Origin of the sequence: Agrococcus jenensis, assembly GCF_003752465.1 — a bacterium.
Lineage (GTDB): Bacteria > Actinomycetota > Actinomycetes > Actinomycetales > Microbacteriaceae > Agrococcus > Agrococcus jenensis.
The window spans coordinates 2,345,639-2,458,332 of record NZ_RKHJ01000001.1 but is presented as its reverse complement, the minus strand read 5'-3'; the positions used below and the strand labels follow the sequence as shown (position 1 = coordinate 2,458,332).

Annotated in this window: 109 protein-coding genes, 1 tRNA gene and 2 pseudogenes (2 of these 112 running past the window's edge); 72 read left to right on the top strand and 40 right to left on the bottom strand. The window is 72.9% G+C overall.

Going from position 1 to position 112,694, the window contains the following annotated elements:
- Both EDD26_RS12105 and EDD26_RS12100 read right to left on the bottom strand, forming a co-directional pair.
- A protein-coding gene (locus EDD26_RS12105) for a response regulator transcription factor (RefSeq protein ID WP_123698581.1) crosses the window boundary here: on the bottom strand, window positions 1-756 show its 5' portion. The gene continues 90 nt to the left of window position 1, outside the view; only the first 756 of its 846 coding nucleotides appear in the window; it begins with the start codon at window positions 754-756; the stop codon falls past the left edge of the window.
- 94 nt (window positions 757-850) lie between these two features.
- Window positions 851-1,351 carry a S24/S26 family peptidase gene (locus tag EDD26_RS12100; RefSeq protein ID WP_148058745.1) on the bottom strand — a complete coding sequence of 167 codons (501 nt, stop codon included), beginning with the start codon at window positions 1,349-1,351 and terminating at the stop codon, window positions 851-853.
- A gap of 147 nt (window positions 1,352-1,498) precedes the next feature.
- Between EDD26_RS12100 and coaE the strand changes: the two genes are divergently transcribed.
- Window positions 1,499-2,116 (top strand): dephospho-CoA kinase, encoded by a 618-nt coding sequence (gene coaE / locus EDD26_RS12095; protein WP_123697941.1) that lies wholly within the window; start codon window positions 1,499-1,501, stop codon window positions 2,114-2,116.
- A 9-nt stretch (window positions 2,117-2,125) separates the two neighbouring features.
- The gene (gene uvrB, locus EDD26_RS12090; protein WP_123697940.1) at window positions 2,126-4,177 is read left to right on the top strand and encodes an excinuclease ABC subunit UvrB; all 2,052 of its coding nucleotides are present in this window, start codon (window positions 2,126-2,128) and stop codon (window positions 4,175-4,177) included.
- A 74-nt stretch (window positions 4,178-4,251) separates the two neighbouring features.
- On the opposite strand, the gene EDD26_RS12085 is transcribed toward uvrB, so the two are convergent.
- Entirely contained in the window at window positions 4,252-4,893 is a 642-nt protein-coding gene (locus tag EDD26_RS12085; protein WP_123697939.1) for a GntR family transcriptional regulator, read from the bottom strand.
- Window positions 4,894-5,039: 146 nt separating this feature from the next.
- On the opposite strand from EDD26_RS12085, the gene EDD26_RS12080 reads away from it, so the two are divergent.
- The 15 genes and pseudogenes from EDD26_RS12080 to EDD26_RS12010 all read left to right on the top strand — a co-directional run bounded on the left by EDD26_RS12080 (window position 5,040) and on the right by EDD26_RS12010 (window position 22,434).
- The gene (locus EDD26_RS12080) at window positions 5,040-6,320 is read left to right on the top strand and encodes an NRAMP family divalent metal transporter (RefSeq protein WP_123698580.1); all 1,281 of its coding nucleotides are present in this window, start codon (window positions 5,040-5,042) and stop codon (window positions 6,318-6,320) included.
- Between the two features lie 4 nt (window positions 6,321-6,324).
- Window positions 6,325-7,092 (top strand): LamB/YcsF family protein, encoded by a 768-nt coding sequence (locus EDD26_RS12075; protein WP_123697938.1) that lies wholly within the window; start codon window positions 6,325-6,327, stop codon window positions 7,090-7,092.
- The gene (locus EDD26_RS12070) at window positions 7,089-7,892 is read left to right on the top strand and encodes a putative hydro-lyase (RefSeq protein WP_123697937.1); all 804 of its coding nucleotides are present in this window, start codon (window positions 7,089-7,091) and stop codon (window positions 7,890-7,892) included. Before EDD26_RS12075 ends, EDD26_RS12070 begins: the two co-directional genes overlap by 4 nt.
- A 10-nt stretch (window positions 7,893-7,902) precedes the next feature.
- Window positions 7,903-9,498, top strand: coding sequence for a 5-oxoprolinase subunit B/C family protein (locus tag EDD26_RS12065; protein ID WP_245989896.1), 1,596 nt, complete (start codon window positions 7,903-7,905; stop codon window positions 9,496-9,498).
- Window positions 9,483-11,207 (top strand): acetyl/propionyl/methylcrotonyl-CoA carboxylase subunit alpha, encoded by a 1,725-nt coding sequence (locus tag EDD26_RS12060; protein ID WP_123697935.1) that lies wholly within the window; start codon window positions 9,483-9,485, stop codon window positions 11,205-11,207. Before EDD26_RS12065 ends, EDD26_RS12060 begins: the two co-directional genes overlap by 16 nt.
- Before the next feature lie 52 nt (window positions 11,208-11,259).
- Window positions 11,260-14,136 carry an excinuclease ABC subunit UvrA gene (gene uvrA / locus EDD26_RS12055; RefSeq protein WP_123697934.1) on the top strand — a complete coding sequence of 959 codons (2,877 nt, stop codon included), beginning with the start codon at window positions 11,260-11,262 and terminating at the stop codon, window positions 14,134-14,136.
- Window positions 14,133-16,061 (top strand): excinuclease ABC subunit UvrC, encoded by a 1,929-nt coding sequence (uvrC, locus tag EDD26_RS12050; protein WP_123697933.1) that lies wholly within the window; start codon window positions 14,133-14,135, stop codon window positions 16,059-16,061. Before uvrA ends, uvrC begins: the two co-directional genes overlap by 4 nt.
- Before the next feature lie 29 nt (window positions 16,062-16,090).
- Window positions 16,091-16,920: pseudogene (gene rapZ, locus EDD26_RS12045) on the top strand (RNase adapter RapZ).
- Window positions 16,921-16,934: 14 nt separating this feature from the next.
- Window positions 16,935-17,912 (top strand): DNA-binding protein WhiA, encoded by a 978-nt coding sequence (gene whiA, locus EDD26_RS12040; RefSeq protein WP_123697932.1) that lies wholly within the window; start codon window positions 16,935-16,937, stop codon window positions 17,910-17,912.
- 87 nt (window positions 17,913-17,999) lie between these two features.
- The gene (locus EDD26_RS12035) at window positions 18,000-18,623 is read left to right on the top strand and encodes a superoxide dismutase (RefSeq protein WP_123697931.1); all 624 of its coding nucleotides are present in this window, start codon (window positions 18,000-18,002) and stop codon (window positions 18,621-18,623) included.
- A gap of 78 nt (window positions 18,624-18,701) precedes the next feature.
- A complete protein-coding gene (gap, locus tag EDD26_RS12030) occupies window positions 18,702-19,709 on the top strand; it encodes a type I glyceraldehyde-3-phosphate dehydrogenase (RefSeq protein WP_123697930.1) in 1,008 nt (335 codons plus the stop codon).
- A 5-nt stretch (window positions 19,710-19,714) separates the two neighbouring features.
- Complete coding sequence (locus EDD26_RS12025) at window positions 19,715-20,935, top strand: phosphoglycerate kinase (protein WP_123697929.1); 1,221 nt, start codon at window positions 19,715-19,717, stop codon at window positions 20,933-20,935.
- A complete protein-coding gene (gene tpiA / locus EDD26_RS12020) occupies window positions 20,935-21,720 on the top strand; it encodes a triose-phosphate isomerase (protein ID WP_123697928.1) in 786 nt (261 codons plus the stop codon). Before EDD26_RS12025 ends, tpiA begins: the two co-directional genes overlap by 1 nt.
- 109 nt (window positions 21,721-21,829) lie before the next feature.
- Window positions 21,830-22,078, top strand: a complete 249-nt coding sequence (secG, locus tag EDD26_RS12015) for a preprotein translocase subunit SecG (protein WP_123697927.1) — start codon at window positions 21,830-21,832, stop codon at window positions 22,076-22,078.
- Entirely contained in the window at window positions 22,078-22,434 is a 357-nt protein-coding gene (locus tag EDD26_RS12010; RefSeq protein WP_123697926.1) for an RNA polymerase-binding protein RbpA, read from the top strand. The genes secG and EDD26_RS12010 overlap by 1 nt, the downstream gene beginning before the upstream one ends.
- Before the next feature lie 611 nt (window positions 22,435-23,045).
- Here EDD26_RS12010 and pgl read toward each other — a convergent pair.
- From pgl to tkt, 6 genes are read right to left on the bottom strand one after another with little or no spacing between them, the layout of a single operon-like run.
- On the bottom strand, window positions 23,046-23,741 hold the full coding sequence (pgl, locus tag EDD26_RS12005; protein ID WP_123697925.1) for a 6-phosphogluconolactonase: 696 nt from the start codon (window positions 23,739-23,741) through the stop codon (window positions 23,046-23,048).
- Window positions 23,741-24,676, bottom strand: coding sequence for a glucose-6-phosphate dehydrogenase assembly protein OpcA (locus EDD26_RS12000; RefSeq protein ID WP_123697924.1), 936 nt, complete (start codon window positions 24,674-24,676; stop codon window positions 23,741-23,743). Before EDD26_RS12000 ends, pgl begins: the two co-directional genes overlap by 1 nt.
- Window positions 24,673-26,202, bottom strand: a complete 1,530-nt coding sequence (zwf, locus tag EDD26_RS11995) for a glucose-6-phosphate dehydrogenase (protein WP_245990102.1) — start codon at window positions 26,200-26,202, stop codon at window positions 24,673-24,675. The genes EDD26_RS12000 and zwf overlap by 4 nt, the downstream gene beginning before the upstream one ends.
- 53 nt (window positions 26,203-26,255) lie before the next feature.
- Window positions 26,256-27,851 (bottom strand): glucose-6-phosphate isomerase, encoded by a 1,596-nt coding sequence (locus EDD26_RS11990; protein WP_123697922.1) that lies wholly within the window; start codon window positions 27,849-27,851, stop codon window positions 26,256-26,258.
- The gene (gene tal, locus EDD26_RS11985; protein WP_123697921.1) at window positions 27,848-28,963 is read right to left on the bottom strand and encodes a transaldolase; all 1,116 of its coding nucleotides are present in this window, start codon (window positions 28,961-28,963) and stop codon (window positions 27,848-27,850) included. The genes EDD26_RS11990 and tal overlap by 4 nt, the downstream gene beginning before the upstream one ends.
- A gap of 17 nt (window positions 28,964-28,980) precedes the next feature.
- The gene (gene tkt, locus EDD26_RS11980) at window positions 28,981-31,095 is read right to left on the bottom strand and encodes a transketolase (RefSeq protein ID WP_123697920.1); all 2,115 of its coding nucleotides are present in this window, start codon (window positions 31,093-31,095) and stop codon (window positions 28,981-28,983) included.
- A gap of 178 nt (window positions 31,096-31,273) precedes the next feature.
- Between tkt and EDD26_RS11975 the strand changes: the two genes are divergently transcribed.
- Window positions 31,274-32,218: a heme o synthase gene (locus EDD26_RS11975; protein ID WP_123697919.1), complete on the top strand. Its 945-nt coding sequence runs from the start codon at window positions 31,274-31,276 to the stop codon at window positions 32,216-32,218.
- 143 nt (window positions 32,219-32,361) lie between these two features.
- Here the strand turns inward: EDD26_RS11975 and EDD26_RS11970 are convergent, their stop codons facing one another.
- Together EDD26_RS11970 and EDD26_RS11965 are read right to left on the bottom strand one after the other, a co-directional pair.
- A complete protein-coding gene (locus EDD26_RS11970) occupies window positions 32,362-33,336 on the bottom strand; it encodes a Ppx/GppA phosphatase family protein (protein WP_123697918.1) in 975 nt (324 codons plus the stop codon).
- A 16-nt stretch (window positions 33,337-33,352) separates the two neighbouring features.
- On the bottom strand, window positions 33,353-34,273 hold the full coding sequence (locus EDD26_RS11965) for a COX15/CtaA family protein (protein WP_170165633.1): 921 nt from the start codon (window positions 34,271-34,273) through the stop codon (window positions 33,353-33,355).
- Between the two features lie 183 nt (window positions 34,274-34,456).
- Here EDD26_RS11965 and sufB point away from each other — a divergent pair, with 183 nt between their 5' ends.
- From sufB to EDD26_RS11940, 5 genes are all read left to right on the top strand, one after another.
- Window positions 34,457-35,875 carry a Fe-S cluster assembly protein SufB gene (sufB, locus tag EDD26_RS11960; protein ID WP_123697916.1) on the top strand — a complete coding sequence of 473 codons (1,419 nt, stop codon included), beginning with the start codon at window positions 34,457-34,459 and terminating at the stop codon, window positions 35,873-35,875.
- Entirely contained in the window at window positions 35,875-37,098 is a 1,224-nt protein-coding gene (gene sufD / locus EDD26_RS11955) for a Fe-S cluster assembly protein SufD (RefSeq protein WP_123697915.1), read from the top strand. The genes sufB and sufD overlap by 1 nt, the downstream gene beginning before the upstream one ends.
- Window positions 37,095-37,424, top strand: coding sequence for a non-heme iron oxygenase ferredoxin subunit (locus tag EDD26_RS11950; RefSeq protein ID WP_123697914.1), 330 nt, complete (start codon window positions 37,095-37,097; stop codon window positions 37,422-37,424). The genes sufD and EDD26_RS11950 overlap by 4 nt, the downstream gene beginning before the upstream one ends.
- A 66-nt stretch (window positions 37,425-37,490) precedes the next feature.
- On the top strand, window positions 37,491-38,249 hold the full coding sequence (sufC, locus tag EDD26_RS11945) for a Fe-S cluster assembly ATPase SufC (RefSeq protein WP_123697913.1): 759 nt from the start codon (window positions 37,491-37,493) through the stop codon (window positions 38,247-38,249).
- Window positions 38,249-38,581, top strand: coding sequence for a metal-sulfur cluster assembly factor (locus EDD26_RS11940; protein WP_123697912.1), 333 nt, complete (start codon window positions 38,249-38,251; stop codon window positions 38,579-38,581). The genes sufC and EDD26_RS11940 overlap by 1 nt, the downstream gene beginning before the upstream one ends.
- A 209-nt stretch (window positions 38,582-38,790) precedes the next feature.
- On the opposite strand, the gene EDD26_RS11935 is transcribed toward EDD26_RS11940, so the two are convergent.
- Complete coding sequence (locus EDD26_RS11935; protein WP_245989894.1) at window positions 38,791-39,144, bottom strand: tryptophan synthase subunit alpha; 354 nt, start codon at window positions 39,142-39,144, stop codon at window positions 38,791-38,793.
- A 7-nt stretch (window positions 39,145-39,151) separates the two neighbouring features.
- On the bottom strand, window positions 39,152-40,936 hold the full coding sequence (locus EDD26_RS11930) for a DEAD/DEAH box helicase (RefSeq protein ID WP_123698578.1): 1,785 nt from the start codon (window positions 40,934-40,936) through the stop codon (window positions 39,152-39,154).
- 70 nt (window positions 40,937-41,006) lie between these two features.
- On the opposite strand from EDD26_RS11930, the gene EDD26_RS11925 reads away from it, so the two are divergent.
- From EDD26_RS11925 to EDD26_RS11900, 6 genes are all read left to right on the top strand, one after another.
- The gene (locus EDD26_RS11925) at window positions 41,007-42,155 is read left to right on the top strand and encodes an ROK family transcriptional regulator (protein WP_170165632.1); all 1,149 of its coding nucleotides are present in this window, start codon (window positions 41,007-41,009) and stop codon (window positions 42,153-42,155) included.
- 111 nt (window positions 42,156-42,266) lie between these two features.
- Window positions 42,267-43,334 carry a substrate-binding domain-containing protein gene (locus EDD26_RS11920; protein WP_211333860.1) on the top strand — a complete coding sequence of 356 codons (1,068 nt, stop codon included), beginning with the start codon at window positions 42,267-42,269 and terminating at the stop codon, window positions 43,332-43,334.
- 8 nt (window positions 43,335-43,342) lie between these two features.
- Window positions 43,343-44,935, top strand: a complete 1,593-nt coding sequence (locus EDD26_RS11915) for a sugar ABC transporter ATP-binding protein (RefSeq protein WP_123697909.1) — start codon at window positions 43,343-43,345, stop codon at window positions 44,933-44,935.
- A complete protein-coding gene (locus EDD26_RS11910; RefSeq protein ID WP_170165631.1) occupies window positions 44,932-45,921 on the top strand; it encodes an ABC transporter permease in 990 nt (329 codons plus the stop codon). The genes EDD26_RS11915 and EDD26_RS11910 overlap by 4 nt, the downstream gene beginning before the upstream one ends.
- The gene (locus tag EDD26_RS11905; protein ID WP_123697907.1) at window positions 45,918-46,889 is read left to right on the top strand and encodes an ABC transporter permease; all 972 of its coding nucleotides are present in this window, start codon (window positions 45,918-45,920) and stop codon (window positions 46,887-46,889) included. The genes EDD26_RS11910 and EDD26_RS11905 overlap by 4 nt, the downstream gene beginning before the upstream one ends.
- A gap of 43 nt (window positions 46,890-46,932) precedes the next feature.
- A complete protein-coding gene (locus tag EDD26_RS11900) occupies window positions 46,933-48,183 on the top strand; it encodes a Gfo/Idh/MocA family protein (protein WP_123697906.1) in 1,251 nt (416 codons plus the stop codon).
- A gap of 60 nt (window positions 48,184-48,243) precedes the next feature.
- Here EDD26_RS11900 and EDD26_RS11895 read toward each other — a convergent pair whose 3' ends face one another.
- The gene (locus tag EDD26_RS11895) at window positions 48,244-48,891 is read right to left on the bottom strand and encodes a biotin transporter BioY (RefSeq protein ID WP_123697905.1); all 648 of its coding nucleotides are present in this window, start codon (window positions 48,889-48,891) and stop codon (window positions 48,244-48,246) included.
- Between the two features lie 78 nt (window positions 48,892-48,969).
- Here EDD26_RS11895 and EDD26_RS11890 point away from each other — a divergent pair, with 78 nt between their 5' ends.
- The 5 genes from EDD26_RS11890 (at window position 48,970) to EDD26_RS11870 (ending at window position 53,875) form a co-directional block, all read left to right on the top strand.
- Window positions 48,970-49,725, top strand: a complete 756-nt coding sequence (locus tag EDD26_RS11890; RefSeq protein WP_123697904.1) for an isocitrate lyase/PEP mutase family protein — start codon at window positions 48,970-48,972, stop codon at window positions 49,723-49,725.
- 197 nt (window positions 49,726-49,922) lie between these two features.
- Complete coding sequence (locus tag EDD26_RS11885; protein WP_211333916.1) at window positions 49,923-51,485, top strand: ABC-F family ATP-binding cassette domain-containing protein; 1,563 nt, start codon at window positions 49,923-49,925, stop codon at window positions 51,483-51,485.
- A 21-nt stretch (window positions 51,486-51,506) separates the two neighbouring features.
- Complete coding sequence (locus tag EDD26_RS11880) at window positions 51,507-52,166, top strand: trimeric intracellular cation channel family protein (protein ID WP_123697902.1); 660 nt, start codon at window positions 51,507-51,509, stop codon at window positions 52,164-52,166.
- Between the two features lie 66 nt (window positions 52,167-52,232).
- Complete coding sequence (locus EDD26_RS11875; protein WP_123697901.1) at window positions 52,233-52,910, top strand: MerR family transcriptional regulator; 678 nt, start codon at window positions 52,233-52,235, stop codon at window positions 52,908-52,910.
- Window positions 52,907-53,875 carry a hypothetical protein gene (locus EDD26_RS11870; RefSeq protein ID WP_123697900.1) on the top strand — a complete coding sequence of 323 codons (969 nt, stop codon included), beginning with the start codon at window positions 52,907-52,909 and terminating at the stop codon, window positions 53,873-53,875. The genes EDD26_RS11875 and EDD26_RS11870 overlap by 4 nt, the downstream gene beginning before the upstream one ends.
- Here the strand turns inward: EDD26_RS11870 and EDD26_RS11865 are convergent, their stop codons facing one another.
- Genes EDD26_RS11865 through EDD26_RS11855 form a run of 3 tightly spaced genes read right to left on the bottom strand, consistent with a single transcriptional unit; the run spans window position 53,876 to window position 55,271 of the window.
- Window positions 53,876-54,676, bottom strand: coding sequence for an SURF1 family cytochrome oxidase biogenesis protein (locus EDD26_RS11865; RefSeq protein WP_123697899.1), 801 nt, complete (start codon window positions 54,674-54,676; stop codon window positions 53,876-53,878).
- Entirely contained in the window at window positions 54,676-54,912 is a 237-nt protein-coding gene (locus EDD26_RS11860; RefSeq protein ID WP_245989893.1) for a hypothetical protein, read from the bottom strand. Before EDD26_RS11860 ends, EDD26_RS11865 begins: the two co-directional genes overlap by 1 nt.
- The gene (locus tag EDD26_RS11855; RefSeq protein ID WP_123697898.1) at window positions 54,909-55,271 is read right to left on the bottom strand and encodes a DUF3099 domain-containing protein; all 363 of its coding nucleotides are present in this window, start codon (window positions 55,269-55,271) and stop codon (window positions 54,909-54,911) included. Before EDD26_RS11855 ends, EDD26_RS11860 begins: the two co-directional genes overlap by 4 nt.
- Before the next feature lie 80 nt (window positions 55,272-55,351).
- Between EDD26_RS11855 and fabG the strand changes: the two genes are divergently transcribed.
- Together fabG and EDD26_RS11845 are read left to right on the top strand one after the other, a co-directional pair.
- Entirely contained in the window at window positions 55,352-56,059 is a 708-nt protein-coding gene (gene fabG, locus EDD26_RS11850) for a 3-oxoacyl-ACP reductase FabG (RefSeq protein ID WP_123697897.1), read from the top strand.
- Between the two features lie 34 nt (window positions 56,060-56,093).
- Window positions 56,094-56,486 (top strand): SRPBCC family protein, encoded by a 393-nt coding sequence (locus EDD26_RS11845; protein WP_123697896.1) that lies wholly within the window; start codon window positions 56,094-56,096, stop codon window positions 56,484-56,486.
- Between the two features lie 11 nt (window positions 56,487-56,497).
- Here the strand turns inward: EDD26_RS11845 and serB are convergent, their stop codons facing one another.
- Window positions 56,498-57,142 carry a phosphoserine phosphatase SerB gene (gene serB / locus EDD26_RS11840; protein WP_123697895.1) on the bottom strand — a complete coding sequence of 215 codons (645 nt, stop codon included), beginning with the start codon at window positions 57,140-57,142 and terminating at the stop codon, window positions 56,498-56,500.
- The gene (gene glgC, locus EDD26_RS11835; RefSeq protein WP_123697894.1) at window positions 57,139-58,377 is read right to left on the bottom strand and encodes a glucose-1-phosphate adenylyltransferase; all 1,239 of its coding nucleotides are present in this window, start codon (window positions 58,375-58,377) and stop codon (window positions 57,139-57,141) included. The genes serB and glgC overlap by 4 nt, the downstream gene beginning before the upstream one ends.
- 80 nt (window positions 58,378-58,457) lie before the next feature.
- On the opposite strand from glgC, the gene glgA reads away from it, so the two are divergent.
- The 3 genes from glgA to EDD26_RS11820 all read left to right on the top strand — a co-directional run bounded on the left by glgA (window position 58,458) and on the right by EDD26_RS11820 (window position 60,840).
- Entirely contained in the window at window positions 58,458-59,669 is a 1,212-nt protein-coding gene (glgA, locus tag EDD26_RS11830) for a glycogen synthase (protein ID WP_123697893.1), read from the top strand.
- 45 nt (window positions 59,670-59,714) lie between these two features.
- Window positions 59,715-60,500 (top strand): ABC transporter ATP-binding protein, encoded by a 786-nt coding sequence (locus EDD26_RS11825; protein ID WP_123697892.1) that lies wholly within the window; start codon window positions 59,715-59,717, stop codon window positions 60,498-60,500.
- 91 nt (window positions 60,501-60,591) lie between these two features.
- A complete protein-coding gene (locus EDD26_RS11820) occupies window positions 60,592-60,840 on the top strand; it encodes a type B 50S ribosomal protein L31 (RefSeq protein ID WP_123697891.1) in 249 nt (82 codons plus the stop codon).
- Between the two features lie 1,155 nt (window positions 60,841-61,995).
- Here EDD26_RS11820 and EDD26_RS11815 read toward each other — a convergent pair.
- Window positions 61,996-62,853: an exonuclease domain-containing protein gene (locus EDD26_RS11815; protein ID WP_342769311.1), complete on the bottom strand. Its 858-nt coding sequence runs from the start codon at window positions 62,851-62,853 to the stop codon at window positions 61,996-61,998.
- 48 nt (window positions 62,854-62,901) lie between these two features.
- Here EDD26_RS11815 and EDD26_RS11810 point away from each other — a divergent pair, with 48 nt between their 5' ends.
- Both EDD26_RS11810 and EDD26_RS11805 read left to right on the top strand, forming a co-directional pair.
- Complete coding sequence (locus EDD26_RS11810) at window positions 62,902-63,837, top strand: alpha/beta fold hydrolase (protein ID WP_123697890.1); 936 nt, start codon at window positions 62,902-62,904, stop codon at window positions 63,835-63,837.
- Window positions 63,838-63,841: 4 nt separating this feature from the next.
- Complete coding sequence (locus EDD26_RS11805) at window positions 63,842-64,918, top strand: glycosyltransferase family 4 protein (protein ID WP_123697889.1); 1,077 nt, start codon at window positions 63,842-63,844, stop codon at window positions 64,916-64,918.
- A gap of 260 nt (window positions 64,919-65,178) precedes the next feature.
- On the opposite strand, the gene EDD26_RS11800 is transcribed toward EDD26_RS11805, so the two are convergent.
- On the bottom strand, window positions 65,179-65,991 hold the full coding sequence (locus EDD26_RS11800) for a Sir2 family NAD-dependent protein deacetylase (RefSeq protein WP_123697888.1): 813 nt from the start codon (window positions 65,989-65,991) through the stop codon (window positions 65,179-65,181).
- 54 nt (window positions 65,992-66,045) lie between these two features.
- On the opposite strand from EDD26_RS11800, the gene EDD26_RS11795 reads away from it, so the two are divergent.
- A complete protein-coding gene (locus EDD26_RS11795; protein ID WP_123697887.1) occupies window positions 66,046-66,870 on the top strand; it encodes a TrmH family RNA methyltransferase in 825 nt (274 codons plus the stop codon).
- On the top strand, window positions 66,867-68,138 hold the full coding sequence (locus EDD26_RS11790) for a D-alanyl-D-alanine carboxypeptidase family protein (protein ID WP_148058744.1): 1,272 nt from the start codon (window positions 66,867-66,869) through the stop codon (window positions 68,136-68,138). Before EDD26_RS11795 ends, EDD26_RS11790 begins: the two co-directional genes overlap by 4 nt.
- Window positions 68,139-68,148: 10 nt before the next feature.
- Here EDD26_RS11790 and EDD26_RS11785 read toward each other — a convergent pair whose 3' ends face one another.
- Entirely contained in the window at window positions 68,149-68,952 is an 804-nt protein-coding gene (locus EDD26_RS11785) for an SGNH/GDSL hydrolase family protein (protein WP_245989891.1), read from the bottom strand.
- Window positions 68,953-69,056: 104 nt separating this feature from the next.
- Between EDD26_RS11785 and dinB the strand changes: the two genes are divergently transcribed.
- From dinB to EDD26_RS11770, 3 genes are all read left to right on the top strand, one after another.
- Window positions 69,057-70,316, top strand: a complete 1,260-nt coding sequence (gene dinB, locus EDD26_RS11780; protein ID WP_123697885.1) for a DNA polymerase IV — start codon at window positions 69,057-69,059, stop codon at window positions 70,314-70,316.
- Window positions 70,317-70,388: 72 nt separating this feature from the next.
- Complete coding sequence (locus tag EDD26_RS11775) at window positions 70,389-70,934, top strand: dihydrofolate reductase family protein (protein ID WP_123697884.1); 546 nt, start codon at window positions 70,389-70,391, stop codon at window positions 70,932-70,934.
- An 11-nt stretch (window positions 70,935-70,945) separates the two neighbouring features.
- Window positions 70,946-71,833: an aminoglycoside phosphotransferase family protein gene (locus tag EDD26_RS11770; protein ID WP_245989890.1), complete on the top strand. Its 888-nt coding sequence runs from the start codon at window positions 70,946-70,948 to the stop codon at window positions 71,831-71,833.
- 15 nt (window positions 71,834-71,848) lie between these two features.
- Here the strand turns inward: EDD26_RS11770 and EDD26_RS11765 are convergent, their stop codons facing one another.
- Window positions 71,849-72,091 (bottom strand): PspC domain-containing protein, encoded by a 243-nt coding sequence (locus EDD26_RS11765; protein WP_123697883.1) that lies wholly within the window; start codon window positions 72,089-72,091, stop codon window positions 71,849-71,851.
- 108 nt (window positions 72,092-72,199) lie between these two features.
- A tRNA-Leu gene (locus EDD26_RS11760) sits at window positions 72,200-72,285 on the bottom strand.
- A gap of 152 nt (window positions 72,286-72,437) precedes the next feature.
- On the opposite strand from EDD26_RS11760, the gene EDD26_RS11755 reads away from it, so the two are divergent.
- Genes EDD26_RS11755 through EDD26_RS11745 form a run of 3 tightly spaced genes read left to right on the top strand, consistent with a single transcriptional unit; the run spans window position 72,438 to window position 75,895 of the window.
- Window positions 72,438-73,730, top strand: coding sequence for a M20/M25/M40 family metallo-hydrolase (locus EDD26_RS11755; protein ID WP_245989889.1), 1,293 nt, complete (start codon window positions 72,438-72,440; stop codon window positions 73,728-73,730).
- A gap of 34 nt (window positions 73,731-73,764) precedes the next feature.
- Window positions 73,765-74,598, top strand: a complete 834-nt coding sequence (locus tag EDD26_RS11750) for an undecaprenyl-diphosphate phosphatase (RefSeq protein WP_123697881.1) — start codon at window positions 73,765-73,767, stop codon at window positions 74,596-74,598.
- 13 nt (window positions 74,599-74,611) lie between these two features.
- Window positions 74,612-75,895 carry a cysteine--1-D-myo-inosityl 2-amino-2-deoxy-alpha-D-glucopyranoside ligase gene (locus EDD26_RS11745; RefSeq protein WP_123697880.1) on the top strand — a complete coding sequence of 428 codons (1,284 nt, stop codon included), beginning with the start codon at window positions 74,612-74,614 and terminating at the stop codon, window positions 75,893-75,895.
- Between the two features lie 285 nt (window positions 75,896-76,180).
- Here EDD26_RS11745 and EDD26_RS11740 read toward each other — a convergent pair whose 3' ends face one another.
- Window positions 76,181-77,119, bottom strand: a complete 939-nt coding sequence (locus EDD26_RS11740) for a PAC2 family protein (protein ID WP_245989888.1) — start codon at window positions 77,117-77,119, stop codon at window positions 76,181-76,183.
- A 105-nt stretch (window positions 77,120-77,224) separates the two neighbouring features.
- Here EDD26_RS11740 and EDD26_RS11735 point away from each other — a divergent pair, with 105 nt between their 5' ends.
- The 10 genes from EDD26_RS11735 (at window position 77,225) to EDD26_RS11690 (ending at window position 87,791) form a co-directional block, all read left to right on the top strand.
- Window positions 77,225-77,896 carry an HAD family hydrolase gene (locus EDD26_RS11735; RefSeq protein WP_245989886.1) on the top strand — a complete coding sequence of 224 codons (672 nt, stop codon included), beginning with the start codon at window positions 77,225-77,227 and terminating at the stop codon, window positions 77,894-77,896.
- A complete protein-coding gene (locus EDD26_RS11730) occupies window positions 77,893-78,951 on the top strand; it encodes a tRNA (adenine-N1)-methyltransferase (protein WP_425453445.1) in 1,059 nt (352 codons plus the stop codon). Before EDD26_RS11735 ends, EDD26_RS11730 begins: the two co-directional genes overlap by 4 nt.
- A 32-nt stretch (window positions 78,952-78,983) precedes the next feature.
- Window positions 78,984-79,964, top strand: a complete 981-nt coding sequence (locus tag EDD26_RS11725) for an FKBP-type peptidyl-prolyl cis-trans isomerase (protein ID WP_123697879.1) — start codon at window positions 78,984-78,986, stop codon at window positions 79,962-79,964.
- A 10-nt stretch (window positions 79,965-79,974) separates the two neighbouring features.
- On the top strand, window positions 79,975-80,985 hold the full coding sequence (locus EDD26_RS11720) for a helix-turn-helix transcriptional regulator (RefSeq protein WP_123697878.1): 1,011 nt from the start codon (window positions 79,975-79,977) through the stop codon (window positions 80,983-80,985).
- Window positions 80,982-81,935 carry a helix-turn-helix transcriptional regulator gene (locus EDD26_RS11715; RefSeq protein WP_123697877.1) on the top strand — a complete coding sequence of 318 codons (954 nt, stop codon included), beginning with the start codon at window positions 80,982-80,984 and terminating at the stop codon, window positions 81,933-81,935. Before EDD26_RS11720 ends, EDD26_RS11715 begins: the two co-directional genes overlap by 4 nt.
- A 69-nt stretch (window positions 81,936-82,004) precedes the next feature.
- Window positions 82,005-82,217: a twin-arginine translocase TatA/TatE family subunit gene (gene tatA / locus EDD26_RS11710; protein WP_123697876.1), complete on the top strand. Its 213-nt coding sequence runs from the start codon at window positions 82,005-82,007 to the stop codon at window positions 82,215-82,217.
- A 4-nt stretch (window positions 82,218-82,221) separates the two neighbouring features.
- On the top strand, window positions 82,222-83,007 hold the full coding sequence (gene tatC, locus EDD26_RS11705) for a twin-arginine translocase subunit TatC (RefSeq protein WP_245989885.1): 786 nt from the start codon (window positions 82,222-82,224) through the stop codon (window positions 83,005-83,007).
- Entirely contained in the window at window positions 83,004-85,433 is a 2,430-nt protein-coding gene (locus tag EDD26_RS11700; protein ID WP_123697875.1) for a DEAD/DEAH box helicase, read from the top strand. The genes tatC and EDD26_RS11700 overlap by 4 nt, the downstream gene beginning before the upstream one ends.
- On the top strand, window positions 85,430-87,070 hold the full coding sequence (lnt, locus tag EDD26_RS11695; RefSeq protein ID WP_123697874.1) for an apolipoprotein N-acyltransferase: 1,641 nt from the start codon (window positions 85,430-85,432) through the stop codon (window positions 87,068-87,070). Before EDD26_RS11700 ends, lnt begins: the two co-directional genes overlap by 4 nt.
- Window positions 87,063-87,791 carry a glycosyltransferase gene (locus tag EDD26_RS11690; RefSeq protein ID WP_123697873.1) on the top strand — a complete coding sequence of 243 codons (729 nt, stop codon included), beginning with the start codon at window positions 87,063-87,065 and terminating at the stop codon, window positions 87,789-87,791. The genes lnt and EDD26_RS11690 overlap by 8 nt, the downstream gene beginning before the upstream one ends.
- A 501-nt stretch (window positions 87,792-88,292) precedes the next feature.
- Here the strand turns inward: EDD26_RS11690 and EDD26_RS11685 are convergent.
- The 3 genes and pseudogenes from EDD26_RS11685 to EDD26_RS14770 form a co-directional block, all read right to left on the bottom strand.
- Entirely contained in the window at window positions 88,293-89,051 is a 759-nt protein-coding gene (locus tag EDD26_RS11685) for a glycerophosphodiester phosphodiesterase family protein (RefSeq protein WP_123697872.1), read from the bottom strand.
- A 326-nt stretch (window positions 89,052-89,377) separates the two neighbouring features.
- A pseudogene (locus EDD26_RS11680) lies at window positions 89,378-90,295 on the bottom strand (SPFH domain-containing protein); the annotation flags it as partial.
- 15 nt (window positions 90,296-90,310) lie between these two features.
- Window positions 90,311-90,769 (bottom strand): NfeD family protein, encoded by a 459-nt coding sequence (locus EDD26_RS14770; protein ID WP_245989878.1) that lies wholly within the window; start codon window positions 90,767-90,769, stop codon window positions 90,311-90,313.
- 109 nt (window positions 90,770-90,878) lie between these two features.
- Between EDD26_RS14770 and EDD26_RS11670 the strand changes: the two genes are divergently transcribed.
- The 3 genes from EDD26_RS11670 to EDD26_RS11660 are packed head-to-tail and all read left to right on the top strand — an operon-like array spanning window position 90,879 to window position 94,076.
- Window positions 90,879-91,670 carry an SDR family oxidoreductase gene (locus EDD26_RS11670; protein WP_245989877.1) on the top strand — a complete coding sequence of 264 codons (792 nt, stop codon included), beginning with the start codon at window positions 90,879-90,881 and terminating at the stop codon, window positions 91,668-91,670.
- Window positions 91,670-93,679, top strand: a complete 2,010-nt coding sequence (locus EDD26_RS11665; protein WP_123697870.1) for a S9 family peptidase — start codon at window positions 91,670-91,672, stop codon at window positions 93,677-93,679. Before EDD26_RS11670 ends, EDD26_RS11665 begins: the two co-directional genes overlap by 1 nt.
- Before the next feature lie 7 nt (window positions 93,680-93,686).
- A complete protein-coding gene (locus EDD26_RS11660; RefSeq protein WP_123697869.1) occupies window positions 93,687-94,076 on the top strand; it encodes a VOC family protein in 390 nt (129 codons plus the stop codon).
- Here EDD26_RS11660 and EDD26_RS11655 read toward each other — a convergent pair.
- From EDD26_RS11655 to EDD26_RS11645, 3 genes are read right to left on the bottom strand one after another with little or no spacing between them, the layout of a single operon-like run.
- The gene (locus EDD26_RS11655) at window positions 94,073-95,128 is read right to left on the bottom strand and encodes a phosphatase domain-containing protein (protein ID WP_123697868.1); all 1,056 of its coding nucleotides are present in this window, start codon (window positions 95,126-95,128) and stop codon (window positions 94,073-94,075) included. The genes EDD26_RS11660 and EDD26_RS11655 overlap by 4 nt on opposite strands.
- Window positions 95,125-96,042, bottom strand: a complete 918-nt coding sequence (locus EDD26_RS11650; protein WP_123697867.1) for a diacylglycerol/lipid kinase family protein — start codon at window positions 96,040-96,042, stop codon at window positions 95,125-95,127. Before EDD26_RS11650 ends, EDD26_RS11655 begins: the two co-directional genes overlap by 4 nt.
- Window positions 96,043-96,051: 9 nt before the next feature.
- Window positions 96,052-97,191 (bottom strand): DNA glycosylase AlkZ-like family protein, encoded by a 1,140-nt coding sequence (locus EDD26_RS11645; RefSeq protein ID WP_170165629.1) that lies wholly within the window; start codon window positions 97,189-97,191, stop codon window positions 96,052-96,054.
- A 97-nt stretch (window positions 97,192-97,288) separates the two neighbouring features.
- Between EDD26_RS11645 and EDD26_RS11640 the strand changes: the two genes are divergently transcribed.
- Both EDD26_RS11640 and EDD26_RS11635 read left to right on the top strand, forming a co-directional pair.
- Entirely contained in the window at window positions 97,289-97,888 is a 600-nt protein-coding gene (locus EDD26_RS11640) for a GNAT family N-acetyltransferase (RefSeq protein WP_123698567.1), read from the top strand.
- Window positions 97,889-97,938: 50 nt separating this feature from the next.
- Window positions 97,939-98,997 (top strand): trans-sulfuration enzyme family protein, encoded by a 1,059-nt coding sequence (locus EDD26_RS11635; protein WP_123697865.1) that lies wholly within the window; start codon window positions 97,939-97,941, stop codon window positions 98,995-98,997.
- Window positions 98,998-99,015: 18 nt separating this feature from the next.
- Here the strand turns inward: EDD26_RS11635 and EDD26_RS11630 are convergent, their stop codons facing one another.
- Window positions 99,016-99,330: a hypothetical protein gene (locus tag EDD26_RS11630; protein ID WP_123697864.1), complete on the bottom strand. Its 315-nt coding sequence runs from the start codon at window positions 99,328-99,330 to the stop codon at window positions 99,016-99,018.
- 89 nt (window positions 99,331-99,419) lie between these two features.
- On the opposite strand from EDD26_RS11630, the gene EDD26_RS11625 reads away from it, so the two are divergent.
- Window positions 99,420-99,965 (top strand): MarR family winged helix-turn-helix transcriptional regulator, encoded by a 546-nt coding sequence (locus tag EDD26_RS11625; RefSeq protein ID WP_245989876.1) that lies wholly within the window; start codon window positions 99,420-99,422, stop codon window positions 99,963-99,965.
- 17 nt (window positions 99,966-99,982) lie between these two features.
- Here EDD26_RS11625 and EDD26_RS11620 read toward each other — a convergent pair whose 3' ends face one another.
- Complete coding sequence (locus EDD26_RS11620; protein WP_170165628.1) at window positions 99,983-101,371, bottom strand: M20/M25/M40 family metallo-hydrolase; 1,389 nt, start codon at window positions 101,369-101,371, stop codon at window positions 99,983-99,985.
- A gap of 83 nt (window positions 101,372-101,454) precedes the next feature.
- On the opposite strand from EDD26_RS11620, the gene EDD26_RS11615 reads away from it, so the two are divergent.
- Window positions 101,455-101,955, top strand: coding sequence for a GNAT family N-acetyltransferase (locus EDD26_RS11615; protein ID WP_245989875.1), 501 nt, complete (start codon window positions 101,455-101,457; stop codon window positions 101,953-101,955).
- A 157-nt stretch (window positions 101,956-102,112) separates the two neighbouring features.
- Here EDD26_RS11615 and EDD26_RS11610 read toward each other — a convergent pair whose 3' ends face one another.
- Window positions 102,113-102,769 carry a GNAT family N-acetyltransferase gene (locus EDD26_RS11610; RefSeq protein WP_123697863.1) on the bottom strand — a complete coding sequence of 219 codons (657 nt, stop codon included), beginning with the start codon at window positions 102,767-102,769 and terminating at the stop codon, window positions 102,113-102,115.
- Between the two features lie 421 nt (window positions 102,770-103,190).
- On the opposite strand from EDD26_RS11610, the gene EDD26_RS11605 reads away from it, so the two are divergent.
- The 3 genes from EDD26_RS11605 to EDD26_RS11595 all read left to right on the top strand — a co-directional run bounded on the left by EDD26_RS11605 (window position 103,191) and on the right by EDD26_RS11595 (window position 105,884).
- Window positions 103,191-104,000, top strand: coding sequence for a UbiA family prenyltransferase (locus EDD26_RS11605; protein ID WP_245989873.1), 810 nt, complete (start codon window positions 103,191-103,193; stop codon window positions 103,998-104,000).
- On the top strand, window positions 103,997-105,409 hold the full coding sequence (locus tag EDD26_RS11600) for a phytoene desaturase family protein (RefSeq protein WP_123697861.1): 1,413 nt from the start codon (window positions 103,997-103,999) through the stop codon (window positions 105,407-105,409). Before EDD26_RS11605 ends, EDD26_RS11600 begins: the two co-directional genes overlap by 4 nt.
- A gap of 88 nt (window positions 105,410-105,497) precedes the next feature.
- Window positions 105,498-105,884 carry a cupin domain-containing protein gene (locus EDD26_RS11595; protein ID WP_123697860.1) on the top strand — a complete coding sequence of 129 codons (387 nt, stop codon included), beginning with the start codon at window positions 105,498-105,500 and terminating at the stop codon, window positions 105,882-105,884.
- Between the two features lie 79 nt (window positions 105,885-105,963).
- Here EDD26_RS11595 and EDD26_RS11590 read toward each other — a convergent pair whose 3' ends face one another.
- A complete protein-coding gene (locus EDD26_RS11590; RefSeq protein ID WP_123697859.1) occupies window positions 105,964-106,938 on the bottom strand; it encodes a LysR family transcriptional regulator in 975 nt (324 codons plus the stop codon).
- A gap of 70 nt (window positions 106,939-107,008) precedes the next feature.
- Between EDD26_RS11590 and EDD26_RS11585 the strand changes: the two genes are divergently transcribed.
- Both EDD26_RS11585 and EDD26_RS14765 read left to right on the top strand, forming a co-directional pair.
- Complete coding sequence (locus tag EDD26_RS11585) at window positions 107,009-108,757, top strand: FAD-binding protein (RefSeq protein ID WP_123697858.1); 1,749 nt, start codon at window positions 107,009-107,011, stop codon at window positions 108,755-108,757.
- Between the two features lie 81 nt (window positions 108,758-108,838).
- On the top strand, window positions 108,839-108,991 hold the full coding sequence (locus tag EDD26_RS14765) for a hypothetical protein (protein ID WP_170165627.1): 153 nt from the start codon (window positions 108,839-108,841) through the stop codon (window positions 108,989-108,991).
- Between the two features lie 33 nt (window positions 108,992-109,024).
- Here EDD26_RS14765 and EDD26_RS11580 read toward each other — a convergent pair whose 3' ends face one another.
- The 4 genes from EDD26_RS11580 to EDD26_RS11565 all read right to left on the bottom strand — a co-directional run bounded on the left by EDD26_RS11580 (window position 109,025) and on the right by EDD26_RS11565 (window position 111,594).
- Window positions 109,025-109,732 (bottom strand): 4a-hydroxytetrahydrobiopterin dehydratase, encoded by a 708-nt coding sequence (locus EDD26_RS11580; RefSeq protein WP_123697857.1) that lies wholly within the window; start codon window positions 109,730-109,732, stop codon window positions 109,025-109,027.
- Between the two features lie 83 nt (window positions 109,733-109,815).
- Window positions 109,816-110,322 (bottom strand): COG4315 family predicted lipoprotein, encoded by a 507-nt coding sequence (locus EDD26_RS11575; protein ID WP_123697856.1) that lies wholly within the window; start codon window positions 110,320-110,322, stop codon window positions 109,816-109,818.
- Window positions 110,323-110,389: 67 nt separating this feature from the next.
- Window positions 110,390-111,094 (bottom strand): zf-HC2 domain-containing protein, encoded by a 705-nt coding sequence (locus EDD26_RS11570; protein ID WP_123697855.1) that lies wholly within the window; start codon window positions 111,092-111,094, stop codon window positions 110,390-110,392.
- On the bottom strand, window positions 111,091-111,594 hold the full coding sequence (locus EDD26_RS11565; RefSeq protein ID WP_425453444.1) for a sigma-70 family RNA polymerase sigma factor: 504 nt from the start codon (window positions 111,592-111,594) through the stop codon (window positions 111,091-111,093). The genes EDD26_RS11570 and EDD26_RS11565 overlap by 4 nt, the downstream gene beginning before the upstream one ends.
- 88 nt (window positions 111,595-111,682) lie before the next feature.
- Here EDD26_RS11565 and EDD26_RS11560 point away from each other — a divergent pair, with 88 nt between their 5' ends.
- Window positions 111,683-112,192, top strand: a complete 510-nt coding sequence (locus EDD26_RS11560; RefSeq protein ID WP_123697853.1) for a DUF2231 domain-containing protein — start codon at window positions 111,683-111,685, stop codon at window positions 112,190-112,192.
- 72 nt (window positions 112,193-112,264) lie between these two features.
- On the opposite strand, the gene EDD26_RS11555 is transcribed toward EDD26_RS11560, so the two are convergent.
- Window positions 112,265-112,694 carry the 3' portion of an ABC transporter permease family protein gene (locus tag EDD26_RS11555; RefSeq protein WP_123697852.1) on the bottom strand. It continues 140 nt past the right edge of the window, so 430 of the gene's 570 nt are visible here — the last part of the coding sequence; its start codon lies beyond the right edge, outside the window — the gene reads right to left on this strand; the stop codon is at window positions 112,265-112,267.

Below are 112,694 nucleotides of genomic sequence, written 5' to 3'. Positions count from 1 at the left end.
GACGTGCACCTCGATGGCGCGCGCGTCGTGCTCGCTCAGGTAGTGGTCGGGCTCGCCGCGCTCGCCGCGGAGCATGCCGGCGAGCTGCAGCTTGCTGACCACGCGCCTGCCGGAGCCCAGCAGCATCCGCAGGATGTCGAACTCGCTGCGCGTCAGCTCGACCTCGGCGCCCTCGAGCTCGACGACGCGGGCTCCCGGCTCGAGCCGCAGACCGCGGTGCTCGAGCGGGGCGGCGTCGGAGTCCTCGTCGAGCCACGGCGTCGAGCCGGGGGTCGTCATGCCGGGGGCCGCCGTGCTGACCGGCGCGGTGGCGAGCGAGACGGGCTCGGACGCGGATGCCGGCACGGCGGCCTGCTGGTGCGCGGCAGAGGGGTGCGAGGAGGCGAGCGAGCGCGGCCGGCGCATCATGGCCTCGATCCTCGCGCGGAGCTCGCGCGGCCGGAACGGCTTGACGATGTAGTCGTCGGCGCCGGTCTGCAGGCCGACGAGCGTGTCGATCTCGTCACCGCGCGCCGTGATCATCACGAGGTACGCGGTGCTGATGCTGCGGATCTGGCGAGCGGTCTCGAAGCCGTCGATGCCCGGCATGTTGACGTCGACCGTCACCACGATGGGGTCGTGCTCCCGGACGAGCTCCACGCCGGTCGCGCCGTCGGATGCCGTGTGCACGGCGAAGCCGCCCTGCGTCAGGACCTGCGCCAGCAGCTCCCGGATGTCCTCGCCATCCTCGATGACGACCGCGACGTCCTCGTGCATCACAACCCCACGTTCCCCACCGCGTGACACGGCGCATTGGGGGAGATCGTACCGTCGTCTGGCGGCGTCGAGCGCATGCGCGCCCGGGCGGGCCTCACGCGGCGCGCGTCGACCGTGCCCGCGGGGCTCCCCAGAGCAGCGCCGCGACGACCAGCAGGGCGAACGCCGAGAGCAGCGGCAGCCCGAGGCGCGGCTCGAGCACGGCCCTCGCGGCACCCCCAACGACCGGCACCCGGAGCGTCGGCTCCCACACCTGGGCGCCGACGATGTGCTCCGCGGCGATGCCCGGGCCCGCGTCCGTGCGGGCGAGGATCGACCACTGCCCGTCGGGCAGCCGGACGATCTCGAGCACGCGCTCGGTGACGAGCTGCGGCGCGCCCTCGGTGGGCAGGCTGATCACGTCGCCCGCGCGCAGCCCGTCCGTCGCGACGGGCGTCGAGATGACGAGGTCGCCGGTCAGGAAGGCCGGCCGCATCGCGTCGGAGCCGATCACCGAGGTGTGCGCGACGCCCGCGAGGGCCGCGCCCCAGAGGGTGGCGGTCACGCCGGCGGCGATGCCGCTCAGCAGGAGGAGGGCGATGGCGAAGCGTCGCATGGCGACCACGTGCCCTCCCTCCATCGGCGCGCGCTCCGGAATCGGTGCGCTGCGGCGAGGCTATGACCGGCGGCTCAGCGCGCCGGGACCGCTCGCCCAAGGGGCGCGCGGGACTCGCTCAGGACCTGCCGTGCAAGACTCGTCGGCATGCCCCTCGTCGCGCTCACCGGCGGCATCGCGTCCGGCAAGTCCACGATCTCCGCCCGCCTCGCGGAGCGCGGCGCCGTCGTCATCGACGCCGACGCGGTGGTGCGCGAGCTGCAGCAGCCGGGCATGCCCGTGCTGCGCGCGATCGCGGCCGAGTTCGGCGACCACCTGCTGCTGCCCGACGGCTCGCTCGACCGCGCGGCGCTCGGCGCCGTCGTGTTCGCCGACGACCGCGCCCGTCGCCGCCTCAACGCGATCGTGCATCCCGCGGTCTCCGCCGAGTCCGGCCGCCGGTTCGCCGCGGCCCTCGCGGCGGACCCGGGCGCGGTCGTGGTCTACGACGTGCCGCTGCTCGTCGAGGCGCGTCCCGACGACCCGTGGGACCTCGTGGTCGTCGCGCACGCGCCCGAGGACGTGCGCGTGCGTCGGCTCGTCGAGCTGCGGGGCATGACCGAGCAGGATGCCCGCGCACGCGTGGCGTCGCAGGCGAGCGACGAGCGCAGGCTCGCGATCGCCGACGTCGTCATCGAGACCGACGGCGAGCTCTCGGCGACGCTCGCGCAGGCGGACGCGCTGTGGGAGCGGCTCTCGAGCGGCCGTGTGGGTGGGCGCTCGTAGGCTGGACCCATGGAACCGACCCGTGCCGTCCGGCCGTTCGAGGTCATCAGCGAGTACACCCCCTCTGGCGACCAGCCGAAGGCGATCCGCGAGCTGACCGAGGCGCTCGGCCGCGGTGAGACCGACGTGGTGCTGCTGGGCGCGACCGGCACGGGCAAGAGCGCGACGACCGCCTGGCTCGTCGAGCAGGTGCAGCGGCCGACGCTCGTGCTCGCGCACAACAAGACGCTCGCCGCGCAGCTCGCGAACGAGTTCCGCGAGCTGCTCCCGAACAACGCGGTCGAGTACTTCGTCTCGTACTACGACTACTACCAGCCCGAGGCGTACATCCCGCAGACCGACACCTTCATCGAGAAGGACTCGTCGCTCAACGCCGAGGTCGAGCGGCTGCGGCACTCGGCGACGAACGCGCTGCTCTCGCGCCGAGACGTCATCGTCGTCTCGACCGTCTCGTGCATCTACGGCCTCGGCACCCCCGAGGAGTACCTCGAGGCGATGGTCGCGCTGCAGGTCGGCATGCGGATCGACCGCCAGGCGCTGCTCCGCCGCTTCGTCGCGATGCAGTACCAGCGCAACGACGTGGCGTTCACGCGCGGCACGTTCCGCGTGCGCGGCGACACGATCGAGATCATCCCGATGTACGAGGAGCACGCGATCCGCATCGAGCTCTTCGGCGACGAGATCGAGGCGCTGTCGACGCTGCACCCGCTCACCGGCGAGATCATCGAGACGCACGAGTCGGTCTCGATCTTCCCCGGCAGCCACTACGTGGCGGGCAACGAGCGCATGCAGAAGGCGATGGACCGCATCCGCGACGAGCTCGACGAGCGGCTCAAGGTGCTCGAGCGCGAGAGCCGGCTGCTCGAGGCGCAGCGGCTGCGCATGCGCACCACCTTCGACCTCGAGATGATGGAGCAGATCGGCTTCTGCTCCGGCATCGAGAACTACTCGCGCCACATCGACGGGCGGGAGGCGGGGGAGCCGCCGCACTGCCTGCTCGACTACTTCGCCGACGACTTCCTCGTCGTCATCGACGAGTCGCACGTCACCGTGCCGCAGATCGGCGCGATGTACGAGGGCGACGCGAGCCGCAAGCGATCGCTCGTCGAGCACGGCTTCCGGCTGCCGAGCGCGCTCGACAACCGACCGCTGAAGTTCGACGAGTTCCTCGAGCGGACGCCGCAGAAGGTCTACCTCTCGGCGACGCCGGGCAAGTACGAGATGGGGCTCGCCGACACGGTGGTCGAGCAGATCATCCGCCCGACCGGGCTCGTCGACCCGAAGCTCGTCGTGAAGCCGACGAAGGGGCAGATCGACGACCTGCTCGAGGAGATCCGGGTGCGCGCGGAGCGCGACGAGCGCGTGCTCGTGACGACGCTGACCAAGAAGATGGCCGAGGAGCTGACGGAGTACTTCACCGAGGCGGGCGTGCGGGTGCGCTACCTGCACTCCGACGTCGACACGCTCCGCCGCGTCGAGCTGCTGACGCAGCTGCGGCAGGGGCTGTTCGACGTGCTCGTCGGCATCAACCTGCTGCGCGAGGGCCTCGACCTGCCCGAGGTGTCGCTCGTGTCGATCCTCGACGCCGACAAGGAGGGCTTCCTGCGCTCCTCGACGTCGCTCATCCAGACGATCGGCCGCGCGGCCCGCAACGTCTCGGGCGAGGTGCACATGTACGCCGACCGGATCACCGACTCGATGCGGCTGGCGATCGACGAGACCGACCGGCGCCGAGCGGTCCAGGTCGCGTACAACCTCGAGCACGGCATCGACCCGACGCCGCTCCGCCGCCGCATCGCCGACATCACCGACGTGCTCAACCGCGAGCAGGCCGACACCGACGACCTGCTGCAGGGCACTCGCCGCGGCGCCCCGACGCCCCGGCTCGCCCGCGACCGCTCGGCGATGGACGGGCCGACGCAGCTCGAGTCGATCATCGCCGACCTGTCGGCGCAGATGACCGAGGCGGCGGGCGAGCTGAAGTTCGAGCTCGCGGCGCGCATCCGCGACGAGCTGCACGACCTCAAGCGAGACCTCCGGCAGATGCGTCAGGCCAGTTAGAGCGGGGGCCCTTTCGGGCCCCCGCCTGGCCTGACGCCGAGGCCCGTCCCGGGCCGAGGAGGCGAGCTAGCAGGCTACGCGCGGCCCATCCGCGCGTAGGCGCCCAGCACGCGCCGCTCGGACTCCGTGAGGTAGTGCTCGAGCTCGTCCGCGGCTGCCTCCGGGCCGTCGCCGACGAGCGCCTCGAGCACGGCGCGGTTGCGCGCGACGAACGGGCGGTGCAGCGACTCCGGGTCGTCGATGGCGAGGAATGCGAGCCGCAGCTCGGCCGCGAGGTGCCCGTGGGAGCGCTCGAGCCGAGGGCTGTCGGAGAGGGCCATGAGGGCGCGGTGGAAGGCCATGTTCGCCGTGCCCACGGTCGCCCAGTCGCCCAGCTCGAGCGCCGCCTCGGCGCGCTCGAGCGCGGCTCGCATGTCGGCGACGCTCGGGTGCAGGGCGGAGGCACCACGCAGCACGCCGCACTCGAGGAGCCGGCGCGCGCGGTAGATGTCGACGACGTCGGCCGTGCTCGGCGAGGCGACCGAGACGCCGCGATGCGGCACGTGCTCGACGAGCCCGTGCTGCGCGAGCACGCGGAAGGCCTCGCGGAGGGTGTTGCGCGAGACGTCGAGCCGCGCGGCGACCGCGGTCTCCGACAACCGCTCGCCGGGCGCGAACTCGCCGGCGATGATCTGCTCGCGCAGGGCATCCGCCAGCGTCGTCGAGGGCTCGGTCATGCTCCGAGCGTAGGGCCGGGCGCAACACGACCGAAACACGGCCGACCCACATTGTTCAACAATCAATGCGATTCTGCTCTACAGTGATGGGACTCCAGGTCGCGCGGCCCGCGCACCGGAGCCCACCGATGGAGATGGGGACGGCGATGCCCGACGCACAGCACACCACCGAGTCCGAGCCCGACGCGGCCGCGAAGGCGAAGGCGTTCGCCAAGAGCCGCAGGGGACCGATCCTCGGCGCCATCTTCCTCATGGCGACCTCTGCGATCGGGCCTGGCTTCATCACCCAGACCGCGACCTTCACGGCGTCGCTCGGCGCCGCGTTCGCGTTCGCGATCCTCATCTCGGTGCTCATCGACTTCGCCGTGCAGATGAACATCTGGCGCATGATCACCGTCTCGGGCAAGCGCGCGGGTGACCTCGCGAACGACGCCGTGCCGTACTCGGGCCACGTCCTCGCCGTGCTCATCGTCATCGGCGGCCTCGCCTTCAACATCGGCAACATCGCGGGCGGCGGCCTCGGCCTCAACGCCCTGCTCGGCATCGACCCGAAGCTCGGCGGCCTGCTCACGGGCCTCCTCGCGATCGGCATCTTCCTGTTCAAGAAGGCCGGCCGCGCCGTCGACATCGTGGTCATGGTGCTCGGCGTCGCGATGATCCTCATGACGGTGTTCGTGGCGATCGCGTCGCAGCCGCCGGTCGGCGACGCGCTCCGCCAGACGTTCCTGCCCGACACGCTCAACTTCGCGAGCATCACCACGATCGTCGGCGGCACGGTGGGCGGCTACATCACCTACGCCGGCGCGCACCGCTACCTCGAGTCCGGCCTCGTCGGCCCCGACCACGTCAAGGGCGTGCACCGCGCGTCGATGCAGGGCATCCTCGTCACCGGCATTATGCGCTACGTGCTGTTCCTGGCGATCCTGGGCGTCGTCGCCTCGGGCGTGGCGCTCGACATCTCCGGCCAGGCGGCGAACCCCGCGGCGCAGGCGTTCGGGGTCGTGCTCGGCGACGCGGGCATCCGCATCTTCGGCTTCATCTTCTGGGCCGCGGCGATCACGTCGGTCATCGGCGCCGCCTACACGTCGGCGACCTTCCTGTCGGTCTTCGCGAAGCGGCTCGCGGGCGGCTGGCCGCTGCAGCTGGCCACCGTCGCGTTCATCCTCGTGTCGCTCGCCGTCTACGCCTTCATCGGCACCGCCCCTGCGGCGCTGCTCGTCTTCGTCGGCGGCTTCAACGGCCTGATCCTGCCGATCGGCCTCGCGATCTTCATGTACATCGGCTGGTTCCGCCAGCACGACGTGCTGGGCGGCTACCGCTACCCGCGCTGGCTGCTCATCGTCGGCACGCTCGCGACGCTGCTGAGCCTCTACATGGGCGCCGTCTCGATCGGGCCGATCTTCGCCCTGCTCGGCGTGGGAGCCTGACCGCATGAGCACGATCGACCTGAACTCCGACCTCGGCGAGAACGTGCCCGACCGCATCGTCGGCGACGACGAGGCGATGCTGCGGGTGGTGACGAGCGCGAACGTGTCGTGCGGCTTCCACGCCGGCAGCCCCGAGGGGATCCGGGCCACGCTCGAGGCCGCCGTGGCGAACGGCGTGACGATCGGGGCGCATCCGGGCTACCGCGACTACGAGGGGTTCGGGAGGCTCGCGATGGACGTCGACTCCGCGACGCTCCAGGCGCACGTCGAGTACCAGCTCGGGGCCCTGCAGGCCCTCGCCGGCGCGGTCGACGGCAGCGTGGCCTACGTCAAGCCCCACGGCGCGCTCTACAACACGATCGCGCGCGACGAGCGGCAGGCGAAGGACGTCGTCGCGGCCATCCGCGCCGTCGACCCGTCGCTCGTGCTGCTCGGCCTCGCGGGCGGCGTCGTGCTCGAGGTCGCCGAGCGGGCGGGCCTCCGCACCGCCGCCGAGGCGTTCGCCGACCGCGCCTACACCCCGGAGGGGCTGCTCGTCTCGCGCACGGAGCCCGGCTCGGTGCTGCACGATCCGGCCCTCGTCGCGGCCAGGATGGTGCGGCTCGCGCAGGAGGGCGTGCTCGAGGCGGTCGACGGCAGCGACGTCGCGGTGCGCGCCGAGTCGATCTGCGTGCACGGCGACAGCGCAGGCGCGATCGCGATGGCCGAGGCCACGCGCGCTGCGCTCGAGGACGCCGGCGTCGCGATCGCGCCCTTCGCGGTGGCCCGATGAGCGCCGCCGCCGCGACGGCCGCGCAGCTCGCGCAGGCGCGCGAGGCGCGTGCCGCCTACCGGGCGGGAGCCGTGGCGCCGACGAGCGGGGTCGCGCACGGGCTCGTGCAGGCCAACCTCATCGCCTTGCCCGCGGACTGGGCGTTCGAGACGCTGCTGTTCGCGCAGCGCAACCCGAAGCCGATGCCGGTGCTCGAGGTGCTCGAGGCGGGACGGGTCGAGTCGCGGCTCGCGCCCGGCAGCGACGTGCGCACCGACATCCCCGCCTATCGGGTGTGGCGCGACGGCGAGCTCGCGGACGAGACGACGGATGCGTCGGCCGCCTGGGAGGAGCACCCGGACCTCGTGGCCTTCCTGATCGGCTGCTCGTTCACGTTCGAGGCGGGGCTCGTCGACGACGGCATCCCCATCCGCCATCGCGAGCACGACCGCAACGTGCCGATGTACCGCACGAGCACGGCGTGCGCGCCGGCCGGCCGGCTGCACGGGGAGCTCGTGGTCTCGATGCGGCCGATCCCCGCGAGCCGCGTCGCCGACGCCGTCACGATCTCCGGGAGGTTCCCCGCCGTCCACGGCGCACCGGTGCACATCGGCGATCCCGGCTCGCTCGGCATCGCCGACCTCAGCGCTCCCGAGTTCGGCGACCCGCCCGTCATGCAGGACGGCGACGTGCCGGTGTTCTGGGCGTGCGGCGTGACCCCGCAGGCCGCGATCATGGCGTCGCGGCCGCCCTTCGCGGTCACGCACGCGCCCGGCCACATGTTCGTCACCGACGTGCCGGATGCGGCGTACGCGCTGTGAGGGGGCTCCCGTGACCGCCCACGCGCGGCGGGTGCTGCCGGCCGCCGACACCGCACTCCTGCTCGAGACGGCCGACCTCGACGAGGCGATGCGCCTCCTGCCCGCGCTCCAGGCGGCCGAGCTGCCGGGCGTGACCGAGCTCGTCCCTGCAGCGCGCACGGTGCTCGTGCGCTTCGACCCCTCGCTCGTCGCCGCCGACGCCCTCGCCGAGCTGCTCGTGGCGGTCGAGCCGGCGGCCCGGAGCGCCGCGAGCGGCGACGCCGTGACGATCCCCGTGCGCTACGACGGCCAGGACCTCGCCGAGGTCGCGCAGCTGCTCGGCGTCGGCGCCGACGAGATCGTCGCCCGGCACCAGGCGGCGACGTGGACCGTCGCCTTTACGGGCTACGCGCCGGGCTTCGGCTACCTCGTGGGCGACGACCCGCTGTTCGACGTGCCGCGGCGCGCATCGCCGCGCACGCGCATCCCGGCCGGATCCGTCGGGCTCGCCGGCCGCTTCTCGGGCGTCTACCCGCGCGAGAGCCCAGGCGGCTGGCAGCTCATCGGGCGCACGGATGCACTGATGTGGGACCTCTCGCGGCCGCAGCCGGCGCTGCTCGCGCCCGGCGCCACCGTGCGCTTCGAGCGCGTCGAGCGCGAGCTCGTCACCGCCGCGCCCGCGGCGCGCGAGCCGGTCACCGCTGCCCACGCCCTCGAGGTCGTGCGCCCCGGGCTGCAGCTGCTCGTGCAGGACCTCGGACGGCAGGGGCTCGCGGCGCAGGGCGTCGCCGCGTCCGGCACCGCCGACCGCCGCGCGCTCCGCGACGCGAACCGCGCCGTCGGGAACGCCGCCGACGAGGCGGGGCTCGAGCTCGCCGGCGGCGGCGCGACCCTCCGCTTCCGCGGCCCGGCGGTCGTCGCCCTCACCGGCGCCCTCGTCGATGCGGCGGTGCACGGCGAGGCGGGCACGCAGCCGGTCGAGCCGGGCCGCGCCGTCGCGGTGGACGACGGCGACGAGCTGCGCGTCGGCGCCGTCCGCGACGGGCTGCGCTCCCTCGTCGCCGTGCGCGGCGGCATCGCGCTCGAGCCCGTGCTCGGCAGCCTCGCGACCGACACGCTCGCGCACCTCGGCCCCGCACCGCTCGCTGCAGGCGACGTGCTGCCGCTGCGCGGTCCGGCCGCCGGCATCCGGGCCGTCGAGCGCACCCGGGCGACGCGCATGCCGCTGCCGACGGCGGGGGAGGAGGTCGAGCTCCGCATCGTGCTCGGCCCGCGCACCGAGTGGTTCACCGAGGCTGCGCTCGCCGCGCTCGTCGGGCAGCCGTGGACGGTGACGCCCCGCTCCGATCGCGTGGGCGTGCGGCTCGACGGGGCGACGCCGCTCGAGCGAGCCAAGGAGGGCGAGCTCGACAGCGAGGGCGCCGTGACCGGCGCGATCCAGGTGCCGCCCGACGGGCAGCCGGTGCTCTTCCTGCCCGACCACCCGCTCACCGGCGGGTATCCCATCATCGGCGCGGTCGTCGACCGCGACCTCGACCTGGCCGGCCAGCTGCCGCCGGGCGCCCGCATCCGCTTCCGCATCGCGGAGCCGACCCCCACCAGGAGGACGTCGTGGACAAGATCCTGATCGCCAACCGCGGCGAGATCGCCGTGCGCATCGCCCGCGCCTGCGCCGAGGGCGGATACCGCTCCGTCGCCGTGTACGCCGACCAGGACATCGACGCGATGCACGTGCGGCACGCCGACGAGGCGGTCGCGCTCGGCGGCACCACTGCCGCGGAGACGTACCTGAGCGCGGATGCGCTGCTCGCGGCCGCGCGCGCGACCGGTGCCGACGCGGTCCACCCGGGCTACGGCTTCCTCTCGGAGAGCGCCGCGTTCGCGCGCGCCGTCGAGGATGCCGGCCTCACCTGGATCGGCCCCACCCCGGCGAGCATCGAGGCGCTCGGCGACAAGGTCACCGCGCGGCGCATCGCGCAGGAGGCGGGCGCACCGCTCGCGGCGGGCACCGACCGGCCGCTCGCCGACGCCGACGAGGCCGTCGCGTTCGCGCGCGAGCACGGGCTGCCGGTGGTCGTGAAGGCCGCGTTCGGCGGCGGCGGCCGCGGGCTCAAGGTCGCCCGCACGATCGAGGAGGTGCCGGACGCGTTCGACTCCGCCACCCGCGAGGCCGTCGCCGCGTTCGGGCGCGGCGAGTGCTTCATCGAGCGCTTCCTCGAGCGCCCGCGCCACGTCGAGGCGCAGGTGCTCGGCGACGGCCGGGGCGGCGTCGTGGTCGTCGGCGACCGCGACTGCTCGCTGCAGCGTCGCAGCCAGAAGCTCGTCGAGGAGGCGCCCGCGCCCGGCCTCACCGACGAGCAGCGCGCCCGCATCCACGAGTCGTCGCGCGCGATCTGCGCGGCCGTCGACTACCGCGGCGCTGGCACGGTCGAGTTCCTGCTCGGCGCCGACGGCACGATCTCGTTCCTCGAGGTCAACACCCGGCTGCAGGTCGAGCACCCCGTCACGGAGGCGGTCACCGGCATCGACCTCGTGCGCGAGCAGCTCCGCATCGCCGAGGGGCACGGCCCCTCGATCGCCGAGACGCCCGCGCCCTCGGGGCACGCGATGGAGCTGCGGCTGAACGCGGAGGACCCGGGGAGGGGCTTCCTGCCGAGCCCTGGCCGCATCACGGCCCTGCGCGTGCCCGGGGGTCCGGGCGTGCGCTGGGACGCCGGCGTCGAGGCGGGCGACGCGGTCGAGGCCGCGTTCGACTCGCTCGCCGCGAAGCTCATCGTGCACGCGGCCGACCGGGATGCGGCGCTCGTCCGCATGCGGCGCGCGCTCGGCGAGCTCGAGGTCACCGGGATCGCGACCGTCGCGCCGTTCGCGCGCGCGGTGCTCGACGAGCCCGACTTCTCGACCGACGGCTTCGCCGTGTCGACGCAGTGGATCGAGGCCGAGCTCATGCCGCGGCTCAAGCCGCAGCTGCGCCCCGCGCCCGCCGCCGGCGCCGCGCTCCGGCGCGTGCCGATCGAGGTCGACGGCCGCCGGGTCGTGCTGGGCCTGCCGGACGCGCTGCTCGCGGCGGCCGCCGGCGCGCCAGGTGCGCCCGTCGCGGCGACCGCCGACGACGCGGCGCTGCCGTCGCCGGTGCCCGGCACGGTCGTCACCTGGCTCGTCGACGACGGCGCCGCCGTCGCCGAGGGCCAGGAGGTCGTCGTGCTCGACGCGATGAAGATGGAGACGCGGGTCGCCGCCCACCGCGCCGGCACGCTCGAGCACGTCGTCGCGCAGGGCGCGAGCGTCGCGGTCGACGAGCCGCTCGCGCGGGTCGTCGACCGCTCCGACCGCTGAGCCGTTGGCGAACGCGGGTCCGCGTGTCAGTGGCCGCTCGTAGACTCGTCAGGTGACATCCACGATCTCGAACAGCGCAGAGCTGCACGTCCGCGGCGCCCGCGAGCACAACCTCAAGGACGTCGACCTGCGCATCCCGCGCGACTCCCTCGTGGTGTTCACGGGCCTGTCCGGATCGGGCAAGTCGTCGCTCGCGTTCGACACGATCTTCGCCGAGGGCCAGCGCCGCTACGTCGAGTCGCTCTCCGCCTACGCGCGCCAGTTCCTCGGCCAGGTCGACCGCCCCGACGTCGACTTCATCGAGGGCCTGAGTCCTGCCGTCTCGATCGACCAGAAGTCGACGAACCGCAACCCGCGCTCGACCGTCGGCACGATCACCGAGGTGCACGACTACATGCGCCTGCTGTGGGCGCGCATCGGCGTGCCGCACTGCCCGGTGTGCGGGGAGCGCATCCAGCGCCAGACCGTGCAGCAGATCGCCGACGAGCTCATGGAGCTGCCAGAGCGCACGCGCTTCCAGATCCTCGCGCCCGTCGTGCAGCAGAAGAAGGGCGAGTTCGCCGACCTGCTGCGCAACCTGGTGGCGACCGGCTACTCGCGCGCCATCATCGACGGCGAGCTCGTGCAGCTCGCCGAGGCGCCGGCGCTCAAGAAGCAGCTCAAGCACGACATCTCGGTCGTCGTCGACCGCCTGGTCGCCGAGCCCGGCATGCTCTCGCGCCTCACCGACTCGCTCGAGACCGCCCTGCGGCTCGCCGACGGGCTCGTGACGATCGACTACGTCGACCTCGACGACGACGCGGAGGACCGCCGGCGCATCTTCAGCGAGAAGCTCTCGTGCCCGAACCGGCACCCGGTCGCGCTCACCGAGATCGAGCCGCGCACCTTCTCGTTCAACGCCCCGTTCGGCGCGTGCCCCGAGTGCAACGGCATCGGCACCCGCATGGCGGCCGACCCCGACCTCGTGATCGCCGACGAGGCGCTCTCGATCCGCGAGGGCGCGCTGCTGCCCTGGACGCAGTCGGGCAAGGGGCTCTACACCTACTTCGAGCGGCTGCTCACGGGCCTCGCGAGCGAGCTGCAGTTCTCGCTCGACACCCCGTGGCAGGACCTCGACCCGGATGCGCGCAAGGTCGTGCTGCACGGCACCGACGGCAACGTCATGGTGCAGTGGCGCAACCGCTACGGCCGCCAGCTCAAGTACGCGTCCGGCTACGAGGGCGTCATGCCCTACATCCAGCGCAAGCACGCGGAGGCCGACAGCGACTGGGTGCGCTCGAAGCACGGCGAGTTCCTGCGCGAGGTGCCGTGCCCCGAGTGCGGCGGCGCGCGCCTGCGCCCCGAGGTGCTCAGCGTGCTCGTGCACGGCAGCTCGATCGCCCACGTCTCCGACCTCAGCCTCGACGCCGCGCACGCCTTCATGCGCGACCTCGAGCTCGACGAGCGGGAGGCGACGATCGCCGCTGCCGTGCTGCGCGAGATCCGCGCGCGCCTCGACTTCCTCATCCGCGTCGGCCTCGGGTACCTGTCGCTGTCGCGCGCGGCCGCGACGCTCTCGGGCGGCGAGGCGCAGCGCATCCGGCTCGCGACGCAGATCGGTGCGGGGCTCACCGGCGTGCTCTACGTGCTCGACGAGCCGTCGATCGGCCTCCACCAGCGCGACAACCGCAAGCTCATCGGCACGCTCGAGGCGCTCCGCGACCTCGGCAACACGCTCATCGTCGTCGAGCACGACGAGGACACGATCCGCACCGCCGACTGGGTCGTCGACATCGGCCCGGGGGCGGGGGAGCGCGGCGGCGAGGTCGTGCACTCCGGCAGCTACGAGTCGCTGCTCGAGCACCCGACGTCGCTCACCGGCGCCTACCTCTCGGGCCGCGAGACGATCCCGACGCCGTCGCAGCGCCGGGCGATCGACCCCGACCGGATGCTCCGGGTCGAGGGCGCGCGCGCCAACAACCTGCAGAACGTGACCGTCGACTTCCCGCTCGGCGTCTTCGTCGCGGTCACCGGCGTCTCCGGCTCCGGCAAGTCGACGCTCGTCAACGACATCCTGCACAAGGTGCTCGCGAACGCGCTCAACGGCGCCCGGCAGGTGCCGGCGAAGCACACGCGCGTCACCGGCCTCCACCACCTCGACAAGGTCATCCACGTCGACCAGGGGCCGATCGGGCGCACCCCGCGCTCGAACCCGGCGACCTACACCGGCGTGTTCGACAAGATCCGCAACCTGTTCGCCGACACCGCCGAGGCGAAGGCGCGCGGCTACCTCGCCGGGCGCTTCTCGTTCAACGTGAAGGGCGGTCGCTGCGAGGCCTGCCAGGGCGACGGCACGCTCAAGATCGAGATGAACTTCCTGCCCGACGTCTACGTCGAGTGCGAGGTGTGCAACGGCGCGCGCTACAACCGCGACACGCTCTCGGTGCACTACAAGGGCAAGTCGATCGCCGAGGTGCTGCAGATGCCGATCGAGGAGGCCGCGGAGTTCTTCGCGCCGATCTCGTCGATCCACCGCTACCTCAAGACGCTCGTCGACGTCGGCCTCGGCTACGTGCGGCTCGGGCAGTCCGCCACGACGCTCTCGGGCGGCGAGGCGCAGCGCGTGAAGCTCGCGACCGAGCTCCAGCGCCGCACCTCCGGCCGCGCGATCTACGTGCTCGACGAGCCCACCACCGGCCTGCACTTCGACGACGTGCGCAAGCTGCTCGAGGTGCTCGACGGGCTCGTCGAGAAGGGCAACACCGTGCTGACGATCGAGCATTCGCTCGACGTCATCAAGTCGGCCGACTGGGTGATCGACCTCGGCCCCGAGGGCGGCTCCGGCGGCGGCACGATCGTCGCGACCGGCACGCCCGAGGAGCTCGCGGAGGTGCCCGAGAGCTACACCGGCAGCTTCCTCAAGGAGATGCTGGGCGCGGGAGTCCGATGAGCGCGGGGCGCACCTCCCGCACGGTGCCGTACAAGCCCGCGCCGGGCACCATCCCGACCGCGCCGGGCGTGTACCGCTTCCGCGACGAGCACGAGCGCGTGCTCTACGTCGGCAAGGCGAAGAACCTGCGCCAGCGGCTCTCGAACTACTTCCAGCCGCTCGAGGCGCTGCACGAGCGCACCCGCCGGATGGTGCTCACCGCGGTGCGCGTCGAGTGGACGATCGTCGCGAGCGAGTTCGAGGCGCTGCAGCTCGAGTTCACCTGGATCAAGGAGTACGAGCCGCCGTTCAACGTGCAGTTCCGGGACGACAAGTCGTACCCGTACCTCGCGGTGACGATGGGCGACGACGTGCCCCGCGCGCTCATCACGCGCAACCGCGGCATCCGCGGCGCGCGCTACTTCGGTCCGTACACGAAGGTCTGGGCGATCCGCGAGACGCTCGACCTGCTGCTCAAGGCGTTCCCGATGCGCTCGTGCAGCCAGTCGATCTACGACCGCGCCGAGCGCACCGGCAGGCCGTGCCTGCTCGGCGACATCGGCAAGTGCTCGGCGCCGTGCGTCGGCCGGGTCACGCTCGCCGAGCACCGCGCGACCGCGAACGACCTCGTCGGCTTCATGAACGGCGGCGACCAGGACTTCGTCGACCGCGTGCGCGACGAGATGCAGCGCGCGAGCGCCCGGCTCGAGTTCGAGCGCGCCGCGCGCCTGCGCGACCAGCTCGTCGCCCTCGAGTCGGTGCTCGAGCGCACGAGCGTCGTGCTGTCGGACCGCGTCGACGCCGACGTGCTCGGGCTCGTGCACGACGAGCTCAGCGCGGCGGTGCACCTGTTCGTCGTGCGCGGCGGCCGCATCCGCGGCACGAAGTCGTGGGTCGTCGACACCGAGATCGACCTCACCGAGGGCGAGCTCGCGACCCAGGTGCTGCGCATCGCCTACGACGGCGGCGACCCGCCCGCGCGGGAGGTGCTGCTGCCCAAGCAGCCCGACAGCGTCGCCGAGGTGGAGGCGTGGCTCACCGACCGGCGCGCCGACCACGGCCTGAGCGGCCGCGTCGCGGTGCGGGTGCCGCAGCGGGGCGAGAAGCGGCGCCTCGCCGACTCCGCCGCCGTGAACGCTGCGCACGCGCTGCAGGTGTCGCGCACCAAGCGCACGAGCGACTACGTCACCCGCTCGCAGGCGCTCGCCGACCTGCAGGAGGCGCTCGGCATGGCCGAGGCGCCGCTGCGCATCGAGTGCTTCGACGTCTCGCACCTCGGCGGCACCGGGGTGGTCGCCTCGATGGTCGTGTTCGAGGACGGGCTGCCGCGCAAGGACCAGTACCGGCGCTTCGCGATCGCCCAGACGACCGACGACACCGACTCGATCTACCAGGTGATGACGCGCAGGGCGCGCTACCTCGTCGACGGCGACCCCGACGACACCGGCTCGCGCTTCGCCTACGCGCCGCAGCTGCTGCTCGTCGACGGCGGCCGGCCGCAGGTGCAGGCCGCCAAGCGCGCGCTCGACGAGGCGGGGGTGCGCGGCGTCGCGCTCGCCGGCATCGCGAAGCGCCTCGAGGAGCTGTGGCTGCCCGGCGAGGAGTTCCCGGTGATCCTGCCGCGCTCGAGCGAGGCGCTCTACCTCGTGCAGCGGCTGCGCGACGAGGCGCACCGGGTCGCGATCGGCTACCAGCGGCAGAAGCGCTCGAGCGCGATCGAGTCGCAGCTGAGCGGCATCCCGGGCCTCGGCCCGAACCGCGTGCGCGCGCTGCTCAAGCACTTCGGGTCCGCGAAGCGCGTGCGCGAGGCGAGCCCCGAGCAGCTGCGCGAGGTCGCAGGCGTCGGCCCTGCGCTCGCGCTGACGATCGCACGGGCCCTGGCTGGCGAGCCGAGCGGTGCCGATACGATGGAGGGAGCAGCCCAGCGACAGGAACCGGAAGCGTGAACGCCAGAGAGATCGTCATCATCACCGGCATGTCCGGCGCAGGGCGGACGACCGTCGCGAACGCGCTCGAGGACCTCGGCTGGTTCGTGGTCGACAACCTCCCGCCCACCATGCTGAAGGCGCTCGTGCGCACGGCGGCGACCGGCGACTCGACGGAGCCGAAGCTCGCGATCGTCGTCGACGTGCGCGGCGGCGCCCTGTTCGACGACGCGAAGCGCTTCGTCGAGATGCTGCGCGCCGAGCAGACCGTGCGCGTGCTCTTCCTCGAGGCGAGCGACGCCGAGCTCGTGCGCCGCTACGAGCAGGTGCGCAGGCCCCACCCGCTGCAGGGCGACGGCACGATCCTCGACGGCATCCGCACCGAGCGCACGCGGCTCGAGCCGCTGCGCGGCATGGCCGACGAGCTGCTCGACACGACGGGCCTCAACCCGCACCAGCTCACGCGACGCGTGGGGGAGCGCTTCGCTCCCGGCGGCGAGCTCGAGGTGACCCTCACGGTGATGAGCTTCGGCTTCAAGTACGGGCTGCCGGTCGACGCCGACCTGATCGCCGACATGCGCTTCCTGCCGAACCCGTTCTGGATGCCCGAGCTGCGGGCCACGACGGCACCGAGTCGGTCGTCTCCGAGTACGTGCTGCACCAGCAGGGCGCGGCGGAGTTCGCGGACCGCTACCTCGAGGCGCTCGCGCCCGTGCTCGAGGGGTTCGCGCGCGAGAACAAGCTGCACGCCGTGCTCGGCGTCGGCTGCACCGGCGGCAAGCACCGCTCGGTCGCGATGGCCGAGCACTTCGCGAAGCGCCTCTCCGGCCGGCCCGGGCTGCGGGTCGCCGTGAAGCATCGAGACCTGGGGCGCGAATGACGAGAGGAGCAGGCGTGACACTGACCGACGACGTCAAGGAGGAGCTCGCGCGCGTGCGCGTGACGCGACCCCAGACGAAGGCGGCGGAGGTCGCGACGCTGCTGCGCTTCGCCGGCGGCCTGCACGTGATCTCGAGCCGCGTGGCGGTCGAGAGCGAGCTCGACTCCGCCGCGGTGGCGCGCCGGCTCGCCAAGAGCATCCTGGAGCTGTACGGCGTGCGCGCCGAGATCGCGAAGATCTCGTCGTCGTCGAACCGCACCTCCGGCGCCTACCTCGTGCGCGTGATCGCCGAGGGCGAGACCCTCGCCCGCCAGACCGGGCTCATGGATGCGCGACGCCGCCCGGTGCGCGGGCTGCCGAACAAGGTGACGACGGGCTCGCTCGAGGACCTCGCCGGCATCTGGCGCGGCGCGTTCCTCGCGCAGGGCACGCTCTCCGACCCGGGCCGCTCCGCGGCGCTCGAGGTCGCCTGCCCCGGCAACGAGGCCGCGATGGCGCTCGTCGGCGCGGCCGGCCGCCTCGGCGTCCCCGCGAAGTCGCGCGAGGTGCGCGGTGCGCACCGCGTCGTGATCCGCGAGGGCGAGCCGATCTCGCGCATGCTCACGACGATGGGCGCGCACGAGACGGTGCAGGCGTGGGCCGAGCTGCGCCAGCGCCGCGAGGTGCGCGCGACGGCGAACCGTCTCGTGAACTTCGACGACGCGAACCTGCGCCGCAGCGCCCAGGCAGCGGTCGCGGCCTGCGCCCGCATCGAGCGCGCGCTCGAGATCCTCGCCGACGACGTGCCCGAGCACCTGTCCTACGCGGGCAGGCTGCGGCTCGAGCACCGCGACGCGAGCCTCGACGAGCTCGGCCACCTCGCGAACCCGACGATGACGAAGGACGCGGTGGCCGGACGCATCCGCCGCCTGCTCGCGATGGCCGATCGGGCCGCCCAGGATCGCGGCATCCCCGACACCGAGGCAGCCGTCCCGGACGACATCGACGACTGACCCGGCCCCCAGCCGCGGGACCGCGGCGGTGGCTAGGATCGGAACGACCCACCGGTGCGCCCGGCGCGCCAGAGAGGAGAGCCAGCCATGGCCGTCTACACCCTTCCGGAGCTGCCGTACGACTACGCGGCGCTCGAGCCCCACATCTCCGCGAAGATCATGGAGCTCCACCACGACAAGCACCACAAGACGTACGTCGACGGCGCGAACACCGCGCTCGAGAAGCTCGAGGCCGCGCGCGACGCCGACGACTTCGGCGCCGTGAACAAGCTCGAGAAGGACCTCGCGTTCCACCTCGGCGGCCACACGAACCACACCGTCTTCTGGAACAACCTGTCGGGCGACGGCGGCGGTGAGCCCGAGGGCGAGCTGCAGGCCGCGATCGGCGAGTTCTTCGGCGGCTTCGGCAAGTTCCAGAGCCACTTCAGCCAGAACGCCACGGCCATCCAGGGCTCCGGCTGGTCGGTGCTCGCCTGGGACTCGGTCGGCTCGCGGCTGAACATCTTCCAGCTGTTCGACCAGCAGGGCAACATCCCGGTGGGCACGCACCCCATCCTCATGCTCGACATGTGGGAGCACGCCTTCTACCTCGACTACCTCAACGTCAAGGCGGACTACGTCAAGGCGTTCTGGAACATCGTCAACTGGCAGGATGCGCAGGCACGCTTCGACGCGGCCAAGGCCCAGACCTCCGGCCTCATCCTCCGCTGACCCCCATCGTCACCACGTGACCGGGGCCCCGGGCACCGCCCGGGGCCCTTCCCACCCCGACAGTCAGGAACCCCTCCCATGACTCTGAAGGTCGCCATCAACGGCTTCGGCCGCATCGGCCGCAACTTCGTCCGCGCAGCGCTTGCCCAGGGCGCTGACATCGACGTCGTCGCGGTCAACGATCTCACCGACAACAAGACCCTCGCCCACCTGCTCAAGTACGACTCGGTCGCCGGCGTGCTCGGCGCCGAGGTGGCAGCCGACGAGGGCTCGATCCGGGTCGGCGACGACCAGTTCCGCGGCTTCGCCGAGCGCGACCCCTCGAAGCTCCCGTGGGGCGACCTCGACGTCGACGTCGTGATCGAGTCGACCGGCCGCTTCACCAAGGTGGAGGACGCCTCGGCGCACCTCACCGCCGGCGCGAAGAAGGTCATCCTCTCGGCGCCCGCGAAGGGCCCGGCGCCCACGTTCGTGATGGGCGTGAACCACGACCAGTACGACCCCGAGAACGACCACGTCATCTCGAACGCCTCGTGCACGACGAACTGCCTCGCGCCGCTCGCCAAGGTCTTCCACGAGTCGTTCGGCATCGAGCGCGGCCTCATGACCACGATCCACGCCTACACGGCCGACCAGAACCTCCAGGACGGCCCGCACGAGGACCTCCGCCGCGCCCGCGCGGCCGCGCTGTCGATCATCCCGACGTCGACCGGCGCCGCGAAGGCCATCGGCCTCGTGCTGCCCGAGCTCAACGGCCTGCTCGACGGCTACGCGCTGCGCGTGCCGGTCCCGACCGGCTCGATCACCGACCTGACGGTGCAGACGCGCGACGGCCTCACGGTCGACGAGATCAACGCGGCCTACCGCGCCGCCGCCGAGTCGGGTCCGCTCAAGGGCTACCTGCAGTACACCGACGAGCCGATCGTCTCGTCGGACATCGTCGGCAACTCGTTCTCGTCGATCTACGACTCCGGCCTCACCAAGGTGATGGGCGACCAGGTCAAGATCTCGAGCTGGTACGACAACGAGTGGGGCTACTCCTGCCGCCTGGTCGACCTCGCGGCACTCGTGGGCTCGAAGCTCTGATCCCCATGGCGATCCGCACGCTCGACTCCCTCGGCGACCTCTCCGGCCGCACCGTCCTGATCCGCTGCGACTTCAACGTGCCGCTGCAGGACGGCGTGATCGCCGACGAGGGCCGCATCGTCGCGTCGCTGCCCACCCTTCGGGCCCTGCTCCAGCAGGGCGCGAAGGTGGTGGCGATGTCGCACCTCGGCCGCCCCAAGGGCGCGCCGGAGGCGAAGTACTCGCTCGCCCCCGTCGCCCGACGGCTCGGCGAGCTGCTCGACGCGGAGGTCGCGTTCGCGGCCGACACGGTGGGGGAGGACGCTCACCGCGTGCGGATCGCCCTGCGGGACGGGCAGCTCGCGCTGCTCGAGAACCTGCGCTTCGACCCCCGCGAGACGAGCGACGACGCGGCCGAGCGCGCCTCGTTCGCCGCCGAGCTCGCCGCGGGGGCCGACGCGTTCGTCTCGGACGGCTTCGGCGTCGTCCACCGCGCGCAGGCGAGCGTCGTCGAGATCGCGCAGGTGCTCCCGAGCGCCGCCGGCCTGCTCGTCGAGCGCGAGCTCGAGGTGCTGTCGCGGCTCACCGAGACCCCGGAGCGTCCGTACGCGGTCGTGCTCGGCGGCTCGAAGGTGAGCGACAAGCTCGGCGTCATCGAGCACCTGCTGCCGCGCGTCGACCGCCTGCTCATCGGCGGCGGCATGCTCTTCACGTTCCTGAAGGCGCAGGGCCACGAGGTCGCCTCGAGCCTGCTCGAGGCCGACCAGCTCGATCGCGTGCGGGGCTACCTCGCGCAGGCCGAGGAGCTCGGCGTCGACCTGCTGCTGCCGACCGACGTCGTCGTCGCATCCGCGTTCGCCGCGGACGCCGAGCACGAGACGGTCGCGGCCGACGCGATCGCGGGCTCGCGCTTCGGCGACGCCGGCATCGGCCTCGACATCGGTCCCGACTCGGCCGCCGCGTTCGCGGAGGCCATCCGCGGCGCCCGCACCGTCTTCTGGAACGGCCCGATGGGCGTGTTCGAGATGGAGGCCTTCGCGGCCGGCACGAAGGCCGTCGCGCAGGCGCTCACCGAGGTCGACGGCCTCGCCGTCGTCGGCGGCGGCGACTCCGCCGCGGCCGTGCGCCAGCTCGGCTTCGACGACAGCGCCTTCGGGCACATCTCGACCGGTGGCGGCGCGAGCCTCGAGTTCCTCGAGGGCGCGGCGCTGCCGGGACTGGAAGCACTGGGTTGGGAAGGACGATGATGGCGAACCGCATCCCGCTGATCGCGGGCAACTGGAAGCTGCACCAGGACCATCTGCAGGCGATCGCGCTCGTGCAGAAGCTCGCGTGGACGCTGCAGGACGCGAAGCACGACCACGCGGCGGTCGAGGTCGCGGTGTTCCCGCCCTTCACCGACCTCCGCAGCGTGCAGACGCTCATCTCGGCGGAGCGCTTCGAGCTCCGCTTCGGCGCGCAGGACGTGTCGGAGCACGACTCGGGCGCGCACACCGGCGAGGTGTCGGCCGCGATGCTCGCGAAGCTCGAGTGCTCGTACGCGATCGTCGGCCACTCCGAGCGCCGGCAGCACCACGGCGAGACCGATGCGATCGTCGGCCGCAAGGCCGCCGCCGCGCTCCGCCACGGCGTGACCCCGGTCATCTGCGTCGGCGAGACGGCGGAGGACCTCGAGCAGCACGGCGCCTCGGCGGTGCCCGTCCAGCAGCTGCGCGACGTGCTCGCAGAGCTGCCGGCCTCCGGCGACATCGTCGTCGCGTACGAGCCCGTCTGGGCGATCGGCTCCGGCCAGGCCGCCACGGCCGAGCAGGCGCAGCAGGTGTGCCAGGCGCTGCGGCAGGCGATCGCGGAGGTCCGCGGCGACGAGGCAGCGGCCGCGACGCGCATCCTCTACGGCGGCAGCGTGAAGTCGGGCAACATCGCCGGCTTCATGCGCGAGCCCGACGTCGACGGCGCGCTCGTCGGCGGCGCGAGCCTCGACGCGGCGGAGTTCGCGGCGATCAGCCGGTTCCAGCAGCACGTCGGCACCTGATCGGCTCGCGCCGGAATCGGGCGGCCGGGCATCGCTGCGGTAGGATGCTCGTTGGACTTCTCGTGGACCCGCAGCCGATGCGGGTGCCGCGCATCCGGAAAGAGGGCTAGTGGAGATTCTCCAGATCATCATGCAGGTGATCCTCGGCGTCACATCCGTGCTGCTGACGCTGTTCATCCTGCTGCACAAGGGGCGCGGCGGCGGCCTGTCCGACATGTTCGGCGGCGGCGTCGGCTCGTCGCTCGGCTCGTCGGGCGTCGCTGAGCGCAACCTCAACACGATCACGGTCGTCGTCAGCCTCGCGTGGCTCTCGTCGATCGTCGTGCTCGGCCTCATCACCAAGTTCGCGGGCATCTGATGGCGTCCGGCGGCAGTGCGATCCGTGGCTCCCGCGTCGGCGCGGGCCCCATGGGCGAGCAGGACCGAGGCTTCCACGCCGAGCGCGTGGCCATCTCCTACTGGGACGCGATGGGCAACGAGACGGTGCGCTACTTCGCGGCCGACCTCCCCGAGGACGAGATCCCCGAGGTGATCGACTCCCCGTCGACCGGCCTGCCCGCGGGTCGCGACAAGGAGAACCCGCCCCAGGTGGCGAAGAACGAGCCGTACAAGACGCACCTCGCGTACGTGAAGGAGCGCCGCACCCCCGAGGAGGCGGTCTCGCTCCTCGACGAGGCGCTGCAGAAGCTGCGCTCGTCAGAAGGCCGTGGCTGACCCACGACCTCAGCGACGAAGCGGCCGCCCTCTCGCGAGGGCGGCCGCTTCGTCGTTCGCGCGCACACGGCGCAGGCGAGCGGTCAGCCCCGCGTGTGAGCGATCAGCCCCGCGCGTGAGCGGTCGACCCCGCGCGTGAGCGGTCGATCCCACGTGTGAGTGGTCGATCCCGCGTGTGAGTGGTCGATCCCGCGTGTGAGTGGTCGATCCCGCGTGTGAGTGGTCGATCCCGCGTGTGAGCGGTCGACCCCGCGCGTGAGCGGTCAGTCCCGCGCGTGAGCGGCCACCAGCGTTGCCGCCGGCCTTGGATGCTGCGCGTGCGTCGCGTATACGGGAACTCAGCAGCAGGTGCGGAAGGGGGTGCGTCACGGGATCCTGCGGACCCGTTCCTGCTCGGGTACGCGACTGACGTACGGAGTGGCCACTCAGCTGCAGGCGTGCCCACTCACGTGCGGGAGTGACCACTCACGTGCCGCAGTGACCAGTCACCCGCGGGAGTGACCACTCACGTGCCGCAGTGACCACTCACCTGCGGGGGTGACCAGTCACCCGCGGGAGTGACCACTCACGGGCGGGAGTGACCACTCACCAGCAGGGAGCGGGCAGCGCCGCTACAGGCGGGCGGCCGCGTCCTCGTCGAGCAGCATGAGCGTCTCGAGCCGGCCGTGCACCGCGCCGGCCGGCGCCTCGTCGGCGCTCGCGCCGCTCGCGGCGAGCGCGACGGCGTCCGCCTTGTCGGCACCGGCGACGATGAGCCAGACCCGGTCGGAGGCGTTGATCGCCTCGAGCGTGAAGCTGAGCCGCTCCGGCGGCGGCTTGGGCGAGTCCCGCACGGCGATCACCCGGCTGCCGGTGTCGCGCACGCCCGGCAGGCCGGGGAAGAGCGAGGCGACGTGCGCGTCGGGCCCCATGCCGAGGAGCGTGAGGTCGATGACGCCCACGCCGGCCAGCAGCTCGGTGGCCGCCGCGGCCGCCGCGTCGAGCGACGCTCCGTCGGCAGCCGGCAGCTCGAGCACGCTGCCCGCGGGGATCGGCACCCGGTCGAGCAGCGCCTCCCGCGCCTGGCGCGCGTTGCGGTCCGACGAGTCCGCCTCGACGAAGCGCTCGTCGCTCCAGGTGACGACGACGTGCTCCCAGTCGATGTCGCGGTCGGCGAGCGCGCTCAGCAGCTCGATGCCGACGCTGCCGCCGGTGAGCGCGATGACCGCGCCGCCGCGCTCCGCGATCAGCTCGGCGATCAGCGACGTCAGGCGCTCGGCCGTCGCGGCGACGAGCGCGACGCGGTCGCCCTCGACGATGGCGCGCATCAGCGGCCCTCGAGGGTCGAGACGAGCACCTGGCGGTACATGTCGTCGGCGTCGAGCTTGCGGAGCTCCTCCGCGAGCTGATCCTCGAGCCCCCGGGTCGAGAGCGCGACGTGGTGCGACGGCTGCCCCGGCTGCTCGAGCACGCCGACGGAGTCGCGCACGCGCGTGAGCGAGGAGTCGCCGGTCTCGCGGTGCAGCTCGACGGCGTGCAGGCCGCTCGAGCCCACCGGGGTGTCGCCCGCCTCGACCTTCTCGACCTCGATGCCGAGCCGCAGCTCGAGCCACGCGGCCATGAGGTGCACGCTCGGGTTCGAGAGGTCGCCCGAGACGAGCCCGGAGCGCACCGCCTCGTACGGCGGCTGGTCGAGCAGGGCGGCCAGGTGGCCGCGCCAGTTCGTCAGCCGCGTCCACGCGAGGTCGGTGTCGCCGGGCGCGTAGCAGGCGGCGAGCGAGAGGATCGCGCCGCGCGGATCCTTCTGCTTGCCGGAGTCGGTGATGCGCCGCTGGGCGATCTGGCCCAGCTGCGCGCCCGAGGGGCGGTCGGGCATGAACGACGGCCACCAGGCGACGACCGGCGCATCCGGCAGCAGCAGGCCCTGCACGATGCCGAGCAGGTGCGAGCCGAGCTCGCCGTAGCACTGCAGCAGCACGACCTCGCTCGCACCCGCGTCGGCACCGACCCGCAGCTCCGCGTCGAGGCGCGGCTCCTCCTTGGCGCTCACCCGGTCGGGGTTGCGCGAGACCACGATGACGCGCATCGGGTGCTCGCGGGAGGCGGCGTTCGCGGCGCGGATCGCCTCCTCCTCGGCGCCGATCTGCGTGTGCACGACGAGCGTGAGCACGCGGCCGAGGGCGACGACGCCGCCCTCGTCGCGGATCTCGAGCATGCGCCGCTGCACCTCTGCGGTGGTGGTGCGGGAGAGTCGGATGATCACGGTCGCCTCCAGTGCCTGCCGTCGTGCCCGAGCAGCGCGTTCGCGCTCTGCGGCCCCCACGAGCCGGGCTGGTACTGCTCGATCGGGCCGCCCTCCGCCTCCCAGTGCTCCTCGATCGGGTCGAGGATCTTCCAGGAGAGCTCGACCTCCTCGTGGCGCGGGAAGAGCGGCGGGTCGCCGAGCAGCACGTCGAGGATGAGGCGCTCGTAGGCCTCCGGGCTCTCCTCGGTGAAGGCGTGGCCATAGCCGAAGTCCATCGTCACGTCGCGCACGTGCATCCCCGGGCCCGGCACCTTCGAGCCGAAGCGCATCGACACGCCCTCGTCGGGCTGTACGCGGATGACGAGCGCGTTCTCGCCCATCGTGCGCATGTCGGAGGCGTCGAAGAGGTACTGCGAGGCGCGCTTGAACACGATCGCGATCTCCGTCACCCTGCGGCCGAGCCGCTTGCCGGCGCGCAGGTAGAAGGGCACCCCCGCCCAGCGGCGGGTGTCGACCTCGAGCTTGATCGCCGCGTACGTCTCGGTCGCGGAGTCGGGGCGCATGCCCTCCTCCTGGAGGAAGCCCTTGACGTGCGCGCCGCCGTGCCAGCCGGCGTCGTACTGCCCGCGGGCCGTCGACGACCCGAGGGGGAGGGGCACGCGCGCGGCGCGCAGCACCTTCTCCTTCTCGACGCGCAGGTCGCGCGCGTCGAACGAGACCGGCTCCTCCATCGCGGTGAGCGCGAAGAGCTGCAGCAGGTGGTTCTGGATGACGTCGCGCGCGGCGCCGATGCCGTCGTAGTACCCGGCACGGCCGCCGACGCCGATGTCCTCGGCCATCGTGATCTGCACGTGGTCGATGTGGTTGGCGTTCCAGATCGGCTCCCACAGCGCGTTGGCGAACCGCAGCGCGAGGATGTTCTGGACCGTCTCCTTGCCGAGGTAGTGGTCGATGCGGAAGACGCTGTCGGCGGGGAACACCGACTCGACGACCGCGTTGAGCTCGCGCGCGGAGGCGAGGTCGTGGCCGAAGGGCTTCTCGATCACGACGCGGCGCCAGCGGCCGTCCTCGGACTCGGCGAGCCCCGAGCGCTTCAGCTGCTGGGTGACGAGCGGGAAGGCGTTCGGCGGGATCGAGAGGTAGAAGGCGTGGTTGCCCATCGTGCCGCGCGTCTCGTCGAGCTCGGCGAGCACGTCGGCCAGCCGGTCGAAGGCGTCGTCGTCGTCGAAGTCGCCCTCGACGAAGCGGATGCCCTCGGCGAGCTGCCGCCAGGCGGCCTCGCGGAAGGGCGTGCGGGCGTGCTGCTGCACGGCCTCGCGCACGACCTCGGCGAACTGCTCGTGCGTCCAGTCGCGGCGGCCGAAGCCGACGAGCCCGAAGCCGGGCGGCAGGAGGCCGCGGTTCGACAGGTCGTAGACGGCCGGCAGCAGCTTCTTCCGCGCCAGGTCGCCGGTGACGCCGAAGAACGTCATGGCGTTCGGCCCGGGGATGCGCGTGAGGCGGTGGTCGGAGGCGTCGCGCAGCGGGTTGCGCCCCGCGGCGATGCTCGCGCCGGGAGCGACCGGGGCCGCCACGGCGGCCCCGGTCGTCACGTCGGTCATCGTCCGGTGAGGGCGAGGAGCCGGTCCAGGCCCTCGTCGAGCTCGTCGAGCGTCAGCGTCAGCACGGGGCGTCCGTGCTCGGCGAGCACGCTCGCGTCGCCGGAGGCCTGCGCCTGGATGAGCTGCCCGAAGGTGAACGGCCGGCCGGGGATCTCGAGGTCCTCGTGCGGCTGACCGAGCAGCTGCAGGAAGACGCCGTTCGGCGTGCCGCCCTTGTGGTACTGCCCGGTCGAGTGCAGGAAGCGCGGGCCCCAGCCGAACGTCACCGGGCGACCGGTGCGGGCGGCGAAGGCCGCGCGCAGCCGCTCGAAGCGGGGCTGGCCGATGCGGTCGAGGTAGGCGTGCACCGCGAGGTACCCGCCGTCGCCGAGCTGCGCGAGCAGCGCGTCGACGGATGCCTCGAGCGAGTCGAGCGCGACGTCCTGCGTGCCGCGGATCTCGATGCACGCGTCGACGGCCACGGGCTCCGCGGCGGGGGCGAGGTCGTCGAGCAGGCCGCGTGCCGCGATCTTCGCGGACTCGACGTCGGGCTGGTCGAACGGGTTGATGCCGAGCAGTCGGCCCGCCACCGCGGTCGCGAACTCCCAGACGAGCAGCTGCGCGCCGAGCGTGCCGGCGACCTCCACCTCGCCGTGCGCGACCTCGCGGGCCTCGCGGGCGGAGCCGACGAGCCGCACGACCTGGAGGTCGGCGACGTCCGCCGCGAGCTCCGGGGCATCCCGCTCGAGCACGACCGGCAGCACACCGACGCCGTCCTTGCCGGTGGACTCGGCGATGAGCTGCTCGGCCCACTCGCCGAGGCCGACGATGTGCGTGCCGTCGGTGACGATGCCGAGCTTGTCGCGCAGCGGCCGGGTGCCGGCGATCGCGGCGGCCAGCATGAGCCCCGGGTTGTCGTCGGCGTCCTCGCTGATCTCGGGCAGGGCGGCGATCGCCTCGTCGAGCAGCTCGCGCACGTCGACGCCCGCGAGCCCGGAGGGCACGATGCCGAAGGCGGTGAGCGCGGAGTAGCGCCCGCCCACGTTGGGGTCGGCGTTGAAGACCCGGTAGCCGGCGGCCCGCGCGTCGCCGTCGAGCGGCGAGCCCGGGTCGGTGACGACGATGATGCGCTCGACGGGGTCGATGCCCGCCTCGCGGTAGGCGGCCTCGAACGCGCGGCGCTGGCTGTCGGTCTCGAGCGTCGAGCCCGACTTCGACGAGACGACGAGCGCCGTCCGCTGCAGGCCGTCGCGCAGGGCGCGGCGCACCTGCCCGGGTTCGGTCGAGTCGAGCACGGTGAGGTTCACGCCCTCGGTGCGGGTGATGACCTCCGGCGCGAGCGACGATCCGCCCATGCCGGCGAGCGCGATGCGGTCGACGCCGCGGAGGCGCAGCTGCTTGCGCAGCGCCTCGATCTCGTCGACGAGCCCGCGGGTCTCGCTGGCGGCCTCGACCCAGCCGAGCCGGATCGACGCCTCGGCCTCCGCGGCCTCGCCCCAGAGCGTGGCGTCGCCCGCGACCAGGCGGCCGGCGACGCCGTCGGCGACGAGCTGCGGCACGAGCCGCTCGATCGCCTCGTGAGCGGCGCCGGACGCCGTGATCGTGAAGGTCATCGCTCCGCTCCCGCCTGGTCCAGGTGGCCCTGCACGGTCTCGACGAGCTCGGCCCACGAGGCGTCGAACTTGTCGAGCCCCTCGGTCTCGAGCAGCTCGACGACCTCGACGTACGAGACGCCGAGCGCGTCGAGCGCGTCGAGCACCGCGTTCGACTCGTCGGCGGTGCCGGTGACGGTGTCGCCCGTGACGCGGCCGTGGTCGGCGAGCGCCTCGAGCGTCTTCTCGGGCATCGTGTTGACCGTCTGCGGGGCGACGAGCTCGGTGACGTACAGCGTGTCGGGCAGCGACGGGTCCTTGACGCCGGTCGACGCCCAGAGCGGCCGCTGCGTGTTGGCGCCGGCCTCGAGCAGCGTCAGCGCGCGCTCGGTCGCGAAGGTCTCCTGCCACGCGCGGTACGCGAGGCGGGCGTTCGCGAGCCCCGCCTTGCCCTTGAGCGCGGACGCCTCGTCGGTGCCGATCGCGTCGAGCCGCTTGTCGATCTCGGCGTCGAGGCGCGACACGAAGAACGAGGCGACGGAGTGGATCTTCGACAGGTCGATGCCTGCCTGCTGCGCGCGCTCGAGACCCGTGAGGTAGGCGTTCATCACGTCGCGGTAGCGGTCGAGCGAGAAGATCAGCGTGACGTTGACGCTGATGCCAGCGCCGATCGTCGCCGCGATCGCCTCGAGGCCCTGCTGCGTCGCGGGGATCTTGATGAGCACGTTCTCGCGCCCGACCCGCTCGTGGAGCATCGCGGCCTGCGCGATCGTGCCCTCGGTGTCGCGCGCGAGGCCGGGCTCGACCTCGATCGAGACGCGGCCGTCGCGGCCGTTCGTCGCGCGGTAGACGGGCTCGAAGAGGTCGCACGCGTCGGCGACGTCCTTCGTCGTGAGCGCGGTGATGACCTGGTCGACGGTCGCGCCCTCGCCCGCGAGCTCGACGACCGCCGCCTCGTACGAGTCGCCGGCGGCGATCGCGTTCGCGAAGATCGTCGGGTTCGTCGTGACGCCGACGACGTTGCGCTCCTCGATGAGGGCGGCGAGCGAGCCGCTCGTGAGCCGCTCGCTCGAGAGGTCGTCGAGCCAGATGCTGACGCCGGCGTCGCTGAGTGCCTTGGTGTTCTCGTTCATGGTGCCTCCTCGCCCGCTCAGCGGGCAGCCTCGATAGATGCGCGAGCAGCCTCGACCACGGCCTCCACCGTGAAGCCGAACTCGCGGAAGAGCGTCTGCCAGTCGGCGCTCGCGCCGAAGTGGTCGATGCCGATGGTGCGGCCGGCGTCGCCGACGATGCCGTGCCAGGTGAGCGCGGAGCCCGCCTCGACCGAGACGCGAGCGCGCACGGCCGCGGGCAGCACCGACTCGCGGTACTCGGCCGGCTGCTCGGCGAACCACTCGAGCGAGGGCGCCGCGACGACGCGGGCGGCGACGCCGTCCGCCTGCAGCTGCTCGCGGGCGGCGAGGGCGAGCTGCACCTCGGAGCCGGTCGCGATGAGCAGCACCTCGGGGGTGCCTCCGGTCGCCTCGGCTAGCACATACGCGCCCTTGGCGACGTTCGACGCGTGCGCGAGCGTGTCGCCCTCGGCCGCACCGTCGCCGCGCTCGAGCACCGGCAGGTTCTGGCGCGTGAGCGCGATGCCGACCGGCTGGTCGCGGCGCTCGAGGATCGTCTTCCACGCCCAGGCGGTCTCGTTGGCGTCCGACGGGCGGACGACCTCGAAGCCGGGGATGGCGCGGAGGGTCGCGAGCTGCTCGATCGGCTGGTGCGTGGGCCCGTCCTCGCCGAGCGCGACGGAGTCGTGCGTCCAGACGTGGATCGGGTGCACGCCCATCAGCGCGGCGAGGCGCAGCGCGGGGCGCTGGTAGTCGCTGAAGATGAGGAACGTGCCGCCGTAGGGGCGGGTCGGGCCGTGCAGCACGATGCCGTTGAGGATCGACGCCATCGCGTGCTCGCGGATGCCGAAGTGCAGCGTGCGGCCGGCGGCGGAGGCGTTCGGCCAGGCCTTCGTCGCGTGCTGCGAGGGCGCGAAGGAGCCCTTGCCCTCGAGCGTCGTGTTGTTCGACTCGGCGAGGTCGGCGGAGCCGCCCCACAGCTCGGGGATGACGTCGGCGAGCGCGTTGAGCACCTTGCCGGACGCCGCGCGGGTCGACACCTCGGTGCCGGCCTCGAAGACCGGGAGCGCGTCCTCGACGCCCTCGGGCAGCGCGCCCGAGAGCAGGCGGTCGAGCAGCGCCTTCTTGTCGGCGTTGGCCTCGGCCCACGCGTCGAAGCGCTCCTGCCAGGCGCTGCGCGCCGCGGCGGCGCGCTCGGCGGCGTTGCCGCGCGTGTACTCGAGCACGGCGTCGTCGACCTGGAACGACTGCTCGGGGTCGAAGCCGAGCACCTCCTTGAGCGCCGCGACCTCCTCGCCGCCGAGCTTCGAGCCGTGGATCTTGCCGGTGCCCTGCTTCTTGGGGGCGGGCCAGCCGATGATGGTCTTGAGGATGATGAGGCTCGGCTTGGCGGTCTCGGCCTGCGCCTGGGCGATCGCGTCGTGCAGCGACTCGACGTCCTCGACGTACTCGGGGGAGGTGGGGTCGTCACCCTGGCGCCACGACACCTCGAGCACCTGCCAGCCGTAGGCCTCGTAGCGGCCCTTGACGTCCTCGGTGAAGGCGATGTTGACGTCGTCCTCGATCGAGATGGCGTTGGAGTCGTAGATCGCGATGAGGCGGCCGAGCTCGTGGTGGCCCGCGAGGGAGCCCGCCTCGCTCGTGACGCCCTCCTGCAGGTCGCCGTCGCCGGCGATCACGTAGGTGTAGTGGTCGAACGGGCTCTCGCCGTCCGGCGTCGAGGGGTCCAGCAGCTCGCGCTCGAAGCGCTGCGCGTAGGCGAAGCCGACGGCGGACGCGAGGCCCTGGCCGAGCGGGCCGGTGGTGATCTCGACGCCCTTGGTGTGGCCGTACTCCGGGTGGCCGGGGGTGAGCGAGCCCCAGGTGCGGAGCGACTCGAGGTCGCCCTTCTCGAGGCCGGAGCCGGTCAGGTAGAGCTGGATGTACTGCGTCAGCGAGGAGTGGCCGACGGAGAGGATGAAGCGGTCGCGGCCCAGCCAGCGGTCGTCGGCCGGGTCGCGGTCCATCACCTTCTGGAACAGCAGGTGCGCGACCGGCGCGAGGCTCATCGCCGTGCCGGGGTGTCCGTTGCCGACCTTCTCGACGGCGTCCGCCGCGAGGACTCTGGCCGTGTCGACGGCCTGCTGGTCGGTGGTGGTCCATTCGAATGCCAAGGAGGCTCCTTCATCTGGCGGCACGGAGCCGCTTGCGGGGCGGACGATTGCGACGCCCCCAGCATAGTGAGGGAGCGCATCCCGCCCCGGCGCGAATCCCGCAGTGTGACGCTGCGCGTCCGATAGGATGGAGGGGCCTCCGGGCCCCCCACACGCTCAGTCGAACGGATACCGCTGCATGTCGAACGCCACCTCGCACGGCGTCGAGAGGCCGCAGGTCGCGGGGGAGCGGGAGCGCTCGCGCGTCGCGGTGAAGGCCGAGGCGTACGTCGCCCTGACGAAGCCGCGGGTCATCGAGCTGCTGCTCGTCACCGCGCTGCCGACGATGTTCCTCGCGGCCGGCGGCGTCCCCCCGATCGGCGCGCTGCTCGCGACGCTCCTGGGCGGCTTCCTGAGCGCCGGCAGCGCCAACGCGTTCAACATGATCCTCGACCGCGACATCGACCGCGTCATGCACCGCACGCAGCGCCGGCCGCTCGTCACCGGCACGCTGTCGGTGACCGAGGCGCGGGTGTTCGCGTGGACGCTCGCGGTCGTCTCGACGCTCGTGCTCGGCCTCTTCGCCAACTGGCTCGCCGCAGCGCTGTCGGTCGCCGCGATCGCCTTCTACGTGCTCGTCTACACGATGCTGCTGAAGCGCCGCACCGAGCAGAACATCGTCTGGGGCGGCATCGCCGGATGCTTCCCGGTCGTGATCGGCTGGGCCGGCGTCACCGGCTCGCTCGACTGGCCCGCGTGGATCCTCTTCACGCTCGTCTTCCTGTGGACGCCCGCGCACTACTGGCCGCTGTCGATGAAGTACCGCGACGACTACCAGGCGGCCGACGTGCCGATGCTCGCGGTCGTGCGCGGCAAGCCGATGGTCGGCATCCAGGTGATCCTCTACGCGTGGGCGTCGCTCGCGTGCACGCTGCTGCTCATCCCGGTCGCGGGCATGGGCCTGCTCTACTCGGGCATCGCGGTGGTCGCGGGCGCCTGGTTCGTCGCCGAGGCGCACGGGCTCTACAGCCGCGCGATCCGCGGCGAGCGCGAGGTGCGCGCGATGCGCGTCTTCCACGCCTCGAACACGTACCTGACGCTCATCTTCCTCGCGGTCGGCATCGACCCGCTGCTGCCCTTCTAGCGGCCGACTCGCGCCGGGCGGCGTGACGTCGATCGGCCTGAGCGCCGAGGCGTGCCGGATGCGGCATCGGCGTCGGGCTCAGCCCGATCGGGCACGCGGCGTCGCAGTGGCCGGCGGCGCGCTGCTCGCCGTCGGCGTCGCCGCTAGACGCGGTCGAGCATCTGCAGCAGGCGGCCCTCGCGGAGCGCCCAGGGGCTCACGTCGAGCTCGCGCACGCCGAACGCGCGCATCGCCTCCGAGAGCACGATGCCGCCGGCGACGATCTGGAACGTGCGGTCCGGCGTGATGCCGGGCAGCGCGGCGCGCGACTTCGCGTCCATGCGCGCGAGCCGCGGCACCCAGTCGTCGAGCTGCGCGCGCGTGAGCACGGCGCGATCGGCGTCGCCGACGCCCGGCAGCAGGTTGCCCGCGAGCCGGGCGAGCGAGCGGATGGTCTTCGACGAGCCGATCACGTGGTCGGGCCGGCCGAAGGGCTTGACCTGCGCGACGGCGTCGTCGAGGACCGCCTTCGCGTAGATGCGCAGCGCGCGCTGGTCGGCGGCGCTCGGCGGATCGGCGTGGAAGAACCCGACGGTGCTGCGGCCCGCGCCGAGCGGCACCGAGATCGCCACGTCGGGCTCCTCGTCGATGCCCGAGGCGATCTCGAGCGAGCCGCCGCCGATGTCGAGCAGCAGGATGCGGCCGGCTGACCAGCCGAACCAGCGCCGGACGGCGAGGAACGTGAGCCTCGCCTCGTCGGCGCCCGAGAGGATGTCGAGCGTCACCTCCGCCTCGCGCTCGATGCGCGCGACGACCTCCTCGCCGTTCGCGGCCTCGCGGAGCGCGCTCGTCGCCATCACGACGAAGTCGTCGAGCTGCTCGCTGCGCGCGATCGCGGCGCACTCGCCGATCGCCGCCAGCAGCGCATCGACGCCCTCGTCGCTGATCGAGCCGTCGTCCTGCAGGTAGCGCATGAGCCGCAGGGTGAGCTTGTGCGAGCGCTGCGGGATCGGCCTGCCGCCCAGCCGCACGTCGACGATGAGCAGGTGCACGGTGTTCGAGCCGATGTCGAGCACGCCGAGGCGCGCGCCGTGCCGGGCGGCGCCGATCGCGCCGTCGATCGGGCGGGTGGAGGTCATGCGCCCGATCCTGCCATCACGCGTCGACGCGGCCCTGCACGACGGCGGCGTCCCGAGCCGCGGGCAGGGCTGCATCCGCCGTGCCCCGCAGCGACAGCACCGTCGCGACCGCGATCGCGGTCGCGACGACCGACAGCACCATGTGGATGCCGACGAGGCCGATCGGCAGGCCGATGCGCGACTGCACGATGCCCACGACGATCTGGACGAGCACCGCGCCGAGCAGCGCGAGCGACCAGCCGAGGTGCCGCCGGGGGCCGCGCGCGGCAGCGGCGACCACGACGGCCACGATGAGCGCGAGCAGCAGGTAGCCGGGCCACGAGTGCACGTGCTGCATGATCGCCGGGTCGAGGCCGTTGCGCGCTGCGCCGCCGTCGCCCGCGTGCGGACCCGAGCCGGTGGTGAGCACGCCGACGAAGACGACGACCGCGAGCACCGCCGTCATCGAGTGCACGAGCGCCGACTGCCAGCGCGGCGCCGTGCGAGCTCCGGGCGTGCCCACGACGATGCGCCACGCGAGCACCGCGGAGACGGCGACGAGCACGACCGAGATGATGAAGTGGATCCCGACCGTGTCGGGACGGAGGGACATCCACACGACGACCGCGCCGATGAGCGCCTGCGCGAGGGTGAGGCCGAGCACGATCGCCGCGAGCACGATGTTCGTGCGACCGGCGGCCTTGCGGATGACGAGCACGAGCATGACGAGCGCGATCGCCACGACGATCCCGCCCCACACGCGGTTGCCGAACTCGATGATGCCGTGGATGCCCTGCGCCGCGACCGGCGTGAAGGAGCCCGGCACGCAGTTCGGCCACTCCGAGCAGCCGAGGCCCGATCCCGTCAGGCGGACGGCACCGCCCGTGCCGACGATGATGATCTGGGACACGAGCGTGGCCCATGCCGCGATGATGAGGCTCCGCGAGCGCTCGAGCAAGATGCACCTCTCATGCCGTTCGCGGTAGGATGTGGGAGAGCCCATCGGCTCCGAACCCCCATGCCGCTGACAGCGGCGAGGCATGTGCGAAGGCCCTACAAGTATGGCTGAGCGCGGCGGTTCGGATTCGCGCGGAATGCCGAGGAGCACCGCCGGGTTGCACACGATGTGGAAGGGGGAGCGATGTCTGACGTCCTGATCGACCGGCCAGAGCTCGAGAGCCTGGGGCAGTACGAGTTCGGGTGGCACGACTCCGACGAGGCTGGAGCCGTCGCCAAGCGAGGGCTCAGCGAAGCGGTGGTCCGCAACATCTCGGAGCTGAAGAGCGAGACCGACTGGATGCTCGAGCGGCGCCTCAAGGGCCTGCAGCTCTTCGAGCGCAAGCCGATGCCCACGTGGGGTGCCGACATCTCCGGCATCGACTTCGACAACATCAAGTACTTCGTGCGGTCGACCGAGCGCCAGGCTCAGACCTGGGAGGACCTGCCCGAGGACATCCGCAGCACGTACGACCGGCTGGGCATCCCGGAGGCCGAGCGCTCTCGCCTCGTCTCCGGCGTCGCCGCGCAGTACGAGTCGGAGGTCGTGTACCACCAGATCCAGGAGGACCTGGAGGCGCAGGGCGTCATCTTCATGGACACCGACACGGCGCTCCGCGAGCACCCGGAGTTCTTCGAGGAGTACTTCGGCACCGTGATCCCGGCCGGCGACAACAAGTTCGCCGCGCTCAACACCGCGGTGTGGTCGGGCGGCTCGTTCGTCTACGTGCCGAAGGGCGTGCACGTCGAGATCCCGCTGCAGGCCTACTTCCGGATCAACACCGAGAACATGGGCCAGTTCGAGCGCACGCTCATCATCGCCGACGAGGGCTCGTACGTGCACTACATCGAGGGCTGCACCGCCCCGATCTACTCGTCCGACTCGCTGCACTCCGCGGTCGTCGAGATCATCGTGAAGAAGAACGCCCGCGTGCGCTACACGACGATCCAGAACTGGTCGAACAACGTCTACAACCTCGTCACGAAGCGCGCCATCGCCGAGGAGGGCGCGACGATGGAGTGGATCGACGGCAACATCGGCTCCAAGGTGACCATGAAGTACCCGTCGATCTACCTCGTGGGCGAGCGCGCGAAGGGCGAGACCCTGTCGGTCGCGTTCGCGGGCCCCGGCCAGCACCAGGACGCCGGCGCGAAGATGATCCACATGGCGCCGTACACGACGTCGTCGATCGTCTCGAAGTCGATCGCGCGCGGCGGCGGCCGAGCCGGCTACCGCGGCGAGGTGCGGGTCGACGCGAACGCGCACCACTCGGCGAACAGCGTCGTCTGCGACGCCCTGCTCGTCGACACGATGTCGCGCTCCGACACGTACCCGGCGATCGACATCCGGGTCGACGACGTGGTGCTCGGCCACGAGGCGACCGTGTCGAAGGTGAGCGAGGAGCAGCTGTTCTACCTCATGTCGCGCGGCCTGGCCGAGACCGAGGCGATGGCGATGATCGTGCGCGGCTTCATCGAGCCGATCGCCCGCGAGCTGCCCATGGAGTACGCGCTCGAGCTCAACAAGCTCATCGAGATGAGCATGGAAGGATCCGTCGGTTGATGACTGCGACAGACACGACCCCCGCCCCCCTGGGCGCCGTGCCCGCGCCGGCCGAGCGCTTCGTCCCGATCCAGACGCGCTCGGAGCGCCCGACGTCGTTCGAGCCCGCCGACTTCGGCGTGCCGACCGGCCGTGAGATCAACTGGAAGCTCTCCGACGTGCGACGCCTCGCGCCGCTGTTCGTCGACGAGGAGACCGAGACCGGCACGCCCGGGATCGAGCACGACGTCGCGGCGCTCGTGAAGCGGGGGCTGCTCGTCGAGTCGACCGGCCTCGACGCCCCGGTGCGCGGCGAGATCTTCCGTCCCGAGGACGTCGTCAGCGCCATCGCGTGGAAGCGCGGCGTCAACGCGCTGCACGTGCGGCTGCCGGAGGGCAGCGAGCAGACCGAGCCGGTCATCGCGCGCCTGCACGGCACGGGCGCCGACCGCCACGCGAACGCGCACATCGTCATCGAGGCCATGCCCGGCTCGATCGGCACCGTCGTGCTGCACCACTCGGGCTCGGCGCGCTACGCGCAGAACGTCGAGATCATCGTCCGCGACGGCGCACGCCTCACGGTCATCTCGGTGCAGGACTGGGAGGACGACACCGTCCACGCCTCGACGCACCAGGCGGTCGTGGGCGAGGGCGCGTTCCTCAAGCACATGGTCGTCTCGTTCGGCGGCGGCGTCGTGCGGGTGAACCCCTCGATGCGCCTCGCGGGCCACCGCGCCGAGGGCGAGATGTACGGCCTGTCGTTCGCCGACGCCGGCCAGCACATCGAGAGCCAGGTGTTCATGTTCCACGAGGGCACCGAGACGCGCGGCAACGTGCTCTACAAGGGGGCCCTGCAGGGCATCGGCGCACGCTCGGTGTGGGTGGGCGACGTGCTCATCGGCCGCGACGCGACCGGCACCGACAGCTACGAGAAGAACCAGAACCTCGTGCTCACCGACGGCGCCCGCGCCGACAGCATCCCGAACCTCGAGATCCAGACGGGCGACATCGCCGGCGCCGGCCACGCATCCGCGACCGGCCGCTTCGACGACGAGCAGCTGTTCTACCTCGAGTCGCGCGGCATCGACGAGGAGCAGGCTCGCCGGCTCGTCGTGATCGGCTTCCTCATGGAGATCGTGCAGAAGATCGGCGTGCCCGAGATCGAGCAGCGCCTCGCCGAGGCGATCGAGGAGGAGCTGCGACGCGGCGCCGGCCTCGCCCCCGCGTCGAAGGCTGGGGCATGACCGCACAGCGCGCCTGCGGGGTGGGCGACGTCGCGGTGAGCGCGGCCATGAAGGTCGAGCTCGACGGCATCGCCATCGCGATCGTGAAGGACTCGTCCGGCGCGATCCACGCGATCGGCGACACCTGCACGCACGGCGAGATCTCGCTCTCGGAGGGCTTCGTCGAGGACGAGGCGATCGAGTGCTGGGCGCACGGCTCGCAGTTCGCGCTCCGCACCGGCAAGCCCATGAACCTCCCGGCCTACGAGCCGGTGCCGGTGTTCCCGGTGATCATCGACGGCGACGACGTGCTCGTCGACGTGCAGAACCCCCTGAAGCAGAATTGACACCGACCCTGCAGTAGCTGCAGCCGAGACTGTTGCGCGGCTTCGGCCGCCGAGGAAGGAAGCGCCATGAGCGTGCTGGACATCAAGGACCTGCAGGTCTCCATCGAGACCGAGCAGGGCAAGAAGGAGATCCTGCGGGGCGTGGACCTGCGGATCGCATCGGGCGAGATCCACGCGGTCATGGGGCCGAACGGCTCCGGCAAGTCGACCCTCGCCTACACGATCGCGGGTCACCCGCGGTACTCCGTCGACGGTGGCTCGATCACCCTCGACGGCGAGGACGTGCTCGAGATGAGCGTCGACGAGCGCGCTCGCGCCGGCCTGTTCCTCGCGATGCAGTACCCGGTCGAGATCCCCGGCGTGACGGTCTCGAACTTCCTGCGCACCGCGAAGACCGCGGTGTCGGGCGAGGCTCCCCGCGTGCGCCAGTGGATCGGCGACGTGCGCACGGCCATGGAGCAGCTGCGCATGGACCCGTCGTTCGGCGAGCGCAACGTGAACGAGGGCTTCTCGGGCGGCGAGAAGAAGCGCCACGAGATCCTGCAGATGGAGCTCCTGCGCCCGCAGTTCGCCGTGCTCGACGAGACCGACTCGGGCCTCGACGTCGACGCGCTGCGCATCGTCTCGGAGGGCGTGAACCGCATCAAGGGCGAGACCGGCCTCGGTGTGCTGCTCATCACGCACTACACGCGCATCCTGCGCTACATCCAGCCCGACTTCGTGCACGTGTTCGTCAACGGGCGCATCGCCGAGCAGGGCGGCCGCGAGCTGGCCGACCGCCTCGAGGACGAGGGCTACGACCGCTACCTGAAGGCCGGCGTCTGATGGCCCTCGTCGAGATCGACGCGACGAAGTTCGACGAGGTCACCGAGGCGCTCAAGGATGTCGTCGACCCCGAGCTCGACGTCAACATCGTCGACCTGGGCCTGGTCTACGACCTCGCCTGGGACGACGAGCAGCGCGCGCTCGTGATCTCGATGACGCTCACCTCGGCGGGCTGCCCGCTCACCGACGTGATCGAGACCGAGATCGCCGAGAAGCTCGACGGCGTCGTGGAGCAGTTCCGCATCAACTGGGTGTGGATGCCGCCGTGGGGTCCGGAGCGGATCACCGAGGACGGCCGCGAGATGATGAGGGCGTTGGGTTTCACGATCTAGCGAACCGCGTGAGCTCGGGGTGAGCTCGAGCTGCAGGACCCGGACGATCCAGTGGATCGTCCGACCCAACGCCGTCGCGAGCGCAAGCGAGCGATCTGGGTTTCACCATCTGGCGAGCGAGCTCTCCCGGCCTCACGGTTGAGAAGATCCCGACCAGCACGAAGGGGACGACCCCAGGGTCGTCCCCTTCTCGCGCATCCAGGGCCCGTTCACCCCGCCCGACTCACCCGCGGCGCCCACGCCCGCTCCGGCTCCGCCACCGACAGCATCGACCAGACGGTGGTGGCGAGCGGCGGGTAGTCGTCGACGATGCGGCGCAGCACGCGGTCGCTGGTCTCGTGGTCCGGGCGCACCGCGGCGGGCAGGAGGATCCGCTCGGCGCGCAGCAGCAGCACGACGATCTCGTCGACGCTCGGCAGCTCGGTCATGAACTCCCAGGGGTCCTCGCCGGCGCGCAGGCGCTCCTCGACGAGCACCGAGCGCTCGTCTGCGGCCTCGGCGCGCAGCACCTCGAGGCTCGCGCGCCTGCGCGGCTCGGGCAGGTGGGCTTCTGGGTGGGGCACCGAGCGGTCAGCGCTCCCGACCCTGGCGCGGCTTCCGCGGCGGACGCTCGTCGGACCCGCGCCCACCGCGGTCACCGCGGTCGCCGCGCGACGGCCGCGCACCCGTGTCGACCTGGATGTCGATCGGCACACCCATGATGCGGGTCTTCGAGAGCTGCTCGAGCTGCGAGCGGTCGAGCTCGGGCAGCTCGACGAGCGTGTGGTCGAAGCGGATCTGGATGCGTCCGAAGTCGTCGCGGCCCAGGCCGCCCTCGTTCGCGAGCGCGCCGACGATCTGCCGCGGCTCGACGCCCTTGCGGCTGCCCACGGCGAGGCGGTACGTCGTCGCATCCGACGGTCCGCGGCGCGAGCGGCGCTCGCCGTCGCCCTCAGCGCGGGCGGGGCGGTCCGGCCGGTCGGGTCGGTCGGCGCGCGACGCTTGCAGCGCGCGGTCGGCGCGCTCGTCGAGCAGCAGCGGCGTCTCGCCCTGCGCGACGACGGCGAGCGCAGCGGCGACGTCCTCCTGCGGCACGTCGTGGTGCTCGACGTAGTGGGCGACGATCTCGCGGAACCGCTCGATCCGGTCGCTCTGCCCGAGCGCGGCGGTGATGGCGTCGTCGAAGCGCGTCAGGCGCGTCGAGTTCACCTCGTCGGCGCTCGGCATCGGCATGACGGCGACCGTGCCGCGGGTCGCCTTCTCGATCTGGCTGAGCATGCGCCGCTCGCGCGCGGTGACGAAGCTGATCGCGTCGCCCGTGCGCCCCGCGCGGCCCGTCCGGCCGATGCGGTGCACGTACGACTCGGTGTCGATCGGCAGGTCGTAGTTGATGACGTGGCTGATGCGCTCGACGTCGAGCCCGCGCGCCGCGACGTCGGTCGCCACGAGCACGTCGAGGTCGCCGGAGCGCAGCTGCTCGATCATCTTCTCGCGCTGCGGCTGCGCGACGTCGCCCGAGATGCCGGCGGCGGCGTAGCCGCGCGCCCGCAGGCGCTCCGCGACCGTCTCGGTCTCGTTGCGCGTGCGGGTGAAGACGATCGCCGCCTCGAACGGCTCGACCTCGAGCACGCGCGTGAGCGCCTCGAGCTTCTGCTGGTACGAGACCATCAGCGCGCGCTGGGTGATGCTCGGCGACGTCGACGCGCTGCCGCGCACCGTGATCTCGACGGGCTCGCGCAGGTGCTGCTGCGAGATCGCGCGGATCTGCCGCGGCATGGTCGCCGAGAAGAGGGCGACCTGCTTCTCGGGCGGCGTCGACTGCAGGATCTGGTCGACGTCCTCGGCGAAGCCCATCCGAAGCATCTCGTCGGCCTCGTCGAGCACGACGTGCGTGAGGCCGGAGAGGTCGAGCGTGCCCTTCGCGAGGTGGTCCATGATGCGGCCGGGGGTGCCGACGATGACGTGCACGCCGCGGCGGAGCGCCGACAGCTGCACGCCGTAGCCCTGGCCGCCGTAGATCGGCAGCACGTGCACGCCGCCGAGGTGCGCCGCGTAGCGCTCGAACGCCTCGCACACCTGCACGGCGAGCTCGCGCGTGGGCGTGAGCACGAGCGCCTGCGGGCTGCGGCGCGCGACGTCGATCGCGGCGAGCACGGGGAGCGCGAACGCGGCCGTCTTGCCCGTGCCGGTCGACGCGAGGCCGATGAGGTCGCGGCCGCCGAGCAGCGGCGGGATGGTCTCGGCCTGGATCGCCGACGGTGTCTCGTAGCCCACGTCGTCGAGGGCCTTCAGGATGGCGGGAGGGAGGCCGAGGCTGGCGAACGTGGTGCGCTCGCCGTCGGGCTCGGAGGCTTGGGTGGGCTGCGCATCGTTCACGTCTGCAAGGGTACGCGGTGCCCCGCGCGCCCGGCGCGCCTCGCGCCGCCGCCGGGTGCAGGATGAGCGGGTGAGCTCGCAGTCGACGACCCGGCGCAACCGCGCATCGGTGCTCGCGGCCGCCCGCACGGCCGGCGACGCGTCGCGCGCGGAGCTCGCCGCGGCGACCGGCCTCAGCGTCGCGACGGTGTCGCGCGCGGTCGTCGCGCTCATCGACGCCGGGCTGCTCGTCGAGCAGAGCGCCGTCGGACCCGCCGGCGGCAGGCCGCTCGGGCGGGTGCGGGTCGACGAGTCGGCCGCCACCGTGCTCGCCGTCGACGTCGCGGACCACCACACGACGCTCGCACTCGTCGACCTCGGCGGCACCGTGCGCTGGAGCGAGCGGCTGGATGCACCGCCCGGCGCTGACGAGCGGCTCGCGCACACGCTGCACGCCATCGAGGCCGCCTGGCACGCGCCGCACGGCCGACGGCGCCCGGTCGCGATCGGCGTCGCGATCCCCGGCCCCGTGCAGGCGGACGGCACGATCGACTTCGCGCCCGCGCTGCACTGGCACGGCATCCACCTCGGCGACCTGCTGCGCCAGCGCCTCGACGCGCCCGTCGCGGTCGGGAACGACGCCAACCTCATCGCCGTGGCCGAGTCGCGCTGGGGCGAGCACCGCGAGGCGACGAGCCTCATGGCGCTCGCCGTCTTCGAGGGCGTCGGCGCCGGCATCGTCGAGCACGGCAGGATCCTCGAGGGCAGCCGCGGCTTCGCCGGGCAGATCGGCCGCATGCTCGTCGGGCCGGACTCGATCGACCGCCTCTACGTCGACTTCGGCGACCTGGAGTCGCAGCTCGGCTCCGCCGGGCTCGTGCGGCGCGCGGCCGCCGACGGCATCGAGCTGCCCGCGGGCGTCGAGCCCTTCGCGGCGGTGTTCGCGCGAGCGGGGGAGCGGTCGCCCGCCGGCGCGTTCGCCCGGCGCGTGCTCGACGAGTTCGCGGTCGCGCTCGCCAACGTGTGCGCGCTGCTCGATCCGGAGGTCATCGTGCTCGCCGGCCGCTTCGCCCCGCTCGCCGACACGGTCGTCCCGGAGCTCGAGCGCCGCCTCACCGGCCGGGTGCTGCACATCCCGAGGCTCGTGCCCGCCTCGGCGGACGGCGAGGGCGCGCTGCTCGGCGCAGCCGCGATCGCGGTCGACGCCTTCGGATCGCTGGAGCGGCTGCTCGACGCGTAGGTCACGATTCGGCCACGGTGCTAGGCGTCGCCGCACGGTCGTGCAACACTGGCCTCACCATTTTTCGCAGTCTGCATGAAAGTGCGGACACGGATGCAAGGAGGCATCGACATGCGACAGCGCGCACTCGGATTCGCGGCTCTGGCGACGGCAACCCTCGTCGTCGCAGGCTGCTCGACCGTCTCGAACGAGCCGGCCCCCAGCGGATCGGACGCAGCAGCGGCCGGCCCCTTCACCATCGGCATCAGCAACGGCTTCGTCGGCTCCGAGTACCGGACGCAGATGGTGGCCGACATCGAGGAGGCCGCCGCGGAGTACCAGGAGGCCGGCACGCTCGAGGAGCTCGTGCTCGAGAACGCCGACACCGACGTCAACGGCCAGATCCAGCAGGTCCGCAACCTCATCAACGCCGGCGTCGACGCGATCATCGCCGACCCCAACTCGGGCTCCGCGCTCGACCAGGTGTTCCAGGAGGCCACGGACCAGGGCATCCTCGTCTTCGCGATCGACCAGGCGGTGACCGCCGAGAGCGTCATCAACGTCGGCATCGACCAGGAGCTGTGGGCCGAGACGAGCGCCGAGTGGCTCGCCGAGAAGGTCGGCGACGGCGGCAGCATCGTCGCGGTCAACGGCATCTCGGGCCACCCCGCCAACGAGGCCCGCTGGGGCGCGGCGCAGGCCGTGTTCGAGGAGGCCGGCATCGAGGTGCTCACCACCGCTGACGGCGGCTGGGACCAGGCCACGGGTCAGCAGGAGATGGGCAACCTGCTCGCCACCTACCCCGACATCGACGGCGTCTGGACGCAGGACGGCATGGCCCTCGGCGTGCTGCAGGCGCTCATCGCCGCCGAGAAGCAGGACGAGATCGTGATGTCGGGCGAGGCCCGCAACGGCTTCCTCCGGCTCTGGAGCGAGCAGGCCGACGGCTTCGAGTCCATCGGCGTCGTGAACCCGCCGGGAACGGGCGCGACCGCGCTGCACATCGCCATGGCGATGCTGCAGGGCGCCGAGCTCGACGAGTCGCAGCTGCAGGACGGCCACAACATCGTGCTGGAGCTCGAGGAGGCCGTGACGGCCGAGAACTTCGACGAGATCTGGGGCGAGGTCGAGAGCCAGCCCGACACCTACGTGCTCGACTCGGTGCTCTCCGCCGAGGACGTCCAGCAGTTCCTGCAGTAGGACCGACGATGACCGAGACCTCGCCGCTCGTGCGCCTCAGCGGCGTGCACAAGCGCTATGGCGGCGTCCGCGCGCTGCGGGGCGCGAGCCTCACCGCAGCGGGCGGCGAGGTCCACGGCCTGCTGGGCCCGAACGGCTCCGGCAAGTCCACCCTCGGCAAGGTGCTGGCCGGATCCGTCCGCCCGGACGAGGCCGAGATCGAGCTCGCGGGGCAGCCGGTGCGCATCGGCTCCCCGCGGGCCGCGGCACGCCTCGGCGTCGCCGCCGTCTACCAGCAGCTCAGCCTCGTGCCAGAGCTCACGGTGGGCGAGAACCTCGTGCTCGGCAGCGAGCCCGCCACCGCGGGCTTCCTGTCGGGGCGCGCCGCCCGCAGGCGGGCGCGGCCCGTGCTCGAGCGGCTCGCGCCGGCGCTCGGCGCCGTCCACGCCGAGCAGCCCGTGCGCGAGCTGACGCCCGGCCAGCAGCAGCTCGTCGAGATCGGCAAGGCACTGCTGCGGGAGCCGCGCATCCTCATCCTCGACGAGGCGACCGCCTCGCTGCACCGCGACCAGGTCGCGGTCGTGTTCGAGATCGTGCGGGAGCTGCGCGATCGCGGCACCGCCGTGCTCTTCGTCTCGCACCGGCTCGACGAGATCACCGAGCTGTGCGACCGCGCGACGATCCTCCGCTCCGGCGAGACGGTCGCCGAGACGGCGATGGCCGGCACGACGCCCGACGAGCTCGTGCGGCTCATGGTCGGCGACGTGCAGGCGGTCGAGCGGGAGCACGGCGAGCGGCCGAGCGGCCGCGTGCGCCTCACCGCTCGCGGCCTCGCCGGCGGCGCGCTGCGCGGCATCGACCTCGAGGCCCGTGCGGGCGAGGTCGTCGGGCTCGGCGGCCTGCAGGGCCAGGGGCAGTCCGAGCTGCTGCTCGCGCTCTTCGGCGCGACCGCCGCCACCGGCGACGTCGAGGTCGACGGCGAGCCCGTGCGGCTCGCCTCGCCGCGCACCGCGGCGGCGCGCGGCATCGCGCTCGTGCCCGGCGACCGCGGCACGCAGGGCACCCTGCCGCCCCGGCCCATCCAGGAGAACCTCGCGATCGCGAGCCTCGGGCGCCGCACCCGCGCGGGCGTCATCTCCGCGCGGCGCGAGCGCACCGCCGCCGAGTCGATGGTCGAGGCGCTCGCCATCAAGATCGGCGGCCTCGGCGACCCGATCTCGAGCCTCTCCGGCGGCAACGCCCAGAAGGTCGTGTTCGGCAAGTGGCTGCTCACGGAGCCCGGCGTCGTGCTGCTCGACGACCCGACGAAGGGCGTCGACGTCGGCGCGAAGGCCGAGATCTACCGCATCATCCGCCGCATGGCCGACGACGGCGCGACCGTCATCATCAACTCGAGCGAGGACCGCGAGCTCGTGACCGTGTGCGACCGCGTGCTCGTGCTGTTCGAGGGCGCCGTGCGCGCCGAGCTCGTCGGCGACGAGATCACCGAGGAGCGGCTCGTGCAGGCGGCGCTCGTCATCGGCGAGGGCGAGCAGGCGCCGGGACAGCAGGCGCCGGGACAGCAGCCCGCCCGCACGCGCGGCGAGACCGCTCCGGACGACACCCACGAGGGAACCCCGTGACCCAGACACCCACCGTCGCAGCCATCGAGGAGCGCCGGCCGCTGACCGAGCGGCTCGGCCGCGTGCGCGTCGCCTCGTGGGCGACCGCCGCGCTGCTGATCGTCGCCGTGGTCGCGGCCGTCGCGCTGCAGCCCAACCTGCTCAGCCCCTACGGCGTCGCCTCGACGTTCGCGACCTTCCTGCCGCTCGTGCTCGTCGCGGTCGCCCAGGCGATCGTGGTGATCGGCGGGGGCCTCGACCTCTCCGCCGGCGCGATCGTCGCGCTCTCGAGCGTCGTCGCCGTGCAGGTGATGCAGGGCGAGGCGGGCAGCGTGCCGCTCGGCTTCCTCACCGCGATCGGCGTCGGCCTCGCGTGCGGCATCGTCAACGGCCTCGTGGTCAGCCGCCTGCGCCTGCAGCCGCTCATCGCGACGTTCGCGACCGCATCCGTCTTCTCCGGGCTGGCGCTGCTCGTGCTGCCCTCGCCGGGCGGCACCGTGCCCGCCATCATCACCGGCACCTTCCGCCAGGCCGTCGGCGGCGTGCCCGTCTCGGTGCTGCTCGTCGTCGCGGTCGCTGCCGGCTGGCTCGTCGTGCGGCACCTGCGCATCATGCGGCACATCCGCGCCACCGGCGGCGGACCCGCTGCCGCCTTCGCGTCGCTCGTGCCCGTCGCGGGCGCGCAGCTCGCGTCGTACGCGATCTGCGGCGTCATCTGCGGCCTCGCCGGCCTCGCCGTGCTCGGCAACTCCGGCTCGGGCGACCCCTTCATCGGCGGGGACCTCGCGCTCAACAGCGTCGCGGCCGTCGTCGTCGGCGGGATCGCGCTGCGCGGCGGCATCGGCTCACCCATCGGGGCGATCGCGGGCGCGATCACGCTCTCGCTCGCTTCGACGATCCTCTTCGCGCTGAGCCTGCCCACCTCGTGGCGCGCGCTCGCCGCGGGCCTCGTCGTCATCCTCGCGCTCGCGCTGAGCGCGCTCGGTGCACCGAGGCGGCAGCGATGAAGCCCACGACCGCGACCCGCGCGCGCACCCTGCTGCGGGACCCCGTCGTCATCGCCGCGGTCATCGCGATCCTGCTCGTCGTCGTCGGAGGCATCCTCAAGCCCGGCTTCGCCTCGCCCGACCAGATCGTGAACATGCTCCGCGTGGCGTCGTTCCTCGGCATCATCGCGATCGGCCAGACCATCGTCGTGCTCTCCGGCGGCGAGGGCATCGACCTCTCGGTCGGCACCGTCGCGACGCTCGGCGCGATCCTCGCGAGCCGCACCATGAACGGGTCGGATGCGCTGCTCGTCCCGGGCATCCTGCTCGCGGTCGGCGTCGCCGCCCTCATCGGCCTCGCGAACGGCCTCGGCATCGTGCTGCTGCGCATCCCGCCGTTCGTCATGACGCTCGGCATGCTCGGCGTGGTCGGCGGGCTCATCCTCGTCGTCACCGGCGGCGTCGCCGACGGCCGCGCCGCCCCCTCGCTCGTGCAGCTCGTGAACGGCCGCGACGTGCTCGGCATCCCCGGCATCCTGCTCGTCTGGGCGCTGCTCGCCGTCGTCGTGACGCTCGTGCTGCGGCGCACCACGTTCGGCATGCAGCTCTACGCGACCGGCTCCGGCCGCGAGGCCGCCCGGCTCTCGGGCGTGCCCGTCGGCCGGGTCACCGTGACCGCCTACGTGCTGAGCTCGATCTTCGCCGCGCTCGGCGGCATCGCGATGGTCGGCTACTCGCAGCAGGTCTTCCTGAACCTCGCGAACGACCTGACCCTGCCGTCGATCGCCGCCGTCGTGATCGGCGGGACGCTCGTCGCCGGCGGCGTCGGCGGCTACCTCGGCAGCGCGATCGGAGCGATCGTGCTGACCGTGCTCACCAGCCTCCTGACGACGCTCAGCATGCCCGAATGGGCGCGCATCGTCGTGCAGGGCGTCGTGCTCATCGCGCTGCTGGCGGTCTACGGCCGCCAGCGCAAGCTGCGCACCTGATCCGCAGCCCCTGCTGCACCCCGTGATCGAGAGGATCCCCACCATGGCTCAGCGCTCCGTGCTCGGCGTCGGCATCATCGGCGCCGGCTTCATCGGCGAGTTCCACGTGCGCTCGTGGACCGGCGTGCGCGACGCCGACGTCGTCGCCGTCGCCTCGCGCACCCGCGAGAGCGCCTCGCGGCTCGCGACCATCGCCGAGGAGATCGGCGTCGGCACCGACGTGACCGCGCACGACGACGTGCGCGCGCTCGTCCGGGACGACCGGGTCGACGCCGTCTGGGTGCTCACCCCGAACGACTCCCGCCTCGAGGTCATCCGCGCGATCGTCGAGGAGGTGCAGGGCGGCGCGGCGCTCACCGGCATCGCCATCGAGAAGCCGCTCGGCCGCACCGTGGCCGAGGCGCGGGAGATCCTCCAGCTCGTCGAGTCGGCGGGCCTGCTGCACGCCTACCTCGAGAACCAGGTCTACTCGCCCGCGATCACGCGCGCCCACGAGCTCGTCTGGCGTCGCGGCGCGAGCGAGGCCGGCACGCCCTACCTCGCGCGCTGCGCCGAGGAGCACTCGGGCCCGCACAAGGCGTGGTTCTGGGACGGCGCCAAGCAGGGCGGCGGCGTGCTGAGCGACATGATGTGCCACTCGGTCGAGGCGGGCAGGTACCTGCTCACCCCGCCGGGGGTCGATCCGGCCGACTGGCTCACGCCCGTCTCGGTGACCGCGAGCATCCAGTCGCTCAAGTGGGGCCGACCGGCGTACGCCGAGCAGCTGCTCGAGCTCTACCCCGGCGCCCCCGACTACCGCGAGCGTCCGAGCGAGGACTACGCCCGCGCCGCGTGGGAGTTCGTGAACGGCGACGGCGAGACGGTCATCGCCGAGGGCACCACCTCGTGGAGCTACGTCGGCGCGGGGCTGCGGCTCTCGTTCGAGCTGCTCGGCCCCGAGTACTCGATGCAGTCCGACACGTCGTCGACCGAGTCGAAGGTGTTCCTGTCGCGCGCCATCGGCCAGGGCGTCGGCGAGGACATGCTCGAGAAGCAGAACGCCGAGCAGGGCCTCATGCCGGTCGTCGCCGACGAGGCGGCCACCTACGGCTACACCGGCGAGAACCGCCACGTCGCGGCGTGCTTCCTGCGCGGCGAGCAGCCGATGGAGTCGCTGCGGAACGGCGTGGCCGTGGCCGAGCTGCTCATGGCCGCCTACCAGTCGGCGCAGACGGGGCAGACGGTGCGCTGGCCCGTCGACCTCACCGACTTCGTGCCGGACGTCGCCCAGGGCACCTGGAACCCGCGCCGCTGATCGCAGCAGCGAGCACGACGAAGGCCCGCGCGCGAGCGCGGGCCTTCGTCGTGGATCCGGTCAGCCGACGCGGCGGTCCATCGCACGCACGCCCGCCCATGCGGCGGGCATGAGGGCCGCGGCGAGCGCCCACTTCACGACGCCGCCGACGATGAACGGCAGGAAGCCGAGGGCGAGCGCGCCGGGGAGGTCGACGGGCGCGCCCATCGCGGCGAGGACGGCGGCCATGTAGGGGATGCCGAACGCGAAGGGGATGAGGCTCGCGGCACCGAAGAGCGCGACGGCGAGCAGCGGGCGGCGGTCCCAGCGGCGCTCCGCGAGCCAGCCGACCACCGCGGCGGTCGCGATGAAGCCGATGATGAAGCCGAAGCTCGGCTTGCCGATCGCGGCGATGCCGCCGGTGAAGGTCGCGAAGATCGGGGCGCCCGCGACGCCCAGCACGAGGTAGCCGACCATCGCGGCGACGCCGCGGCGGAACCCGAGGGTCGCGGCGACGAGCATGACGCCGAGCGTCTGGCCGGTGACCGGGACGGGCCACATCGGCACCTCGACCTGCGCGAGCGCGGCGACGACGGCGATGCCGGCGGCGACGAGCAGCACGTCCTTGACGAGCGTGCGCTGACCGACGAGCACGTCGGCGAGCACCGGCTTCGCGAGCACGGCGGCGGCGGATGAGGAGCGGCGGGGGAACGGGCGCGGCGCAGTCATGCCGCCAGCCTAGGGGTGCGACGGTCCCGCGCACCGCATCCACAGGCCCGCGCTGCCGACGGCCCATACGATCGGCCCATGAGCGATCTCTCCACCAAGGCCACCGCACTGCTGACGATGCACGACGAGTTCGTCGTGCTCCCCACCGCGTGGGACGCGTGGTCGGCGCGCACCCTCGTCGACGCGGGCTTCGCCGCCATCACGATCGGCAGCCACCCGCTCGCCGAGTCGCGCGGCCAGGAGGACGGCGAGGGCATGACCCTCGACGACGCGATGGAGGGCATCGCCCGCATCGTCGCATCGGTCGACGTGCCGGTCTCGGCCGACGTCGAGTCGGGCTACGGCGCCGAGCCCGCGGAGCTCATCGAGCGGCTGCTCGAGGCGGGCGCCGTGGGCCTCAACGTCGAGGACACCGTGCACGGCGAGGGCCGGATGCGCGAGGCGCAGGAGCACGCGGACTACGTCGCGGGCCTCCGCGCCGCGGCCGACGCCGCCGGCGTCGACGTCGTGATCAACGCGCGCACCGACGCCTTCGCGCGGCCGGAGCTGCACGGCGGCGACCCGCTCGAGCAGGCGATCCTCCGCATGGAGCTCGCGGAGCAGGCCGGGGCACGGTCGCTCTACCCGGTGAAGCCGCCGACGCCCGAGGCGCTCGCCGCGATCCTCGCCCGGGTGTCGCTGCCCGTCAACGTCACCGCCCACCCTGTCAAGGGCTCGGTGGTCGGCCAGCTGGACGAGATCCGCGCGAGCGGCGCGCGGCGCGTGACGTTCGGCCCGCTGCTGCAGGCGTCGCTCACGGAGTCGATCCAGGAGCTCGTGCAGCCGTGGCGCTGACGACCTTGGGCTGACGACCCTGCGCTGAGAACCCGGGCTGACCGGCGCTGCGGCGCGGGTGCCGGGCCGCTCGACCCGCTGGTAGGCTGGACGGCTGGCTCGCTCAACGCGAGCCGGCCACCCACCAACTTCGAGAGAGGCTCCCGCGCGTGATCGCCGTGTCCGGATTCGAGCTCTCCGTCGGCCCGCGGACGCTCATGACCGACGTCTCCTTCCGCATCGAGCGGGGCGACAAGATCGGCCTGGTCGGGCGCAACGGCGCCGGCAAGACGACCATGACGAAGGTGCTCGCCGGCATCAGCGACGACCGCGACGGCCACACCTTCTCGGGCAAGGTCGAGCGCAGCGGCGAGATCGGGTACCTGCCGCAGGACCCGCGCTCGGGCGACCCCAAGCAGACGGCCCGCCGGCGCATCCTCGACGCACGCGGCCTCGGCGAGCTCGTCGAGGGCATGCGGCTCGCGACCGAGCAGATGGGCGAGGGCGGCACCGTCGCCGACGACGCGATGCGCCGCTACAGCCGGCTCGAGGACCGCTTCCTCGCGCTCGGCGGCTACGCGGCCGAGGCCGAGGGCGCCGCGATCGCGTCGAACCTGCAGCTGCCCGACCGCATCCTCGACCAGCAGCTCGAGACGCTCTCCGGCGGCCAGCGCCGCCGCATCGAGCTCGCGCGCATCCTCTTCTCCGGCGCCGACACGATGCTGCTCGACGAGCCGACGAACCACCTCGATGCCGACTCCGTGACGTGGCTGCGCGAGTTCCTCAAGGGCTACCAGGGGGGCCTGCTCATCATCAGCCACGACGTGCAGCTCGTCGAGGAGACCGTCAACCGCGTCTTCTACCTCGACGCCAACCGGCAGGTCATCGACATCTACAACATGTCGTGGAAGCTCTACCTGCGGCAGCGCGAGGCCGACGCGGAGCGCCGCAAGCGCGAGCGCGCCAACGTCGAGAAGGCGGCGAGCCAGCTCGAGATGCAGGCCGCGAAGATGGGCGCGAAGGCGTCGAAGGCCGTCGCGTCGAAGCAGATGGCGAAGCGCGCCGAGCGGATGCGCTCCGGCCTCGAGGACGAGCGCGCCGTCGACCGCGTGGCGAAGCTGCGCTTCCCGAAGCCCGCGCCGGTCGGCAAGACGCCGATCATGGCGCGCGACCTCTCGAAGTCGTACGGCTCGCTCGAGATCTTCACCGCCGTCGACCTCGCGGTCGACCGCGGTTCGCGCGTCGTGATCCTGGGGCTCAACGGCGCCGGGAAGACGACGCTGCTGCGCATCCTCGCCGGCGTCTCGCAGAGCGACACCGGCGAGATCGACCGCGGGCACGGCCTCAAGGTCGGCTACTACGCCCAGGAGCACGAGACCCTCGACGTCGAGCGCTCGGTGCTGTCGAACATGCTGTCGGCGTCGCCCGACATCACGTCGACCGAGGCGCGGCGCGTGCTCGGCTCGTTCCTGTTCACCGGGGACGACGCCGACAAGCCGGCGCGCGTGCTCTCCGGCGGCGAGAAGACGCGCCTGTCGCTCGCGATGCTCGTGGTCTCGAGCGCCAACCTGCTGCTGCTCGACGAGCCGACGAACAACCTCGACCCCGCGAGCCGCGAGGAGATCCTCGGCGCGCTCGGTGCGTACGAGGGCGCGGTCATCCTCGTCAGCCACGACGAGGGCGCGGTCGAGGCGCTCGACCCCGAGCGCGTGCTGATCATGCCCGACGGCACCGAGGACCTCTGGAGCCCGGAGTACCTGGACCTCATCGGCCTGGCCTGACGCGAGAGACGAGGAGCTGCGATGGAGGAGCCCACCGGCTGGCTCGCCGTGGTCCGCGATGCGTTCTCGGCGATCGGCATCCTCGCGTTCGCCATCTCGGGCGCGCTGCTCGCGGTGCAGAAGCGCATGGACGTCGTCGGCATGGCGGGGCTCGCGGTCGTGACCGCGACGGGCGGCGGCATGCTGCGCGACATGCTCATCGGTGCGACCCCGGTCGCGGCGCTCGTCGACTGGTGGATGCTCGCGGTCGCCCTGGGCGGCGCGCTCGTCGTCCTCGCGCTGCACCGCTGGATGGAGCGGCTCGACCGGCCCGTGCTCGTCTTCGACGCGATCGGCCTCGGCATCTTCGCCGTCGAGGGGGCGCGGAAGGCGATCGAGCACGGCGTCGGCCCGGTCGGCGCCGCCTTCGTCGGCATGCTGACCGGCATCGGCGGCGGCATGCTGCGCGACGCGCTCGCCAACGACATCCCGGCCGTCTTCCGGCGCGACTCCCGGCTCTACCTGCTGCCCGCGCTCGTCGGCTCGAGCGGCGCGGCTGCCGCGGTCGCGCTCGGCTACGGCCACTGGCTCGTGCTCGCCATCATCGCCGCCGTCGTGACGGCGCTGCGCATCATGAGCGAGCTGCTGCGCTGGCACGTGCCGGCGCTCAAGACGGAGGCGATCCCGACCATCCGGGACTGAGGCGACGGGCGTCGGCCCACATCTTCCGCTATTGACAGTGGCGCTATCGACAGCGACACTATCGACATGCGGATCGGTGAGCTGAGCGAGCGGACAGAGGTCAGCAGCGCCTCCATCAAGTTCTACGTGCGGGAGGGGCTGCTGCCGCCGCCCGAGCGCGTCGGCTACAACCGCTCCGAGTACGACGACGGCCACGCGGCACGGCTGCGGCTCATCCGGGCGCTGCTCGAGACCGGCGGCCTGAGCGTGCAGGCGGCGCAGCGGGTGCTCGCGGCCGCGGACGACGAGTCGGTGCCGATCCTCGACCTCATGCGCACGGCGCAGGCCGCGATCCCCGTCCCCGAGGCTGCGGCCTCGCGGGAGTCGGTCGCGGCGGTGCGCGCGGTCGCCGACCGGATGGGCTGGTCGACCCACGACGAGAACCCGGGGATGCTGCAGTCGGCGCGCGTGCTCGACGCCTACCGCGCGCTCGACCTGCCCGAGCTGACCGGCCTGCTCGAGCCCTACGCGCGCGCCGCCGACGAGGCCGCGCGCGCGGAGCTCGCCGTGACCGTCGCCGCCCCGGACCGCTCGCGCATGGCAGCGATCGTCGCCGTCGGCACCGTGCTCGGCGACACGCTCATCGCCGGGCTGCGCCGCATCGCGCAGGAGGCCGCGGCGCACGCGGCCATGCGCGACCCCGCGCAGCCGCCCGCCGCCGAGCTGCGCGAGCTCGACCGCCAGCTCGACCGGGAGCCGTCATGACGCAGCGCCACTCGACCCAGCGCCTCGTGACCCAGCGCCTGCACGGTCCGCTCGTCGCCCTCACCGCCCTCATGGGCGTCTCGGCGGTCGCGAGCGTCGTGCTCGCGGTCATCGCGCCGGTCGAGATCCTCGGCGCGAACGGGTGGCTCAAGCCGCTGAAGTTCTCGATCTCGATCGCGATCTTCGCCGCCACGATCGCGCTGATCCTCGACACGCTGCCGCGTCGACGCTGGCTGTGGTGGCTCGGCACGGCGATCGCGCTGCTGCTGCTCGCGGAGCAGGTCGTCATCGTGGCGGCCGTCGCGCAGGGGAGCACGAGCCACTTCAACGTCGCGACGGCCGTGGCGAGCGCGCTCTACTCGCTCATGGGCGCCTCGATCGCCGCGGTGTGGCTGCTCACGCTCGTGCTCGGCGTGCTCGTCTGGCGCCGTCGGGACGGCGACCCCGCCCGCCGGGCGGCGCTGCGGGCGGGCATCGTGGTGGGGCTCGCCGGGATGGGGCTCGCGTTCCTCATGACCGGCCCCACGAGCGCGCAGCTCAGCGACTTCCAGGGCGTCGCCGGTGCCCACGCGGTCGGCATCGCCGACGGGGGAGCCGGTCTGCCGCTGCTGGGCTGGTCGGTCGAGGGCGGCGACCTGCGCGCGCCCCACTTCATCGGGATGCACGCGCTGCAGGGCCTGCCGCTGCTCGTCTGGGGGCTGGAAGCCCTCGTGCGGCGCGTGCCGCTGCTCGCCAGTGTCGTGACGCGGACGCGGCTCGCGTGGATCGCGGGCACCGCCTGGGCCGGCGTCACCGCGATCACGCTCTGGCAGGCGCTCCGCGGGGAGTCGATCATCGCGCCGAGCGCACCCGTCGCCACGGCGACCGCGCTGCTCGCGGTCGGCATCCTCATCGCGACGGCTGCCGTGCTCCGGTCGCCGCGCGTGCCCGAGGCGGGACGCCGCGCGCCGCAGCCCGTCGCCTGATCAGCGACGGTCGAGGATGTCGTCCTCGATGTCGGCGTCGCTGCGGCGCCGCCGCACCGGCGCGTCGACGGGCGTCGCCTCCGCGCGGCGCGCGTCGCGCAGCGCCCACCAGAGCGCGGCGAAGCCACCGAGGGCGAACACGTACCACTGCAGCGAGTACGACAGGTGCGGCCCCTCGTCGAGCACGGGCCGGGTCGCGACCGCGACGTCGGTCGGCACGCCGTCGCCCTCGCTGACGAGCAGGCCGTACGCGCCCGTGTAGACGGGGTCGCCGAGCTGCGCGGCGAGCGACGGCAGGTCGACCGAGGCGATCTGCCCGACGGGCGCGCCTCGCCCGGCGATCGTGCCCTCGTTCGGTCGCAGCCGGGCGACCACCGTCGTCCGGCCTGCGGGCGTCGAGGGCGCCGAGACCGGCTGCTCCGCGCCCTCGGCCTGGTCGATCCATCCGCGGTCGACGACGAAGACGGTGCCGTCCGTGGTGCGGAACGGCGTGATCACGTCGAAGCCGACCTCGCCGTCTCGCCAGCGGCCGCGCAGCAGCAGCTGCTCCTCGACGAGGTACTCGCCCTCGACGACCACCGGGGTCCACTGCTGGTCGATGTCGAACGCGTCGAGGGCGGGCAGGACATCCGCGACCGCCGCAGGTGCGCGGTCGTAGTTCGACTCCAGGCGGTCGATCGCGGCGAGCGCCTGCTCGCGGCGCTGCCACTGCCAGACGCCCAGTGCGCAGCAGACGATCGCGAAGACCACGGCCATCGCGAGGTAGCCGAGCCAGCGCGGCTCGCGGAGGAGGCGCAGCATCAGGCGACCCGCTCGACCGTCTCGCCGAAGGCGGTGATCGTGACGGGGAACGCGCGCGACCGGAGCCAGGCGGCGAGCGACTCGCGATGCGCATCGCACGCGGCCCAGGTCTTCACCCGGTCGACGTCGTGGATCCGCGGGTTGCGCCAGTGCACCGCGTGCACGGCCGGCGCCGTGCAGCCCGCGGCGGAGCAGCGCGTGCCCGTGTCGCCATCGAGCATCGAGAGCAGGCTCACGCCGTGGGCTCCGTCCTCGGCGATCCGTCGGTCGACTGCGCAGGACCGCCGCGGCGCGCGGCGTCGTCCGGATCGGCGGGGCCGTCGTGGTGCGTCGGCGCGGCGGGCAGGGCGTTCGGCGAGATCCGACCCGTGTCTGCGGGGCCGCGCGTCGTGGCGTTGGCGATCACCACCGCGAAGTACGGCAGGAACACCGCGAAGAAGGCGGGGATCAGCTTCCACCAGTCCGGCACCACGAAGAAGACGCCGAGGGCCGCCACGCGCACGAGCATGAGGATCAGGTACAGCCGGAATCGCCTCTGACGTTCCTCGTCAGGGGAGATCGGGAGGTCGGTGATCGACGCGGATCGCTGTCGCATGGCTCTTGCCACTCTACGCGCGCGCGTGCGGCGGCGTCTGTGCTGTGGGCGGAATCCGGCCGAGCCATAGGCTGGCGGGCATGACCCCTCGCACCGTGCTCGTCACCGGCGGCAACCGCGGCATCGGCCGCGCCATCGCCCAGTCCTTCCTCGATGCCGGCCACCGCGTCGCGATCACCTCGCGCGACGGCTCCGGCCCGGAGGGCGCCCTCGCGGTCGCCGCGGACGTCACCGACGCCGCATCCATCGACGCCGCGTTCACGCAGATCGAGGCCGAGCTCGGGCCGATCGAGGTCGTCGTCGCCAACGCGGGCATCACCCGCGACACGCTGCTCATGCGCATGAGCGAGCAGGACTTCACCGACGTCGTCGACACGAACCTCGGCGGCGCGTTCCGCGTCGTGCAGCGCGCGTCGAAGGGGATGCTGCGCAAGAAGTGGGGCCGCATCGTGCTCATCTCGAGCGTGGTCGGCCTCTACGGCGGACCCGGCCAGGTGAACTACGCCGCCTCGAAGGCCGGACTCGTCGGCATCGCCCGCTCCATCACGCGCGAGCTCGGCTCCCGCGGGATCACGGCCAACGTCGTCGCGCCGGGCTTCATCGAGACCGACATGACCGCGGCGCTCGACGACGCGACCCAGGCCGAGTACAAGCAGGCCATCCCCGCCGGCCGCTACGGCAGCCCCGAGGAGATCGCCGGCGTCGTCCGCTGGATCGCGAGCGACGAGGCCGCCTACATCTCGGGCGCCGTCATCCCGGTCGACGGCGGCCTCGGCATGGGCCACTGAGGCCGCGTCGAGCACCGACGGAACGGAGCCGATCGTGGAGAGCCGCCACCTGAGCGTCATCATCCGCCGCGATCCGGGCGAGGTCGCGGCGTTCGCAGGCGACCCACGGCGGCTGCCCGACTGGGCCGCCGGCCTCGCGGCGGGCGAGCCGCGCGTCGATGGCGACGTGCTCGTCGTCCGCTCGCCGATGGGGGAGGTGCGCGTGCGGTTCGCGCCGCCCAACGACCTCGGCGTGCTCGACCACGAGGTGACGCTGCCTGACGGCACGGCCGTGCACAACCCGCTCCGCGTGCTCCCGCATCCGCTCGGCGCGGAGGTCGTCTTCACGCTGCGGCGCCTCGACGGGGTGACGGCGGATGCCTTCGAGGCCGACGCGACGGCCGTCGCGGCCGACCTCGAGCGCCTGCGGTCGCTGCTCGAGGCGTAGGCCCGGCAGCGTCAGTCGGGCAGCAGGGCGAGCAGCTCGCGGAAGTCGGGCACGTCGACGACGTGCGTCGCCTGCGCCCGCACGGCGGGCTTCGCGCAGAACGCGACCGAGATGCCGGCGACCGCCATCATGAGCAGGTCGTTGGCGCCGTCGCCGACCGCCATGATCCGCTCGCGCGGCACCTGGAGGTTCAGCCGCAGCGACTCGAGCGTGTCGCGCTTCGCCGCGCCGTCGATGACGGGACCGATCGAGCGCCCGGTGAGCCGGCCGTCCGCGACCTCGAGCCGGTTGGCGCGCGTGTGGTCGACGCCCAGCTCGGCGGCGAGCGGGTCGAGCACCTCGTGGAAGCCGCCGGAGACCGCGGCGATCGCGCCGCCGCGCTCGTGGACGGCGGCGATGAGGTCCGGCACGCCGGGCGTGACCGTGATCTGGGCGCGCGCCTCGTCGACGATCGACGCGGGCAGCCCCTCGAGCACGAGGAGCCGCTCGGCGAGCGACGCGGCGAAGTCGATCTCGCCGCGCATCGCGCGCTCGGTCACCGCGGCGACGTGGCGCTCGGCGTCCGGCCCGACGGCGCGCGCGAGCAGCTCGATGACCTCGTCGCGGATGAGCGTCGAGTCGACATCGGTGACGACCAGCAGGCTGGCCGTCGTCACCGCATGATCTTCTGGCCCTTGCCGACCGTCACGATGCCGGAGGTCGAGATCGCGAAGCCGCGCGCCCGATCCGCCTCGTGGTCGACGCCGATCTGGACCCCGGGGCCGATCTCGACGGCCTTGTCGATGATCGCGCGGCGCACGACCGCGCCGGCGCCCACGTGCACCTGGTCGAAGAGCACCGCGTCGGAGACCGTCGCACCCGCATCGATCGTGCACCAGGGGGAGACGACGCTGCGGACGATCGAGGCGCCCTGGACGACGGAGCCCGCGCCCACGATCGCCTCGTTGACGTCGGCCGCCCGGCCCCACGCGTCGCGGGTGAACTTCGCGGGCGGCGCGTTCACCGTCTGCGTGTAGATCGGCCACTCGCGGTTGTAGAGGTTGAAGATCGGCAACGCCGAGATGAGGTCCATGTGCGCGTCGAAGAACGACTCGATCGTGCCGACGTCGCGCCAGTAGTACTTGTCGCGCTCGGTCGCGCCCGGCACGGTGTTGTTCTTGAGGTCGTACATCGCGGCCTCGCCGCGCTCGACGAACCAGGGCACGATGTCGCCGCCCATGTCGTGGCCGGAGCCCTCGAGCTCGTTGTCCACCGTGACGGCCTCGACGAGCGCATCCGCGTCGAAGACGTAGTTGCCCATCGACGCGAGCACCTCGCCGGGTCCGACCGCGTAGGCGGTCGCGTCGGCGGGCTTCTCGTGGAAGGCCTTGATGAAGCCGTCGCGCTCCTCGTCCTCCTCGATCACGCCGAACTGGTTGGCGAGCTCGATGGGCTGGCGGATGCCGGCGACCGTCGCGCGCGCGCCGGAGGCGATGTGCGCGTCGATCATGTCGCGGAAGTCCATGCGGTAGACGTGGTCGGCGCCGACCACGACGACGATGTCCGGCTTCTCGTCGGCGATCAGGTTAAGCGACTGGAAGATCGCGTCGCCGGAGCCGGCGAACCAGTGCTTGCCGGTGCGCTGCTGAGCGGGCACCGACGTGACGTAGGCGTTCAGCATCGACGACATCCGCCACACCTGCGAGATGTGGCGGTCGAGCGAGTGCGACTTGTACTGCGTCAGCACGACGATCTGGCGGAGGCTCGAGTTGATGAGGTTCGAGATGGCGAAGTCGATCAAGCGGTAGGCACCGCCGAACGGCACGGCGGGCTTGGCCCGATCCGCGGTCAACGGCATCAGCCGCTTGCCCTCGCCACCGGCCAGCACGATCCCGAAGACCTTCTTGTCCATAGGCGCCACCCTATGTGCCTCGTCTGAGGATGACCAGACAATGCCCGCCGGGCTGCGCGCCGCACGGGTAGCGTGTGGCCATGCGCATCGACCTGCTCACCAAGGAGTACCCGCCGGCCGTCTACGGCGGCGCCGGCGTCCACGCCGCCGAGCTCGTGAAGGCGCTGCGGCGCTCGATCGAGGTGCAGGTGCGCTGCTTCGGGGCCGACCGCGACGAGGCGGACGTCACCGCCTACGACGTGCCGGCGGAGCTCGCGTCCGCGAACGGTGCGCTGCAGACCCTCGCGGTCGACCTGCAGATCGCCGACGCCGTCGCGGGCAGCGACCTCGTGCACTCGCACACCTGGTACGCCAACGAGGCCGGCAGGCTCGCGCAGGAGCTGCACGGCATCCCGCACGTCGTGACCGCGCACTCGCTCGAGCCGCTGCGCCCCTGGAAGTCGGAGCAGCTCGGCGGCGGCTACCGCATCTCGAGCGACATCGAGCGTCGCGCCTACGAGGCGGCCGACCGCGTCATCGCCGTGTCGGACGGCATGCGCGCCGACATCCTGCGCTCGTACCCGGCGCTCGACCCCGAGCGGGTCGTCACGATCTACAACGGCATCGACCTCCAGGACTGGGCGCCCAACCCGGACGCCGACCGCGCCCGCGAGCTCGGCCTCGACCCGGCGCGCCCGTCGGTCGTCTTCGTGGGCCGCATCACGCGCCAGAAGGGGCTGCCGCACCTGCTGCGCGCGGCGAGCGCGCTGCCCGACGACGTGCAGCTCATCCTCTGCGCCGGTGCGCCCGACACCCCCGAGATCCTCGCCGAGGTCAAGGCGCTCGTCGCAGAGCTGCAGACGACCCGCGAGGGCGTCGTGTGGATCGACGAGGTGCTCCCGCGCACCGACCTGCGGGCGCTCCTCACCCACGCGACGACCTTCGTCTGCCCGAGCGTCTACGAGCCGCTCGGCATCGTCAACCTCGAGGCGATGGCGTGCGGCGCGCCCGTCGTCGGCAGCGCGACCGGCGGCATCCCCGAGGTCATCGACGACGGCGTGACGGGGTTCCTCGTGCCGATCGACCAGGTGCAGGACGGCACGGGCACGCCCACCGACCCCGACCGCTACGTCGCCGACCTCGCCGACGCCCTCACACGGATGGTCGCCGACCCCGAGGCGGCACGGCGGATGGGCGAGGCGGGCCGGGAGCGCGCCCGTGAGCGCTTCGACTGGGGCCGGATCGCCGACCAGACGCGCGAGGTGTACGAGACCGTGATCGCCGAGCGGGCGGCGGGCGCGGCGCGGCGCTGACCGCCGCGGCGGGGAGACCCCCGGGCGCTCGGTAGGCTCGCAGGCATGGCCAGCGTCCTCGAGCTCACCGACGTCTCGTTCGTCCGGAACGGCAACCGCATCCTCGACAACGTCTCCTGGACGGTCGACGAGGCCGACCGCTGGGTGATCCTCGGCCCGAACGGCGCCGGCAAGTCGACGATCCTGCAGCTCGCCGCGGCGAACCAGCACCCGACGTCCGGCACGGTCGACCTGCTGGGGGAACGCATCGGCAAGGTCGACGTCTTCGAGCTGCGCACCCGCATCGGCCTCGCCGCCACCGGGCTCGCGCGGCGCATCCCCGCGACCGAGCGCGTCGGCGACGTCGTGCTCACCGCGGCCTATGCCGTCACGGGCCGGTGGCAGGAGCGCTACGAGTCGTTCGACCTCGAGCGCGCCGCCGAGGTGATGGATGCGTGGGACCTCAGCGCGCTCTCGACCCGCACGTTCGGCACGCTCTCCGACGGCGAGCGCAAGCGCGTGCAGATCGCCCGCGCCGTGATGACCGATCCCGAGCTCATGCTGCTCGACGAGCCCGCCGGCAGCCTCGACCTCGGTGCGCGCGAGTCGCTGCTGCAGTCGCTCGAGGACTACGCGTCGAGCAGCCTCGCGCCGGCGATCGTGATGGTGACCCACCACGTCGAGGAGATCCCGCCCGGCTTCACGCACGGCATGCTGCTGCGCGACGGCGGCATCGTCGCCGCGGGGCCGCTCGACGAGGTGCTGACGGACGCGCGGCTCACCGAGACGTTCGGGCTGCCGCTCGAGGTGCGGCACGAGAGCGGCCGCTGGTCGGCGCGCGCGCCGCGCTGAGAGTCGCCCACCGCCCGCATCTTTGATACCATCGTCTGTCGGCCCGCAGTTTGGCCGAAGACTTCCCGCGCTCGAGCGACCAAGGACTGACATGAAGACCGAGATCCACCCCGACTACAAGCCGATCGTGTTCCGCGACCTCGCCTCGGGCGAGACGTTCCTCACGCGCTCGACCGTGACCAGCAACAAGACGATCGAGCTGGACGGCGAGACCTACCCGGTCATCGACGTCGAGATCTCGAGCGCGTCGCACCCGTTCTACACGGGCAAGCAGCGCATCATGGACTCGGCCGGCCGCGTCGAGAAGTTCAAGAACCGCTACAAGGGCTTCGGCGGCTGATCGCACCCCACACGTCCAGAGGGCGACGAGCTTCGGCTCGTCGCCCTCTGTCGTGTGCCCGCCCGCTCGCTTGCTGATCGAGGAGCACGCGGCCGCCAGGCCGCGCGCGTGTTGAGTTCACGTCCCGGACGACGGAGCGAGGTGTGAGATCGATCGGCTTGACCCGGTCGCCACCGCCCCAGAGCGGTCGGCGCCGCGCTCAGCCCGATCGAGCGCACGTGGGCATCGAGACGAGCGAGTCGAGGCCCTCCCTGCTGATCGAGTAGCACGCGGCCGCCAGGCCGCGCGCCTACCGAGATCACGTCCTGGACGACGACGGCGCCTGTGACGTCGATCGGCCTGACCCGGTCGGCCGCGCCCTATAGCGGTCGGTGCCGCGCTCAGCCCCATCGAGCGCACGCGCGCATCGTCTCGATACGCGCGGCGGCAAGCCGCCGTGCTCCTCGACGAGCGGGTGGAAGTCATCCCTGCTGATCGAGTAGCGCGCGGCCGCCAGGCCGCGCGCGCATCGAGATGACGTCCTGGGCGGCGGCCCGAGGTGTGAGATCGATCGGCCTGACCCGGTCGGCAGCGCCCCAGAGCGGTCGGCGCCGCGCTCAGCGCGATCGAGCGCACGCGGGCGCCGAGACGAGCGGAGTAACCCTCGATGCTGATCGAGTAGCACGCGGCCGCCAGGCCGCGCGCGTATCGAGATCACGTCCTGGACGACGGCGCGAGGTGTGAGATCGATCGGCGTGACCCGGTCGGCGGCGCGTCAGCGCCGTCGGTGCCGCGCTCAGCCCGATAGAACTCACGCATCCTTCGTCTCGATACGCGCGGCGGCAAGCCGCCGTGCTACTCGACGAGCGTGTGGAGGCGCGAGCTGCTCCGCCATCCCGCTGATCGAGTAGCACGCGGCCGCCAGGCCGCGCGCGTATCGAGATCACACCCCGGACGGCGGCGGCGGCGACGTCGATCGGCCTGACCCGGTCAGTACCGCCCCGGAGCGGTCGGCGCCGCGCTGGGCCCGATCGGCCTCACGCATCCGTCGTCTCGATACGCGCGGCGGCAAGCCGCCGTGCCGCTCGACGTGGGGGTGGAAGCCCTCCCTGCTGATCGAGTAGCACGCGGCCGCCAGGCCGCGCGCGTATCGAGATCGCGTACGGACGAGTGCGGCTAGCGGCGCAGCGGCCAGCCGCGGCCCGCACTGAACGACGGATCGCTGCGGCGGCGGAACGCCTCGAAGTCGGCCGCCTGCTCCTCGGCCCACGCCTCGGTGAGCTCATGCAGCGAGATCGGGTCGATGCGGAGCTCGGGGAAGCGCGCGGTCATCGCCTGCGCCACCCGGCCGGCCGCGATCGCGTCGGCGCTCGCATCGTGCGCGTCGAGCAGCTCGACGCCGTAGACCTCGGTCGCGACGGTCAGGGTGCGCTTGCCGCGCCGGAAGCGGTCGACGCGGCGGTCGATCACCATCGGGTCGATCACCGGCCGCGCGACGATCGTGTCGAGGCCGTAGCGGCGGCACTCTGCGTCGAGCAGCGAGAAGTCGTAGGCGGCGTTGAAGGCGCAGACGGCGAGCCCCTTCGCCAGGTGCGCCGCGATCGTGTCGCGGATCTCGCGCACCGCGCCCGCGGGCTCCGCGCCCTCGGCCCGCGCCCGCTCGGTCGTCACGCCGTGCACGGCGATCGACCCCTCGGGGATCTCGATGCCCGGGTCGACGATCCAGGACCGCTCCTCGACGACCTCGCCGGATGCGTCGAGCACGCCGACGTAGGCCGTCACGATGCGCGCCTCGGTCGGGTCGACGCCGGTCGTCTCGAGGTCGAAGACGACGAGCCGGTCGATCCAGCGATCCGGGGCGTCGGCGCTCACCTCGAGGATCGGACGCACGAGCGGCCGCGCGGCCGCGGCAGGCATGCTCGACGCCGTCGCACCGGGCATCGCGTCGACCCCGGCGTCGGCGACCACGGCGCCCGCGAGGCCCACCATCGGGTCGCTCAGCGTCTCGGTGCTGCGGAGCTGGACGTCTGTCATGCGCTCACGGTAGCCGCCACCGCCCACACCCGCCGGTAGGCTCGGCGCGTGCCGATCGACTCCCCGTACCGGGCGCTCCTGGACGCCCTCCCGCAGCGCGAGCGGACGGTCGACATCGACGGCGTCACGACCGCCGTCTTCGAGTACGGCCCCGACGATGCGCCTCCGATCGTCTTCGTGCACGGCTTCCGCGGCGACCACCACGGCCTCGAGCCGGTCGCCGCGCACCTGCCCGGCCTGCGCGTCATCGCCCCCGACCTGCCCGGCTTCGGGGCGTCGGATGCGCTGCCACACGCGACGATCGACGCCTACGCCGCGTGGCTGCGCGCGTTCGTCGCCGCCGAGGCGGCGGCCGCTGGCCGCGCGCCCGCGGTCCTCGGCCACTCCTTCGGGTCGATCGTGGTCGCGCACGCCGCCGCCGGCGGCCTCGACGCATCCCGCATCGTGCTCGTGAACCCGATCGCGACCCCGGCGCTCTCCGGCGCGAACCGCATCGCCTCGCTGCTCGCGCTCGGCTACTACCGCGCGGCCGCGGCGCTGCCCGAGCGCGCGGGCCTCGCCGTCCTCGGCGCGCCGCCCATCGTGCGCGGCATGAGCGCGTTCATGGCGAAGACCCGCGACCGCGAGCTCCGCGCCTGGATCCACGACCAGCACGACCGCTACTTCTCGCGCTACGCATCGCGGCAGGCGGTGCTGGAGGCCTTCGACACGTCGATCCGGCACACGGTCGGCGAGGTGGCCGACCGCATCCGGCTGCCCGTGCAGCTCATCGCGGCCGACCTCGACGACATCACGCCGCTCGCGCAGCAGCATCGCCTGCGCGGCCTGCTGCCCGACGCCCGCCTGTCGGTGCTGCGCGGCGTCGGCCATCTCGTGCACTACGAGCAGCCGCGCGAGGCGGCCGCGATCATCCGCCGCTTCCTCGCGGAGCCGATCGAGCAGCCGGACGAGCCCGCCGCGCGCCACGACGAGCAGGGCCAGTAGCCGCGTGCGCATCCTTTTCGACTGCCGCTACGTGCGGCTCGAGCGGCACGACGGCATCTCGCGCTTCTCCGCCGAGCTGGTCGCCGAGCTCGCCCGCGACCACGAGGTGACGATGCTCGTGAGCGACGAGCGGCAGCTGACGATGCTCCCGCAGCTCCCGCACGTGCTCGGGCCCTCGCCGACCGGACCGCTCGAGCCGCTCACGGCGTGGCGGCTGCGCCACGTCGACGCCGACATCGCCTACTCGCCGATGCAGACGATCGGATCCGTCGGTCGCGCGTGGCCGCTCGTCACGACCGTGCACGACCTCATCTACTACCGCCACCCGACGCCGCCGCGGAACCTGCCGGCCCCGGTCCGCGGCCTCTGGCGGCTGTACCACCTCTCCTACGTGCCGCAGCGGCTGCTGCTCGACGGCGCCGACGGCGTGGTGACCATCTCGGAGGCGACCCGCGCGCTCATCGAGCGGCACCGGCTCACCCGCCGCCCGGTCGCGATCGTGCCGAACGCCGCGGCGTCGCTCGGCGCACCCGTGACGCACACCACGCCGCCCACGACCCGGCTCGTCTACATGGGCTCGTTCATGCCATACAAGGATGTCGAGACGCTCGTGCGCGCCGCCGCGCTGCTGCCCGGGCACGAGCTGCACCTCTGCAGCCGCATCGACGCCGCCACCCGCGCGCGCCTCGAGGGGGTCGCGCCGGGCGCATCCCTCGTCTTCCACGACGGCATCTCGGACGACGCCTACGCCGAGCTGCTGCGCAGCGCGACCGCGCTCGTGCACGCCTCGCGCGACGAGGGCTTCGGCATCCCGCTGCTCGAGGCCATGAGCCTCGGGGTGCCCGTCGTGGTCGCCGACACCGCGATCTTCCGGGAGGTCGGTGGCGACGCTGCCAGCTTCTTCCCGGTGGGCGACGCGGATGCGCTCGCACGCGCCGTGCGGACGCTGGAGGGGGAGTGGGCGGCCCGCTCGCGCGCATCGCTCGAGCAGGCCGCGAGGTTCAGCTGGCGCGAGTCGGCGGCGCGGCTGGCGGCGTTCCTGGAGCGGGTGTCGAGGGAGGCGCGGGGGCGGAGGGGCTGAGGGCCGAGCGGTGACTCCCGGCGCCAGACGTCGCCGAGTGTCGATCTGTTGCTCGAGTGTCGCGACACTGGCGCAAGAGCTCGACAGTCGTGGGCTGAGGTCCGGGCCGAGCGCCAGGGCTTGGTCTCGATACGCGCGGCTCCTTCGTCGCCGTGCTACTCGACCGGCAGGTGGGGGCGCCGTGCTGCTCGACCGGCAGAGAGCGGCTCGGTCTCGATACGCGCGGCGTCGGCCGTGCTGCTCGACCAGCAGAGAGCGGATCAGAAGGGGGCGACGAGGGCGTCGGCGATCGTTGTGAGCGACTCGCTCGTGCCGCCCTCCACCCGGATCGCGGCGCGCGCATCCCAGCGCGTCTCGCCGCGGTTCACGATCACGATCGGCACCGCCGCGCGCCGCGCGACCTCGAGCAGTCGCGTGCCGGAGTTCACGACGAGCGACGAGCCCGCGACGAGCACGGCGCTGCCGGCGGCGATGATGTCACGCGCCTCGGCGAAGACCTTCGGCGGCACGGTCTCGCCGAAGAACACCACGTCGGGCTTCAGCACGCCGCCGCACACGGGGCACGGCGGCACCTGGAACTCGTGCGACGCGTCGATCTCGACATCGCCGTCCGGCTGCAGCCGCACCTGGTCGGGGATGACGATCCACGGGTTCAGCCGCTCGATCTCGTCGGCGATGCGGTGCCGGTCGAAGGTCGTGCCGCACTGCAGGCACGAGACCGTGTGCATCTGGCCGTGCACGTGCGTGACGTTCGACGACCCCGCGCGCTCGTGCAGGTCGTCGACGTTCTGCGTGGCGATGCCGGTGATGAGCCCCGCCTCCTCGAGCAGCGCGAGCGCGCGGTGCCCGTCGTTGGGGTGCACCGAGGTGAAGCGCCGCCAGCCGAGGTGGCTGCCCGCCCAGTAGCGGCGCCGCGCCGCCTCGCTCGAGCGGAACGTCTCGAAGACCATCGGCGTGCGCGCCGGCGCGCCCTCGCCGCGGTAGTCGGGGATGCCCGAGTCCGTCGAGATCCCCGCGCCCGTGAGCACGGCGATCCGCTTGCCGCGGAGGAGGTCGATCGCTGCGTCGAGCACCCGGCCACACTACTCGCCGGTAGGCTGTCCCACCGGGGACCCGGGGGAGGGCGCATGCCGATCATCACGATCGACTCCCTCGACGACGCCCGTCTCGAGGACTACGTCGGGCTCACGGACGTCGCGCTGCGGCGACGCACGGAGCCCGAGCGCGGGCTCTACATCGCCGAGTCGCAGACGGTGCTCGAGCGCGCCCTCGGCGCCGGCCACGAGCCTCGCTCCGTGCTCGTCGCGCCGCGCTGGCTGCCGCAGGTCGAGGCGCTGCTCGGCGACCGCGACGTGCCGGTCTTCGTCGGCGAGGAGCCGGTGCTCGAGCAGATCACCGGCTTCCACCTGCACCGCGGCGCGCTCGCGGCGATGCAGCGACCGGTGCTGCCGGATGTCTCGGCGCTGCTCGCGCACGCAAGTCGCGTCGTGGTGCTCGACGGCCTCGTCGACCACACGAACGTCGGTGCCGCGTTCCGCTCGGTCGCGGGCATCGGTGCCGACGCCGTGCTCGTGACCACCGCGTGCGCCGACCCGCTCTACCGCCGCAGCGTCCGGGTCTCGATGGGCACGGTGCTGCAGGTGCCGTGGACGCGCATCGACTCCGTCCCCGCCGCGATGCCGGCCTTCCGCGACGCCGGGTTCGAGGTCGCCGCGATGGCGCTCCGCGACGACGCGGTCGACCTCGACGCCTACGCGGCGGAGGCGCCGGAGCGCGTCGCGCTCGTCTTCGGCTCGGAGGGGCCCGGCCTCGGCGCCCGCGCGATCCACGCCGCCGACCGCGTCGTGCGCATCCCGATGCACCACGGCGTCGACTCGCTCAACGTCGCGGCGTCGGCTGCCGTCGCGATGTGGGCGCTGCGCGCTCGGGCGACGACCGCGGAGCGACGGTGACGGCCGCTGCCGCGCGGCGGCGCACCCGCCGCACGCATCCGCTCGTCGTGCTGCTGCGCATCCTCGTCGCGATGGTGCTCGTCGCCGCCGTGCTGCTCGGCGTCGCCGTGCTGCTCGCGCCGACGCCGGTCGTGGCGGCGACCCCGGTCGAGACGACCGCCGAGCCGCTGCCGGAGCCCGCGATCGACTGGCCCGCCGAGGCCCGCTCCGCCGGCTACGGCGTGGTCGGCATCGACGGTGCTCCGGACACCTGGGACAGCACGGGCAGCACCGAGGCGCATCCGATGGCGAGCGTCACGAAGCTCGTGACGGTGCTCATCGTGCTCGACGCGCATCCGATCACGGGTGACGACCGCGGTGCGACCATCACCCTCGACGGCGACGACGTCGCCGCGCAGTACCGTGCCCTCGCCGAGAACGCGCCGATCGCGCCCGTGTACGACGGGCTGCAGCTCACGCAGCGCGACCTCATCGAGTGGTCGCTCGTCGACTCGGCCGGCAACGCCATCTGGTCGCTCGCGAACTGGGCGTTCGGCGACATCGACGGCTTCCTCGCCGCCGCCGACGACTGGGCGGCGCGGCACGGCCTCGAGCACACCGACCTGGAGGATCCCGCGGGCCTCGAGGCGGGCAGCGTCTCGAGCGCGCTCGACCTCACGCGCATCGCCCTGATGGCGGTCGAGGACCCGGTGGTGCTCTCGACGATCCAGCTCGAGTCGGTGCGCATCCCCGGGATCGGCATCGCGCCGAACACGAACCGCATCCTCGGGCAGCACGACGTCGACGGCGGCAAGACCGGCACGCTCAAGGTGTGGGGGCGCAACCTCTTCGTCACCGCCGTGCGCGAGGTCGACGGCGTCGAGCGGCGGATCGTCGGCATCGTCATGGGCACGATCGCCGCCGAGGAGACCGACGCGGCGATGATCCAGCTGCTCGAGAGCGTCTGGCCCAACTTCGCCGCCCGCACGATCCTCCCCGAGGGCACCGTGGTCGCCGAGTACCGGGCGCCGTGGGGCGCGGCGACGGATGCGGTGACGACCGGTGCGCTCGACGCGCACGTGTTCGCCGACGACGCGCCGGGCTGGTCGGCGACGGCCGAGCCCATCGACGCGGGCTCGCCGCCGAGCGCGGTGGGCGAGGTGCGGCTCGAGGTCGGCGACGTCGCCGCGCCGGTCCGCACCACCGAGCTGCTGCTCGCGCCCGACGGCTGGTGGCGGATCGCGAACGCGCCGCAGGTGCTCGGCTGGTACGGGGACTCGACGCGGTAGCGCTCGCGCGCTAGTCGTCGAGGTGCTGGAACGGCAGCACCGGACCGGGCGTCGGGCGCTTCGGATGGATGGTGTCGCCGGACGACTGGCCGCGCAGGCGACGCACGACCCAGGGCGCGAGGTGCTCGCGCGCCCACTGCAGGTCGTCGAGCCGCACCCGCTGCCAGCTGCGCGCGGGCAGCGGCACGGGCTCCATCGGCGTCAGCTCGTGCTGCACCCCGAGCGCGTCGAGCACGAGGATGGCGATCGCGTGGTGCCCGTACGCCGAGAAGTGCAGCCGGTCGGGCGCCCACATGCGGGGCTGCTGCAGCTGCCGCGCCGACCACATGTCGGCGACGATCGCGCCGTGCTTCGCGGCGAGGCCGTGCAGGTTGGCGTTGTAGATGCCGACCTTGCCGCGGATGCCGCGCAGCACCGGCGTCATGGCGATGTCGGGGCCGTTGAAGAGCACGACCTGCGCGCCCGTCGCGGTGAGCGCCTCGAGCACGACGTCCATGCGCGCCGCGAGCACGTCGGGGTCGCCGCCGGGGCGGATGAGGTCGTTGCCGCCTGCCGAGATGGTGATGAGGTCGGGCTCGAGCGCGATGGCCGGCTCGAGCTGCTCGTCGACGATCTGCTGCAGCAGCCTGCCGCGGATGGCGAGGTTCGCGTAGCCGAGCCCCGGGCTCGTGCGCGCGAGCTCCTCGGCCACGCGGTCGGCCCAGCCGCGCACGCCGTTCGGCAGGTCCGGCTCCTCGTCGCCCACCCCCTCCGTGAAGCTGTCGCCCAGTGCGACGTAGCGGGTGTACGGATGCTCCATGCCGGCGTGCTGCATGCCTCCATCCTGCACCGGGAGAGGACGCGCCGGCACCCGGCGACAGCGGGCGCGCACCCGGGTGCGGCGGGACGCATGTCTGCGGCGCGTGGGACGATGACGGGGTGAGCAAGCAGGACGGGTCCGATCGCCTCGTCTCGGGGCCCGACGTCGACGACACGACGGCGACCATCCTGCACGTCGACCTCGACGCCTTCTTCGCCTCCGCGTCGCTGCTGAGCCGGCCCGACCTCGTCGGGCTGCCGGTCGTCATCGGCCACGACTCGACCCGCTCGGTCGTCACCGCCGCGACCTACGAGGCACGCAGGTACGGCGTGCACTCCGCGATGCCGATGGGCCGCGCGCTGCGGCTGTGCCCGAGCGCGGTCATCCTCGAGCCCGACTTCAGCCTCTACCAGCGGCTCTCGAAGCAGGTGATGGCCATCCTCGACGACGTCTCGCCCGACGTCGAGCGGCTCGGCATCGACGAGGCGTTCGTCGGCATCGCCGGTCTGCGGCGGCTGTCGGGCGGCGCGAACCGCATCGGACCGGCGCTCCGGGCGCGCATCCGCGCCGAGACGGGCCTCGTCGCCTCCGTCGGCGCGGCAGGCACGAAGTACGTCGCCAAGCTCGCGTCGTCGCGCGCGAAGCCCGACGGGATGCTCGTCGTGCCCGACGACGCGGTCGTCGGCTTCCTGCATCCGCAGCCCGTCTCGGCGCTCTGGGGCGTCGGCCCGAAGCAGCAGGAGCGGCTCGAGCGCTACGGTCTCAACACCGTCGGCGACGTCGCCCGCACCCCGCCCGAGCGGCTCGCCGCATGGTTCGGCCCCGCCACCGGTGCCCACCTCGCGGCCCTCGCCTGGGGGCGCGACTCGCGCACAGTGCAGGAGCGTGCGGAGCAGGAGCGCGGCCACGAGCAGTCGTTCGGCCACAACCACACGTTCCACCACGACATCACCGACCGCGCCGAGCAGCAGGGCGAGATCCTGCGCCTCGCGACCGGCGTCGGCCGGCGGCTCCGCGACGCGGGCGTGCAGGCGCGCACGGTGACGCTCACCGTGCGCTTCCACGACTTCCGCACGATCACGCGGTCGCGCACCCTGCCCGAGCCCACCGACGTGACGCGCGTGCTCGTCGAGACGGCGTGGTCGCTGCTCGAGGCGCTCGGGCCCATCCCGCCCGTGCGGCTGCTGGGCGTGCGCGCGAGCGGCGTGCAGGATGCCGCCGACCTCGGCCTGCTGTGGGACGACACCGCGACGTGGGGGAGCGCGGAGCGCGCGATGGACGCGGTGCACGACCGCTTCGGCGCCGCGGCCGTGGCGCCCGCGAGCATGCTGCGGCGCGAGCGCAAGCGGGCCGACCTGGGGCCGTCGGGCGGCGACTGAGGCCGAACGCTCTGCGCATCCGCCGAGCGCCTCGGTCGTGCGCGTGCGGCGTGCGCGCCGTAGCCTCGCCGTGTGAGCCGGAGAGACGTCGTGGTGTGCCACCTGCTGTCGCTCGACGGCGTCGCCGAGGCGCCCGAGGAGTTCTTCGACCCATGGGGCGACGAGGCGGACGCCGCGGCCGCCGAGTGGTGCACGACGCAGGACGCCGTCGTGCTCGGCCGACGCAGCTACGACGAGTGGGTGCGGTTCTGGCCGGGCAGCGACCTGGAGCCGTTCGCGTCGTTCATCGGCGCCGTCGAGAAGCACGTCGCCACCTCGACGCCGCTCGACCCGCCGTGGTCGAACGCGCGGGCGATCGACGGCGACCTCGTCGACAGCATCCGCGAGCTGCGCAGCCGACCCGGGGGAGAGATCGGCGTGCACGCGAGCATCTCGATCGCGCAGGCGCTCCTGGCCGCCGGCGTCGTCGACCGGCTGCGACTGCTCGTCGCGCCGACGATCGTCGGCCCAGGGCGTCGGCTGCTCGACGGCCTGCCGCCGATGCGCCTCACCCCGATCCGCAGCGAGGTGACGCCGGGCGGCTGCCTCCTGCTCGACCACCGCGTGGCGCTGGCGTGACGAGCGCTGGCGTGAGGAGCGACGGCGCGACGATCGACGGCGCCACGATAGACGCCCCGCTCGTGCGCGCGCTGCTCAGCGAGCAGTTCCCCGCGTGGGCCGCGCTGCCCCTCCGCCCCGTCGACGAGGGCGGCAACGACCACCGGATGTTCCGGCTGGGCGACGCCCTCAGCGTGCGGCTGCCGAGCGCCCCCGGCTACGTGCCGCAGGTCGAGAAGGAGCAGTCGTGGCTGCCGCGGCTCGCGGCGACGGTGCCGCTGCCCATCCCCACCGTCGTGGGCGCCGGACGAGCCTCAGCGCGCTTCTCCGCCCCGTGGTCGGTCTACGGGTGGCTCGAGGGCGAGCCGGCGTGGAGCGCGGCGATCGACGACCCCGAGCGCTTCGCCGCCGACCTCGCGCGCTTCCTGGTCGCGCTGCGCGGTGCCGACACCGCCGGCGCGCCGGCCCCCGGTCCGCACAGCGCCTTCCGCGGCGGCCCGCTCGAGCACTGGGACGACGAGATGCGCGACCTGCTGCTCCGCGTCGAGGGCAGCGAGCGGGACGGCGCGGCCGGCATCTGGCGTGACGCGCTGGCCGCGCCCCACACCGGGCCCACCACCTGGTTCCACGGCGACGTCTCGACGCACAACCTGCTCGTGCGCGACGGCGAGCTGTCGGCCGTCATCGACTTCGGCTGCTCGGGGGTCGGCGACACCGCGTGCGACACCGTGATCGTCTGGACCCACCTGCACGGCGCCGCGCGCGGCGTCTACCGCCGCGAGCTCGAGGTCGACGACGCGACGTGGGCGCGCGGGCGCGGCTGGGCCATCTGGAAGGCCCTCATCATGCTCGACAGCCGATGGCCGGCGCAGGTCGCGCTCGCACGCCGCGTGCTCGAGCGGCTGCTCGACGAGCGGTGAGCGAGCGTCAGCCCGTCAGCGGCGGCCGAGCCACCGCTCGAGCGGGATCGAGCCTGACTCGTTGGGCGTGACCACCCAGATGACGAGGTAGAGGCCCCACCCGACGACGGGCAGGGCGAAGAGCAGCAGCATCAGGACGCGCACGATCCAGACGTTGATGCGCAGCTTGGCGGCGATGCCGCCGCAGATGCCGGCGAGCAGTCGCTGCGGGCCGCGGCGGAAGCCGGCGGAGCGGATGGTGTCGAAGACGGAGGCCATGGCGCGAGCGTAGCCGCGTCGGCCGGGCATCGGCAGGGAGCGGTCTGCCGCACAGCCGCCTCCCGGAACGGGAAGAGGCCCGGAGCATCTGCTCCGGGCCTCTCTCTGTGCGCGAGGGGGGACTTGAACCCCCACGCCCTAATACGGGCACTAGCACCTCAAGCTAGCGCGTCTGCCATTTCCGCCACCCGCGCATGGTGTCGGATGCGCGTCTCCACGCATGTCTTCACCAGGTGTCGATCGGCAGTCCATCGCTGTACTGCACGACCGAGAGACGACTCTAGCACGGCGCTCGAGGGCCCGACGACCACCCGGGCGGCACCATCCGGGCGGCTACCCTGGACGAGTGACCGACGGCCTCTCCCGCACCGCCCAGCTCGCCAGGGACCTCATCCGGTTCGACACCCAGAACTGGGGCGGCGGTCGCTCCTCGGGCGAGGCCGACGCCGCCGCGTACGTGGCCGAGGTGCTCGCGTCGATGGGTGTCGAGAGCCAGACGCTCGAGTCCGCGCCGGGCCGCGCGAGCGTGATCGCCCGCATCGACGGCACCGATCCGTCGCTGCCGCTGCTCGTCGTGCACGGCCACCTCGACGTCGTGCCGGCGGACGCCTCCGAGTGGAGCGTCGACCCGTTCGCGGGCGAGATCCGCGACGGCTGCCTGTGGGGCCGCGGCGCCGTCGACATGAAGCAGATGGACGCGATGATCCTCGCGGCCCTCGAGCGCATCCTCGCCGCCGGCCGTCGCCCGCGCCGCGGCCTCGTGATCGCGTTCTTCGCCGACGAGGAGGCCGGCGGCGAGTACGGCGCCCACTGGCTCGTGCGCGAGCACCCGGAGCTCTTCGCGGGTGCGACCGAGGCGATCAGCGAGGTCGGCGGGTACTCCGTCGAGATCGCCGGCACCCGCGCCTACCTGCTGCAGACCGCCGAGAAGGCGCTCCAGTGGATCCTGCTCCGCGCCCGCGGCACCGCCGCGCACGGCTCGCAGCACATGCGCGACAACGCCGTCACGAAGCTCGCGCGCGCAGTCGCCGACGTCGGCGCGCACGAGTTCCCGGTCGAGCTGACCGACACGACGCGCGCCCTCATCGCTGGCGTCGCCGAGCTGCTCGGCGTCGAGGACGACGACCCGGATGCGGTCGCCGAGCGCACCGGGACGATCTCGCGCTTCCTGCGCTCGAGCCTGCGGCACACCGCCAACCCGACGATGCTCGAGGCCGGCTACAAGCACAACGTCATCCCCTCGGTCGCGGAGGCGCGGATCGACGTGCGGCCGCTGCCGGGCCGCGAGGCGGAGGCGATCGACGCGATCAAGGCGGTCGTCGGCGACGACATCGAGGTCGAGCTCGTGCACGGCGACGTGGGCATCGAGCACTCGTACAGCGGCGAGCTCGTCGAGGCGATGGCGGCCGCACTCACCCGGCACGACCCCGAGGCGCGGGTGCTGCCGTACATGCTCTCCGGCGGCACCGACAACAAGTCGCTCTCGGAGCTCGGCATCGCCGGCTACGGCTTCGCCCCCCTCAAGCTGACGCCCGAGCTCGACTTCGCCGCGATGTTCCACGGCGTCGACGAGCGCGTGCCGCTCACCGCGCTCGACTTCGGCACCGACGTGCTCGAAGACCTGCTGCTGACGTACTGAGCCTCCGACCGACCGAACGACTGACCTAGGGACCATGGACTGGCTGATCGCGATTCTGCTCGGAGTGCTCCAGGGCGCCACCGAGTTCCTGCCCATCTCGTCGAGCGCGCACCTGCGCATCGCCGGTGAGCTGCTGCCCGGGGCGGAGGACCCGGGCGCGACGTTCACCGCGATCACGCAGATCGGCACCGAGATCGCGGTCGTCGTGTTCTTCTGGCGCGACATCTCGCGCATCATCGCGAAGTGGTTCGGCTCGCTGCGCGGGCGGGTCGCGAAGGACGACCCGGACGTGAAGATGGGCTGGCTCGTCATCATCGGCACGATCCCGATCGTGCTCGCGGGCGTGCTCTTCCAGGACCTCATCCGCGACCAGTGGCGGAGCCTGTGGATCACCGCCACGGTGCTGATCGTCTTCGGCATCATCCTCGGCCTGTGCGACATGCTCGGCAAGCGCGTGAAGACGCTCGAGACGACGACCTACCGCGACGGACTGCTCATCGGGCTCGCCCAGGTGCTCGCGCTCGTGCCCGGCGTCTCCCGCTCCGGCGCGACGACGAGCATGGGCCGCGCGCTCGGCTACGAGCGCCCCGCGGCCGCGAAGTACGCGTTCTTCCTCGCCGTGCCCGCCGTCTTCGGCGCCGGCCTGTACGAGACGGCGCAGGCGATCACCGAGCCGTCGTCGGTCGGCCTCGGCTGGGGTCCGACGATCGTCGCCACGATCGTCGCGTTCCTCGTGGGCATCGCCGTCATCAAGTGGCTCATGGCCTTCATCTCGCGCGGCAGCTTCCTGCCGTTCGTCATCTACCGCATCGCGCTCGGCGCGGTGCTGCTGGTCGCGCTGAGCGCCGGCTGGATCGACGCCCAGTGATCGGGGGCAGGCAGTGAGGTCCTGGCAGCGCGCCGAGGTGCCGTCGCTCGACGCGCTCGGGCACGGCACGGGGGAGCGGCCGAGCGTCCACGACGTGCGGCGCGACGGCCGCGCCGTCATCCCCGCCGGCGGTCCGGACGACCGGCCGACCGCATCCATGTACACGTGCGGCATCACGCCCTACGACGCGACCCACCTGGGGCACGCGTTCACCTACCTCGCGTTCGACACGCTCACGCGCGTGTGGCTCGACGCCGGGATCGAGGTGCGCACGGCGATGAACTCGACCGACGTCGACGACCCGCTGCTCGAGCGCGCCGCGCGCGACGGCGTGGACTGGCGCGAGCTCGCCGATCGGCAGCAGCAGCTGTTCCGCGGCGACATGGAGGCGCTGCGCATCCTGCCGCCCGACTCCTGGGTCGCGGTGACCGAGCGCATCCAGCCCATCGCCGAGGCGGTGCAGCGGATGCTCGACACCGGCGACGCCTACACACTGCCCGCCGAGGGCGCCGTCGACGCGGACGGCGTCGACGTGCTCTTCGACTCGGCGAAGCGGCGCCAGTTCCCGATGGGCACGGGCAGCCGCACGGGCGCCGACGAGATGCTCGAGCTCACGCGCGAGTTCGGCGGCGACCCCGACCGCCCCGGCAAGCGCTCGCCGCTCGACCCGCTGCTGTGGCGCGCCGAGCGCCCGGGGGAGCCCGCATGGGACTCGCCCGTCGGCCGCGGCCGGCCCGGCTGGCACGTCGAGTGCACGGCGATCGCGATGGAGGAGCTCGGCGCGCCGTTCACGGTGGCCGCAGGCGGCCGTGACCTGCGCTTCCCGCACCAGGAGATGCAGGGGCACCACGCGCTCGCGCTGGGCGCGCCGATGTTCAGCGACGTGCGGCTCAACGCCGGGCTCGTCGCGTTCGAAGGCGAGAAGATGTCGAAGTCGCTCGGCAACCTCGTGCTCGTCTCGCGGCTGCTGCAGGAGGGCGCACGGCCCGCGGCGGTGCGGCTCGCCCTGCTCGACCACCACTGGCGCGAGGACTGGGAGTGGTTCCCGGAGATGCTCGAGGCAGCGGAGCAGCGGCTCGACCGCTGGCTCGCGTGGTCGACGATGCCCGACGACGACCCGTCGCTCGCGGAGTCGATCGTGCCCTGGCTGCGCGTGACGCTCGCCGACGACCTGCACACGCCGGCGGCGCTGCAGGCGGTGGATGCGTTCATCCTGCGCGCGCCCGCCGACGAGGGCAGCCTCGCCGCGATCGACGCGCTGCTGGGCATCGACCTGCGGACCGTCGAGCCGCGCTGACCCGGCCCCGATCGGTCGTTCCCGCCCCGAACGGGCGCCGAGTGGTCGCTCCCGCCCGGAGCGGGCGCCGAGTGGTCACGTGCGGTCGGCTACAGCGCTCGAGGGCAGCCACAAGTGACCAATCGACGTCGCGACCTCGCCGAGGGGTGGGCTTGGCCGCTAGGGGTGGCTCGGCCAGCGAGGGACGGGCTTGCCCGCGACGGGTGGCTACGCAGGCCCACCTGTCGCGGGCAGGCCCACCTGGCGCGGGCAGCCCCACCTGTCGGCGGTGAGCTCGCCGGAGGGTCAGACGGGCGGCGCCGGCGGGGCGTCGTCGTCGTCGGCCGCTGCGGGTCCGTCCGTCGGCTTCTTGCTCTCGTCCCGCAGGAAGCGCTCGAACTCGTGCGCGATCGCCTCGCCCGACGCCTCCGGGCTCTCGACCGCGTCGCGCTGCTCCTCGAGCTTGCCGATGTAGGCGCGCATGTCGTCGTCGCGCTCGGTGAGCTCGTCGATGCCGCGCTCCCACTCACCAGACTGCTCGACGAGGTCGCCGAGCGGGATCGTGACGTCGACCATCTCGGACAGCTGGTCGACGAGCGCGATGACGGCCTTCGGCGCGGGTGCGTTGTGCACGTAGTGCGGCACGGATGCCCACAGCGACGCGGTGCGGACGCCCGCCTCCTGCGCCGCGAGCGACAGCACCGTCATGATGCCCGTCGGCCCCTCGTACTCGCTCTGCAGCACCCCGAGGCGCGCCTGCAGCTCGCGGCTGTCGCTCGTGATCGACGTCGAGATGGGCCGCGTGTGCGGCACGTCGGCGAGCATCGCGCCGACGAAGACGATCGCGTCGACCTCGCACCCGCGCACGATCTCGAGGAACTCCGCCGCGTACGCGGTCCAGTTGCGGCTCGGCTCCGCACCGACGAGCGCGAAGATCTCGCCCTCGTTGCCGCTCGAGACGTCGAGCCCCGCGTCCTCGGCGAGCGCCTCGCGGCTCGACGGCTTGGTCGGCGCGTAGGCGATCGTCGACGGCCACTGCAGCGCGCGGGTGCCGTCCTCGAGCGTGCGCACCACCGGCCGGTGCATCGCGAAGTCGACGAACTCGTCCGGCTCGATCTCGTCGAACGCCTCGAGCTCGCACGCCTCGATGAGCCGGCGCACCGCGCCGCTCGCCGCATCGCCGGCATCCGTCCAGCCCTCGAACGCGACCACCATGATGCGGCCCTCGATCGGTCCTCGTGCCACGCCTGGCACCTCCTCCACGTCAAGCGCCGAGTCTACGCTCGCCCGGTGGAGCCCCGGAGCGACGGCCCGTCAGAGCCGCCGACCCCGCGCGACTAGGCTGGCTCGGTGATCTTGCCTGCCGCCGTGCTGTTCGACATGGACGGCACCCTCATCGACTCGGAGCCGTCGTGGATGGCCGCTGAGGCTCGCCTCGCCGCCGAGTTCGACATCCCCTGGACCGCCGACGACGCGGAGTCGCTCGTCGGCATCGACCTCTGGGACGGCGCCCGCGCGTTCATCGCCCGGGGCGTGCCGCTCGAGGCCGACGCCATCGTCGAGCGCCTCGTCGGCGAGGTGATCGCCGACCTCGGCGACACCCTGCCCGCCCGGCCCGGCGCGCTCGAGCTGCTGCGCCAGCTGCGCGAGCAGGGCGTGCCCGTCGCGCTCGTGACGATGTCGACCCGCGCGCTCGTCGACCGCATCGAGGCCGCCTTCGCCGCGGCGCTCGGGACCGCGCCCTTCGACGCGACCGTCGCGGGCGACGAGTGCGAGCGCGGCAAGCCGCACCCCGAGCCCTACCTGCGCGGCGCGTCGCTGCTGGGCGTCGACCCGGCGGATGCGGTCGCGATCGAGGACTCGTTCACCGGCGTCGCGAGCGCGCTCGCCGCGGGCATCACCACGATCGGCGTGCCGCACGCCGTCGACGTCTCGCGCGTGCCCGGCGTCATCCACTGGCCCACCCTCGCCGGGCGCACCCCGGCGGACCTCGCGGCCGCGATCAGAGAGGCCCGCGCATGATGGGCAGGACCGGCCCCTTCCAGTGGGGCGACGTGGTGCAGGTCACCGGCCCGAAGCAGCGGATGAACACGATCGTGCTCACCGAGGGCAAGCACCTCCACACGCAGCACGGCTCCGTGCCGCACGAGGGCTTCGTGGGGGCCGACGACGGCTCGCTCGTCATGGTGGGGGAGGCCCCGCACCTCGCGATCCGCCCGCTGCTCCACGACTACGTCATGTCGATGCCGCGCGGCGCCGCGATCATCTACCCGAAGGACGCGGCGCACATCGTCGGCTTCGCCGACATCCACCCGGACCTCACGGTCGTCGAGGCGGGCGTCGGCTCCGGCGCGCTCTCGCTGTTTCTGCTGCGCGCGCTGCACGGCACCGGCCGGCTGGTCTCGTTCGAGCGGCGCGAGGAGTTCCGCGCCGTCGCCGAGTCGAACGTCACCGGCTTCTTCGGCGGCCGGCCCGACAACTGGCAGACGGTGCTCGGCGACCTCGCCGAGGAGCTGCCGGCGCACGTCGCCGACGGCGAGGCCGACCGCGTGCTGCTCGACATGCTCGCGCCCTGGGAGTGCGTCGAGGCGACCGCGCGGGCGCTCCGGCCCGGCGGGCTCGTGCTCTGCTACGTCGCGACCGTCACCCAGCTCTCGCGCACCGTCGAGGCGATCCGCGCCGACGGCCGCTTCACGGCGCCGAAGTCGTCGGAGACGCTCGTGCGCGGCTGGCACGTCGAGGGGCTCGCGGTGCGCCCCGACCACCGGATGGTCGCGCACACCGGCTTCCTCATGACGGCCCGGCGCGTCGCCGACGGCGTCGACCTGCCGTCGTTCCGCCGCCGTGCCGCGAAGGCCGACTTCGCCGACGCCGACATCGAGGCGTGGACCCCTGGCGCGGTCGGCGACCGCACGCCGAGCGACAAGCGCGCCCGGCGGGCGGCGCGCGACGCGCGCATCCAGGCGGAGGCGATCACGAGCGGCGGGCGCCCCGCTGCCGCCGCACCGACGGCCCCGTCGACGCCTGCCGACCCGACCCCGCCCGACGAGGCCGAGTCGGCCGCGCAGGTAGACTGACCCGAGCCTCCCCGACCCCGAAAGGCACCGCCGTGCGCACACGCCCCCTCTCGATCGCCGCGCTGCTCGTCGCAGCAGCCGGCCTCACCGCGTGCCAGGCGCCTGCGGGCAGCATCGACGGCTGCGGGCCGCTCCTGCAGCCGGGTGCGGCGACGAGCCAGGTGAGCGTCGAGCAGGCGGAGGGCGCACCGACCGTCGAGTTCGAGATCCCGCTCGTCTCCGACGGCGACCAGGCGCAGGTGCTCGGCGGCGAGGGGAAGCGCGCGAGCGAGGGCGACATCGTCGACGCCGACTACGTCGTCTACTCCGGCAAGACCGGCGCCCTCATCTCCAGCTCCTACGAGGCGTCGGCCGAGGGCCAGCCCGCCGCGACCCCGCTGCGCCTCACGGCCGGCGGCGAGTCGGTGCTCGCGGACGCCGTCGCGTGCGGCGCCCCGGGCGCGAGCATCGTCGTGACGACCACCATCTCGAGCCTCTTCGGCCCGACGGCGGAGTCGCCGGAGCTCGACATCACGCCGGCCGACACCGCCGTCGTCGTGCTCGGCGTCAGCGACGTGCGCGCCGGCCGCGCCGAGGGCAGCGCACGCCCCGGCCAGCAGGGCATGCCCGCGATCGCGATCGCCCCCGACGGCCGCCCCGGCGTCACGTTCCCCGGCAGCCCGGCCCCCGCGGACCTCACCGTGATGCAGAGCATCCGCGGCACCGGCGAGGAGGTCGCCGAGGGCGACCGCCTGCTGCTGCACTACACCGGCATCGTCTGGGAGACCGAGGAGGTGTTCGACTCGTCGTGGGAGACGGGCGCGCCCGCGGTCTTCACGATCGACGACGCCAGCCTCATCCCCGGATTCGTGGATGCCGTGGTCGGCCAGCCGATCGGCAGCCAGGTCGTGGTCTCGATCCCGCAGGAGCTCGGCTACGACGACCCGGCGACGCGCCCCGCGTCGATCGGCGAGGGCGAGCACCTCCTGTTCGTGATCGACATCCTCGACCGTCTCGAGCCCGCCGCCGAATGACCGCCAGCTGATGGCACGCATCGAGGCCGAGGAGCGGCAGTTCTCGCTCCTGCTCGCGCTCGTCGACACGCGGGGCGGCGTCACGAAGCACGAGCTCTTCGAGCGCGTCGCCGGCTACCAGGGGCAGCGTCCGGGCGACGCGCTCGAGCGCATGTTCGAGCGCGACAAGGATGCGCTCCGCGAGCTGGGCATCGTCATCGACGTCGTGCAGCCCCCGGGCGACGACAGCAACCACGACGCCCGCTACCGCGTGCTCGACGGCGTGCTCGGCGACCCCGCCGAGCTGCAGTTCGACGCCGAGGAGCGCGAGCTGCTCGACCTCGCGCTGCGCGTCTGGCATGAGGGCGGCCTCACCGAGGAGGCGCAGCGCGCCGCGCTCAAGCTGCGCGCCGACCCCGAGTTCCGCGGCGGCCTGCCGCTCGAGCGCACCCCCGGCCGCAGCGAGGCGGCCGACGTGCTCCAGCCGCGCCAGCGCCCGCGCGAGAGCGCGTTCCAGGCGCTCAAGCGCGCCGCCGACCGCGGCCGCGAGGTGGTCTTCGACTACCTGAAGCCGGGTGAGCGCACGCCGCGCACGCGCACGGTGCAGCCATGGGCGACCGTGCTGTTCCGGGGTCGGTGGATGCTCGTCGGCCACGACCTCGGCGCGGAGGACACCCGCACCTTCCTCATGCAGCGCATCGTCTCGCCCGTGCGCGACCGCGCGCCGAAGCGGCCGTTCGAGGCGCCGGCCGACGCCGCGTCGGCGGCGATCGAGAAGCTCGAGGAGATCTGGCGCACCGCCACGGTGCGCGTGCTCGCGGTGCCCGGCAGCGACGCCGACATCCGCCTGCGGCACCGGCCCGACACCGCCGAGGAGGGCCGGCTGCTCGTGATCCACCACGCCGACCGGCACGTCGTCGCCGACGAGCTCGCCGGCTTCGGCGCCGACATCGCCGTCGTCTGGCCCGACGAGCAGCGCGAGCTCGTGCGCCAGCGGCTCGAGCGCATCCGCGACGCGCACGCCGACGGGAGCGGCTCGTGAGCGCCGGTCGCGTCGAGCGCGGCCTCGGGCTGCTGCTCTCGCTCATCCAGTACGTCAGCGCGTCGGGCTCCGCGTCCGTCGAGGAGGCGGCACGCCACTTCGGCGTCGACCAGGAGCGCATCCGCGAGGCGGTGCAGCGCGTGTTCATGTCGGGCGTGCCCGACGGCGCGGGCGACTTCGTGCGCTTCGACATCGACGTCGACGCGTTCGAGGAGCAGGACATCATCGCCGTGACGATGCGGCCCGCCTTCGAGGATGAGACGCTGCGGCTCTCGCCGCGCGAGGCGAGCGCCCTCATCGCGGGGCTCGCGCTCGTCGCGGGCTACACCGACGCATCGCCAGAGCGCGTCGAGGCGCTGCGCGCCAAGCTCCGCCGCGCCGCCTCGACGGGCGCCGACACCGTCGCGGTCGACGCCCGGGCCGTGCCGCGCACGGCGCAGGTCGTGCGCGATGCCATCCGCGACCGCCGGGTGCTCGCGATCGACTACCGCAAGCCCGGGGAGGGCAGCGCGCGTCGCCGCGTCGCCCCGGTGCGCCTGCAGCTGCGCGAGGGGCAGGTCTTCGTCGAGGGCGTCGACCTCGACCGGCAGGGGATGCGCACGTTCCGCCTCGACCGGATCGAGTCGATCGAGCCGGTCGGCGACGCGTGGCCCGAGCAGCTGCCCCCGCACGAGCGCGTGGTCGCCGGCACGGCGCAGGTCGTCGCGACGCGCGCGGCCGCGGCGATGCTCGCCGACTACGCCACGAGCGACCCCGTCTCGATCGACGGGGAGCGCGTGCGGCTCGACATCGAGGTGTGGAGCGAGCCGAGCGTGCTGCGCGCGGTCGCCGCGTGCGGCGGTGACGCCGAGATCGTCGCGCCCGCGAGCCTGCGCCGCGCGATGCACCGCTTCGCGGTCGAGGCGCTGCGCGGCGCCGACGACGGCGCCGACCCCGGCCAGCCCGCCTGAGCGCGGAAGCGTCGCCCGCGCACGCGGGCCGGTAGGATGGCTGCGTAGGGCAGACGAGGGGAAACGATCATGGGCGGCTTCTTCAACAACGCGGCATCGCATTGGTGGATCATCCTGATCATCGTCGTGCTCATCTTCGGCGCGACGAAGCTCCCGGCACTCGCGCGGAGCATCGGCCAGTCCGTGAACATCCTGAAGAAGGAGGTCAAGGGCGACGACGCCACGGCCCCCTCCTCGCGCCCGGAGACCGACGACACCGCGTCCAGCACCGACCGGAAGTAGGCGGATGGCCCGCAGAGGCCGCATCGAGAACCCCCAGGGCCGGATGCCGCTAGCCGGGCATCTGCGCGAGTTCAAGCGGCGCTTCCTCATCGCAGGCATCGCCTTCGGGCTGTGCGCGATCGGCGGCTTCTTCCTCGCTGCGCCCGTGCTGCAGCTGCTGAGCTCCCCGCTCGACGACCTGCGCGCCCAGGGCCTCGCCGTCGACCTCAACATCACGAACGTCACGCAGGCGTTCGACGTGCAGATGCGCATCGCGTTCATGCTCGGCATCATCCTGTCGAGCCCGATCTGGCTGTGGCAGCTGCTCGCGTTCATCGTGCCGGGCCTGCGCAGCGTCGAGCGGCGCTACGTCTTCGGCTTCGTCGGCGCCGCCGTGCCGCTCTTCATCGGCGGCTGCCTGACCGGCTGGTACGTGCTGCCCCGCATCATCAGCCTGTTCGTCGGCTTCACGCCGGCCGGGTTCAGCGCCTACCTCGGCGCCCAGGACTACTGGGACTTCTCGTTCAAGCTCGTCTTCGCCGTCGGCGTCGCCTACGTGCTGCCGGTCATCGTCGTCTTCCTCAACCTCGCCGGGGTCTACGAGGGGAAGACGATCCTCAAGGGCTGGCGCTGGGCCGTGCTCGCCGCGACGCTCTTCGGCGCCTTCGTCACCCCGGCGGGGGAGGTGCTCAGCATGTTCATCATCGCCGTGCCGATGGTCGTGCTGTACTTCGCCGCCGCCGGGTTCGCCCTCATCGTCGATCGCCGGCGCGCGAAGCGCGCGCTGGCCGAGGAGAGCCGAGTCGCATGAGCCACGCCACCGACGCCTTCGCCCGGGCCATGCCCTTCGGCCTCGACCCCTTCCAGCGGGAGGCGTGCGAGGCGATCGAGGCGGGCTCGAGCGTGCTCGTCGCCGCGCCGACCGGCGCCGGCAAGACCGTCGTCGCGGAGTTCGCCATACACATGACGATGGAGGCGCCGACCGGCCGCGTCTTCTACACGACGCCGATGAAGGCGCTGTCGAACCAGAAGCACCGCGAGCTCACCGAGGTCTACGGCCCCGCATCCGTCGGCCTCCTCACCGGCGACACCTCCATCAACGGCGACGCCCGGATCGTGGTCATGACGACCGAGGTGCTGCGCAACATGCTCTACGAGGGTCGCGACCTCACCGAGCTCGAGTACGTCGTGATGGACGAGGTGCACTACCTCGCCGACCGCTTCCGCGGCGCCGTCTGGGAGGAGGTCATCATCCACCTCCCGCGGCACGTGCGGATGGTGTCGCTCTCGGCGACCGTCTCGAACGCGGAGGAGTTCGGCGCCTGGCTCGACGCCGTGCGCGGCGACACCCGCGTGATCGTCAGCGAGCACCGGCCGGTGCCGCTCGACGCGCACGTGCACATCCGCGGCCGGCTCGTCGACCTCTTCGACTCGAAGGCGGGCGAGGAGTCGCACAGGCCCGGCCGCGAGCTCGTCGAGCTCGCCCGCGGCAGCGACATCACCGACTCGGCGTCGCACGGCCACCGCGACCGCGGCGGCCACAACCGCTACCGCTCGCGGCGCCCGGCGAAGGGCGGCCACCGCCCCGGGCCCGGACCCGGCAGGGGTCGCGGCGGCTTCGGCGGCCGGGTCGACCGCGTCGAGCTCATCGCGATGCTCGACGACCGGCAGATGCTGCCGGCGATCGACTTCATCTTCTCGCGCGCCGGATGCGACGCGGCGGTGCGGCAGGTCGTCCAGGGCGGCGTGCGGCTCACGACCCCCGAGGACCGCGCCGAGATCCGCGCGATCGTCGACGAGCGCTGCCGGCTGCTCGACGACGCCGACCTCGGCGTGCTGGGCTACTTCGAGTGGCTCGACGGGCTCGAGCGTGGCGTCGCCGCGCACCACGCGGGGCTGCTGCCGGTGTTCAAGGAGGTCGTCGAGGAGCTCTTCCGCGCGCGGCTCGTGAAGGTCGTCTTCGCGACCGAGACGCTCGCGCTCGGCATCAACATGCCGGCCCGCACGGTCGTGCTCGAGCAGCTCGAGAAGTTCAACGGTGAGGCCCGCGTGCGCATCACGCCGGGGGAGTACACGCAGCTCACCGGCCGCGCCGGTCGCCGAGGCATCGACACCGAGGGCCACGGCGTCGTCGTCTGGAACGGCGCCCTCCAGCCAGCGGAGGTCGCCGGGCTCGCCTCCCGCCGCACCTACCCGCTGCACTCGAGCTTCCGCCCGACCTACAACATGGCCGTCAACCTCGTCGACCGGCTCGGCGTCGTCGGCACCCGCGAGGTGCTCGAGACGTCGTTCGCGCAGTTCCAGGCCGACCGCTCCGTCGTGCAGCTCGCCCGCCGCGTCGTCGACCAGCGCGCGAGCCTCGCCGGCTACGAGGAGTCGATGACGTGCCACCTCGGCGACTTCCGCGAGTACGCCCAGCTGCGGCGCGAGGTGACCGATCTCGAGCGGGACGACCAGCGGCAGGGCCTCAGCCACGGCGACCACGAGCGGCTGCAGCGCGAGCTGAAGCGCGTGCGCGCGGCGATGCGCGCGCATCCGTGCCACGCGTGCCCGGACCGCGAGCAGCACGCCCGCTGGGGCGAGCGCTACTGGCGGCTGCGCCGCGACATCGAGAAGGCGGAGCGGCAGATCGACCGCCGCACCGGCCAGGTCGCGGAGCGCTTCGACCGCATCACCGAGATCCTCCGCGAGCTCGGCTACCTCGAGCAGACCGCTGACGGCGAGCGGGTCTCGGCCGCGGGTGACGTGCTCCGCCGCATCTACGGCGAGCGCGACCTGCTCACCGCCGAGAGCCTCCGCCAGGGCCTGTGGACCGGGCTCGACGCGCCCGCGCTCGCCGCCATCGCCTGCGCGCTCGTCTACGAGGGCAGGCGCGACGACGGCATGCTGCCGGAGCGGATGCTGCCGAAGGGACCGTTCCTCGACGCGCTCGATGCGACGCAGCGGCTCTGGGCGCAGCTCGACGACCTCGAGCAGGGGCACCGGCTGCCCGGCACCCTGCCGCTGCAGACGGGGCTCACCCTCGCGATGCATCGCTGGGCGCGCGGGTACCAGCTCGAGGCCGTGCTGCAGGACACCGAGCTCGCCGCGGGCGACTTCGTGCGCTGGACGAAGCAGACCATCGACGTGCTCGAGCAGCTCGAGCAGGTGGCGCCGAAGCGCCTGTCGCGCACGGCGGGCGAAGCCGTCGACCGCATCCGCCGCGGCGTCGTCGAGGCGTCCGGGTCGGCGCTGTGAGCGCGCGCACCGGCGCGGAGGCGAGCGCCGCGGCCCCCGCAGCGCGACCGAGCCCCGCGCGCGCAGCGGCGACGCTCCGCCTCCGCGCCCGCCAGCCCCTGCCGCTCGCCTACGCGTGGGCAGCGTCCATCCTCGGCGGCGCGATGCTGCCGTTCGCCTTCCAGCCCTTCGACTGGTGGTTCCTCGTGGTGCCGGCGGTCGCGCTCGCGCTGGCGTCGCTGCGCGGCCGCTCGCTGCCCTCCGCGTTCTGGCTCGGGTTCGCCACCGGCGCGATCTTCTTCCTGCTCCACATCCAGTGGATCACCGTCTACCTCGGCGCCGTGCCGCTCGTCGCGCTCACCGCCTGGATGGCGGTCTGGTGGGGACTGGGCGGGATGGCGCTCGCGCTCGCGTGGCGCTGGGGCGAGCCGCGCCTGCAGCGGCCGCTCGGCGCCTTCCTCGGCATGCCGGCGCTGCTCGGCGCCGTCTGGACGCTGCGCGAGTCGCTGTCGTCGAGCGTGCCGTGGGGCGGCTTCGCCTGGGGCAGGCTCGCGCACACGCAGGCGTCGAGCCCCCTCGCCGACACGACGAGCTGGGTCGGCTTCGCCGGCCTGACGTTCGTGCTCGCGGCGCTCTCCGCGCTGCTGCTGCAGCTCGTCCTCCACCACCGCACGATCCTGCGCCGGCGGCTGACGATCGCGGCAGCTGCGCTCATCGCGGTGGTCGCGATCCCGGCGTTCCCAGTCGAGACGACCGGCAGCATCCGCGTGGGCGCGGTCCAGGGTGCGAGCGAGGCCGGCCTGCTGGCGCCCTACACGCGCGGCGAGATCCTGCAGGAGCACGTCGACGCGACCGGGCTGCTCGCGGGTGAGGACCTCGACCTGCTCGTCTGGCCCGAGAACGCGGGCGAGTTCTACGCCGACGAGGATCCCGCGACGCTCGCTGCGCTCGACAGGGTGGCGACCGCGTTCGACGCGCCGCTCGTCGTCGGCTCGGTGACCCGCGACGGCGACGACACGTACAACGCGCTGCTGCAGGTCGAGCCGGGGGAGGGCGCGGTCGCGGAGTACCGCAAGCGCCACCCGGTGCCGTTCGCCGAGTACCTGCCGGAGCGCTGGCTGTTCGAGCCCGTCCTCGACGCGCTCGGCTTCCTCGAGCTCATCCCGCGCGACTTCTCGGTCGACCCCTCGAGCGCCAACGCCTTCGACGTCGCCGGCGTCTCGGCAGGGCTCGCGATCTGCTTCGACATCATCGACGACCAGCTCGCGCGGGAGATGGTGGCGACGCACGGCGCCGAGATCATCCTCGCGCCGACGAACAACGCCGACTTCGGCCGCGGGTCGGCCGAGAACGTGCAGCAGCTCGCGATCGCGCAGCTGCGCGCCGTCGAGGCCGGCCGCGCGCTCGTGAACATCTCGACGGTCGGCACGAGCGCGATGATCGCGCCCGACGGCACCGTCATCGACCGGCTGCAGCAGTACGAGCCGGGCACGATGCTCGAGGACCTGCCGCTCTCGACGACCGTCACTCCCGGCATCCGTCTGGGAGCATGGGTCGACGCGGCGCTGTGCATCGGCGCCGCGCTCGCACTGGCCGGGCTCGCGATCGCGAGCCGCGGGTCCCGGCGCAGCACCGACCGAAGGAGCGCGGATGCCTGACGTGATGATCGTCGTCCCGACCTACGACGAGATCGAGACGCTCGAGCGCACGGTCGGCAGGCTCCGCCAGTCGGTGCCGCACGCCGAGCTCGTGATCATCGACGACGGCAGCCCCGACGGCACCGGCGAGCTCGCCGACCGGCTCGCCAAGGCCGACGCGGGCACGCTCGTCATCCACCGCGAGGAGCGCGGCTACCGCTCGGCCGTCATCGAGGGCATGCGCTTCGCCATGGCGCGCGGCGCGACGAAGGTCGTCGTCACCGACGCGGACGGCTCGTACGACGCCGACGACCTGCCGGAGCTGCTCGCGGTCTCCGCAAGCGGCGTCGACCTCGTGATCGGCTCGCGGTTCGTCGAGGGCAGCGACGTGCGCAACATGGGCCTCCGCCGACGGGTGCTCTCGCGGCTCGGCAACGCGTACGCGCGCGGGATGCTCGCCACCGGCGTGCAGGACCTCACGAGCTCGCTGCGCGTCTACCGCACGCGCGTGCTCGAGCACGTCGACCTCGACGCGATCCAGGTCGACGCCTATGCCTTCCAGATCGCCATGGCCGTGCGGGTCGCCCAGGCGGGCGGCACGATCGCGGAGGTGCCGATCGGCTTCATCGAGCGCGCGGTCGGGGCTTCGAAGATGCGCCTCGCGGAGGAGCTCGCGACGCTCGGCGCGGTCACCAAGTGGTCGCTCGCCGGCGTGCGCGCGCTCCCGAAGGCGCCCCGCTAGCTCGACGCCGCCCGGGAGGTGCCCGGCTCGCGTCGAGTGGTCACCCCCGCACTTGAGTGGTCACTTCCGTGGGTGAGTGGTCACTCCCGCGGGTGAGTGGTCACTCGCGCGGGTGAGCGGTCACTCCCGCGAGTGAGTGGTCACTTCCGCACTTGAGTGGTCACTCCCGGAGGTGAGCGGTCAATCCTGCCGGTGAGCGGTCACTCCCGCGGGTGAGTGGTCACTGCCGCGGTTGAGCGGTCACTCCCGCGTCGGGACCGCTCGGTGGCCGGGATGACCGCGACCCACCCACCGGATGCGCTGGTCACCTGCCGCACCACTGACCCGCCGCAGCGGCCGCTCGCGTGCCGCAGCGGCCATTCCCATCCCGCAGCGACCACTCAACGCGCCGAGATGACTACTCACATCCCGAGATGACCACTCACGCGCGGGAATGACCACTCACGCGCGGGAATGACCACTCACGCGCGGGAATGACCACTCACGCGCGGGAATGACCACTCACGTGCCGGAGTGGCCGCTCACGAGCGGGAGGGCCAGGTCGCAGCGGTCGGTCACGATGCCGTCGACGCCGAGCGCGAGCAGCTCGCGCATCTCGGCCTCGTCGTTGATCGTCCACACGTGCACCTCGACACCGGCCTGCTGGAAGGCCGCGACGCTCCGCTCCGTGACGATCTCGACGCCCTTCGCGCGGCGCGGCACCTGCAGCGCGACGACCGGCGCGAGGATGCCCCGCAGCCGGGAGCGGAGGCCCAGCCGCTGCGCCGCGAGGGCTTGCATCACGATCGACCTCGAGGCGCTGGTCGCGACCTCCGGCAGCAGCTGCTGCGCCTGCCGTCGGCGCCGCTCCGAGAACGACGTGAGCAGCACGCGGTCGACGGCCTTCGCCTCGACGACCGCGCGCACGGCGGGCACGACGGAGGCATCCGACTTCAGGTCGATGTTCCATCGCGCGTCGGGCAGCGCGAGCAGCGCCTCGCGCAGCCCCGGCACGCCCTCGCCCTGACCGAGGTCGATCTGCTGCAGGTCGCGCCAAAGGGTGCGCTCGATCACGACGTCGGTGCCCGCGACCCGGTCGAGCCCGGGATCGTGCGCGAGCACGGCGACGCCGTCGGCGGTCGCGTGCACGTCGGTCTCGAGGAAGGTCGCGCCCGCGTCGACGGCCGCGATGAAGGCCATCATGGTGTTCTCCGGCGCGCCGAGGGCGAGCCCGCGATGCGCGAGCACCCTCGGCGGGGCCGGGGTCAGGTACGGGCTCACGCCCGCGGCGACCCGCCGTCGTCGACGCCCTGGTCGGCGTCCGTGGCGCGCGGCGCCTCTGCGGCCGCCTCGCGCGCGGTCTCGATGGCCTCGCTGTAGTCGGTGTCGGGCGTCTCGTCGGCGAGCGACGTCGTCGACGACACGGTGTCGGTGCGGCCGGCGTCCTGCGGGTCGATGCCGCTCGCCTGCAGCGTCTCGGCGATCGAGGGCACCTCGACGTCGCTCACCGAGTCGGCCTGGAAGGTCTCGTCGAGGATCGACGGCTCCGCCGCCTCCGAGCGCTTGCCCTTCGACTTCTGGAACGGCACGTCGGCACGGCCCTCGAGGAACCCGCGGCCGACGCTCTGCAGCGCCTCCGTGAGCTCGGACGGGATGATCCACAGCTTGTTCGCGTCGCCCTCGGCGAGCTTCGGCAGCGTCTGCAGGTACTGGTAGGACAGCAGCTTGTCGTCGGCGTCGCCCTCGTGGATGGCGGCGAAGACGCGCTCGATGGCCTCCGACTCACCCTTGGCGAGCAGCACCTGCGCCTCGGCGTCGCCCTTCGCGCGGAGCACCTGGGCCTTGGCCTGGCCCTCGGCGCGCAGGATCTCGGACTGGCGCAGACCCTCGGCCTCGAGGATCTGCGACTGCTTCGAGCCCTCGGCGGTGAGGATGGCGGCGCGGCGGTCGCGCTCGGCGCGCATCTGCTTCTCCATCGAGTCCTGGATGGAGTGGGGCGGGTCGATCGCCTTGAGCTCGACGCGGCCCACGCGCAGGCCCCACTTGCCGGTGGCCTGGTCGAGCACGTTGCGCAGTTGCCCGTTGATCGTGTCGCGGCTCGTGAGCGCCTCTTCGAGGTTCATGCCACCGACGACGTTGCGGAGCGTGGTGGTCGTGAGCTGCTCGACGGCCGAGAGGTAGTCGGCGATCTCGTAGGTCGCCGCGCGGGCATCCGTCACCTGGAAGTAGACGACCGTGTCGATCGAGACGACGAGGTTGTCCTCGGTGATGACCGGCTGCGGCGGGAAGGAGCGCACCTGCTCGCGCATGTCGACGTGGTACGAGACCCGGTCGATGAACGGCACGAGGAAGTTCAGGCCCGGCTGGAGCACGCGGTGGAAGCGGCCGAGGCGCTCGACGACACCGGTGAAGCCCTGCTTGATGATCCGGATCGACCTGAAGAGCGTGACGAGCACGAACAGGACGACGAGGATCACCACGACGAGCAGGAATCCTCCGAGGATGAATTGTCCGTCGAACGGCATGGGTGCTCCTTGGGGTTAGCGCTGCGCGGGGACGACGATGGCCGTCGCCCCCTCGATGGCGGTGACGACGATGCGCTCGCCGACGTCGGGATCGCGCTGCTGCGCGGCGGGGGAGAGGCGGGACGTCCAGACGTCGCCGTTCGCGAGGGTCACCTCGCCGGCGCCGCGCTCGAACGAGCGCGTCACCTCGCCCGCCATGCCGAGCAGCGCCTCGATGCCCTGCTTGTTGACCTCGCCCGACTCCTGCAGCCGCTCGAGCAGCTTCGGGCGGACGAGGAAGAGCAGCAGGAGCGCCGCCGCGGCCGCGATGAGGATCTGCACCCACCACGGCAGGCCAGTGATGCTCGAGACGAGGCCGACGGTCGACGCGAGGCCGATCATGAGGAAGGTGAACTCGAGCGTGACCATCTCGATGATGAAGCACACGAGTGCCACCACGAGCCACACGACCCACGCGTACTGGACGAGATCCACCCCTTCAGCATAGGGAGCGCAGCCTGGGATGGGGCCCGGCACGCAGGCGCCCGCGCCAGCGCCCTCGCCGCGGCGTAGCAGTAGGGTCGATGGGAACGAAGGAGCTCCCGTGCCGAACACCGCACCCGCCCATCTCGAGCCAGGCTCGCTCACCGGCCGCACGGCCCTCGTCACCGGCTCGAGCCGCGGCATCGGCGCCGCGACCGTCGCGCTGCTGGCGGCCGCCGGCGCCGATGTCGTCGTCAACTACCGGGCGAAGGCGCCGCGGGCCGAGAAGGTCGTCGCAGCCGCCGAGCAGCAGGGCGTGCGGGCGATCGCGGTGCAGGCCGACCTCACCGACGCCGACAGCGTCGCCGCCATGTTCGAGGCGGCACGCGCGAGCTTCGGCGGCCTCGACATCCTCGTGATGAACGCCTCGGGCGGCATGGAGAGCGGCATGGGCGAGGACTACGCGATGCGCCTCAACCGCGACGCCCAGGTCGCGCTCCTCGACGCGGCGCTGCCGGTGCTGCGCGACGGCGCGCGCGTCGTGTTCGTGACGAGCCACCAGGCGCACTTCATCCGCACCACCCCGACGATGCCCGAGTACGAGGCGGTCGCCCGCTCGAAGCGCGCCGGCGAGGACGCCCTCCGCGAGCGCATCCCGACGCTCCGCGAGCGCGGGATCGAGCTCGTCGTGGTCTCCGGCGACATGATCGAGGGCACCATCACGGCGACCCTGCTCGAGCGTGCGAACCCCGGCGCCATCGCGAGCCGCCGGGAGGACGCCGGCAAGCTGTACAACGTCGAGGAGTTCGCGCTCGAGGTGGCGCTCGCCGCCGTGGACCCCGTCCCCGACGACAGCACGCGCCTCGTGGGCGACGTCTCCGGGTTCGGCGCGGCCGAGGGAGCGCAGGCCTGATGCGCGCCGAGGACATCGAGCAGCTCGTCTCGCTCTCTCGCCCCGCCGTCCACCCGAGCGGCACCTGGGCGGTCGTCGCGACCAGCCGACCGAGCCTGCGCGCCAACCGCAACGTGGGCCAGCTGTGGCGCGTCTCGCTCACCGACGGCACCCGCCGCCGCATCACCGGCGGCGTCGCCGACCGCGCGCCGCAGCTGAGCGCCGACGGCGAGGCCCTGCTGTTCCTGCGCGCCGACGCCAAGGGCAAGCAGCAGGTCTGGGCGATGCGCGCCGAGGGCGGCGAGCCCGTGCAGGCGACGTCGCTCGACGGCGGCGTCGACGCGTTCGCGATCTCGCCCGAGGGCGACCGGATCGCGTGCACGGGTGCCGTCATCGAGCCGGGCCGCTACGGCTCCGTCGAGGGACTCGACGCCGCGCACGAGTCGCCCCGCCTCATCACCCGCAACCGCAACCTCGCGAACGGCACCGGCAGCCTCGTCGGCCGCCGGACGCACGTGTTCGTCGCGGCGATGCCCGACCTCGACGCCGAGCCGTTCTACGAGCGCGCACCGCACCCGCACGACCTGCCGTCGACGAGCGACGACCTGCCGCGCACGGCGCCGGCCATCCAGCTGAGCCACGGCGACTTCGACCACGCGGCGCCCGTCTTCTCGAGCGACGGCCGGCGCGTGCTGTGCGTCACCGCCCGCCACGCCACCCGCGACGACGACCTCGTCAACGCGGTCGTCGAGTTCGACGCGCACGTGCCGCAGGGCGAGCCGCACACGATCCTCTCGTCGCGCGCGGGGCTCTCGGTCGACCAGGTGCAGCCCACGCCCGACGGCGGCTTCGTGCTGCTCGCCCAGCGGATGGGCGACTCCGGCCGCGACTTCGTCGCCCGCCACACGCAGCTGCTCGTGCTCGAGCAGCCGGGCGCGCACCCCGAGGAGGTCACCGACGAGGGCGGCGCCGACCTCGGCGAGGGCGGCAGCCACGCGACCGTCGTGGAGGACGGCGTGCTCGTGCAGGAGCGCACCCGCGGCCGCGTGCGGCTGCTGCACGTCACGGGCGGCGGCATCAAGGAGCTCATCGGCGGCGACCTCGAGGTGGTCGGCCACGGCGTGGGCGCGGGCGTCACCGTCGCGACAGTCGCGACCCCGACCTCGGCCGGCGAGGTCGCGGTGCTCGACGACCGCGGCGTCACCGTGATCACCGACTTCGGCGCCGGCCTGCAGCGCACCGGCATCGTCGAGCCCGTCGAGCACGAGCTCGCCGGTCGCGACGGCGGCTCCGTCCACGGCTGGGTCTGGCTGCCCGAGGGTCCGGGCCCGCACCCGGTGCTGCTCAACATCCACGGCGGCCCCTTCGCGCAGTACAGCATCGGCGTCTTCGACGAGGCGCAGGTCGCGGTGGCCGCCGGCTACGCGGTGGTGCAGTGCAACCCGCGCGGCTCCGCCGGGTACGGCCGCGAGCACGGGCTCGCGATCCGCCAGTCGATGGGCACCGTCGACATGCACGACGTGCTCGACTTCCTCGACGGCGCGATCGCCGCGCACCCCGAGCTCGACGGGCAGCGCCTCGGCGTCATGGGCGGCTCGTACGGCGGCTACCTGACGGCCTGGATCATCGCGAACGACCAGCGCTTCACGGCGGCCATCGTCGAGCGCGGCTTCCTCGACCCGGAGACGTTCGTCGGCACGAGCGACATCGGCTGGTTCTTCGGCGGGGAGTACACCGGCACCGACGCCGAGGCGGTGCGCGCGCAGAGCCCGATGGCGCGCGTCGGCGACGTGCGGACGCCGACGCTCGTCGTGCACTCCGAGGAGGACTGGCGGTGCCCGCCCGAGCAGGCGCAGCGCTACTGGGCGGCGCTCAAGCGCCAGGGCGTGGAGACGGCGCTGCTGCTCTTCCCCGGCGAGAACCACGAGCTGACCCGCTCGGGTCAGCCGCGGCACCGGGTGGAGCGCTTCGAGCACGTGCTGCGCTGGTGGGCGAAGCACCTGCCGACGGCGCAGAACCACGGCGCCTGACAGGACCATGATCGGGGACAGCCCGCTCGTGCAGGTGGCGCAGCGCGCCCAGGACCTCGAGCGGGCTGCCGCCTTCTACGCCACCCTGCTGGGCACGTCGGTGGCGGCGACGTTCGATCCGCCGGGCCTCGCGTTCCTCGTGCTGGGCGACACCCGGCTGCTGCTGGAGCGGGGCGCGCCCTCGGCGCTGCTCTACTTCGCCGTCGACGACCTCGACGCGCGGGTCGAGCGGCTGCGCGCATCCGGCGTCTCGATCGTCGCCGAGCCGCACACGATCTTCGGCCACGCCGACGCGACGCTGGGCCCGGTGGGCACGGAGGAGCGGATGGCGTTCATCCTCGACAGCGAGGGCAACACGGTGGCGCTCGTCGAGCACCGGAGGGGCGCGGACGCCTAGGTCATCGTCCCCGTCTCGGCGTCGACCGCCTTGAAGACGCGATCGCGGGCGACGGTGTCGATGAGGCCGAGGCGGTGGACGATCCTGGCCGCGTCGTCGTAGCTCGTGTGGAAGCGGATGCCCGCGGCCTCGAACGCGTCGCGCGCGGCGCCGGCGACCGGCACGACCTCGTGGATCAGCACCGCCACGACGAAGTCGGGACCGCGCCGCAGCATCTCGGCGCCGACGTGCGCATCCGCCTGACCGCTGTCGCCGAGGAACATGAAGCGGCACTCCGGGAACAGCGCGCGCTCGCGATCGAAGTTCTGGAGCTTGCGCTCCTTGATCGACGCCTTCGTGAACAGGTTGAGGAACGAGCCCCCGAGCACCGCGTGCGGCGGCAAGCCGAGCCCCGCGAGCCCGTTGCGCGTGTACTGCTCGATGAGCCCGCGCGGGCCCTCCGGGCGCGCCGTGACGAAGGTCAGGTCACCGGGCCGGGACGGCTCCGCCGCGCGGCCCTGGTCGAGGGCGATGAGCAGCTCGATGACGCCGGGGTAGACCCTGCCCCGCGGGTAGCGGCTGTCGTGGAGCATCGCCTTGACCGTGTCATCGATGTCGCACAGGATGCGCAGGTCGTGCGACGGCGCGTCCTCGGCCTCGCGCGCGATGTGCGCGAGCACGGCGGCGCGGTCGGCCTCGGTGAGCCGCTCGTAGACGACGTGCTCCAGGTCGTGGCGGTCGCCGGTGGCGTTGAGCGAGTACTTCATGTCGCGGAACGGGGCGCCGGTCAGCGACTCCAGCATCGACCGGATGCCCGCGGAGACGACCGGGCTCGGCGCGAGCCGGCGGAGCGCGTGCACGACGCGCGCACGCATGGCCGGGCTGAGCTCGGCCACGCGCTCCTCGCACAGCAGCTGCACGAGCTCCCGGCGCTCGTCGCCGCGGAGCAGGCCGGTGATCCGGTTGCCCGAGATCGCGGCCACCGTGCGATCGAGATCGCTCAGGGCGAGCAGCGCTTCGAGCGACCCCTCGGGGGCCGCGCGCAGCTCGGCGAGAGAGGGCGTGGGCTTCACACCTGTGATCTTGTCACCCGGATGCTGAGCGCGCCGGAATCGATGCGCGCGTCGAGCCGCTCGACGCGGCCCACGGCATCGCCGTCGAGCTGGACGGGCATGGGCTCGTCGACCGCGCCGAGCGTCACCCGCAGGGCCCGGCGATGCCGCAGCACCCCCTCGGCGCGCGCGATGCCGGCGCCGGCCGCCGCGATGCGGCCCCAGTGCGCCAAGTGGCGCGGGCTCACGACCGCGACGTGCAGCAGCCCGTCGTCGAGCCGCGTGCCGGGGAGCACCTGCAGGCCAGCAGGGATGCGCGCCGCGTTGTGCACGAGGACGCTCCAGGCGTGCGCGGACTCGACCGGCCCGCCGTCGAAGCGGCCGCGCACGGCGAAGCTCGGGTGGCCGAGCCTCCGGGCGCCCGCGGCGATGTAGGCGGCCCAGCCGACCCGGCGCTTCGCGCGCAGCGACGACGCGGCGACGGCGAGGGCGTCGTTGCCGACGCCGACCACGACGAGGAACGGCTGCTCCGGCTCCCGCGTCCCGTCGGCACGGGTGAGCACGACGCGACCGAGGTCGACCGGCGCCGCGGCGCCCGAGACGGCGATGCGCGCAGCCGCCTCGGCATCGCGGAGCGGGAGGTCGAGGTTGCGGGCGAAGAGGTTGGCGGTGCCGACCGGCACGATGCCGAGCGGGATCCCGGTGCCGGCGAGCACCGCCGCGATCTCGCGGACCGTGCCATCGCCGCCGACCGCGACCACGGCATCCGCCCCGCTCGCGACCGCGTCGCGCGCCTGGCTCGCGCCCGCCTCGGTCGGCGTCGTCGGCACCACCCTGGCATAGACGCCGGCGCGGGCGGCCTCGCGCAGCACGGCGTCCACGGCACCCTCGAACCGGCGCGCGGTGGGGTTGCCGATGACGACGAGCGTGGGCACGCGCTCAGGCTAGCGAGCGGGGGAGCGGCGCTCATCGAGCACGAGGCGCACCCCGAGCCAGGCCGCCATCGACTCGAGCTCGTCGTCGACGGCCCGGCGCAGCCGCGCGGCGTCGGCGTCCGGGTCGGCGTCCCAGTGGATGCGGGCGACGCGCAGCGCGCCGAGGTCGCGATCGGTGCGCGCGTCGACCTTGCCGACGAGCCGGTCGCCGTCGAGGATCGGCAGCGCGTGCACGCCCCAGCGCCGCTTCGCGGGCGGCGTGTACTGCTCGAGCGCGTACTCGAAGCCCCACAGGTCGACCATCCGGCGGCGGTCGGCGATGAGGCGGTCGAGCGGCGAGAGCAGCGCCACGCGCCCGGAGAAGTCGGCCGCGCTCGCGTGCGGATCGAGCCGCCAGGTGCCGCGCATCCCGTCGATCCGCACCGGTTCGCCGACCTCGCCCAGGTGGGTGCGCCGCTCGAGACCGGACGCGCGGAGCCAGCGCTCGCGCCAGGTCGTCCAGGCGGCGTCGAGCGCGGGGGCGTCGACGGTCGGCAGCACGCGCTCGGCGAGATCCCAGATGCGGGACTGCCCGACGCGCTCGGCGACGACGACCTCGCCGCGCACCTGGAGGAGCTCGAGCAGCATCGCCACGTCGCGCCCGGTGTTCCAGCCGCTGGAGCGGAAGGGCGCGTCGACGGTGTCGGCGATGTCGGCCTGGGGGAGCGGGCCGTCGAGCCGCAGCTGCTCGAGCACCCGCTCGCGGAAGCCCGCGTTCGCCTCAAGCCACGCGCGGCTGCCCTCGCCGATCGCGGTCGGCTCGCGCCCGATCGCCAGCAGCCACGGCAGGTCGCGCATCGCGCGCAGCCCGATCGCCCACGCCGGCATCGGGTGGCGATGCGGACCCAGGTGCTCGAACAGCGTCTGCTCGACCTCGACCGCCCGTCGCACGTCGTCGAACGCGATGTCCGGGATGCGCGTCCAGGCGACGTGCTCGGCGGACGGGCAGACGATGTCGGTCGGGTTGAGCGGCAGGACGGTCAGCTGCGCCACGACGTCGGCGAGATCGTCGGAGCCGGCCACCGCGGCGCGGTCGGCGTCGAGGAGCTGCGCGCGCACGGCGATCCGGCGCGCATCCTCGCGCGAGACGGTGCGCACGGCTGCGGGCATGGCGCCGATCGTACGGCGCCGCGCCGACGCGGACCGATGCCGCGCGCGGTCACGTGCACCGCTGACCGCTGACGGCGGCGTGCGGCATGATCGCCGCATGGACGCGCCGCTGCGCATCGTGCCCGCGAACGAGGCGAGCCCGGACGACCTCGATGGGGTCTTCGGCGCTCGCGGCGTCGGCGCGCGCTGCCGCTGCCAGCGCTACCGGCTCGAGCGCGGCGAGAGCTTCGGCGGCATGCCCGTCGAGGAGCGGATCGCCCGGCAGCTCGAGCAGACCGCAGCCGGCGACCCGGACGCGGCGACGACCAGCGGGCTGGTCGCGTACCTCGACGACGAGCCGGTCGGCTGGGCGGCGGTCGCTCCGCGCGGCGAGCACCGGGGGCTCGTGCGTGTCTTCACCGTGCCGTGGCTGAGGCGGCACGAGGATCCCGCCGACCTGAGCGTCTGGGCAATCACCTGCCTGTTCGTGCGCGCCGGCCACCGACGGCAGGGCATCAGCCGCCAGCTCGCAGCGGCGGCGGTGCGCTTCGCTCTCGACCGGGGCGCGCGCGCGGTCGAGGCGTACCCGATCGTGACGACCGCCGTCATCGACGAGGAGCTGCACGTCGGCACCGTGCCGACCTTCGCGGCCGCGGGGCTCATCGAGGTGGCGCACCCGACGAAGCGCCGGGTCGTCATGCGCCGCGACGCCGGCTGAGCCCACGGGCGCGTGCGCTCGCGGCATCGGCACGGTGCCAGGATGGGGGCATGTCTGATCGCACCGCGCTGCGCCCCGAGACCATCGCCGTGAGCGCAGGACGCCCACCGCGCACCCCGGACGCGCCGACGAGCACGCCCGTCACGTTCGCGAGCGCGTTCGTCGCCGGCGGCGAGATCGAGTACGCGCGCTACGGCAATCCCAGCTGGACGGCGCTCGAGGATGCCCTCGGCGCGTTGGAGGGCGGCACGTGCCTGTCGTTCGCGAGCGGCATGGCCGCCGTGAGCGCCGTGCTGAGCCTCGTGCCGCACGGCGGCGCCGTCGTGGTGCCGCGGCACGCCTACCAGGGCACCCTCGCCCTGCTCGACACCGAGGCGGGCTCCGGACGCTTCGAGGTGCGCCGCGTCGACATCGTCGACCCCGACGCGGTGGAGGCCGCGATCCCCGGAGCGGCCCTCGTGTGGCTCGAGTCGCCCACGAATCCCGCCCTCGAGATCGCGGACATCGCGCGGCTCGCCGCCGCCGCCCGCGCGGCCGGGGTGCTGAGCGTCGTCGACAGCACGTTCGCGTCGCCGCTCCTGCAGCGCCCGCTCGAGCTCGGCGCCGACCTCGTCGTCCACTCCGCCACGAAGCTCATCGCCGGCCACAGCGACGTCGTGCTCGGCGCGGTGGTCGCCGGCGACGACGCGCTCGCCGACCGCATCCGCCAGCACCGCAGCCTGCACGGCGCGATCCCCGGCCCGATGGAGGCGTTCCTGACGCTGCGCGGCCTCCGGACGCTGTCGGTGCGGCTCGAGCGCGCCCAGTCGAACGCGCGCGAGCTCGCTCGCCGGCTCGCGGATGCGCCGGGCGTGGTGGAGGTGCGCGATCCCGGCTTCGGCACGGTGCTGGGCATCGTGCTCGCGGATGCCGCGGCCGCCGACCGGGTTGTCGACCGGGTGCAGCTGTGGATCCCCGCGACGAGCCTCGGGGGCGTGGAGTCGACGCTCGAGCGCCGCCGCCGCTGGGCGACCGAGGCGCCCACGATCCCCGAGGGGCTCATCCGCCTGTCGGTCGGGATCGAGCACATCGAGGATCTCGCCGACGACCTGCTCGGCGCGCTGCGCTGAGCAGCCGCTCGCACTCGCTCAGCGCGAGCGGAGCTGCCTGACCGTCAGGATCGGCGCACCGGTCTCGCTCCAGTGGCGCGCCGTCGCCGGGGCGGACTCGCCGTCGATCGCGCGCTTCGCGGAGTCCAGGTCGGCATACCGGCCCTTCGAGACGCCGGAGCCATCGACCGCGAGGTAGTCGTCCAGGCTGCGCTCGACGAACCCGAGGAAGCGCACACCGTCGGCGTCGATGACCGACGCGACCCAGAGGTCGCTGCTCGGCGACGCCCACGTGACCGGTCGGATCGCCGCGCCGTCGAAGGAGCTCGTGCTGGGCACCAGGGTCTGCGACATCAGCCGTGCTCCTTCTTTCGTTAGTTCGACGATCGAAATGTATCACGGTCGAACGCTATGCTTGCACCAGCAGAGATCGGGGGAGTGGCGTGGAGACCACCGCAGCGTCGAGCGGGTACTGGTACCCGCAGCACGCGGTGCCGTCGAGCGTCGACGTCCTGAACCTGCTGCGGCGCTACCGCGCGGCGGAGGGCGCGATGCGCGCACGGACCCGATCCTCCATGGGCATGGGGGAGACCGACCTGCTCGCGCTCCGCACGCTGCTGCAGGCCCAGCGCCGCGGCGACGCCATGCGGCAGCGGGATCTCGCGGCGGCCCTGCAGCTCGCCTCGCCCTCGGTCACGGCGCTCGTCGACCGGCTGGTGAAGAGCGGGCACGTGCGCCGCGAGCCGCATCCCGACGACCGTCGAGCGACCATCGTGGTGCCGACGACCGACACCGACAGCGAGGTTCGCGCCACGCTCGGCGCGATGCACCGACGGATGATCGGCGTCATCGACGAGATGGGGGAGGCGGAGCGGCACGCGGTCGCCGCCTTCCTCGCGCGCATGTCGGACGCCATCGAGCACGTCGACGAGCACGACGCGCACGACGGGCACGACGGGCCGGACGAGGCACCGATCCTCCCGGCCTGAGCGGCTCGCGCCGCTGATCAGCCGGTCGCGCCGAGCGCATCCCAGAGGTGGGCGAGCGTCGCCGCCCCCGAGCGCAGCATCTCGAGCGAGACGCTCTCATCGCTGTCGTGCCAGTTGTCCTCGACGAGACCCGTGCCGAAGAAGACCACCGGTGCGCCGATCGCCGTCGCGAGCAGGTCGGCCGGACCTCCGCCCGCGTTGCCCATGCGGCCGACCTCGTCCACCCCGAATCCCTCGGCCATCGCCCGAGCGAGCGCGTCGACGAACGGGGTGTCAGGCGTGCGGTACGGCTGCTGGGCGATCAGCGCCTCCACCTCCACGCTGTGGTCGAAGCCGTCGGCGATGCGCTCGTTTACCCATCGCTGCAGCTGCTCGGCGACGACCTCGACGCGCTGGCCGGCCACGAGCCGGATGCTGAGGTCGGCCGCCGCCATCGACGGCACGGCCGCGCGCTTCACCCCGACCGGGTCGCCGGCGGCGAGCGCGATCACCTCGAGCGCCGGCCGCTCCCACAGCCGCTCGAGCACGGTGAAGCCCGTCTCGCCCCGGATGCTGCGGGTGTGGGATCGCGTGAGCCAGTCCTCGTCGGAGTACGGCAGCGCGGCGAGCTCGCCACGCCTGCCGTCCGACATGGGCTCGACGTCGTCGTAGAAGCCGGGCAGCGTGATCCTGCCCTCGCCGTCTTGCAGCTCGCCGAGCAGCCGGCCGAGCTCGATCGCAGGGTTCGGCGCGGATCCCGAGACGGCGCCGCTGTGGATGTCGGTGAGCGGCCCGTAGACCTCCAGGTGCGCGCCGATCATGCCGCGGATGCTCGTGCAGAGGGCGGGGTGGTCCGCGCGCCACAGGAGCGTGTCCGAGAAGAGGATCACGTCCGCGTCGAGGCGCGCGCGCTGCTCGTCGAGCATGCCGGCGAGGCTCGGGGAGCCGGCCTCCTCCTCGCCCTCGACGAGCAGCTTCAGGTTGACCGCCGGCGCCGACCTGCCGCCCGCCAGGTGCGCGCGGACCGCCCACAGGTGCGCGAGCACCTGGCCCTTCGCATCCGAGCTGCCGCGGCCGTAGAGGCGGCCGCCGCGCACCACGGGCTCGAACGGCGCGGTCTCGTCCCAGTTCTCGTCCTTGACGGCGCGGACGTCGTGGTGGCTGCAGACAAGGACGGTCGGCGCTCCCGGTGCCTCGCACCACTCCGCGTACACCGCGGGTCCGGTCTCGCCCGGCCAGATCTCCGTGATCGGGAAGCCGAGGTCGCGCAGCGCGCCCGCGAGCCACGACGCCGACCTGCGCAGATGCCGCTCGCGCTCCGGCACACCCGCGACCGAGGGGATGCGCACCCACGCCGAGAGCTCGGCGACCATGTCGTCCTCGTGGGCGTCCACGAACGCCCGGATCCCGTCATCGCGCCTCGGCATCGTCGCCTCCTCTGGCCGCACATCGTAATCCGCCCAGCCGGAGGGCCGCGAGGTGCGCGGACGCCGAGCCGTAGGATCCCGGAGTGACCTCCCGAACCCTGCCCGACGGCGCCCTGCTGCGCACCGCGCGCCCCGGCGACGAGCCGGGCATCCTGGCCCTGATCCACGAGCTCGCGGTCTACGAGCGGGAGCCCGACGCCGTCGAGAACACGGCCGAGCTGCTCACGCAGACGCTCTTCGGGGACGAGCCGCGCGCCTTCGCGCACGTCGTCGAGCGCGACGGCACGCTCGTCGGCATCGCGATCTGGTTCCTCACATACTCGACGTGGACCGGCACGCACGGCGTCTGGCTCGAGGACCTGTACGTCGACGAGTCGCAGCGCGGCCGCGGCTACGGGCGAGCGCTCATGGCGGCGCTGGCCGCCGTGTGCGTCGAGCGCGGCTACCGACGCTTCGAGTGGACGGTGCTCGACTGGAACGAGCCGTCGATCGGCTTCTACCGCGCGATCGGCGCGGCGCCGCTCGACGAGTGGACGACGCAGCGGCTCACGGGCGACGTGCTCGAGCAGCTCGCCGCGGGCTGAGACCAGCCAAGTGTGCTGAGCACTGCGATCCGGCTCGTTGCGCATCGCCGATAATGCACATTATGTCGGATTGCAGTGAGCGGTACCCCCGTTCGTGAGGTCTCTCGACCTGGTCATCCTGGGCCGCGCGAGACGCTCGCCGTCCATGGCGCCCTGTTCACGTGTTCATGGCGGTCAACCCGAGGGTCGCCTTGCAGTCCTCAACACCGCGCAGGTCGATGTCGTCACGTCGTCTCTCGAGCCAGGCCTCGCGTGTCAAACGCCACCGTTGCATCAGGCCAGGTTCGCCGCGACGGCTCGCCCACACCAGTCCATTGGGCTCGTACCCGACGGACCGAGACACGCCGTCCGATCCGGCGTTGTCGAGGAATGCTTCCGTGGTCGCCTCCGATGCACCGAACCCGTCGAAGGCCAGATGGAGGATCGCCTGGCGCATCTCGACGCCGATTCCGCGTCGCCGTTCATCGCTGGAGAGCCACGAGAACGACACCGCAGTGCCATAGGTACTGAAGCGATCGCCGATCAGGTCCTGCATGCCGACCGGGCGTCCGTCGACGACGACGACGAACTGCAGGCGCCAGAAGTCAGGCGTGACGGAGCCGCGGCCACGCCAGATGGCCTGCAGCCACTTGCGCACGCGGACGTCTGGATCCGCCTCGTAGAGCGACATGGGATCGTCATACGGTGCCGGATCTGCCGTCGCCTTCCCGTCGTGCACCACTTGCTGCAGCTCGGCAAGCAGCTCGTCGGTGGCTCCCGCCAACTGGATCCTCGGCGTCGTGACGCGAACGTTCAGCGGAGGGTACGACAGCACATGCCGACGCTAGCTCACGACCCCGCTCGCGATGCAGGTACGGCGCGATGCACGAGTTCGCCACCTACGTTGATATCCCCGATACCCAGCCGCGATCCTCGGACGGCGACGCGGCTCCCCGGACCACACCCCCGTCTCAGCGGCAGAGCCCTTTGCCGCCGCCGAGGCATCCCTTAGCGAGCTCGACGGAGCGGCGACGCGCCCGACGCAGGCGTCGCGCCCGGAAGGCGGCGCTACGATCGCGGCAGACGGGAGCAGCTCACGCCCTCGTCCCGTCCGAGGAGCACCGCCATCGACGATCACCGCGCTGCGGCAGCCCGCACACGCCTCGAGCGCCGCCATCGCTGAGCAGGCTCGGCCCCGGACGGGTTCGTCCGAGGCGCGGTCGAGGCTCGGCCGCCTCGTCCAGATCTCGCGGCCCGTGCTGTGGATCAACACCGTCGGCGGCGGCCTGCTCGGCATGTGGCTCACGGGACAGCTGCTCGACGTCGCGGCGATCCCGCTCATCCTGTGGCTGACGCTCCCCTTCAACCTGCTGATCTACGGCGTCAACGACATCTTCGACCAGGACACCGACGCCTTGAACCCGCGGAAGGGATCGATCGAGGGCGCGCGCATCGAGCCCCGCGAGGTGCGCCTCATCGCGTGGGGCGTCGTGGCGTCGAACCTGCCCTTCCTCGCCTACTTCGCGGTCGCGCTGCCGCCCGCCGCCATCGCGGTGATCGCGCTCTACGCGGGCGTCTTCGTCTGCTACTCCGCTCCCCCGCTGCGCTTCAAGCAGCGGCCCTTCGTCGACTCGCTCAGCAACGCCGCCTACGGGCTGCCGCTGCTGTTCATGCCGCTCGCGCTCGACGCGCAGCCCGTGTGGCCGGCGGTCGCGGGGCTGCTCGCCTGGAGCGTCGCCAAGCACGCGTTCGACGCCGTGCAGGACATCGAGGAGGACCGCCAGGTCGGGATCACGACCACGGCCGTGCTGCTCGGCGCCCGCGGCACCGCCGTGTGGAGCGGTGCGTGGTGGCTCGCGTCGACGGTGCTCTTCGCCACCGTGAGCCTGCCCGTCGCCGCCGTCAACCTCGTCATCGCCGGCGCGCTCGTCGTCCTGCTGCTGCGGCGACCGACCCCCGCGACCGGGCACCGCCTCTACCCGCTGTCGGTCGCGTTCCCCTACATCGCGGGCTCCGTCGCCAGCGGCATCCTGCTCGCCGCCATGTTCTTCGGGATGTACCCGTGAGCCGCGTCGTCGTCGTCGGAGCCGGGCTCGGAGGTCTCGCCGCGGCCGCGCTGCTCGCGCACGCCGGGCACCGGGTGACGCTGCTGGAGGCCGCGGAGACGGTCGGCGGCAAGAGCCGCCGCATCGAGATCGACGGCGAGCGCATCGACACCGGTCCGTCGCTCGTCACCTTCCCGGGCGTCTGGGAGCGGCTGCTCCGCCGACTGGACTCGGGACCGCGAGCGGTCGCCGACGCCGGCGAGCTCGAGCTGCAGCGACTGCCCGAGGTCGGTCGCTACTACTACGACGGCCACACGACGACGCTGCCGGTCGAGCCCGACCATCCGTGGTTCCCCGCCTGGCAGCGCTTCAGCGACGTCCACGCGCCGCTCACCGACGACGTCACCGCCCTGCTCGTCGCCGATCCCCTCGACCGAGCCTCGCTGCCGGCGCTGCGGCGGCTGCTCGGCGTCTACGGCACGCGGCTCAGCACGCGCGCCTACCTCGACAGCCTCCCCTGGCTGCCCGACGGGCTGCGCGAGATCATCGCCATCCACACCCTGAACGCGGGCGTCTCCCCCGCGCGCACGCCGGCGCTGTACGCGAGCATGCCGGCGGTCATGGCCCAGTCGGGCGTCTGGGTGCCCCGCGGCGGCGTCTTCGAGATCGCGCTCGCGCTGCGGCGGCTGGCGGAGGCCGCAGGCGTGGAGGTGCGGACGGGTGAGACGGTCACCCGCATCCGACGAGGCTGGGTCAGCACCACCGACGCAGAGCATCGCGCCGACCTCGTGGTCAGCGCCCTCGACGCGGAGCGGGTCGACGCGCTGCTCGGTCGCGACCGGGCGCCGCGCCGACCGCGCACGCTCTCTTGCTCTGCCGTCGCCATCTACGGCGTGCTCCGCGAGCCGCTCCCAGAGGGGCTCGCCGCGCACAGCATCGTCCTGCCCCGGGAGCCCGCTGCGCTGCACCGCAGCCTGGCTGCCGGCGATGAGCCGGCCGACACCATGGCGTTCGTCAACCACTACCGCGCGGGTGAGGTGTACCCGAACGGGCGCAGCACGCTCGCCGTCCTGCTCACGGCTCCTGCAGACGGGCGGGAGTACACGGCAGAGCATCCGTTCGTGCGCCGGGAGGTCGATCGCATCTCGGCGGCGATGGGTCTCGACGCCCCGGTGACCGACGGGATGGTCGACAGCACCGTGCTCGATCCGAGGTACTTCGGATCGTTCGGCGAGCCTCACGGCGCCCTCTACGGCGCGGCCCGACCGCTCTGGATGAGCGGGCCGCTGCACCGGCCGCCGCACCACGATGTCCGCACGCCGTGGCTCTGGCGGGTGGGCGCATCCGTGCATCCCGGCGGCGGGATCCCGGCGGTGCTCGGCGGTGCGATGATCGGGGTCTCGAAGCTCTTGGCGCGCCATCCGGCGTGAGCCACACCTGTCAGCCGGTCCCCTACGTCGTCCGAAGAGATCGAGCGCCGTGCCGCTGTCGCCATGGGCGACCACGCAGGATGGTGCCATGACGCAGATCCCCGGAGTCGACCTGTCCGCCGAGCTGGAAGCGGTTGACGCGCACTGGACACCCCGTGTGATCGCTCGAGTGAACGACCAGTACGTGAAGGTCGCGAAGCTGCTCGGCGAGCTCGTCTGGCATGCGCACGAGCACGAGGACGAGATGTTCCTCGTGATCTCGGGCCGCCTTCGCATCCAGCTCCCCGACGACCGTGAGGTGGTGCTCGGCCCCGGCCAGCTGTACGTGGTGCCCCGCGGGATGCAGCACAACCCGATCGCCGACGAGGAGGTGCACATCGTGCTGGTCGAGACCGTCACGACCGCGCACACCGGCAGCGTCGTCGTGGAGGGCACGGTTCCGGTCGAGCAGCAGGTCGGCGACTTCCGCGGCTGAGCGCGGATGGGTGCAGCACGCGGTGCTGCTGCCGCCGATCGGCTACCTGGTCGTCCTGCGCACCCGCGTCTTCGGAGGCTCAGTCGCGCTCGCCACGCGGCGCGACGTCGACGCGGTCCGCGAGCTCCGTGCCGGGCGCCGCGACGCGGGCGACCATCTCGAAGATGACGTCCTGCATCGCGGCGGCCGCCGCGGACGGGCCGACGCCCGTGCGGCGGGCGAGGTTCACGGTGCGCGAGAGCTGCGGGCGCAGGAGCCTCATGCTCCGCAGCCCGGGACGATCGATGACGACCATCGCGGGCACGACCGCCACCCCGATCCCGCGCTCGACGAACCGCAGCACCGCATCCATCTCGGCGCCCTCCACCGCGATCGTCGGCGTGAGCCCGGCCGACGCGAACGCGGCGTCGGTCGCGACGCGGAGGTCGTAGCTGCGGTTGAACGCCACCTGCGGCATCGTCGCGAGCTGCGCCAGCGTGACCCCGCGGCGCGCCGGGAGCAGCCCCTCCCCCGCGCTCCCTCGCGCGGCCGACGAGATCACCACCAGCTCCTCCGACAGCAGCGGCACGAGCTCCGTGCCCGGCGCCATCGCCCCCGCACCGCGCGTCACCACGAGCGCGAGGTCGAGCGCTCCCTCGTCCATCGCCTGCACGAGCGAGCGGGAGCCGCCTTCGGTGATGTGCAGCTCGATGTCGGGATGCGCTGCGCGATACGCCGCCAGCACGTCGGCCACGAGCGACACGCACAGCGTCGGCGGGGCGCCGAGGCGCACGCTGCCGCGGCGGAGCCCGGCGAGCTCGTCGAGCTGCTCACGAGCGGCGCTCGCGTCGGCGAGCATGCGGCGCGCGATCGGCAGCAGCACCTCCCCCGCCGGCGTGAGCGTCACGCCTGCGGGCGCCCGGTGGAGCAGCGGGGTGCCGGCCTCGTCCTCCAGCGCGGCGATCTGCCTGCTCAACGACGGCTGTGCGAGGAAGAGCTCCTCAGCCGCTCTCGTGAAGCTGCCGATGCGAGCGACGGCCTCGAAGGAACGGAGCTGCTCGATCTTCATGCCCATAGCGTATCCGCATGAGCCTGACCCAAACTATGCATTGGACGCATCACGTCCGCCTTCGTACCGTGGAGACATGACCGCACCGCACACGTCCGAGCGCATCCTCTCGACCTCCGTCCTCGTCATCGGCACCGGCGGCGCCGGGCTGCGCGCCTCCATCGAGCTCGCGCAGCAGGGCGTCCAGGTGCTCGCCGTCGGCAAGCGACGCAAGCACGACGCCCACACGACGCTCGCCGCGGGCGGGATGAACGCCGCCCTCGCGACGATGGATCACGAGGACACCTGGCAGCAGCACGCCGCCGACACGCTGCGCGAGTCGTACTTCCTCGCCGACCCGGCCATCGTCGAGACCGTCGCGCAGGGCGCCGCACGCGCGATCGCGGAGCTCGAGGAGTGGGGCATGCCGTTCGCGCGCGAGGAGGACGGCCGCATCTCGCAGCGCTTCTTCGGCGCCCACACCTACCGCCGCACGGCCTACGCCGGCGACTACACCGGCCTCGAGCTGCAGCGCACGCTGATGCGCCGTGCCGCCGCCCTGCAGGTGCAGATCATCGACACGATCTACATCACGCGCCTCCTGGTCGCCGACGGCACGATCTTCGGCGCCTATGGCTTCGACATCGTGGACGGCACGCCCGTGCAGATCCACGCGGATGCCGTGATCCTGGCCGCAGGCGGGCACACGCGCATCTGGCGGCACACGTCGTCGCGCCGGGACGAGAACACCGGCGACACCTTCCGGCTGGCCGCCCTCGCCGGGGCGCGGATCCGCGACGCCGAGCTCGTGCAGTTCCACCCGTCCGGCCTGCTCGAGCCCGACGACGCGGCCGGGACCCTGGTGTCAGAGGCCGCGCGCGGCGAGGGCGGGATCCTCACGAACGCCCTCGGGGAGCGCTACATGGAGCGCTACGACCCCGAGCGGATGGAGCTGTCGACCCGCGACCGCGTGGCCCTCGCGAGCTTCACGGAGATCGCGGAGGGGCGCGGCACCGAGAAGGGCGGCGTCTACCTCGACGTGTCGCACCTCCCGCGCGAGCGCATCCTGCAGCAGCTGCCGAGGGTGTACCGCACGCTCATCGACCTGCAGATGCTCGACATCACCACGACGAAGATGGAGATCGCGCCGACCGCGCACTACTCGATGGGCGGCGTGTGGGTCGCGGCCGACGACCACAGCACCGGCGTCGACGGGCTCTACGCGATCGGCGAGGCATCGTCGGGACTGCACGGCGCGAACCGCCTCGGCGGCAACTCGCTCATCGAGCTGCTCGTCTACGGACGCATCACCGGCGAGCACGCCGCGGCCTACGTCGCCGCGCGCACCGAGGTGCGCCGCGATCCCGCAGCGGTCGAGCTCGCTCGTCAGGAGATGACGGCGCTGCTGCGCGATGGCGGCGACGAGTCCGCGCGCCGGCTGCAGCGCGCCGTCCGCGATCTCATGTCCGAGCATGCGGGCGTCGTGCGCACCGAGCAGGGCCTGCGCGCCGGGCTGGAGTCGCTCGCGGTGCTCGAGGAGCGCGCCCAGCACGTCACCGCGCATCCCGACATCGCCGGCTTCGACGACCTCGCGCATGCCTTCGACCTGCTCGGCTCGCTGCTCGCGGCTCGCGCCACGCTGGAGTGCGCGTTGGAGCGGCGCGAGACGCGCGGCTGCCACAACCGGGCCGACTTCCCCGAGACGGATGTGACCCTGCAGGGCAACTTCGTGTGGTCGCCGAGCGGGGGCGTCAGCTTCGAGCCCCTCGCGCCGGCCCCGGAGAGCTTCCGGGCGCTCGCGGAGGCGGGCGTCGACGACTCGGTGGCTGGCAAGCTCGTCGAGTAGGTCGCGGCGCCGGGTCGCTGGCAGGCTGAGCACATGGCGCGGTCGACCTGCCGCTCCGTCGGATCCTCTGGAGGGCAGACCATGCACACCATCACCACCGCCGCGCACGACGCGGGCGTCGCGCTGGACAACCCGTTCATGCTGGCGATCATCGTCGCGGCCGTCGGCGTGACGGGGTCGATCCTCGCGCTCCTCGGTGCCTTCGCGCTCGTCGCGACGGGGCGCGACGACTGACCCACGCCGCCCGCGCGCTGGCCGGCGGCGCCGTCAGCTCTGCGGTGCCGCCGACACGTCGACGCAGAGGACGCCCGTGTTGCCGTCCTGATCGGCGATCACGGTCAGCGAGGGCGCCTGGCTGTCGTCGACGACAGTCCCGCCGGCGGCGACGGCTGCGGCGATCCGCTGCTCGCGCACCTCGGGGGCGACGTAGACCTCGACGTGGAAGCGCTGGCGCGAGGCCGACCCCTCGCCGGCGTCGCCGAACCACAGGTTCGGCACCCGCCCGGTGGCGTCGCGGATCTCGTCGGTGGGCGACCCTCGGCCCTGCGAGTCGGCGCTTCCGGTGAGCAGCGCGGCCCACACCGGCGCGATGGTCGAGGAGCCGGCCGTGTCGAGGCCGAGCTCGATGTGGCTCACGGACGCCGGATCGGCCTGGAGCCCGTGGTCGGCGGCGACCTCCGAGATGCTGCGCGCGAGGTCGATGTCCTGCTGGGTGACCCAGCCGACGACGTGCTCGGTGCCCTCGCCGTCGCGGTAGATCGCATCGTCGCTGATGAGCTCGAGGTCGATGTACCCGCTGCCCATCGAGACGATGGGGTGGTGGCCGATCGCGTCGCCCGCCTCCCCCACCGCCGTGATGAAGCGCGCACCCGTCGCGAACTCGTCGATGACGTAGCGGGCGTGCAGGCCCTGCGCGAGCTTGCGCCAATCGATGAGTCCGGCCGCGGCGATCTGCCCGCCCCCCAGCATGTCCATGGGCCGGAGTCTATGACCGCAGTCCCTCCGCCCCGCCAGTCCATCGATCGGCGGCGCCGGGATGGATGCGCGTCCCGACGCGGTCACTCGGCCATGCGCTCCCCCGCCGTTGACAGCACCCACCAGACGCCGCCGACGCCCTGGCCCGCGACGTCGCCCGCGGCGCTGTCGCCTGCGAAGGAGTAGAGCGGCCAGCCGTTCAGCGTCACCTGCGTGGCGCCGTCGACGCCCTCGATCGTGCCCACCTCGCCGGTGACGCCCTCGACCTCAGGGGCCTCCGACTCGGTGGTGACCGCGGGCCAATTGGTCGCGCAGTCCCCCTCGCACACGCTCGCGCCGGCGCCCTGGGTGTCGTTGTCGAACATGTAGACGGTCATGCCGTCGCCGTCGACGACGATCTCGCCCACGTCGGAGTCGGCGACCATGAGCATCGCCGAGGTGCTGGGCTCCTCGGAGGAGCTCGACGGCGCCTCCTCGGAGGGCGACACAGGCGGCGGCGAGCTGGAGTCGGTCGACGGGCTCGCGCAGCCGGCGAGCGCGATGACGAGCAGTCCGGCGGCCAGTGCCGCCGTGGTGGTCCTCGAAGTCATGAGAGCGTCCCTTCGTGAGCGGCCGCGGATGCGGTCATGGGGAACACGCTGCAGCGGCCCGGCGGGTTCACCCGTCCGCAAGGTCTGCACGCATGAGCACCTCACCGCTCTCCTCGAGGCGGATCTCGATGGCCGCGATCCGGTCGACGTCGAGCGCCGACGCAGCGGTGAGCCGCGCCGTCGCGCCGGGCTCGGCCCGCCAGCTCGAGACCTCGCTCGTGTTGCCGTCGACGTCCTCCACGACGAGCGCGTACGGCACGCCGTACGCGTCGTCCACGCGCTCGCCGCCGTAGCTGCACTCGAGCTCCATGCGCGTGCCCCATCCGACCGAGACGAGGTCGACGCTCGCCGCCAGCGGCGCGTCCACCACCGAGACGAGCTCCACCGCCAGCGCCTCGCGCGGGGCCGGAGCGAGCAGGGCGCTCGCCGACACCACCACCGCGGCGAGGATGGCCGCCGCGGCCGCCGCTCCGCCGGTCCACCGCAGCCGGGTGCGCCAGCGCTCGCGCGCGGCGCGGGCGAGCAGCTCCGCGCGGCCGCCCATCGCCGGGCTGAGCGGCGGCTCGACGTGCTCGCGCTCGAGCAGCGACGCCGCGTGCACCGGATCGACCCGCGCCAGCAGCCCCAGCGTCGGCGCGATCTCGGCGACCGCGCGCGCGCAGCGCTCGCACGACTCGAGGTGCTCCTCGAAGGCGCGGCGATCCGGCAGGCTGAGCGCGCCCAGCAGGTAGGCGGCATCCCAGTCCGCGAAGTCCGCGTGCTCGCGGCTCATCGAGTGACCCCCTTCTCCTGCAGCGCCAGGCGCAGCGCGCGCAGGCCGTAGTGGAGGCGCGACTTCACGGTTCCCTCCGGGATGCCGAGCTCGTCGGCGATGGCGGCGATCGAGCGCCCGCCGTAGTAGGCGCGCACGATGACGCTGCGGTGCTCGAGGCTCAGCAGCGCGAGCGCCTCCTCGATGAGCATGGCCTCGAACAGCGCGTCGGTGGCGTCGGGCGACTCCCGCTCCGGCGTCTCCGGCAGCAGCACCTCGTGCCGCCGCCGCGCGCTGCGGGTCTCGTCGATCACGAGGTGGCGCGCGACCGTCAGCATCCAGGAGCGCGCCGTCGCCGGGTCCTCGAGGATCTTCGGCGTGCGCCATGCGCGCAGCAGCGTCTCCTGGACGACGTCGTCCGCGCCGGCCCGGTCACCGGTCAGGTGGACGACGTAGCGCCATACCGGCGCGGCGTGCGCGTCGTAGAGCGCACCGAGCCGGCTCGCGTCATCGGGTGGCACCGCATGCACCTCCTCCCCCATGACACGACGGCGGGCGCTCCCAGGTTCATCGATGAACCTGACGGGCCCACGCGTCGTGTCCCAGAGTATGGACCTGCTTCCCGCCTCCGGCGCCTTCGAGATCACCGGCCTCCCGCTGCACCCGCTCCTCGTCCACGCCGTCGTCGTGCTCGTGCCGCTGACGGCGCTCGCGATGGTGCTGGGCAGCCTCTGGCCTGCCGCGCGCAGGCGGCTCGGCATCGTCACACCGCTCGCGGCGCTGCTGCTCGTGGCCCTCGTGCCTGTCACCGTCGCTGCCGGAGAGGCGCTGGCGGCGCTCGTCGGCGCGGCCCCGGCCGTGCAGACCCATGAGGGGTACGGACGGATGCTGCTGCCGTGGGTGATCGGGATGTTCGTCGTCGCCGCGGCGCAGTGGGCGTGGTTCCGCTGGGGCGCGGCGGAGCACCTCGCGCCGCCCCGCCGCGGCGCTCGGGCGATCCCGGCGGTGCTCGCCGTGCTGGCGATCGGCGTCGCGGCGGGCAGCGTCGGCATGGTGGCGCTGATCGGCGACTCGGGTGCGCGCGCCGTCTGGGGCGGGTTCGTCGGCACCGCCGGCTGACGGCGCGTCAGCCGCGCGGGCCGTCGCGGAGGGCCCGGTCGACGGCGCGCCCCACGCGCTGCCGGCCTCGCGTCAGCGACGGACCGCCTTGCCGACGAACGGGAGCGACTCCAGCATCCCCTTCTTCACGTTCTGCGGCCGCTGCATCTCGCCGTGCTTCGCCCCGAGCACGATGACGGTGCCAGCGAAGACCGGGATGACCCACTGCAGGACCTTGAGCTGCTGCTGCGCCGACTGCAGCTCGGGCGACGCCGTCGCGGACGGCTCGGTGGCGCCCTCGGCGCCCTCCTCGGCGAGCGCCTCCACCTTCTTGCCGAGGATGCTCGAGTAGAGGGTGACGGCGGCCCCCGTGACGGTCACGCCCGCCTTGATCCAGGTCCACCGCATGACGCCGTCCTGGCCGGCGTAGCGAGCCTTGTTCTTCCACAGGATGGGGACGAGCGACGCCAGGTGCGCCGCGAACGCTCCCGTCTGCACGGGTGCCCAGCGCATCCATCCCGCG

Bases quoted from the DNA above. Each gene is read 5' to 3' on its own strand.
- EDD26_RS12100 (WP_148058745.1), bottom strand. From the start codon at position 1,351: ATGCGACGCTTCGCCATCGCCCTCCTCCTGCTGAGCGGCATCGCCGCC.
- coaE (WP_123697941.1), top strand. From the start codon at position 1,499: ATGCCCCTCGTCGCGCTCACCGGCGGCATCGCGTCCGGCAAGTCCACG.
- uvrB (WP_123697940.1), top strand. From the start codon at position 2,126: ATGGAACCGACCCGTGCCGTCCGGCCGTTCGAGGTCATCAGCGAGTAC.
- EDD26_RS12085 (WP_123697939.1), bottom strand. From the start codon at position 4,893: ATGACCGAGCCCTCGACGACGCTGGCGGATGCCCTGCGCGAGCAGATC.
- EDD26_RS12080 (WP_123698580.1), top strand. From the start codon at position 5,040: ATGCCCGACGCACAGCACACCACCGAGTCCGAGCCCGACGCGGCCGCG.
- EDD26_RS12075 (WP_123697938.1), top strand. From the start codon at position 6,325: ATGAGCACGATCGACCTGAACTCCGACCTCGGCGAGAACGTGCCCGAC.
- EDD26_RS12070 (WP_123697937.1), top strand. From the start codon at position 7,089: ATGAGCGCCGCCGCCGCGACGGCCGCGCAGCTCGCGCAGGCGCGCGAG.
- uvrC (WP_123697933.1), top strand. From the start codon at position 14,133: ATGAGCGCGGGGCGCACCTCCCGCACGGTGCCGTACAAGCCCGCGCCG.
- EDD26_RS12035 (WP_123697931.1), top strand. From the start codon at position 18,000: ATGGCCGTCTACACCCTTCCGGAGCTGCCGTACGACTACGCGGCGCTC.
- gap (WP_123697930.1), top strand. From the start codon at position 18,702: ATGACTCTGAAGGTCGCCATCAACGGCTTCGGCCGCATCGGCCGCAAC.
- EDD26_RS12025 (WP_123697929.1), top strand. From the start codon at position 19,715: ATGGCGATCCGCACGCTCGACTCCCTCGGCGACCTCTCCGGCCGCACC.
- tpiA (WP_123697928.1), top strand. From the start codon at position 20,935: ATGGCGAACCGCATCCCGCTGATCGCGGGCAACTGGAAGCTGCACCAG.
- EDD26_RS12010 (WP_123697926.1), top strand. From the start codon at position 22,078: ATGGCGTCCGGCGGCAGTGCGATCCGTGGCTCCCGCGTCGGCGCGGGC.
- pgl (WP_123697925.1), bottom strand. From the start codon at position 23,741: ATGCGCGCCATCGTCGAGGGCGACCGCGTCGCGCTCGTCGCCGCGACG.
- EDD26_RS11990 (WP_123697922.1), bottom strand. From the start codon at position 27,851: ATGACCTTCACGATCACGGCGTCCGGCGCCGCTCACGAGGCGATCGAG.
- tal (WP_123697921.1), bottom strand. From the start codon at position 28,963: ATGAACGAGAACACCAAGGCACTCAGCGACGCCGGCGTCAGCATCTGG.
- EDD26_RS11975 (WP_123697919.1), top strand. From the start codon at position 31,274: ATGTCGAACGCCACCTCGCACGGCGTCGAGAGGCCGCAGGTCGCGGGG.
- EDD26_RS11970 (WP_123697918.1), bottom strand. From the start codon at position 33,336: ATGACCTCCACCCGCCCGATCGACGGCGCGATCGGCGCCGCCCGGCAC.
- sufB (WP_123697916.1), top strand. From the start codon at position 34,457: ATGTCTGACGTCCTGATCGACCGGCCAGAGCTCGAGAGCCTGGGGCAG.
- sufD (WP_123697915.1), top strand. From the start codon at position 35,875: ATGACTGCGACAGACACGACCCCCGCCCCCCTGGGCGCCGTGCCCGCG.
- EDD26_RS11950 (WP_123697914.1), top strand. From the start codon at position 37,095: ATGACCGCACAGCGCGCCTGCGGGGTGGGCGACGTCGCGGTGAGCGCG.
- sufC (WP_123697913.1), top strand. From the start codon at position 37,491: ATGAGCGTGCTGGACATCAAGGACCTGCAGGTCTCCATCGAGACCGAG.
- EDD26_RS11940 (WP_123697912.1), top strand. From the start codon at position 38,249: ATGGCCCTCGTCGAGATCGACGCGACGAAGTTCGACGAGGTCACCGAG.
- EDD26_RS11920 (WP_211333860.1), top strand. From the start codon at position 42,267: ATGCGACAGCGCGCACTCGGATTCGCGGCTCTGGCGACGGCAACCCTC.
- EDD26_RS11915 (WP_123697909.1), top strand. From the start codon at position 43,343: ATGACCGAGACCTCGCCGCTCGTGCGCCTCAGCGGCGTGCACAAGCGC.
- EDD26_RS11905 (WP_123697907.1), top strand. From the start codon at position 45,918: ATGAAGCCCACGACCGCGACCCGCGCGCGCACCCTGCTGCGGGACCCC.
- EDD26_RS11900 (WP_123697906.1), top strand. From the start codon at position 46,933: ATGGCTCAGCGCTCCGTGCTCGGCGTCGGCATCATCGGCGCCGGCTTC.
- EDD26_RS11895 (WP_123697905.1), bottom strand. From the start codon at position 48,891: ATGACTGCGCCGCGCCCGTTCCCCCGCCGCTCCTCATCCGCCGCCGCC.
- EDD26_RS11890 (WP_123697904.1), top strand. From the start codon at position 48,970: ATGAGCGATCTCTCCACCAAGGCCACCGCACTGCTGACGATGCACGAC.
- EDD26_RS11885 (WP_211333916.1), top strand. From the start codon at position 49,923: ATGACCGACGTCTCCTTCCGCATCGAGCGGGGCGACAAGATCGGCCTG.
- EDD26_RS11880 (WP_123697902.1), top strand. From the start codon at position 51,507: ATGGAGGAGCCCACCGGCTGGCTCGCCGTGGTCCGCGATGCGTTCTCG.
- EDD26_RS11875 (WP_123697901.1), top strand. From the start codon at position 52,233: ATGCGGATCGGTGAGCTGAGCGAGCGGACAGAGGTCAGCAGCGCCTCC.
- EDD26_RS11870 (WP_123697900.1), top strand. From the start codon at position 52,907: ATGACGCAGCGCCACTCGACCCAGCGCCTCGTGACCCAGCGCCTGCAC.
- EDD26_RS11865 (WP_123697899.1), bottom strand. From the start codon at position 54,676: ATGCTGCGCCTCCTCCGCGAGCCGCGCTGGCTCGGCTACCTCGCGATG.
- EDD26_RS11855 (WP_123697898.1), bottom strand. From the start codon at position 55,271: ATGCGACAGCGATCCGCGTCGATCACCGACCTCCCGATCTCCCCTGAC.
- fabG (WP_123697897.1), top strand. From the start codon at position 55,352: ATGACCCCTCGCACCGTGCTCGTCACCGGCGGCAACCGCGGCATCGGC.
- glgC (WP_123697894.1), bottom strand. From the start codon at position 58,377: ATGGACAAGAAGGTCTTCGGGATCGTGCTGGCCGGTGGCGAGGGCAAG.
- glgA (WP_123697893.1), top strand. From the start codon at position 58,458: ATGCGCATCGACCTGCTCACCAAGGAGTACCCGCCGGCCGTCTACGGC.
- EDD26_RS11825 (WP_123697892.1), top strand. From the start codon at position 59,715: ATGGCCAGCGTCCTCGAGCTCACCGACGTCTCGTTCGTCCGGAACGGC.
- EDD26_RS11820 (WP_123697891.1), top strand. From the start codon at position 60,592: ATGAAGACCGAGATCCACCCCGACTACAAGCCGATCGTGTTCCGCGAC.
- EDD26_RS11815 (WP_342769311.1), bottom strand. From the start codon at position 62,853: ATGACAGACGTCCAGCTCCGCAGCACCGAGACGCTGAGCGACCCGATG.
- EDD26_RS11795 (WP_123697887.1), top strand. From the start codon at position 66,046: ATGCCGATCATCACGATCGACTCCCTCGACGACGCCCGTCTCGAGGAC.
- EDD26_RS11785 (WP_245989891.1), bottom strand. From the start codon at position 68,952: ATGCAGCACGCCGGCATGGAGCATCCGTACACCCGCTACGTCGCACTG.
- EDD26_RS11765 (WP_123697883.1), bottom strand. From the start codon at position 72,091: ATGGCCTCCGTCTTCGACACCATCCGCTCCGCCGGCTTCCGCCGCGGC.
- EDD26_RS11750 (WP_123697881.1), top strand. From the start codon at position 73,765: ATGGACTGGCTGATCGCGATTCTGCTCGGAGTGCTCCAGGGCGCCACC.
- EDD26_RS11730 (WP_425453445.1), top strand. From the start codon at position 77,893: ATGATGGGCAGGACCGGCCCCTTCCAGTGGGGCGACGTGGTGCAGGTC.
- EDD26_RS11720 (WP_123697878.1), top strand. From the start codon at position 79,975: ATGGCACGCATCGAGGCCGAGGAGCGGCAGTTCTCGCTCCTGCTCGCG.
- tatA (WP_123697876.1), top strand. From the start codon at position 82,005: ATGGGCGGCTTCTTCAACAACGCGGCATCGCATTGGTGGATCATCCTG.
- tatC (WP_245989885.1), top strand. From the start codon at position 82,222: ATGGCCCGCAGAGGCCGCATCGAGAACCCCCAGGGCCGGATGCCGCTA.
- EDD26_RS11700 (WP_123697875.1), top strand. From the start codon at position 83,004: ATGAGCCACGCCACCGACGCCTTCGCCCGGGCCATGCCCTTCGGCCTC.
- EDD26_RS11690 (WP_123697873.1), top strand. From the start codon at position 87,063: ATGCCTGACGTGATGATCGTCGTCCCGACCTACGACGAGATCGAGACG.
- EDD26_RS11665 (WP_123697870.1), top strand. From the start codon at position 91,670: ATGCGCGCCGAGGACATCGAGCAGCTCGTCTCGCTCTCTCGCCCCGCC.
- EDD26_RS11660 (WP_123697869.1), top strand. From the start codon at position 93,687: ATGATCGGGGACAGCCCGCTCGTGCAGGTGGCGCAGCGCGCCCAGGAC.
- EDD26_RS11645 (WP_170165629.1), bottom strand. From the start codon at position 97,191: ATGCCCGCAGCCGTGCGCACCGTCTCGCGCGAGGATGCGCGCCGGATC.
- EDD26_RS11640 (WP_123698567.1), top strand. From the start codon at position 97,289: ATGGACGCGCCGCTGCGCATCGTGCCCGCGAACGAGGCGAGCCCGGAC.
- EDD26_RS11635 (WP_123697865.1), top strand. From the start codon at position 97,939: ATGTCTGATCGCACCGCGCTGCGCCCCGAGACCATCGCCGTGAGCGCA.
- EDD26_RS11630 (WP_123697864.1), bottom strand. From the start codon at position 99,330: ATGTCGCAGACCCTGGTGCCCAGCACGAGCTCCTTCGACGGCGCGGCG.
- EDD26_RS11620 (WP_170165628.1), bottom strand. From the start codon at position 101,371: ATGCCGAGGCGCGATGACGGGATCCGGGCGTTCGTGGACGCCCACGAG.
- EDD26_RS11595 (WP_123697860.1), top strand. From the start codon at position 105,498: ATGACGCAGATCCCCGGAGTCGACCTGTCCGCCGAGCTGGAAGCGGTT.
- EDD26_RS11590 (WP_123697859.1), bottom strand. From the start codon at position 106,938: ATGGGCATGAAGATCGAGCAGCTCCGTTCCTTCGAGGCCGTCGCTCGC.
- EDD26_RS11585 (WP_123697858.1), top strand. From the start codon at position 107,009: ATGACCGCACCGCACACGTCCGAGCGCATCCTCTCGACCTCCGTCCTC.
- EDD26_RS14765 (WP_170165627.1), top strand. From the start codon at position 108,839: ATGCACACCATCACCACCGCCGCGCACGACGCGGGCGTCGCGCTGGAC.
- EDD26_RS11580 (WP_123697857.1), bottom strand. From the start codon at position 109,732: ATGGACATGCTGGGGGGCGGGCAGATCGCCGCGGCCGGACTCATCGAT.
- EDD26_RS11575 (WP_123697856.1), bottom strand. From the start codon at position 110,322: ATGACTTCGAGGACCACCACGGCGGCACTGGCCGCCGGACTGCTCGTC.
- EDD26_RS11570 (WP_123697855.1), bottom strand. From the start codon at position 111,094: ATGAGCCGCGAGCACGCGGACTTCGCGGACTGGGATGCCGCCTACCTG.
- EDD26_RS11560 (WP_123697853.1), top strand. From the start codon at position 111,683: ATGGACCTGCTTCCCGCCTCCGGCGCCTTCGAGATCACCGGCCTCCCG.